The organism is Bradyrhizobium sp. Ken01, assembly GCF_055807355.1.
On record NZ_JBVVPC010000022.1, the window covers coordinates 1 to 112,705 of the forward strand.

At 64.1% G+C, this 112,705-nt stretch carries 106 protein-coding genes (1 of these 106 cut by a window edge); 76 read left to right on the plus strand and 30 right to left on the minus strand.

What is annotated here, in order from left to right; genetic code table 11:
* Positions 1-237 (plus strand): SbmA/BacA-like family transporter (locus tag AC0L3S_RS20860; protein WP_473280999.1); only part of this gene is annotated, 237 nt, incomplete at its 5' end.
* Positions 238-2,397: 2,160 nt separating this feature from the next.
* Here AC0L3S_RS20860 and AC0L3S_RS20865 read toward each other — a convergent pair.
* Positions 2,398-2,499, minus strand: coding sequence for a hypothetical protein (locus AC0L3S_RS20865; RefSeq protein ID WP_369126693.1), 102 nt, complete (start codon positions 2,497-2,499; stop codon positions 2,398-2,400).
* A gap of 291 nt (positions 2,500-2,790) precedes the next feature.
* The gene (locus AC0L3S_RS20870; protein ID WP_007596410.1) at positions 2,791-3,525 is read right to left on the minus strand and encodes an outer membrane protein; all 735 of its coding nucleotides are present in this window, start codon (positions 3,523-3,525) and stop codon (positions 2,791-2,793) included.
* Between the two features lie 1,215 nt (positions 3,526-4,740).
* Here AC0L3S_RS20870 and AC0L3S_RS20875 point away from each other — a divergent pair.
* Together AC0L3S_RS20875 and AC0L3S_RS20880 are read left to right on the plus strand one after the other, a co-directional pair.
* A complete protein-coding gene (locus AC0L3S_RS20875) occupies positions 4,741-5,145 on the plus strand; it encodes a YbgC/FadM family acyl-CoA thioesterase (RefSeq protein WP_473281002.1) in 405 nt (134 codons plus the stop codon).
* A 77-nt stretch (positions 5,146-5,222) separates the two neighbouring features.
* Positions 5,223-5,690: a nuclear transport factor 2 family protein gene (locus AC0L3S_RS20880; protein WP_473281004.1), complete on the plus strand. Its 468-nt coding sequence runs from the start codon at positions 5,223-5,225 to the stop codon at positions 5,688-5,690.
* Between the two features lie 109 nt (positions 5,691-5,799).
* Here the strand turns inward: AC0L3S_RS20880 and AC0L3S_RS20885 are convergent, their stop codons facing one another.
* Together AC0L3S_RS20885 and AC0L3S_RS20890 are read right to left on the minus strand one after the other, a co-directional pair.
* On the minus strand, positions 5,800-6,519 hold the full coding sequence (locus tag AC0L3S_RS20885; RefSeq protein ID WP_473265550.1) for a type 1 glutamine amidotransferase: 720 nt from the start codon (positions 6,517-6,519) through the stop codon (positions 5,800-5,802).
* Positions 6,520-6,536: 17 nt separating this feature from the next.
* Positions 6,537-7,469 (minus strand): LysR family transcriptional regulator, encoded by a 933-nt coding sequence (locus AC0L3S_RS20890; protein ID WP_473281006.1) that lies wholly within the window; start codon positions 7,467-7,469, stop codon positions 6,537-6,539.
* A 151-nt stretch (positions 7,470-7,620) separates the two neighbouring features.
* Here AC0L3S_RS20890 and AC0L3S_RS20895 point away from each other — a divergent pair, with 151 nt between their 5' ends.
* From AC0L3S_RS20895 to AC0L3S_RS20935, 9 genes are read left to right on the plus strand one after another with little or no spacing between them, the layout of a single operon-like run.
* Positions 7,621-8,577, plus strand: a complete 957-nt coding sequence (locus tag AC0L3S_RS20895; RefSeq protein WP_007596405.1) for an N-carbamoyl-D-amino-acid hydrolase — start codon at positions 7,621-7,623, stop codon at positions 8,575-8,577.
* A 35-nt stretch (positions 8,578-8,612) separates the two neighbouring features.
* A complete protein-coding gene (locus tag AC0L3S_RS20900) occupies positions 8,613-9,437 on the plus strand; it encodes an ABC transporter substrate-binding protein (RefSeq protein WP_473265538.1) in 825 nt (274 codons plus the stop codon).
* Positions 9,434-10,291 carry an amino acid ABC transporter permease gene (locus AC0L3S_RS20905; protein ID WP_473265535.1) on the plus strand — a complete coding sequence of 286 codons (858 nt, stop codon included), beginning with the start codon at positions 9,434-9,436 and terminating at the stop codon, positions 10,289-10,291. Before AC0L3S_RS20900 ends, AC0L3S_RS20905 begins: the two co-directional genes overlap by 4 nt.
* Positions 10,288-11,052, plus strand: coding sequence for an amino acid ABC transporter ATP-binding protein (locus tag AC0L3S_RS20910; protein ID WP_473265533.1), 765 nt, complete (start codon positions 10,288-10,290; stop codon positions 11,050-11,052). The genes AC0L3S_RS20905 and AC0L3S_RS20910 overlap by 4 nt, the downstream gene beginning before the upstream one ends.
* A gap of 14 nt (positions 11,053-11,066) precedes the next feature.
* Entirely contained in the window at positions 11,067-11,882 is an 816-nt protein-coding gene (locus tag AC0L3S_RS20915; protein ID WP_027570291.1) for an ABC transporter substrate-binding protein, read from the plus strand.
* The gene (locus AC0L3S_RS20920) at positions 11,869-12,753 is read left to right on the plus strand and encodes a polysaccharide deacetylase family protein (RefSeq protein ID WP_473281009.1); all 885 of its coding nucleotides are present in this window, start codon (positions 11,869-11,871) and stop codon (positions 12,751-12,753) included. The genes AC0L3S_RS20915 and AC0L3S_RS20920 overlap by 14 nt, the downstream gene beginning before the upstream one ends.
* 8 nt (positions 12,754-12,761) lie before the next feature.
* A complete protein-coding gene (locus tag AC0L3S_RS20925; protein ID WP_473281128.1) occupies positions 12,762-13,412 on the plus strand; it encodes an aspartate/glutamate racemase family protein in 651 nt (216 codons plus the stop codon).
* Between the two features lie 22 nt (positions 13,413-13,434).
* Complete coding sequence (locus AC0L3S_RS20930; RefSeq protein WP_473265522.1) at positions 13,435-15,018, plus strand: ABC transporter substrate-binding protein; 1,584 nt, start codon at positions 13,435-13,437, stop codon at positions 15,016-15,018.
* The gene (locus AC0L3S_RS20935) at positions 15,015-16,388 is read left to right on the plus strand and encodes an amidohydrolase family protein (protein ID WP_473281011.1); all 1,374 of its coding nucleotides are present in this window, start codon (positions 15,015-15,017) and stop codon (positions 16,386-16,388) included. Before AC0L3S_RS20930 ends, AC0L3S_RS20935 begins: the two co-directional genes overlap by 4 nt.
* On the opposite strand, the gene AC0L3S_RS20940 is transcribed toward AC0L3S_RS20935, so the two are convergent.
* On the minus strand, positions 16,378-17,292 hold the full coding sequence (locus AC0L3S_RS20940) for a LysR substrate-binding domain-containing protein (RefSeq protein ID WP_473265516.1): 915 nt from the start codon (positions 17,290-17,292) through the stop codon (positions 16,378-16,380). The genes AC0L3S_RS20935 and AC0L3S_RS20940 overlap by 11 nt on opposite strands.
* Positions 17,293-17,562: 270 nt before the next feature.
* Between AC0L3S_RS20940 and AC0L3S_RS20945 the strand changes: the two genes are divergently transcribed.
* The 9 genes from AC0L3S_RS20945 to AC0L3S_RS20985 are packed head-to-tail and all read left to right on the plus strand — an operon-like array spanning position 17,563 to position 25,687.
* Positions 17,563-18,597, plus strand: coding sequence for an ABC transporter substrate-binding protein (locus AC0L3S_RS20945; RefSeq protein WP_473281013.1), 1,035 nt, complete (start codon positions 17,563-17,565; stop codon positions 18,595-18,597).
* Between the two features lie 23 nt (positions 18,598-18,620).
* The gene (locus tag AC0L3S_RS20950) at positions 18,621-19,655 is read left to right on the plus strand and encodes an ABC transporter ATP-binding protein (protein ID WP_473281015.1); all 1,035 of its coding nucleotides are present in this window, start codon (positions 18,621-18,623) and stop codon (positions 19,653-19,655) included.
* Positions 19,652-20,527, plus strand: a complete 876-nt coding sequence (locus AC0L3S_RS20955) for an ABC transporter permease (protein ID WP_473265508.1) — start codon at positions 19,652-19,654, stop codon at positions 20,525-20,527. Before AC0L3S_RS20950 ends, AC0L3S_RS20955 begins: the two co-directional genes overlap by 4 nt.
* Positions 20,524-21,330 (plus strand): ABC transporter permease, encoded by an 807-nt coding sequence (locus AC0L3S_RS20960; RefSeq protein ID WP_473265507.1) that lies wholly within the window; start codon positions 20,524-20,526, stop codon positions 21,328-21,330. Before AC0L3S_RS20955 ends, AC0L3S_RS20960 begins: the two co-directional genes overlap by 4 nt.
* Before the next feature lie 8 nt (positions 21,331-21,338).
* A complete protein-coding gene (locus AC0L3S_RS20965) occupies positions 21,339-22,475 on the plus strand; it encodes an NAD(P)/FAD-dependent oxidoreductase (RefSeq protein WP_473281018.1) in 1,137 nt (378 codons plus the stop codon).
* 19 nt (positions 22,476-22,494) lie between these two features.
* Positions 22,495-22,791: a (2Fe-2S)-binding protein gene (locus AC0L3S_RS20970; RefSeq protein ID WP_473281020.1), complete on the plus strand. Its 297-nt coding sequence runs from the start codon at positions 22,495-22,497 to the stop codon at positions 22,789-22,791.
* On the plus strand, positions 22,788-24,206 hold the full coding sequence (locus tag AC0L3S_RS20975; RefSeq protein WP_473281022.1) for an FAD/NAD(P)-dependent oxidoreductase: 1,419 nt from the start codon (positions 22,788-22,790) through the stop codon (positions 24,204-24,206). The genes AC0L3S_RS20970 and AC0L3S_RS20975 overlap by 4 nt, the downstream gene beginning before the upstream one ends.
* Positions 24,203-25,324: an NAD(P)/FAD-dependent oxidoreductase gene (locus AC0L3S_RS20980; protein WP_473265497.1), complete on the plus strand. Its 1,122-nt coding sequence runs from the start codon at positions 24,203-24,205 to the stop codon at positions 25,322-25,324. The genes AC0L3S_RS20975 and AC0L3S_RS20980 overlap by 4 nt, the downstream gene beginning before the upstream one ends.
* Positions 25,325-25,339: 15 nt before the next feature.
* Positions 25,340-25,687 carry a RidA family protein gene (locus AC0L3S_RS20985; RefSeq protein ID WP_473281024.1) on the plus strand — a complete coding sequence of 116 codons (348 nt, stop codon included), beginning with the start codon at positions 25,340-25,342 and terminating at the stop codon, positions 25,685-25,687.
* A gap of 263 nt (positions 25,688-25,950) precedes the next feature.
* Here AC0L3S_RS20985 and AC0L3S_RS20990 read toward each other — a convergent pair whose 3' ends face one another.
* Positions 25,951-27,285: a dicarboxylate/amino acid:cation symporter gene (locus AC0L3S_RS20990; RefSeq protein WP_473281026.1), complete on the minus strand. Its 1,335-nt coding sequence runs from the start codon at positions 27,283-27,285 to the stop codon at positions 25,951-25,953.
* A gap of 125 nt (positions 27,286-27,410) precedes the next feature.
* Between AC0L3S_RS20990 and AC0L3S_RS20995 the strand changes: the two genes are divergently transcribed.
* The 11 genes from AC0L3S_RS20995 (at position 27,411) to AC0L3S_RS21045 (ending at position 40,691) form a co-directional block, all read left to right on the plus strand.
* Positions 27,411-28,730: a solute carrier family 23 protein gene (locus tag AC0L3S_RS20995; protein ID WP_473281028.1), complete on the plus strand. Its 1,320-nt coding sequence runs from the start codon at positions 27,411-27,413 to the stop codon at positions 28,728-28,730.
* A 74-nt stretch (positions 28,731-28,804) separates the two neighbouring features.
* Positions 28,805-29,641, plus strand: a complete 837-nt coding sequence (locus AC0L3S_RS21000) for an SDR family oxidoreductase (protein ID WP_473265491.1) — start codon at positions 28,805-28,807, stop codon at positions 29,639-29,641.
* Positions 29,642-29,693: 52 nt separating this feature from the next.
* A complete protein-coding gene (locus AC0L3S_RS21005) occupies positions 29,694-30,500 on the plus strand; it encodes an NAD-dependent protein deacetylase (RefSeq protein WP_473281030.1) in 807 nt (268 codons plus the stop codon).
* A gap of 140 nt (positions 30,501-30,640) precedes the next feature.
* Positions 30,641-32,725 (plus strand): hydantoinase/oxoprolinase family protein, encoded by a 2,085-nt coding sequence (locus AC0L3S_RS21010; protein ID WP_473281032.1) that lies wholly within the window; start codon positions 30,641-30,643, stop codon positions 32,723-32,725.
* 2 nt (positions 32,726-32,727) lie between these two features.
* Entirely contained in the window at positions 32,728-34,386 is a 1,659-nt protein-coding gene (locus tag AC0L3S_RS21015; protein WP_473281034.1) for a hydantoinase B/oxoprolinase family protein, read from the plus strand.
* A 39-nt stretch (positions 34,387-34,425) separates the two neighbouring features.
* On the plus strand, positions 34,426-35,424 hold the full coding sequence (locus AC0L3S_RS21020) for a TRAP transporter substrate-binding protein (protein ID WP_473281036.1): 999 nt from the start codon (positions 34,426-34,428) through the stop codon (positions 35,422-35,424).
* Between the two features lie 4 nt (positions 35,425-35,428).
* On the plus strand, positions 35,429-36,022 hold the full coding sequence (locus tag AC0L3S_RS21025; protein WP_473281039.1) for a TRAP transporter small permease subunit: 594 nt from the start codon (positions 35,429-35,431) through the stop codon (positions 36,020-36,022).
* A gap of 31 nt (positions 36,023-36,053) precedes the next feature.
* Entirely contained in the window at positions 36,054-37,358 is a 1,305-nt protein-coding gene (locus AC0L3S_RS21030) for a TRAP transporter large permease (RefSeq protein ID WP_473281041.1), read from the plus strand.
* A gap of 357 nt (positions 37,359-37,715) precedes the next feature.
* Positions 37,716-39,434, plus strand: a complete 1,719-nt coding sequence (locus AC0L3S_RS21035) for an outer membrane protein assembly factor BamB family protein (protein WP_473265476.1) — start codon at positions 37,716-37,718, stop codon at positions 39,432-39,434.
* A gap of 62 nt (positions 39,435-39,496) precedes the next feature.
* Complete coding sequence (locus AC0L3S_RS21040; protein WP_473265474.1) at positions 39,497-39,889, plus strand: c-type cytochrome; 393 nt, start codon at positions 39,497-39,499, stop codon at positions 39,887-39,889.
* Between the two features lie 34 nt (positions 39,890-39,923).
* The gene (locus AC0L3S_RS21045; RefSeq protein WP_473281043.1) at positions 39,924-40,691 is read left to right on the plus strand and encodes a substrate-binding periplasmic protein; all 768 of its coding nucleotides are present in this window, start codon (positions 39,924-39,926) and stop codon (positions 40,689-40,691) included.
* Positions 40,692-40,776: 85 nt separating this feature from the next.
* Here AC0L3S_RS21045 and AC0L3S_RS21050 read toward each other — a convergent pair whose 3' ends face one another.
* Complete coding sequence (locus tag AC0L3S_RS21050; RefSeq protein WP_473265468.1) at positions 40,777-41,421, minus strand: glutathione binding-like protein; 645 nt, start codon at positions 41,419-41,421, stop codon at positions 40,777-40,779.
* A gap of 117 nt (positions 41,422-41,538) precedes the next feature.
* On the opposite strand from AC0L3S_RS21050, the gene AC0L3S_RS21055 reads away from it, so the two are divergent.
* Positions 41,539-42,183: a TetR/AcrR family transcriptional regulator gene (locus AC0L3S_RS21055; protein ID WP_473265466.1), complete on the plus strand. Its 645-nt coding sequence runs from the start codon at positions 41,539-41,541 to the stop codon at positions 42,181-42,183.
* A 163-nt stretch (positions 42,184-42,346) separates the two neighbouring features.
* Here AC0L3S_RS21055 and AC0L3S_RS21060 read toward each other — a convergent pair whose 3' ends face one another.
* Positions 42,347-44,314: a methyl-accepting chemotaxis protein gene (locus tag AC0L3S_RS21060; protein WP_473281045.1), complete on the minus strand. Its 1,968-nt coding sequence runs from the start codon at positions 44,312-44,314 to the stop codon at positions 42,347-42,349.
* A gap of 118 nt (positions 44,315-44,432) precedes the next feature.
* On the minus strand, positions 44,433-45,398 hold the full coding sequence (locus AC0L3S_RS21065; protein ID WP_473281047.1) for a 2-hydroxyacid dehydrogenase: 966 nt from the start codon (positions 45,396-45,398) through the stop codon (positions 44,433-44,435).
* A 144-nt stretch (positions 45,399-45,542) separates the two neighbouring features.
* On the opposite strand from AC0L3S_RS21065, the gene AC0L3S_RS21070 reads away from it, so the two are divergent.
* The 4 genes from AC0L3S_RS21070 to AC0L3S_RS21085 all read left to right on the plus strand — a co-directional run bounded on the left by AC0L3S_RS21070 (position 45,543) and on the right by AC0L3S_RS21085 (position 48,307).
* Complete coding sequence (locus tag AC0L3S_RS21070; RefSeq protein WP_027570323.1) at positions 45,543-45,911, plus strand: YciI family protein; 369 nt, start codon at positions 45,543-45,545, stop codon at positions 45,909-45,911.
* Complete coding sequence (locus tag AC0L3S_RS21075; protein ID WP_473265459.1) at positions 45,908-47,224, plus strand: RNA polymerase sigma factor; 1,317 nt, start codon at positions 45,908-45,910, stop codon at positions 47,222-47,224. The genes AC0L3S_RS21070 and AC0L3S_RS21075 overlap by 4 nt, the downstream gene beginning before the upstream one ends.
* 94 nt (positions 47,225-47,318) lie before the next feature.
* Positions 47,319-47,855: a K(+)-transporting ATPase subunit F gene (gene kdpF / locus AC0L3S_RS21080; RefSeq protein WP_473265458.1), complete on the plus strand. Its 537-nt coding sequence runs from the start codon at positions 47,319-47,321 to the stop codon at positions 47,853-47,855.
* 38 nt (positions 47,856-47,893) lie between these two features.
* A complete protein-coding gene (locus tag AC0L3S_RS21085; protein ID WP_473265456.1) occupies positions 47,894-48,307 on the plus strand; it encodes a VOC family protein in 414 nt (137 codons plus the stop codon).
* Between the two features lie 106 nt (positions 48,308-48,413).
* On the opposite strand, the gene AC0L3S_RS21090 is transcribed toward AC0L3S_RS21085, so the two are convergent.
* The 4 genes from AC0L3S_RS21090 to AC0L3S_RS21105 all read right to left on the minus strand — a co-directional run bounded on the left by AC0L3S_RS21090 (position 48,414) and on the right by AC0L3S_RS21105 (position 52,295).
* On the minus strand, positions 48,414-48,767 hold the full coding sequence (locus AC0L3S_RS21090; RefSeq protein ID WP_473265453.1) for a hypothetical protein: 354 nt from the start codon (positions 48,765-48,767) through the stop codon (positions 48,414-48,416).
* Between the two features lie 432 nt (positions 48,768-49,199).
* A complete protein-coding gene (locus AC0L3S_RS21095; protein WP_473265451.1) occupies positions 49,200-49,637 on the minus strand; it encodes a hypothetical protein in 438 nt (145 codons plus the stop codon).
* Between the two features lie 82 nt (positions 49,638-49,719).
* Positions 49,720-50,508 (minus strand): SDR family NAD(P)-dependent oxidoreductase, encoded by a 789-nt coding sequence (locus AC0L3S_RS21100; protein WP_473265448.1) that lies wholly within the window; start codon positions 50,506-50,508, stop codon positions 49,720-49,722.
* A 122-nt stretch (positions 50,509-50,630) separates the two neighbouring features.
* Complete coding sequence (locus tag AC0L3S_RS21105; RefSeq protein ID WP_473265445.1) at positions 50,631-52,295, minus strand: methyl-accepting chemotaxis protein; 1,665 nt, start codon at positions 52,293-52,295, stop codon at positions 50,631-50,633.
* 317 nt (positions 52,296-52,612) lie between these two features.
* Between AC0L3S_RS21105 and AC0L3S_RS21110 the strand changes: the two genes are divergently transcribed.
* The 5 genes from AC0L3S_RS21110 (at position 52,613) to AC0L3S_RS21130 (ending at position 55,383) form a co-directional block, all read left to right on the plus strand.
* The gene (locus AC0L3S_RS21110; protein WP_473281049.1) at positions 52,613-52,975 is read left to right on the plus strand and encodes a nuclear transport factor 2 family protein; all 363 of its coding nucleotides are present in this window, start codon (positions 52,613-52,615) and stop codon (positions 52,973-52,975) included.
* Between the two features lie 161 nt (positions 52,976-53,136).
* Entirely contained in the window at positions 53,137-53,541 is a 405-nt protein-coding gene (locus AC0L3S_RS21115) for a YciI family protein (RefSeq protein ID WP_473281051.1), read from the plus strand.
* 38 nt (positions 53,542-53,579) lie between these two features.
* Positions 53,580-53,942: a hypothetical protein gene (locus AC0L3S_RS21120; RefSeq protein WP_473281053.1), complete on the plus strand. Its 363-nt coding sequence runs from the start codon at positions 53,580-53,582 to the stop codon at positions 53,940-53,942.
* 94 nt (positions 53,943-54,036) lie between these two features.
* Complete coding sequence (locus tag AC0L3S_RS21125) at positions 54,037-54,777, plus strand: TetR/AcrR family transcriptional regulator (protein ID WP_354102956.1); 741 nt, start codon at positions 54,037-54,039, stop codon at positions 54,775-54,777.
* 120 nt (positions 54,778-54,897) lie between these two features.
* Positions 54,898-55,383: a DUF2852 domain-containing protein gene (locus AC0L3S_RS21130; RefSeq protein ID WP_007596323.1), complete on the plus strand. Its 486-nt coding sequence runs from the start codon at positions 54,898-54,900 to the stop codon at positions 55,381-55,383.
* 189 nt (positions 55,384-55,572) lie between these two features.
* On the opposite strand, the gene AC0L3S_RS21135 is transcribed toward AC0L3S_RS21130, so the two are convergent.
* A complete protein-coding gene (locus AC0L3S_RS21135) occupies positions 55,573-56,736 on the minus strand; it encodes an acyl-CoA desaturase (protein WP_473281055.1) in 1,164 nt (387 codons plus the stop codon).
* 318 nt (positions 56,737-57,054) lie between these two features.
* Here AC0L3S_RS21135 and AC0L3S_RS21140 point away from each other — a divergent pair, with 318 nt between their 5' ends.
* Positions 57,055-57,822 (plus strand): serine acetyltransferase domain-containing protein, encoded by a 768-nt coding sequence (locus AC0L3S_RS21140; protein ID WP_473281057.1) that lies wholly within the window; start codon positions 57,055-57,057, stop codon positions 57,820-57,822.
* 35 nt (positions 57,823-57,857) lie between these two features.
* Here the strand turns inward: AC0L3S_RS21140 and AC0L3S_RS21145 are convergent, their stop codons facing one another.
* Positions 57,858-58,376 carry a DUF2231 domain-containing protein gene (locus tag AC0L3S_RS21145; RefSeq protein WP_473281059.1) on the minus strand — a complete coding sequence of 173 codons (519 nt, stop codon included), beginning with the start codon at positions 58,374-58,376 and terminating at the stop codon, positions 57,858-57,860.
* 423 nt (positions 58,377-58,799) lie between these two features.
* Here AC0L3S_RS21145 and tolQ point away from each other — a divergent pair, with 423 nt between their 5' ends.
* The 13 genes from tolQ to AC0L3S_RS21210 all read left to right on the plus strand — a co-directional run bounded on the left by tolQ (position 58,800) and on the right by AC0L3S_RS21210 (position 73,934).
* Positions 58,800-59,516, plus strand: a complete 717-nt coding sequence (tolQ, locus tag AC0L3S_RS21150) for a protein TolQ (protein ID WP_007596319.1) — start codon at positions 58,800-58,802, stop codon at positions 59,514-59,516.
* Between the two features lie 43 nt (positions 59,517-59,559).
* The gene (gene tolR / locus AC0L3S_RS21155) at positions 59,560-60,009 is read left to right on the plus strand and encodes a protein TolR (RefSeq protein WP_018453789.1); all 450 of its coding nucleotides are present in this window, start codon (positions 59,560-59,562) and stop codon (positions 60,007-60,009) included.
* A 3-nt stretch (positions 60,010-60,012) separates the two neighbouring features.
* Positions 60,013-60,972, plus strand: a complete 960-nt coding sequence (locus AC0L3S_RS21160) for a protein TolA (RefSeq protein ID WP_473265427.1) — start codon at positions 60,013-60,015, stop codon at positions 60,970-60,972.
* A gap of 41 nt (positions 60,973-61,013) precedes the next feature.
* Complete coding sequence (tolB, locus tag AC0L3S_RS21165) at positions 61,014-62,360, plus strand: Tol-Pal system beta propeller repeat protein TolB (RefSeq protein ID WP_473265557.1); 1,347 nt, start codon at positions 61,014-61,016, stop codon at positions 62,358-62,360.
* Positions 62,361-62,603: 243 nt separating this feature from the next.
* Complete coding sequence (locus AC0L3S_RS21170; protein WP_473281062.1) at positions 62,604-64,934, plus strand: putative bifunctional diguanylate cyclase/phosphodiesterase; 2,331 nt, start codon at positions 62,604-62,606, stop codon at positions 64,932-64,934.
* A gap of 162 nt (positions 64,935-65,096) precedes the next feature.
* Positions 65,097-65,861: an N-acyl amino acid synthase FeeM domain-containing protein gene (locus AC0L3S_RS21175; RefSeq protein ID WP_473281064.1), complete on the plus strand. Its 765-nt coding sequence runs from the start codon at positions 65,097-65,099 to the stop codon at positions 65,859-65,861.
* Positions 65,862-66,130: 269 nt separating this feature from the next.
* Positions 66,131-66,619 (plus strand): peptidoglycan-associated lipoprotein Pal, encoded by a 489-nt coding sequence (gene pal, locus AC0L3S_RS21180; RefSeq protein ID WP_007596304.1) that lies wholly within the window; start codon positions 66,131-66,133, stop codon positions 66,617-66,619.
* A 187-nt stretch (positions 66,620-66,806) separates the two neighbouring features.
* The gene (ybgF, locus tag AC0L3S_RS21185) at positions 66,807-67,859 is read left to right on the plus strand and encodes a tol-pal system protein YbgF (protein WP_473265421.1); all 1,053 of its coding nucleotides are present in this window, start codon (positions 66,807-66,809) and stop codon (positions 67,857-67,859) included.
* 76 nt (positions 67,860-67,935) lie between these two features.
* Positions 67,936-69,051, plus strand: a complete 1,116-nt coding sequence (tilS, locus tag AC0L3S_RS21190) for a tRNA lysidine(34) synthetase TilS (RefSeq protein WP_473265419.1) — start codon at positions 67,936-67,938, stop codon at positions 69,049-69,051.
* A 214-nt stretch (positions 69,052-69,265) separates the two neighbouring features.
* Positions 69,266-71,188: an ATP-dependent zinc metalloprotease FtsH gene (gene ftsH, locus AC0L3S_RS21195; protein ID WP_007596301.1), complete on the plus strand. Its 1,923-nt coding sequence runs from the start codon at positions 69,266-69,268 to the stop codon at positions 71,186-71,188.
* A gap of 291 nt (positions 71,189-71,479) precedes the next feature.
* Positions 71,480-72,691 (plus strand): ABC transporter substrate-binding protein, encoded by a 1,212-nt coding sequence (locus AC0L3S_RS21200; protein ID WP_473281066.1) that lies wholly within the window; start codon positions 71,480-71,482, stop codon positions 72,689-72,691.
* A gap of 392 nt (positions 72,692-73,083) precedes the next feature.
* Complete coding sequence (locus AC0L3S_RS21205; RefSeq protein WP_473281068.1) at positions 73,084-73,689, plus strand: dienelactone hydrolase family protein; 606 nt, start codon at positions 73,084-73,086, stop codon at positions 73,687-73,689.
* Positions 73,690-73,691: 2 nt separating this feature from the next.
* Positions 73,692-73,934 (plus strand): dienelactone hydrolase family protein, encoded by a 243-nt coding sequence (locus AC0L3S_RS21210; RefSeq protein ID WP_473281070.1) that lies wholly within the window; start codon positions 73,692-73,694, stop codon positions 73,932-73,934.
* A 144-nt stretch (positions 73,935-74,078) separates the two neighbouring features.
* On the opposite strand, the gene AC0L3S_RS21215 is transcribed toward AC0L3S_RS21210, so the two are convergent.
* Positions 74,079-75,560, minus strand: coding sequence for a hypothetical protein (locus AC0L3S_RS21215; RefSeq protein WP_473281073.1), 1,482 nt, complete (start codon positions 75,558-75,560; stop codon positions 74,079-74,081).
* 299 nt (positions 75,561-75,859) lie between these two features.
* Between AC0L3S_RS21215 and AC0L3S_RS21220 the strand changes: the two genes are divergently transcribed.
* Complete coding sequence (locus tag AC0L3S_RS21220) at positions 75,860-76,024, plus strand: Flp family type IVb pilin (RefSeq protein ID WP_106941974.1); 165 nt, start codon at positions 75,860-75,862, stop codon at positions 76,022-76,024.
* Between the two features lie 160 nt (positions 76,025-76,184).
* On the opposite strand, the gene AC0L3S_RS21225 is transcribed toward AC0L3S_RS21220, so the two are convergent.
* The gene (locus AC0L3S_RS21225; RefSeq protein ID WP_473281075.1) at positions 76,185-77,669 is read right to left on the minus strand and encodes a hypothetical protein; all 1,485 of its coding nucleotides are present in this window, start codon (positions 77,667-77,669) and stop codon (positions 76,185-76,187) included.
* 296 nt (positions 77,670-77,965) lie between these two features.
* Here AC0L3S_RS21225 and AC0L3S_RS21230 point away from each other — a divergent pair, with 296 nt between their 5' ends.
* Positions 77,966-78,646 (plus strand): TetR family transcriptional regulator, encoded by a 681-nt coding sequence (locus AC0L3S_RS21230; protein WP_007614253.1) that lies wholly within the window; start codon positions 77,966-77,968, stop codon positions 78,644-78,646.
* Positions 78,647-78,796: 150 nt separating this feature from the next.
* Here the strand turns inward: AC0L3S_RS21230 and pyk are convergent, their stop codons facing one another.
* Both pyk and AC0L3S_RS21240 read right to left on the minus strand, forming a co-directional pair.
* Positions 78,797-80,233, minus strand: coding sequence for a pyruvate kinase (gene pyk, locus AC0L3S_RS21235; RefSeq protein WP_007596289.1), 1,437 nt, complete (start codon positions 80,231-80,233; stop codon positions 78,797-78,799).
* The gene (locus AC0L3S_RS21240) at positions 80,230-80,823 is read right to left on the minus strand and encodes a DUF1036 domain-containing protein (RefSeq protein ID WP_473281077.1); all 594 of its coding nucleotides are present in this window, start codon (positions 80,821-80,823) and stop codon (positions 80,230-80,232) included. The genes pyk and AC0L3S_RS21240 overlap by 4 nt, the downstream gene beginning before the upstream one ends.
* A gap of 177 nt (positions 80,824-81,000) precedes the next feature.
* On the opposite strand from AC0L3S_RS21240, the gene AC0L3S_RS21245 reads away from it, so the two are divergent.
* Together AC0L3S_RS21245 and AC0L3S_RS21250 are read left to right on the plus strand one after the other, a co-directional pair.
* Positions 81,001-81,303 (plus strand): DUF1244 domain-containing protein, encoded by a 303-nt coding sequence (locus tag AC0L3S_RS21245; RefSeq protein ID WP_473281079.1) that lies wholly within the window; start codon positions 81,001-81,003, stop codon positions 81,301-81,303.
* A gap of 209 nt (positions 81,304-81,512) precedes the next feature.
* A complete protein-coding gene (locus AC0L3S_RS21250; RefSeq protein WP_007596286.1) occupies positions 81,513-81,785 on the plus strand; it encodes a DUF2312 domain-containing protein in 273 nt (90 codons plus the stop codon).
* Positions 81,786-81,954: 169 nt separating this feature from the next.
* Here AC0L3S_RS21250 and AC0L3S_RS21255 read toward each other — a convergent pair whose 3' ends face one another.
* From AC0L3S_RS21255 to AC0L3S_RS21265, 3 genes are all read right to left on the minus strand, one after another.
* Positions 81,955-83,577, minus strand: coding sequence for a peptidoglycan L,D-endopeptidase MepK (locus AC0L3S_RS21255; RefSeq protein ID WP_473281081.1), 1,623 nt, complete (start codon positions 83,575-83,577; stop codon positions 81,955-81,957).
* Positions 83,578-83,867: 290 nt separating this feature from the next.
* Positions 83,868-86,039: a L,D-transpeptidase family protein gene (locus AC0L3S_RS21260; RefSeq protein WP_473281084.1), complete on the minus strand. Its 2,172-nt coding sequence runs from the start codon at positions 86,037-86,039 to the stop codon at positions 83,868-83,870.
* A gap of 347 nt (positions 86,040-86,386) precedes the next feature.
* Positions 86,387-87,880 (minus strand): sigma-54-dependent transcriptional regulator, encoded by a 1,494-nt coding sequence (locus AC0L3S_RS21265; RefSeq protein WP_473281086.1) that lies wholly within the window; start codon positions 87,878-87,880, stop codon positions 86,387-86,389.
* Positions 87,881-88,007: 127 nt separating this feature from the next.
* Here AC0L3S_RS21265 and AC0L3S_RS21270 point away from each other — a divergent pair, with 127 nt between their 5' ends.
* The 11 genes from AC0L3S_RS21270 to AC0L3S_RS21320 all read left to right on the plus strand — a co-directional run bounded on the left by AC0L3S_RS21270 (position 88,008) and on the right by AC0L3S_RS21320 (position 101,367).
* The gene (locus AC0L3S_RS21270) at positions 88,008-89,960 is read left to right on the plus strand and encodes a M3 family oligoendopeptidase (RefSeq protein WP_473281090.1); all 1,953 of its coding nucleotides are present in this window, start codon (positions 88,008-88,010) and stop codon (positions 89,958-89,960) included.
* A 211-nt stretch (positions 89,961-90,171) separates the two neighbouring features.
* Entirely contained in the window at positions 90,172-93,063 is a 2,892-nt protein-coding gene (locus AC0L3S_RS21275) for a cell division protein (protein ID WP_473281092.1), read from the plus strand.
* 185 nt (positions 93,064-93,248) lie between these two features.
* Positions 93,249-93,401, plus strand: coding sequence for an aa3-type cytochrome c oxidase subunit IV (locus AC0L3S_RS21280; protein WP_007596280.1), 153 nt, complete (start codon positions 93,249-93,251; stop codon positions 93,399-93,401).
* Positions 93,402-93,538: 137 nt separating this feature from the next.
* On the plus strand, positions 93,539-94,666 hold the full coding sequence (locus AC0L3S_RS21285) for a Re/Si-specific NAD(P)(+) transhydrogenase subunit alpha (protein WP_473264879.1): 1,128 nt from the start codon (positions 93,539-93,541) through the stop codon (positions 94,664-94,666).
* An 11-nt stretch (positions 94,667-94,677) separates the two neighbouring features.
* A complete protein-coding gene (locus AC0L3S_RS21290) occupies positions 94,678-94,995 on the plus strand; it encodes a proton-translocating transhydrogenase family protein (RefSeq protein ID WP_007596278.1) in 318 nt (105 codons plus the stop codon).
* A gap of 42 nt (positions 94,996-95,037) precedes the next feature.
* Positions 95,038-96,435 (plus strand): NAD(P)(+) transhydrogenase (Re/Si-specific) subunit beta, encoded by a 1,398-nt coding sequence (locus tag AC0L3S_RS21295; protein WP_007596277.1) that lies wholly within the window; start codon positions 95,038-95,040, stop codon positions 96,433-96,435.
* Positions 96,436-96,577: 142 nt separating this feature from the next.
* Entirely contained in the window at positions 96,578-97,375 is a 798-nt protein-coding gene (locus AC0L3S_RS21300) for an alpha/beta hydrolase (RefSeq protein ID WP_473281094.1), read from the plus strand.
* Positions 97,329-98,810 carry a sodium:proton antiporter gene (locus AC0L3S_RS21305; RefSeq protein WP_473281096.1) on the plus strand — a complete coding sequence of 494 codons (1,482 nt, stop codon included), beginning with the start codon at positions 97,329-97,331 and terminating at the stop codon, positions 98,808-98,810. The genes AC0L3S_RS21300 and AC0L3S_RS21305 overlap by 47 nt, the downstream gene beginning before the upstream one ends.
* Before the next feature lie 70 nt (positions 98,811-98,880).
* Complete coding sequence (locus tag AC0L3S_RS21310; RefSeq protein WP_473281098.1) at positions 98,881-99,978, plus strand: calcium:cation antiporter; 1,098 nt, start codon at positions 98,881-98,883, stop codon at positions 99,976-99,978.
* A gap of 34 nt (positions 99,979-100,012) precedes the next feature.
* The gene (locus AC0L3S_RS21315) at positions 100,013-100,297 is read left to right on the plus strand and encodes a cupin domain-containing protein (RefSeq protein ID WP_473264875.1); all 285 of its coding nucleotides are present in this window, start codon (positions 100,013-100,015) and stop codon (positions 100,295-100,297) included.
* Positions 100,298-100,389: 92 nt separating this feature from the next.
* Complete coding sequence (locus AC0L3S_RS21320) at positions 100,390-101,367, plus strand: hypothetical protein (RefSeq protein WP_473281100.1); 978 nt, start codon at positions 100,390-100,392, stop codon at positions 101,365-101,367.
* A 28-nt stretch (positions 101,368-101,395) separates the two neighbouring features.
* Here AC0L3S_RS21320 and AC0L3S_RS21325 read toward each other — a convergent pair whose 3' ends face one another.
* Together AC0L3S_RS21325 and rpsU are read right to left on the minus strand one after the other, a co-directional pair.
* Positions 101,396-102,046, minus strand: coding sequence for a tetratricopeptide repeat protein (locus AC0L3S_RS21325; protein ID WP_473281103.1), 651 nt, complete (start codon positions 102,044-102,046; stop codon positions 101,396-101,398).
* Between the two features lie 125 nt (positions 102,047-102,171).
* Positions 102,172-102,480 (minus strand): 30S ribosomal protein S21, encoded by a 309-nt coding sequence (rpsU, locus tag AC0L3S_RS21330; protein ID WP_007596265.1) that lies wholly within the window; start codon positions 102,478-102,480, stop codon positions 102,172-102,174.
* A gap of 260 nt (positions 102,481-102,740) precedes the next feature.
* On the opposite strand from rpsU, the gene aqpZ reads away from it, so the two are divergent.
* Entirely contained in the window at positions 102,741-103,463 is a 723-nt protein-coding gene (gene aqpZ, locus AC0L3S_RS21335; protein ID WP_473281105.1) for an aquaporin Z, read from the plus strand.
* Positions 103,464-103,499: 36 nt separating this feature from the next.
* On the opposite strand, the gene AC0L3S_RS21340 is transcribed toward aqpZ, so the two are convergent.
* Both AC0L3S_RS21340 and purE read right to left on the minus strand, forming a co-directional pair.
* Complete coding sequence (locus AC0L3S_RS21340; protein ID WP_473281107.1) at positions 103,500-104,606, minus strand: 5-(carboxyamino)imidazole ribonucleotide synthase; 1,107 nt, start codon at positions 104,604-104,606, stop codon at positions 103,500-103,502.
* Positions 104,603-105,091 (minus strand): 5-(carboxyamino)imidazole ribonucleotide mutase, encoded by a 489-nt coding sequence (gene purE / locus AC0L3S_RS21345; protein ID WP_473264871.1) that lies wholly within the window; start codon positions 105,089-105,091, stop codon positions 104,603-104,605. The genes AC0L3S_RS21340 and purE overlap by 4 nt, the downstream gene beginning before the upstream one ends.
* Positions 105,092-105,232: 141 nt before the next feature.
* On the opposite strand from purE, the gene AC0L3S_RS21350 reads away from it, so the two are divergent.
* Positions 105,233-105,994 (plus strand): GGDEF domain-containing protein, encoded by a 762-nt coding sequence (locus tag AC0L3S_RS21350; RefSeq protein ID WP_473281110.1) that lies wholly within the window; start codon positions 105,233-105,235, stop codon positions 105,992-105,994.
* Here AC0L3S_RS21350 and AC0L3S_RS21355 read toward each other — a convergent pair whose 3' ends face one another.
* The 3 genes from AC0L3S_RS21355 to AC0L3S_RS21365 form a co-directional block, all read right to left on the minus strand.
* On the minus strand, positions 105,995-106,246 hold the full coding sequence (locus tag AC0L3S_RS21355) for a hypothetical protein (RefSeq protein WP_007596257.1): 252 nt from the start codon (positions 106,244-106,246) through the stop codon (positions 105,995-105,997).
* Between the two features lie 23 nt (positions 106,247-106,269).
* Positions 106,270-106,488 carry a hypothetical protein gene (locus tag AC0L3S_RS21360; RefSeq protein WP_106941998.1) on the minus strand — a complete coding sequence of 73 codons (219 nt, stop codon included), beginning with the start codon at positions 106,486-106,488 and terminating at the stop codon, positions 106,270-106,272.
* Positions 106,489-106,608: 120 nt separating this feature from the next.
* On the minus strand, positions 106,609-106,815 hold the full coding sequence (locus tag AC0L3S_RS21365) for a YdcH family protein (protein ID WP_007596255.1): 207 nt from the start codon (positions 106,813-106,815) through the stop codon (positions 106,609-106,611).
* 327 nt (positions 106,816-107,142) lie between these two features.
* On the opposite strand from AC0L3S_RS21365, the gene AC0L3S_RS21370 reads away from it, so the two are divergent.
* Positions 107,143-107,322, plus strand: a complete 180-nt coding sequence (locus tag AC0L3S_RS21370; protein ID WP_007596254.1) for a YdcH family protein — start codon at positions 107,143-107,145, stop codon at positions 107,320-107,322.
* Positions 107,323-107,488: 166 nt separating this feature from the next.
* Here the strand turns inward: AC0L3S_RS21370 and AC0L3S_RS21375 are convergent, their stop codons facing one another.
* Complete coding sequence (locus AC0L3S_RS21375; RefSeq protein ID WP_473281112.1) at positions 107,489-108,592, minus strand: NAD(P)/FAD-dependent oxidoreductase; 1,104 nt, start codon at positions 108,590-108,592, stop codon at positions 107,489-107,491.
* A 202-nt stretch (positions 108,593-108,794) separates the two neighbouring features.
* Between AC0L3S_RS21375 and AC0L3S_RS21380 the strand changes: the two genes are divergently transcribed.
* Positions 108,795-111,482: a sensor domain-containing protein gene (locus tag AC0L3S_RS21380; protein ID WP_473281114.1), complete on the plus strand. Its 2,688-nt coding sequence runs from the start codon at positions 108,795-108,797 to the stop codon at positions 111,480-111,482.
* Positions 111,483-111,623: 141 nt separating this feature from the next.
* On the plus strand, positions 111,624-112,705 hold the 5' portion of the coding sequence (locus AC0L3S_RS21385) for a glycerol-3-phosphate dehydrogenase (RefSeq protein WP_473281116.1). It continues 379 nt past the right edge of the window; only the first 1,082 of its 1,461 coding nucleotides appear in the window; the start codon lies at positions 111,624-111,626; the stop codon falls past the right edge of the window.

Consider the following 112,705-nt stretch of genomic DNA (forward strand, 5'->3'; position numbering starts at 1 on the left):
GTCATCTTTCCTTATCTGCTGCTTGCGCCCACAATCATCGCGGGCAGGATCACCCTCGGCGCGATGAACCAGATCCTCAACGCGTTCAAGCAAGTGCGAACCTCGTTTCAGTATCTCGTCAACTCCTGGAGCACGATCGTCGAACTGATCTCGATTTATCAGCGCCTGCGGAGCTTTGAGGCAAAGATCCACGGTGGGCTACTGCCGTCGATCGAGATAAGGAAGCAAGCCACATGATTCCTATAGCTGTAGGGTGTTGACGGACACCTGACCTTCCGTTCCGCGTCAATCGGTCGCAACGCTGCTGAATTGCTTAAGTTGTGAGAAGGGGCACTCGAGAGAATGGCGCTCGGCGTGGAGGAACTTAGCAGCTGCATATCGGAACCCCCGTGACGTGTTGTTGTGGATGACGGCTAGCGCGCTGTTGCAGCGCGCGGACTGAGGCAAAGGGGCGGCGGATGGCTGTAGGGGCCATTACAGCCGCCGCGGGTAAGCTACAAAGCAGCCGCGTCGCGTTCGACCTCCGGTCGACCCAGCGGGTTCATGACACCGAAGACTTGCTCCGAGAAAACAGCCATGAATCTGATTTTCTCCTGGAAATGGGTTCTCAGAGTCCACACCGCCTAGTTCTACAAATAAGTACCACCGTGTCGTAAGTTCGACAGTGTGAGTCAGACACGCCTCAACGGTGTTGTCCCGCGAGCAATCATAATTGTGTCACACATGGCACCGGACAGTGACTGACTAGCCAGAACGACCATGCGGGATGCTTCAAACTTGATCCGCTCCATGGAATACGGTGCTAAACAGGGGGGTAGGCATTATGTGGGGCGGCGAGCCCTGGTGACCGCCGGATGTGTTGGTGTCCATTCTGGTTCTGGCGGAACGGTAATCGAGCCCAGTGGCACCCAAGCACGTTCTAGCGTCACTGGATCGCGCAGCTGGGCGAAAGTTTCGGTGCGAATATCGAGCCACTCGAACCAGCGATCCTGGACGGCGACAAGCTGGGCTGGCCGGAGCACGCCGAAATTATCTCGAAGAGAAATTCTTATCACCGTAAGCTCAACTGTGAACCGTGCCAGAAGAGTTCAAGATGATGTTGCGTCGTGTTTCAACTACCAGAACCGGGATTTGACAACTCTGAGCCTGCGGACCAATCCGTTTCCGCCGAGCCGGAGCTCTGGCCGTGAACATGACCGCCAGATTGAGCAGCGTGGATTCACAAGCGTGGCTCGCCGACTATAGCAACCGCGCCGCACATCCGGCTCAAAAGGCGCGACGAGCTCCTAAGCCGGAATTGGCGCGATCGGAACAAGCAATCCACTAAGGCTGCCCAATTCACGGCTCGGCGATCCTCACCAAATGCTTTACGAACTTTTGTTGATAGCGTCAGCAAGCGTCGACTTGAAAACCAAAGGACCTATCCGCAGGATGCTTTCTTAAGCCGTCATGCATCCAGAATGAGCGGAGCACGAACTGTCACATTACCGAAACCTAGCTCTTGTACTAAGGCTCGGCCGTGTCTCCCTTATTCCTCCCGCTCCCTGGAGCGAAGAAGGTTTATTCCGCACGGCTTTCCGGGGCCACCGGCCAGGCGGGCCGGAGCCGAGGTCGGCCAGATCTCCGTTGTTTTTGGATTAGCGCCATGACACCGAAAACCAAACTATGCGCTTTGTTGCGAGGTGTTCTGGACGATGCGATCGGGATGGTGCCCGAAGCAAACCGGACGTCTTCGTTGAAGGCGTGCCTCGCCGAAAAGGTATTAGCTCTGGCCGCAAAAGGTCACTTGGATCCAACTGTCTTGACGCGTCTCGCGCTACGGAGTCTGCAGGAATCCTGTTGTGGTTGCTACGGGTGCGAACTGCAGAACCCCTTCGAGGTGTGAAGGACCGAGAATGAACTCCAAACCTATTCCCCGCGCTCTGGCGTGGCTGACCGCCCGGGTTTCGGCGGGTTGCAAGGCGACGCGAGATTAGAGGTCTGCCCGGCCATGGAGCTTGCGCCCGGCAGCGATGCCATCTGAGCGCGAGGGTTATGGCGTCCTGGCCGGAGAAACTCGGGTCAGTCCTGCTGTGGATGCCGCCTTGCTTCATCATGAGGTCGCCCGTGTCCGCGGCTTTCACTGACGTCATTGCGCCCCGCCCGCGGCACAGATGGATTTCTCCTCTGTCCGCATCGGCGCTTGGCGCGCGATATCGGCGATGTCGGAGGGCAGGCTGCTCGCCTGCTCGGTTGCCGCTAGTAGCCGAAGCGGGCGAGGCCGAGTGATCCGAAAGATCGGACGGGCCGGTGAGATGTTGGAAAGCCGAGCTGCCTATCGTCCGGGTTCGCGAAGACGCGGATGAGTCGATCTATTATGTCCTCAACGCTTGCAGGCGGACTCTTGCCGTGGCCGCCTCAGCGGAGGCAGCTGTGTTCGACGATCTCGTCTGCCTCGATTGCGACGGCGATGCGCCGCTTACCCTGGCAAGGCGGCAGCCGCAAGCCAAGCAGTATCATTCCCGCGGCATCGACGCAGGTTCCGAGCTCGTCGCCCTTGCGACTACCCCTCTCCACGATTACGGCTGACTTTCGGTGTCGAGTGTGCTCAGCGCGGAGCCGGCGGTTCCCCGCGAAGTGCTGAGCTTGCCGTCCGGAGAAGGAGGGGTCGCAGGCCAGCGAAAGGGGCCGGGATCGCGCAGGCGGCGCTTGAATCTCACGTCGGAATTGCCTGAATGGCCGGGCTCTGAGCGGGCCATGCTTCCCTTCAAATGGCCCCGGCTAGGCCGGGGCCATCGACAGAACTACGGATCAATATTTCAGGAGAATCGGACCGCCAAACTTATAGTTGACCCGTACCGTGATAAGGTCGAGATCCTCGCGGATGCGATCGGCCCCACCAATGTTCCCGCTGAATTTCACCGTGCGGGGCTGGAAGAACAGGTGGTCGTACTCGAAGCCCACCGTCCAGTTCGGTGCGATGCCGTGCTCGAATCCGACCCCCAACACACCGCCCCAAAGAACGTCACTTTTCCTAGCGGCTCCTGCCACGGTCGAGCTGATCTGATGGATGTTGCTCGTGACTGCGGCGCCGCCTTTGCCGTAAAGTACGTTATTCCCAAAGGCATAACCAATCTGCCCCGTCATGAGACCGAACGCGTCAATCTTAGTCTGGTTGGTAGTATCGGAAAACGCGATGCTTTGATTGGACCCGGTCAAATCAGCCCAGTTGCCCTGGCCCTCAACACCCAGCACGATCTGGCCCATCTGCCATCGATAGCCGATCTGGAGGCCCACGCTACCGCCTGTCGGATGATGACAGCCCTCGGGCGTGCTGCCAAGGTACTCCCAACAACTCTCGCCTGAGCTCAGACCACCGTTCACGCCGAAATAGTAAGCACTCCAATCGTAGATTGCAGCCGCGACAGGTCCTGGAGCGGTGGTGTAGAGAGGCCTGATGGGTTGCGCAGGCAGATCAGCACTGAATGCGGGGGCCACCGCAGCAAGCGCCACCGTACTGACTGTCATAAGCAACAAGTTCTTCATTTCTATTCCCATGTCTTGAGTGCCCCCGAGCCGGCTGCGTCTTAACAACGTGCACGCAAATTGCTGTAACTGCATCGCAACATTGGCGCTGGAAGAAATGCGTGAATCAAACGCCGCGTCAGGTTGCGGCGTTGCACATATCTCCAACTCCTTGACATGCCCCTTCGCTTGCGAGCGTAGATCAGCGCGGTGTCCTGCCTCTTGCGCACCCGACAGCTTGACGGCATCGCTCCACGTCGCGACGTAGTAGCGTGGTAGGTCGACGGGGCGCCCGGTAAGTGCGTGTTCCAGCCGTTCGTGATCACGGAGTCCAAGCCATCGTGATCGCCCATTCCAGAGCATCGTGATCACCGTTTCCAGCCGATCGTGATCGCTATTTCAGCGATTGCGATCGGGGGGAACCAGGAGGCGCGCACCGCTGACAGTCTGCAACCCAGCTACCTTGGTCTTTTGCCTAACTCCGACTGCTTCAGCTATGCGAACGCTACAAGCAATGGGCCGGCCCCCTCAAGCCCATCCTGTCCCCAGGTCCATGTCGCCGGCGAGAAGCTGTTCGTCGACTATTCCGGCCAGGCCATGGAGCTGGGTTGACGGAGTACGATACACGCCAGTCCTGCTCCGGCTCCGCGAACGAAACCGTCAAAGCAGGAGCGATCGGTTGGGCTTTCGGTCAGGGGCGGCGCCGACGGAGCAACGAACCCGGAAACTCTCACGCAAATAACCGCACACGTTCTTAATGTGGGTCAGTGGTGTGAGGTCCGCGATAGGATCTCCCGAAATCAGGCTCATAAGTGCCGCGGTTTCGCCCATGGCACAAGTACGGGTCTAATTAGGTTGTGGGCGCGTCCGCTCCGCGGACGGGGCTCTATGAGCCAGCTTGCCGAGCCATGCTGTCTCGGCCCTTCGGATCACGATGCCTCGCGCAAGCCATAAAGTGCTCCTCGCCGGGGGCACTCGGAAAACGGGCTCGCCTGTGGCGAGCGTTATCACGGCCCCGTTCCCGCGTACCGCTCAAACACCGGTGTTGTCGCTGCACTCGTCCCGCATGCCCCTTCGGGCCGCTATGCTCGCGGCCGGGCTGACATTTCTCTCGAGGCGAGCTAGGTGAACACTGAAGCTGATCCCGAAGGCGCTGCGGCTCGCCATGAAAGGGACGTAGAAAAATCTGCGCTTGTTCACGCTATCGCCCTCCAGCGCCCCAACGAAATCAAGAACTTGGCATTCTGTTGCGATATCGTCAAACCAGAGTTTTCGGGCATCGTCTATCACGCCAACTATTTGCGCTTCATGGAGCGCGGGCGGACCAATCATTTGCGGCTGATGGGCGCCGAGCAGCAGGCATTGTTCGAGCAGGCCGAGGCGGAAGACGCAGGCTTTGCCTTCGTGGTGCGTTCGATGCATCTCGATTTCCTCAAGCCTGCCCGGATGGATGACGTGCTCGATGTCGTGACCTGGCCGGTCGCCGTGAAGGGTGCGTCCATCGTGCTGGCGCAGGAGGTGCGGCGCGGGGAAAACGTGCTGGTGAAAGCCGAGGTGCGCGTCGCCTTCATCAGCGGCGGCCGCGCCCAGCCGATCCCGAAGTCGATCCGCGCCTTGATGAAGGCTGATTTGATTTCGTGATCGGGCGATAGCGGACGGCCTCTCGACTCCCCCGCGCGCGGCGATAGATTGCACTCCCGCCAACCGATGAGGCCATCATGTCGCGCCCGCCGCTTCCGCCCTTTACCCGTGAGACCGCAGCGCAAAAGGCCCGCATGGCCGAGGATGCCTGGAATTCGCGCGACCCGGTGCGCGTCTCGCTCGCCTATACCGAGGACAGCCGCTGGCGCAATCGCTCCGAGGTTTTTCAGGGGCGCGAAGCCATCGTCGCGTTCCTCACCCGCAAATGGGAGAAGGAGCACGACTACCGCCTGATCAAGGACCTCTGGGCGTTCGACGAAAACCGTATCGCCGTGCGCTTCCAGTACGAATGGCACGACGCTAGCGGCCAGTGGTATCGCTCCTACGGCAACGAGCAGTGGGAGTTCGACGAGCACGGCCTGATGCGGCGGCGCGAAGCGTCGATCAACGACATCGCGATTGCGGAGAAGGACCGGCGGTTTCACTGGCCGGCACCGGGGCCGAGGCCCGCGGATGTGGCGGGGTTAGGAGAGAGCCCGTTCTGAGATTTCAACCCTCATGGTGAGGAGCCGCGAAGCGGCGTCCGAACCATGCAGGCCCCCATTGCTGTAGCGGTGCCTCGATCCTTCGAGGCGCGCGCAATTGGCACGCTCCTCAGGACGAGGAGATGGACCTGCGCGCCAGAAATCGCGTAATCGCGCTACCGAGCTTGGCGTGATCCATCGGCTCCGCCAATGATTCCCTCGCCGTGGCAACGACAGCGTCCGGCGCCTTGCCGTCGCGCAGTTCGCAGCACACCTGCGCAAACTCCACGTCGAACTCCGGATGCGGCTGCACAGTCAGCGTCGCGCCGTTGGCGTAGAGCAGGCCGGCATGCGGGGTGAAATCGGAGGAGAGGATCGTCAGCGCATCGTTTGGCGGCTCGATGACCTGGTCCTGATGCGAGCAGGCGATGGCGACCGCTTCGCCGTCGACGACACCGTTGTCCGGCAGCACCTGATAGACGTGCCGGCCGATGCCCCAGCCCTTCTCCGACTTGCGCACGGTGCCGCCGAGCGCCTGCGCGATCAGCTGATGGCCGAAGCAGACGCCGACCATCGGTGTCCTGTTGGCGTAGGCCGTGCGCACGAAATCTTCCAGCGGCGCGATCCACTCGAGCCCGTCATAGACGCCGGCGGCCGCGCCGGTGATCAGCACCGCCTCCAAATTGCGCGGGTCGGGAAGCGCATCGCCGTTCGGGATGCTGACGATGTCAACCGTGGCTGTCGGATCGCCGGCGCGGACCATGCGCTCGAACATGTCGGGGAACGAACCGTAGCGCTCGCGATATTTTTGTGGGACCTGCCCGGTCTCGATGATGGTGATGCGTGCCATATGCCCTCTGGTAAAGGTCAAGCCTGGTCGCTTCCTGCCCCATGTTGCTTGTGTAGCGCTGTGCGCTCCAGCAACGCACTCTCTTTCCGGACCTCATTGAGAAACGCCTTGGCCAGGCGCGACAGCGGCTCGGCTTCCGACCATAACATATAGGCCACCGCGTGCGTCGTCGGTGCGAACGGCCGCACGACGAGGCCGGTCCCGCCGTTTTGCCGCGGCGAGAAGGGATCGACCACTGCGGCGCCGACGCCGGCGGCGGCGAGCACGCAGGCCGTGTTGCAGTAGCGCACCTCGACGGTCGGCTGGAACGGTGCGCCGGCCCGGACAAAACTGTCACGCACGGCCTCGCCCAGTCGCGTCCCACGCTCGAGCCCGATGAAGGGCAGACCGGATAGGTCCGCGGCCGAGATCACCGGCCGGTCGGCGAGCGGGTGCTGCGGCGGCAGCACGCACACCATCTCGCCGGTGTGCACCACCTCATGGGCGATGCCTGGATGATGTGTCAGCCCGAGCGCAAAGCCGAGCTCGGCGACGCGGTTGAGCACGCCTTCGATGATGCCCTCATAGCGCCGCACGTCGAAGAACACCCGCGTTTCCGGACGGCGGCGCAGGAAGCCTGACAGCGCCGAGGGGATGATGCTGTAAGCGAGCGGCGGCGTCGCGACCAGCGCGAGATGCCCGGAGCGGTTCTCGCGCAGATCGCGCACGCGGTTCTCGAGCTTGGCGTGCAGCGCGAAGATCGCCTCGCTCTCCTTGTAGAGCGCCATCGCTTCCGTGGTCGGAAACAGTCGGTTGTTGACGCGTTCGAACAGCGCAAAACCCGCCTGCGCCTCCATCGTCTTCAGCGCATTGCTGACGGCAGGCTGCGACAACGCCAGTTCGTCGGCAGCCGCAACCGTGGTGCGGTGGCGGATGACGGCGCGGAGAATCTCGAGCTGGCGCAGGTTCATATCACTGCCGATTATACTCTGGGTCAAAACATCATAGCAGAACGAATTGATTTTGCAGCCCCGCTTCCGCGTAATGGCAGCGGATTTGCACGTCGCATCAAAGGGTTCATTCGCCCATTGAGGCAGCACTGCGCACAGATTGGAGGCAATCTTGGTTCGTGTCCTTCGCGCCGCCGCCGCACAGATGGGGCCGACGCAAAAAGCCGATACGCGCGAGCATACGCTGTCGCGGATGCTTGCGCTGCTGGAGGAGGCGGCCGGCCGCGGCGCCAGCCTCGTGGTGTTTCCCGAGCTTGCCTTCACGACATTCTTTCCGCGCTGGCTGCTCGAAGGCGAGGCGCTCGACCATTATTTCGAGCGCGGCATGCCGAACCCTAACGTCGCCGCCTTGTTCGACCGCGCGCGTGCGCTGCGCGTCGGCTTCTATGTCGGCTATGCCGAGCTGACGCCGGATGGACGCCGCTACAATTGCGCCATCCTGGTCGATCGCGACGGCGAGCTGCTTGGCCGCTATCGCAAGGTGCACCTGCCGGGCTCGGTCGAGCCGCGACAAGGTGCGCGCTACCAGCAGCTCGAGAAGCGCTATTTCGAATACGGCGATCTCGGCTTTCCGGCCTTTCGCTCCGGATCGGCCTGGGCCCACGCCATCATGGGCATGATGATCTGCAACGATCGCCGCTGGCCGGAATCCTGGCGCGTGCTTGGCCTGCAGGGCGTCGAGCTCGTCTGCATCGGCTACAATTCGGCGGCTTATGATCCCAATGGCGGCAGCACGGAAGACGCCTCCTTGCGCACCTTCCACTCTACGCTGGTCACGCAGGCCAACGCCTACATGAACGCGACCTGGGCGATCTCGGTGGCGAAGGCCGGCGAGGAGGACGGCTCCGGGCTGATCGGCGGCTCCTGCATCGTCGATCCCAATGGCCGCATCGTCGCGCAGGCCGCAACGTTGACTGACGAGGTGATCGTCGCCGACATCGATCTCGACCTCTGCCGCCAGGGCAAGGACAAGATGTTTAACTTCGCCGCGCACCGGCGGCCGGAGCAATACAGGGTGATCACGGAACGCGCTGGCGTCATCGAGCCCGCGGTTCTCGACGCGGACTGACAGGACGTTCCAACAACGTTGGCAAAGGAGCTGACATGACACGCCTCTCGTATTTCCTCGGCATCGCAGCGCTGGCGGCCGTGACGTCCGCGCAAGCGGCGGAGCTTCCGGCGGAGATCAAGCAAGCGGGCGCGTTGAAGCTCACGGTGAATTCCACTTACGCGCCGATGGAATACCGCGATCCCGCGACCAATGAGCTCGTCGGGCTCGACGTCGATCTGGCGAACGAGCTCGCGAAGCGTCTCGGCGTGAAGATCGTCTGGAGCGAGACGCCGTTCGCCGAATTGATCCCGTCGCTCCAGACCAAGCGCGCCGATTTCATCATCTCCGGCATCTCCGATCGCGCCTCGCGGCGCGAGACCGCCGATTTCGTCGATTATCTCGGGACCGGCCCGCAGTTCTTCGTGATGGCGGAGAACGAAGCCAAGGCTGCGACCGATCTCTGCGGCAAGAAGGTCGGGACTACCCGCAGCACCAGCTTCCCGGTCGAAATCGAGAAGTGGAGCAAGCAGAATTGCGAGCTGGCCGGCAAGCCGGCGATCCAGTACGTGCCGGGCGAGAACTCGATCGACGTTCGCAACCAGCTCAAGCAGGGCCGCATCGATGCCGCCGTACAGGGCAGCGAGACGCTGCCTTATGCGCAGACGCAGGAAGCCGGAAAATACCGCGTGATCGGCGAACCCTTCGCCAAAGGCTATCAGGGCATCATGTTCCGCAAGGACGATGCGGCGCTTCGTGAAGTGGTGACCGAGAAGCTCACCGCGATGATCGCCGACGGTTCCTACAAGGCTGTCCTCGACAAATGGGGTCTCGGCGCCAACGCAGTCGAGAAGCCCATGCTGAACGCGGCGCCGCAATGAAGCCGGTACCGGCACTCGCGGAGGGTTTTCCCGATCTGTCGGGGATGCGGATCGCGCGCGAGCCGCACTGGTTTCGCTGGCTCAGCGCCGCGCTGATCGTTGCTGTGCTCGCACTGATCGTGCGTGCGTTTGCGGCCGGCCAGATCGAATGGTCCTATGTCAGCCGCTTCCTGACCGCAAAGGTCATTCTCGAGGGCATCGTCAACACCATGGTGATGGCGGTGCTGGCGATGGCGCTTGGCATCTTCCTCGGCGTGGTCGTCGCGATCATGCGGCTGTCGCCCAACCCGGTGCTGAAGACCGTTGCCGCCGGCTACACCTGGTTGTTCCGCGGCACGCCGTTGATCCTGCAACTGCTGCTGTGGTTCAATCTCGCGCTGGTGTTTCCGACTATCGGTATTCCCGGCCTGTGGAGCGCGCGCGCCGTCGACGTCATGACGCCCTTCCTTGCCGCGCTGCTCGGGCTCGGCATCAACCAGGGCGCCTATACGTCGGAAGTGATGCGCGCCGGCATGCTGTCGGTCGATATCGGGCAATATGAGGCGGCGCAGGCGATCGGCATGGGACGCTTGCGTGCGCTGCGCCGGATCGTTCTACCGCAGGCGATGCGGGTGGTGATCCCGCCGCTCGGCAACGAGTTCATCGGCATGGTGAAGGCGACCTCGCTCGCCAGCGTCATCCAGTATCCGGAGCTGCTGCACAACGCCGAAAACATCTACTACGCCAATTCGCGCGTGATCGAGCTCCTGATCGTCGCCGGGCTCTGGTACCTGCTCGTCGTCTCGGTGCTGACGCCGCTCCAGATGCTGCTCGAACGCCGTTTTGCGCGCGGCACATTGCGGCTCGCGCGATGACAAAACCCCTCGTCGCGATCCGCTCCGTCAGCAAGAGTTTTGGCGAGTTTCAGGCTCTCAAAAATGTCTCGCTCGACATCCGGCCCGGCGAGGTGATGTGCCTGATCGGCGCCTCCGGCTCCGGCAAGACCACGCTGCTCCGCTGCATCAACCAGCTCGCCGCGATCGACAGCGGCGGCATCTGGCTCGACGGCGAGCTCTTGGGCGTGCGCGAGCAGGGCGGCCGGCTGCATCGGCTCAGCGAGCGCGAAATCGGGCGGCAGCGGTTGAAGACCGGCATGGTGTTCCAGCGCTTCAATTTGTTTCCGCACAAGACCGCGCTCGAAAACATCACCGAAGGTCCGCTCCAGGTTCAGGGCCGAAAATCCGACGAGGTGCGTGCGGAGGCGATCGAACTGCTGCGGCGCGTCGGATTGTCGGCCAAAGCGGACTGGTATCCCGCCCAACTCTCCGGCGGCCAGCAGCAGCGCGTCGCGATTGCCCGCGCGCTTGCCATGAAGCCGATGCTGATGCTGTTCGATGAGCCGACCAGCGCGCTCGATCCCGAGCTCGTCGGCGAGGTCTTGGCAGTCATGAAGGAGCTGGCGCGGAGCGGCATGACCATGATGGTCGTGACACACGAACTCGGCTTCGCGCGCGAGGTCGCCGACCGCGTCGTCTACATGGACCAGGGCGCGATCATCGAGCAGGGCAGCGCCTCGGACGTCTTAGGCACGCCGCGCGAGGAGCGCACCAAGGCATTTCTTTCGGCAGTGATCTGAATGGGGGCGTATCGATGAAGAGACTTCTGGTTACGGCGGCACTCGTTGGCGCCATGAGCGCTCCGGTCATGGCGGTCGAGCTGCCGGCGGAGATCGCCAAGCGCGGCAGCATCAAGGTCGCGCTGGTGCCGAACTATCCGCCGATGGAGTTCCGCGATCCCGCCACCAACGCGTTGTCCGGCTTCGACATCGATCTCGGCGAGGCCATCGGCCGCAAGCTCGGCGTCAAGATCGAATGGCAGGAGACCAGCTTTGCCGAGTTCATGCCGTCGATCTCGACCGGGCGGGTGGACGCCATCCTGTCCGGCTTCACGGACTATGCCAGCCGGCACGAGATCGCGTCCTTCGTCGATTATCTGCGCAGCGGTCCGCAGTTCTTCGTGCAGCAGTCGCGTAAGGCGGAGTTCAAGGACGCGGCCGCGCTCTGTGGCAAGAAGGTCGGCGCCAGCCGCCGCACCATGTTCCCGGCGCAGATCGCGGCCTGGAGCGAGAAGAATTGCGGCACCAATCCGATCCAGTTCGTCGGCACCGACGGCTCGGCCGATGCCCGCACCCAGCTCAGGCAGGGCCGCATCGATGCCGCCGCCCAGGGCAACGAGACGCTGCCCTACATCATGGATCTCGAGCCCGGCACCTATGCGACCGTGGGCGAGCCCATCGCGCAGCAATTCACCGGCATCGCTCTGCCGGTCAAGGAAAAGGCGCTGCAGCAAGCGATGCTGGAGGCGGTCGATGCGCTGATCGCGGACGGCACCTATCGCACGCTGCTCGCTAAGTGGAAACTGACCGACAACGCACTCGAAAAGGCGACCCTCAATGCTGGACAGTAAGGCACTCCAGAGCATCCCGCTCACCCCAGCCAACACCGCGGATCCTGCGCCGGAATACCCCTGGCCGAAGCCGTACAACTCGGCGATGTTCCTGTCGTTCGACGTGGACGCGGAGAGCGCCTGGACCAGCAAGGACGCGTTGCACGCGCAGCGGCTCATCACCATGAGCTATGGCGGCTATGAGGCGCGCGTCGGCACGCCGAAACTGCTGGAGCTGCTCGACCAGCTCGATCTCAAGGCAACCTTCTTCGTCACGGGATGGTCGGTCGACGCGCATCCGGCGATGGCGGAATCCATTCTCAAGGCCGGTCACGAGATCGGCCACCACGGCTATCACCATCTCCTTCCCGATCCCGGCGACCCCTGGATCGAGGAGGAACTGGAGCGCGGGTTTGAGGCGCTCAAGCGCCGGCTTGGCGTCAGGCCGACCGGTTATCGCGCGCCCTACGGCGAATTCACCGAGGAGCTGCGGGTGGCGCTGGTGCGTCACGGCATCGTCTACACGTCCTCGTTCCGCGACGACGTTCGGCCCTATCGGCATCGTCTCGCAGACGGCAAGCCAGGCACGATCGAGCTGCCGGTGACCGCAAGCTATGACGACTGGATGCACGGCCTGTCCGCCCGCTTCAGTCCGCGCTCGATTTTCCCCAAGGAGCATGTCCTTTCGATCTGGAAAGACGAGCTCGACGAAACCAGAGACTGGGGCGCGATGGTGACGACCGTGCTGCATCCGCAATGCAGCGGCCGACCGATGCGGCTGCGCCTGCTGCGTGAGTTCCTGACTTACGCAAAGTCGTGCCCGGATGTCTGGATCACGACCGGCGAGAAGATCGCGGCCAACTTCCTGCGCCACGAGGCCGGGAAAAGTTGAGCCACGCTTTGACCCGCATCCTCGTCATCAACCCCAACTCCTCCGCATCGGTGACCGCGGCGATCGATGACGCCGTCGCGCCGTTGCGCATCGCCGGCGGACCCGCAATCGAGGTCGTCGGCCTTGCCGAGGGGCCGCCGGGCATCAGCTCGCAGCGCGACGCCGACAGCGTCGTCATGCCGCTGGTCAATCGCGTCACGCGCGACGATGCGGATGCCTTCGTGCTCGCCTGCTTCAGTGATCCCGGCCTGCATGCGGTGCGCGAGGCCGCCGGCGGGCGCCCGGTGATGGGCATCGCCGAGTGCGGCATCTTTCGCGCGCTGATGCTGGGCGAACGTTTTGGAATCATCGCGCTGTCGCCGTCGAGCATTCGCCGCCAACAGCGGATGGCGCGGGTGATGGGCGTCGATAGTCGTTCTGCCGGAAGCTGGTCGGTCGGCGCGAGCGCCGCGGAGACGGCAGGCGCGGACATCCGGGGACGGTTGATCGAAGCAGGCCGCGCGCTGGTCTCGCAATGCCGCGCCGATGTCGTGGTGATGGGCTGCGCCGGGATGGCCTCGCATCGCGCGGCGATTGCGGAGGCGATCGGCGTGCCCGTGGTCGAGCCGGCGCAGCAGGCGGTGGCCGCTGCGATCGGTGCGGTGTTGTTGAACGCGTAAGATCCTTCAGGAGCCTCGTGCAATGCCCCTCTCCCGTCGTTCGCTCCTCAAGGCCGCAGCCGCTGTGCCGGCGCTGTCATTTCCGGGCATCCTGCGCGCCGAATCCCAGACGACGCTGCGCTTCATTCCGGTGATCGACCTCGCTTTCGTCGACCCCATCTATTCCACGGCACAGGTGTCGCGAAACCACGGCTTCATGGTCTACGACACGCTCTACGGCATGAGCTCCTCCCTGCAGGTCTCGCCGCAGATGCTGTCGGGCCATGTCGTCTCCGGCGACGGGCTGCAATGGGACCTCAGCTTGCGCGATGGCCTGTTCTGGCACGACGGCGAGCGCGTGCTTGCGCGGGACTGCGTCGCGAGCATCCGCCGCTGGGCCGCGCGCGACGGCTTTGGCGGTGAGCTGATGGAGGCGACGGACGAACTGTCGGCCACTGACGACCGCACCATCCGCTTCCGCCTCAAGCGTCCGTTCCCGCTGCTGCCGCAGGCGCTGGGCAAGGCCGCGATCAACGCGTGCTTCATGATGCCGGAGCGGCTGGCGAGCCAGGATCCATTCAAGCCGCTGACCGAAGTGATCGGTAGCGGCCCGTTCCGTTATCTCGCCGACGAGCGCGTGCAGGGTGCGCGCAACGCCTATGCCAAATTCGAGCGCTATCAGCCGCGTAGCGACGGCAAGCCGGATTGGACCGCGGGTCCCAAGATCGTGCACTACGATCGGGTGATCTGGACCACCACGCCCGATGCGGGCACCGGCGTCGCCGCGCTGCAGACCGGCGAGCAGGACTGGCAGGAGACCACGCCGCACGACCTGCTGCCGATCATCAAGGCGGCCGGCGACATCGAGACGCGCATCCTCGATCCCCGGGGTTATGCCTGCATGCTGCGTCTCAATCATCTCCAGCCGCCGTTCGACAATCCCGCCGTTCGCCGCGCGCTCCTGGGCGCGATCGATCAATCCGCCTTCATGACCGCGGTGGCCGGTACCGATCCGAACTTTCAGGTCTCCCCCATCGGCTATTTCGCGCCGAATACCCCGATGGCGAGCGATGTCGGCCTCGACGTGTTCCGCGGCCCGCGTGACTACGCCAAGGTGAAGGCCGATCTCAAGGCCGCCGGCTATAATGGCGAGAAGATCGTGGTGCTCGTGCCCACCAACTCGTTGGCGCAGAAGCCGCTTGGCGAGATCGCCGTCGATTCCTTGCGCAAGGCCGGCATGAACGTCGAATATGCCGGGCTCGATTTCGCGGTGGTGTTGCAGCGCCAGATCAAGAAAGATCCAATCGGTCAGGGCGGCTGGAGCGCGGCGGTCGGCAACTGGCAGGGCATCGACTGGCTCAATCCGGCCGGCAACACCAACATCCGCGGCGAAGGCAAGGTCGCCGGCTGGTATGCGAGCGAGAAGATGGCCGGCCTGCGCAGCCAGTGGCTGGCGGCCTCCGAGCTCGCGGAGCAGCAGCGCATCTGCCGTGAGATCCAGGCGGTGGCTTTCCAGGAAATCCCCTATATTCCGATCGGCCTGTACAAGCAGCCGACCGCCTATCGCAAAGCCGTCACCGGCATTCTCGACGGCACCGCCGTCTTCTGGAACGTACGCCCCGCATGAGCACCTCAGCAATTTTCGGCAGCTATGTGCTGTCTCGCAAGGACGGCGCGCAGGATGTGTTGCGCGACCATTGGGTTCTGGTCGAAGGCAAGAAGATCGCCGCGATTACGCGCGATAAGCCGCGCGCGGACGAGGTGCATGACCGTCCCGGCCGATTCGTGCTGCCGGGCCTGCTGAACCTGCACAATCACTGCTTCTCGGAAGCGGTGGCGCGCAGTCACACCGAGGACGGCAATGGCCGCCGCAACAACCAGAGCATCGTCTACACGGTGCTGCTGCCGCTGACCAAGCGCGGCGCCGAAATACTGTCGACGGAGGAGCGCCTGGCTGTCGCGAGGCTCGGCATACTCCAGCTCCTCAAGGGCGGCGCCACCACGGTGATGGAGCCGTTCCGCAACTCGATCCCCGAGATGTTCGACGCGGCGGAAGAGATGGGTATCCGCTTCCACGGCGCGCCCTATCTGTTCTCGACGTCCGACGCCAAGGCGGGTCCGGACGGCGTGGTTCGCTATTCCGGCGATGACGGCACCGCCGACATGGCGACGTGGGATGCGCTCTATCAGCGCTGGAACAACCGGGGCGACGGCCGCATCAGTCTCGCGATGAGCCCGCATGCGACCGACACCTGCGGTCCCGATCTGCTGAAGGCCTGCGCGACGCGAGCGCGCGAGCTCGGCGTCCCCATCACGACCCACATGGCGCAGAGCCGTGCCGAGGTCGAGACCATCGGCAAGCGCTATGGTGGCCGCACGCCGGCGCAATATCTGGACTGGCTCGGCCTGCTTGCGCCCGATCTGATGGCGGCGCATTGCATGTTCAGCAGCGACGACGATCTCAAGCTGATGGCCGCGCGCGGCATGACGGTTCTCAACTGCCCGCGCGTGTTCGCGCGCGCCGGCGTCACCGCCGCGTTTAGCCGGTTCGCGGAGCACGGCGTGCGCACCGTGGTCGGTACCGACGGCTACAATATGGACCTGCTCGGCGAGCTCAACGCGGCGTCACTGATCTCCAAGATCACCTCGGCGCGCGCCGATGTCGCGAACGCGCCCGAGTTGATCGAGGCGAACACGGCGATCGCCGCCGATGTCATCAAGCGGCCCGATCTCGGCCGGATCGAGCCGGGCGCGACCGCCGACCTCACGATCGTCGATCTCACCCATCCGCATCTTCAGCCGCTGTTTGATCCGCGCCGCGCACTGATCGCGCTCGCCAATCGCGCCAATATCGATCAGGTCATGGTCGACGGCCGCATGCTGGTCGATGCCGGGCATTATCTCGGCGCTGACGAGGCGGCGATCACGGCGGCGGGGACCGCTGCGATCGGCAAGATCTGGGACCTGCCGGAAGCGCAGGCGGCGTTCAACGGCTGAGGGTTGGCTCGTCGAATTCGGCGAGCGCCTTGCGCATGGTCTCGACCAGATCCAGCGCCACCGGCGAGGGGCTGCGCTGCGCCGGAAAAACCGCGGAGAATTCGAAATCGATCCGCGGCAGGAAGCGGCGCACGACGACGCCGCGGGTGGAAAATTCCTGAGCCGTAAAGGGATCGCAGATGGCGACGCCAAGTCCCGACGACACCATGCCGCACATGATCTCCGACAGCGTGGTCTCGACCCTGAGCACGCGGCGGACATCGTGGCGATGGAAGACCTGGTCGACGAGGTGGCGGCTCGACGAGCCCGCCGACAGCGAGATGAAAGTCTCGCTCTCGAAATCGCGGGGCTCCAGCACTTCCTTTTCCGCGAGGCGGTGACCGGTGGGCAGTACAGCCACACGCGCGGGCGCCGGCAGCTTCTGGCTCGGCAAGCCCGAATGCGCGATCGGCACCTCGGCAAAGCCGACGTCGCATTGGTTGTTCAGCACCCAATCGACCACGATCGGCGAGATCACGCCGAAGAAAGCGAGGTTGAGGTTCGGCCGCTCCTTCAGGAAGTGCCCGGTGAGCCGCGGCAAATAGCCATTCGACAATGCTGGAAGTGCCGCGATCCGCAGTGAGCCCGTGCGCCGGCCGCGGATTTCCTCCGCTGCCGCGGTGATGCGTTCGAGGCCGACAAAGGAGCGCTCGACTTCGGTGTAGAGTGCCATGGCCGCAGCGGTCGGCACGAGGCCGGTGCCGCGCCGCTCGAACAGCTCCATCTTCAACAGCGCCTGGAGGTCGCGCAGCAAGCGGCTGACCGCCGGCTGCGTCACTTTCATCAGCGCCGCCGCCTCAGTCACGCTGCCGGTCAGCATCGTCGCCCGGAAGGCCTCCACCTGCCGCGAATTGATCCGCGCCATCCCGAACTCCATTCATAACATTTAGGCATGCAGAGGCTGCCATTATTCATTGGACGATGGAAGCCGGAGTTTGCGATCTTTTTCATCAGAGCTGGAGACGGCCCGCTTTTTCGGCAGATTGGAGGGGTTCGACCTCCGGATCGCGCCAAAACCCGCCGAGCAGGGACCGGAGCCCTGGTCGGGGAGGGTCTGCGCGGAAGGAAATGCGGAAGGTTCAGCCAGCGAGACTCGTCGACGCGTCACCTCATCCCGGTATGGAGATCGGACCACATGAAGACTTTTCGCCTTCTGACAGCGGTCAGCATCGCGGCCCTCATCGCCGCCCCGTCGGTCGCCACGGGCCAACAAAAGACGCTCTACGTAGCCGGCTATGGCGGCTCGTTCGAGAAGACCATTCGTGACGAGGTGATCCCGGCCTTCGAGAAGGAGAACGGCGTCAAGGTCGAGTACGTCGCCGGCAACTCCACCGACACGCTGGCAAAGCTGCAGGCGCAGAAGGGCAACCAGCAGATCGACGTCGCCATCGTCGACGACGGCCCGATGTACCAGGCGATCCAGCTCGGCTTCTGCGGCAAGCTCGAGGGCTTGCCGGCCGATCTCTACGACACCGCGCGCTTCAAGGACGATCGCGCGGTCGCGATCGGCATCGTCGCCACCGGGTTGATGTACAACACCAAGGTGTTTGCGGAGAAGGGCTGGGCGCCGCCGACCTCGTGGAACGATCTGAAGGATACGAAATACGCCAAGCAGCTCGTGATCCCGCCGCTCAACAACACCTACGGTCTCGAAGCGCTGGTGATGCTGTCGAAGATGAACGGCGGCGGCGAGACCAATGTCGATTCCGGCTTCAAGATCTTCAAGGAGCAGATCAATCCGAACGTGCTGGCCTATGAGCCGTCGCCGGGCAAGATGACCGAGCTGTTTCAGTCCGGCCAGGCCGTGATCGCGGTGTGGGGCACGGGCCGCGTGCAGAGCTTTGCCAATACCGGTTTCCCCGTCGACTTCGTCTACCCGAAGGAAGGCGCCGCGACGCTGCTGACGACCGCCTGTCCGATCACCAAGCCGAACGCCTCGCCGCTTGCGTCCAGCTTCGTCAAGATGCTGCTCGAACCCAAGATCCAGCTCGTGATGCTGAAGGATTACGGCTACGGCCCGGTGCTGAAATCGCTGGTGATCCCGCCCGAGCTCGGCAAGATGGCGCCGATCGGGGAGCGTGCCGCAAAGCTGTATAATCCGGACTGGACCGTCATCAACGAGAAGCGCGAGGAATGGACCAAGCGCTGGAATCGCGAGGTCGAGCGCTGATCGGTCATCCCGGAGACAGTGCGATGGCCTATCTCGAGCTCGAAGGGGTCGCCAAGCAATTCGGAGCGCAGACTGTCGTCGACGACTTCAGTCTCGCGGTGGGGAAGGGGGAGTTCATCTCCTTTCTCGGCCCCTCCGGCTGCGGCAAGACAACGACCCTGCAGATGATCGCGGGCTTCCTCGATCCCAGCCGCGGCGCGATCCGGCTGGAGGACAAGGATCTGACCGCGATCCATCCGGCCAAACGCGGGCTCGGGATCGTGTTCCAGAGCTACGCGCTGTTTCCGCACATGACCGCGGCCGAGAATGTCGCCTTCGGCCTCGAGATGCGCAATGTCCCGCGCGGCGAACGGACCGAGCGGGTCCGCGCCGCGCTCGCGATGGTCGGGCTTGCCGGCTACGAGGATCGTCATCCGCGCCGCATGTCCGGCGGCCAGCAGCAGCGCGTGGCGCTGGCGCGCGCGCTGGTGATCAAGCCGAGCGTATTGCTGCTCGACGAGCCGCTATCGAATCTCGACGCCAAGCTGCGTGAGGAAATGCAGATCGAGCTGCGCCAGATCCAGCGCACCATCGGCACCACCACGATCCTCGTCACCCACGACCAGAACGAGGCGATGTCGCTGTCCGACCGCATCGTGGTGATGAGCCAGGGCCGGATCGAGCAGATCGGCACGCCGCAGGAGACCTACGAGAAGCCGGCCTCGGCCTTCGTCTCGCAGTTTTTGGGCAAGACCAACGACTTTGCCGCGACGATCGATCGGACGAGTGCGCCTGCGCGATTGATCGCCGGGTCGTGGAGCGCGCCTGCGCCTGCCGGGCGCAGCGGTCCGGTCACCATCAGCATTCGCCCCGAGCGGATCGACTTTGGCGACGCTGGCCTCGGCGCAAAGATCGTCACGCGCATCTTCCAGGGTAATCACTGGCTGTTCCAGTGCGAGAGCGAGTGTGGCCCGGCGACTGTGATCCGCCAGAATGACGGCCGATCGCAGCCGGTCGAAGGCGAGGCCGTTCACCTCACCTGGCGGCCGGAAGACATGGGCGTGAGGGGCGTCGCATGAGCGCCTCTGCCGAGGAACGAAACGCACGCACCCCCTGGGCGCTGACTGCGCCCGCTTTGATGCTGTTCTTTGGCGTGCTCCTGATTCCACTCGCGATGACCGTGATGCTGTCGTTCCACGATTGGGGCCAGTACAAGGGCATCGAGCCGGTCTTCATCCTCAAGAACTGGCACGAGATCGTAACCGATCCCTACTACGCCGAGATGTTCTGGCGGACGTTTCGCATCGCGATCCTGACCACGCTGCTCACGGCCGTGCTCGGTGCGCCCGAAGCCTACATCCTCAACCGCATGGATGGACGCTGGAAGAGCATCTTCCTGCTGGTCATCCTGGGGCCGCTGTTGATTTCCGTAGTCGCGCGCACGCTCGGCTGGGCGCTGCTGTTCGGCGGCAACAACGGCCTCGTCAACAAGCTGTTGATGTCGGCCGGGCTGATCCGCGCGCCTATCCCCTTCATGTTCACCGAAACCGGCATGGTGGTCGCACTTGCGCATGTGATGATGCCATTCATGGTGCTGTCGGTGTGGGCGGCGCTGCAGCGTCTCGATCCGCAGATCGAGAATGCCGCGATGTCGCTCGGCGCCGGCCCCGTGACCATCATCCGTCGCATCATCATGCCGCAGATCATGCCGGGCGTGCTGTCGGGGGCGATCATCGTGTTTTCGCTCTCGGCCAGCGCGTTCGCGACGCCCGCGATCATCGGCGGCCGTCGGCTCAAGGTCGCGGCGACGCTGGCTTATGACGAGTTCCTCAACACGCTGAACTGGCCGCTGGGCGCGGCGGTCGCCACGCTGCTGCTGGCCGCGCTGGTCTTGATCGTCGTCGGCAGCAACGCGCTGATCGAGCGTCGCTACGCGGAGGTGTTCCGATGAGCCGGAACGGACCGCTGGCGCTGATCTTTCACACCGTCTTCGTCATCGTCATGGTGGCGCCGATCCTCGTCGTTTGCCTCGTTGCGTTCACGCCAGAAGGCTTCCTGTCGCTGCCGACAAACGGCTTTTCGTTGCGCTGGTTCAGGGCGATCGCCAACTATCCTGAATTCGTCCATGCTTTCTGGGTCAGTCTTGGCCTTGGCGCACTGTCCTCCTTCGTGGCGCTGCTGTTCGCGGTGCCTGCCGCGCTCGCGATCGCGCGCTATCGGTTCCGCGGCCGTAATGCGCTCGCGGCCCTCTTTCTCTCGCCGCTGATGATCCCGCATGTCGTGCTCGGCATCGCCTTCCTGCGCTTCTTCACCTCGGCTGGCCTCGGCGGCAGCTTCGCCGCGCTGATCATCGCGCATGTCATCATCGTGTTTCCGTTCGCGCTGCGGCTGACGCTGGCGGCCGCGACCGGTATGGACCTTTCGGTCGAGATGGCGGCGGTCTCTCTCGGTGCCGGCGGCTGGACGCTGTTCCGCCGCGTGACGCTGCCGCTGATCTTGCCCGGCGTCATCAGCGGCTGGGCGCTCGCCTTCATCCAGTCCTTCGACGATCTCACCATGACCGTCTTCCTCGCGGCACCCGGCACCGAAACACTGCCGGTGCGCATGTTCCTCTATATCCAGGACAACATCGATCCGCTGGTGACGTCGGTCTCGGCCTGCGTGATCGCGATCACCATGACCGCCCTCATTCTGCTCGACCGCTTCTACGGGCTCGACCGCGTGCTCGCCGGCAAGGGCGATACAGGGCGATAGGAGAATCCATGCGAACAGATTACGACGTCGCCGTCGTCGGCGGCGGATTGCTCGGCTCCGCCATCGCCTGGGGCCTCGGCCGGCTCGGCAAGCGCGTCGCCGTGCTCGACGAAGGCGATATCACCAAGCGTGCCTCGCGTGCCAACTTTGCGCTGGTCTGGGTGCAGAGCAAGGGCCTCGGCATGCCCGCCTATACGGTCTGGACTGTGCAGGCGTCGCAGGCGTGGGGCCGGCTCGCGTCCGAGCTGAAGCAGCAGACCGGCCTGGATGTCTCTCTTCAGCAGAATGGCGGCTTTCATCTCACGCTCGGCGAAGACGAATTCGGCCAGCGCACCGAGCTGGTCAAGCGCATGCACAATCAGACCGGCGCCGCCGACTACAAGATGGAGATGCTGCCGGCGTCCGAGGTGAAGAAGGCGCTGCCGCTGATCGGACCTGAAGTTTCCGGCGGCAGTTATTGTCCGCTCGACGGTCACGTCAATTCGCTGCGCACGTTTCGTGCGTTCCACACCGGCTTTAGGGCATTCGGCATCGATTATCTTCCGGAGCGTCCGGTCTCGGCGATCAGCCAGAGCGGCGGTGAATTTCGCCTGACGACGCCGCAGGGCGAGCTCCGTGCCGCCAAGATCGTGCTCGCCGCCGGCAATGCCAACCAGACGCTGGCGCCGATGGTCGGCCTTTACGCCCCGATGGGCCCGACCCGTGGCCAGATCGTGGTGACCGAGCGCACCATGCCGTTCCTGCCGCATCCGCTGACCACGATCCGCCAGACCGACGAAGGCACGGTGATGATCGGCGACAGCAAGGAAGACGAGCTCGACGATCGCGCGCTGAAGCACTCGATCAGCGCCGTGATGACCGATCGCGCCCAGCGCATGTTTCCGCATCTCGCGCGGCTCAACGTGGTCAGGAGCTGGGCCGGCATCCGCGTCATGCCGCAGGACGGCTTTCCGATCTATGACCAGTCGGAGACGCATCCCGGCGCCTTCGTCGCCTGCTGTCATTCCGGCGTGACGCTCGCCTCCAACCACGCTTTCGAGATCGCGCGGATGGTCGCGCAAGGCGCGCTCGAGCCGGAGCTCGTCGGTGCGTTCTCGGCCAGCCGTTTTCGCGCCGCCGGTGCTGCGAACAACAGCGGCTACTAGAGATATTGAAGGAGCCAGGATGTTCAAACGATCCGAGCAGGACAAGCGGCCGCCGGTGCAAATCTTCGTCGATGGCCTTGCCGTCGCGGCGCGGCAGGGCGACACAGTCTCCGCGGCGCTGCTGGCCTCGAGCTGCGATGCACGCCGTTCGACCGCGGTGAGCGGCGCGCAGCGTTTGCCCTATTGCATGATGGGCGTGTGCTTCGATTGCCTCGTCACCATCGATGGCGTCGGCAACCGACAGGGCTGCTTGGTGCCGGTCGCTGAGGGCATGCAGATCGAGATTCAGAAGGGCAAGCGGGAGATCGGAAAATGACTGTGGCTCCCAGGCGCGAAGAATACGACGTCGTGGTGATCGGGGCCGGGCCTGCCGGCCTTGCCGCTGCTGCGACGTCCGCCGAAACGGGCCTGTCGACGCTGCTGCTCGACGAGAATGTCGGGCCCGGCGGACAGGTGTTCCGCGCCATCTCCTCGACGCCGGTGACCGAGCGCAATCAGCTCGGCGCCGACTATTGGGCGGGCGCCGATCTCGTGCAGGCGCTGCGCGCGAGCGACGCCGAGGTGATTCACCGCGCCACGGTCTGGAGCCTCGACCGCAATCTCGACATCGCGGTCTCGATCGGCGGCGCCTCAACGTTCGTCAAGGCGAAGCGCGTGATCCTCGCGACCGGCGCGCTGGAACGGCCGTTCCCGATTCCGGGCTGGACACTACCGGGCGTGATGACCGCGGGCGCCGCGCAGACGATGTTGAAATCATCGGCCCTGGTGCCTGACGGACGCACGGTGATCGCGGGGCAGGGGCCGTTGCTCTGGCTGCTCGCCGCGCAGATCTTGCGTCTCGGCGGCCGCATCGATCGCATTCTCGACACCACCGAGCGCGGCAATTATTTCGCGGCTCTCCCCTACGCCTTTGCCTTCGTGACCTCGCCCTATTTCGCCAAGGGCCTGTCGATGATGCGTGAGGTGAAGGCGAAGGTGCAGGTCGTCTCCGGTGTCACCGAGCTTGCGGCCTCTGGCGACGGCCAACTCGCGAATGTCAGCTATGTCGCGGGTGGCAAGCGCGAGACCATCCCCGCGGAACTGCTATTGCTCCATCAAGGCGTCGTGCCCAACGTCAATCTGGCGATGGCGGCCGGAATCGAGCATCGCTGGGATGATCTGCAATTGTGCTGGTCTCCGGTGCTCGATGCCAGCGGCAATTCGTCGGTCGCCGGCATTGCGATTGCCGGCGACGGCGCCGGCATCGGCGGCGCGAACGCAGCCGTGGTGCGCGGCCGCATCGCGGCACGCGCGGCACTGGAGGCGTTGGTGCCTGCGGCTGCCGCAAAACTTGAGCCGATGGCGAGCCTCCGCGCCGATCTCGCCAAGTCCGAGCGTGGCCGCGTTTTCCTCGACACGCTGTTCCGTCCGGCGCCTCAGTTTCGCATTCCCGCGGGCGACACCATCGTCTGTCGCTGCGAGGAGGTCACCGCAAAGGATATTCTCGACGCCGTCGCGATCGGCGCGACCGGGCCGAACCAGCTCAAGGCCTATCGCCGCACCGGCATGGGTCCGTGCCAGGGCCGGCTCTGCGGCCTCACCGTCACCGAGCTGATGGCGCAGGCGCGGGACAAGAGCCCGCAGGAGATCGGCTATTACCGGCTGCGCGCGCCGGTCAAGCCGATCACGCTCGCCGAGCTTGCCGCGGTTCCGAAGAGCGAAGACGACATCAAGGCGGTGGTGCGCGGATGACGAAAAACGTGGATGCGATCGTCGTCGGCGGCGGCATCCACGGGTGCTCGACTGCGCTGCATCTGTGTCTGGCCGGCTTGAAGCCAGTGCTGATCGAGAAGGACTATGCCGGCCGCCACGCCTCCGGCGTCAACGCAGGCGGCGTGCGCCAGCTCGCGCGGCACATCCCCGAAATCCCGCTGTCGATCCGCTCGATGGGAATCTGGGAGAAGATCACCGATCTCCTCGACGACGATTGCAGCTTTGAGAGCTATGGCCAGGTCCTCGTCGCAGAGAACGAGGAGGAACTCGCGGTCTGCCGCGCACGTGTGGCCGAGCTCAACGCGCTCGGCTTCACCCACGAGGAGCTGATCGATGCGGCCGAGCTGCGACGCCTCGTGCCTGCAGTCGCCGAGACCTGTCCCGGCGGTGTGGTCTCGCGCCGCGACGGTGCGGCCAATCCCGCGCAGGCAACGACGGCGTTCCGGCGCAAGGCCGGCCAGCTCGGTGCGATCGTTCGCGAGGGCATTGCGGCCACGAACATCCGGCACACCGACGGCCTCTGGCGTGTCGATGTCGGCGCCGAGAGCTTTGCCGCGCCGGTGCTCGTCAATGCCGCCGGCGCCTGGGCCGGAACCATCGCAGCGGCGCTCGGTGAGCCCGTTCCGGTCGAGAGCGTGGCGCCGATGCTGATGATCACCTCGCGCGTGCCGCATTTCATCGACCCCGTCGTGATCCTGCGCGGACGCAAACTGTCCTTCAAGCAATTCAAGAACGGCACGGTGCTGATCGGCGGCGGCCATCTGGCAACGCCGTATCAGGATCGAAACGAGACGGTGCTGGACTGGAAGAGCCTCGCGACCAGCGCCCGCACCGTGTTCGAGCTGTTTCCGGTCATGCGCAGCGCGACGATCGTCCGCGCCTGGGCCGGCATCGAGGCCAAGACCAAGGACGATCTGCCCGTGTTTGGACCAAGCAGCCGGCACAAGGGCCTTTATCACCAGTTCGGTTTCTCGCTGCACGGTTTCCAGCTCGGCCCCGGCGCGGGCGCCGTCATGGCGGAGCTGATCGTCAACGGCGGCACCCAGACCCGCATCGGCGATCTCGGCATCGACCGTTTCCATCCTTCCACGCTCTAGCAACAAGAGGACATCATGAGCATTACCCGCAGCATCCGCACGCCCATCATGCACCGCGCCGTCGAAGCCAACGGCTTTGTCTTCATCGGCGGTACCATCGCCGACGACACCTCGGTGTCGATGGGCGAGCAGACCCGCAACATCCTCGGCAAGATCGCCGGCTATCTGAAGGAGGCGGGCACCGACAAGTCGCGCGTCGTGAGCACCTCGATCTTCGTCACGGACCTTTCCAAGAAGAAGGAGATGGACGCGGTCTGGACCGAGTTCTTCGGCGACAATCTGCCGACCCGCGCCACCGTCGGCGTCGCCGATCTCGGCGGCAGCGCGCTGATCGAGGTCCTGGTCACCGCCCTCAAGGGCTAACGGCGTCTGCCGATGGCGACTGAAGCCGGGCGTCCAGCCGCCGGAATGAGGATGCCAATCCGGGCCGTCGACGGCGCGCCGGTCGCGGCGTCGACCTTTGCAGTGATTTTCAAAAACCCGACGCCCTGCCCCCAGCGCGTCGGGTGGAAAACATGAGTATCAATCCGTGATCCCAACGCAATTGTTGTGACTCGCGACGCGCCAATTTACCACTCCGGGAAACTACCGCGTTGGAACCGGACTCCGCCAAACCCGCGCGCGGCCTAGGAGGCGGCGCTGCCGCCCGGTTCAAGCGCCTCACCCATCTCCAGCGGATGGGCCATGGTCTCGTGCAGCGCATCACGGTCGAGCTCGCCTTCGGAGATGCTGATGACGACGCAGGCGACGCCGTTACCGATCAGATTGGTCAGCGCGCGGCACTCGCTCATGAACTTGTCGATGCCGACCAGGATCGCGATCGACTGGATCGGGATGTCGGGCACGATCGAGAGCGTAGCCGCGAGCGTGATGAAGCCTGCCCCGGTCACGCCCGAGGCGCCCTTTGAGGTGATCATGGCGATGCCCAAAATGCCGAGCTCCTGCCAGATGGTCAGATGGGTATTGGTCGCCTGCGCCAGGAATAGCGTCGCCAGCGTCATGTAGATGTTGGTGCCGTCGAGGTTGAAGCTGTAACCGGTTGGAATGACGAGGCCGACCACCGAGCGCGAAGCGCCGAGATGCTCCATCTTCTGGATCATCTGCGGCAGCACCGTTTCGGACGACGAGGTGCCGAGCACGATCAGCAGCTCGTCCTTGATGTAGGCGATGAAACGCAGGATCGAGAAGCCGGCGAGCCGCGCGATTGCGCCGAGCACGACCACAACGAACAGGATGCTGGTGAGATAGAACGTGCCGATCAGGGCTGCGAGGTTGAGCAGCGAACCGAGGCCGTAAGCCCCGACGGTAAAGGCCATTGCGCCGAACGCCCCGATCGGCGCGACGCGCACGATGATGCGAATGATGCCGAAGAACATCTTTGCGGCCTTGTCGATCGCCTCCGCAATGGGCTCGCCGGTCTTGCCGAGAAAGGCAATGGCGAAGCCCGACAGGATCGAGATCAGCAGCACCTGCAATAGATCGCCCCGTGCGATGGCGCCAAGATAGCTGTCGGGGATGATCGCCATCAGATGGGCGACGATGCCTTCTTCCTTGGCCTTGGTGACGTAGGTCGCCACCGATTTCGGGTCGATCGTGGCGGGATCGATGTTGAAGCCGTGTCCGGGCTGGAGCACCTCGCCGACCAGCAGGCCAACCGCGAGCGCCACGGTCGAGACCGTCTCGAAATAGATCAGCGACTTCAGCCCGACCCGGCCGACGCGCTTGAGGTCGCCCATCGAGGAGATGCCGTGCACCACCGTGCAGAAGATCACCGGCGCGATCATCATCTTGATCAGCGCGATGAAGCCGTCACCGAGCGGCTTCAGGGCCTTGCCGAGATCGGGATAGAAATAGCCGACGAGCACCCCGAGCGCGATCGCGATCAGCACCTGGATGTAGAGGATCTTGTACCAGGGCTGGTGCCGGCGGTGGATGGCTGGCTGGATCGCAATCTGTGTCATAGAATAGGCCCCGGAACGTATTGATCTTGTTTGATTTGCATCATGTGATGGTCGCCGCAGAAGCGACAATCACATTTTTGTCTGTTCGCACGAAGATCGGTCGCTGCACCGCAACTGGGGGGAACATGCCGATTGCAAGGGGCTCCGACGAGCGAGCGCAAGGCTATTTCCCGCATTGGACTCTGAAGTCCTCCGGCGTGATCATGCCCGAGGAGCGGCTGCCGCTTGGCCAGACCGTGGTCTCCGGTCTCCAGCATTGCGTCGCAATGTCGGGCTCGACGATCATCGCGCCGCTGCTGATGGGGTTCGATCCCAATGTTGCGGTGCTGTTTTCCGGCATCGGCACGCTGATCTTCTTCGTCATCGTCGCGGGGCGCGTGCCGAGCTATCTCGGCTCGAGCTTCGCGTTCATCGCGGTCGTCATCGCCGCCACCGGCTATGCCGGGCACGTGCCGAACCCGAACCTGTCGGTTGCGCTTGGCGGGATCGTCGGAGCGGGCGTCCTCTACGGCGCGATCGCGCTGATCGTGATGTGGTCGGGGGTTGGCTGGGTCGAGAGGCTGTTGCCGCCGGTCGTCACCGGCGCGGTGGTCGCCGCGATCGGCCTCAACCTTGCACCGGTGGCGGTGAAGGCCGTGAGCGCCAATGCGTTCGACACAGGAATCGGGCTCGCGACCGTTCTGATCATCGGCGTGGTTGCCGTTGGCGCACCTGGCTTGTGGCGCCGCCTGCCGATCATTCTCGGCGCGATCGGCGGATATCTTTTGTACCTGCTGTTCGCGAACGGCCTCGGCTTCGGCAAGCCGATCGACTTCACGCAAGTTTCAGCTGCGCCGTGGATCGGCCTGCCGAACTTCACCACGCCGACCTTCCAGACCGATGCGATCTTCTTGATCGCGCCCGTTGCGATCATCCTCGTCGCCGAGAACCTCGGTCACATCAAGGCGGTCGGCGCCATGACGGGCCGGAGCCTCGATGACTATCTCGGCCGCGCCTTGCTCGCCGACAGCCTCGCGACCATCGTGGCGGCCTGCGGCGGCGGCACCGGCGTCACCACCTACGCGGAGAACATCGGCGTCATGGCGGCGACGAAGGTCTATTCGACCTTGCTGTTTGCCTTCGCGGCCCTGGTGTCGATCGTGCTCGGCTTCTCGCCGAAATTCGGCGCGCTGGTCCTGTCGATCCCGGGTCCCGTCATCGGTGGGCTCTCGATCGTGCTGTTCGGATTGATCGCCGCGATGGCCGGCCGGATCTGGGTCGAGAACAAGGTCGACTTCTCAAGTCCGGCAAACCTGATCACCGTCGCCGTGGCGCTGACCGCAGGCGCCGGCGACCTCACACTCAAATTCGGCGCCTTCACGATCGGCGGGATCGGCACCGCAACCTTTGGCGCCATCATCCTGTACCAGATCCTGACTTCGCGACTGGCTCGCCGCCAAGGGTGAATCCCAGTGCTGCGCGGGGGGATGGAACAAAACGCCGGTTCCCTCCATGTTGATGTGTCCCCCGGAGAAGAACGATGCCACATACTGACCGCTCGACCACCTTTTCCTCGCGCCTCGTCGGCCAATACGCGTTGGTGACCGGCGCCTCCCAAGGCATCGGGCGCGCCGTGGCAATCAGGCTCGCGCAGGAAGGTGCGTCCGTCGCCATCAACTATGTCGATCATCCCGAAAAGGCGGAGGAGGTGCTCGCCCTGGCGCGTACGGCATCGAGCGATCGCGGCCATGGCAAGCTCGATCACACCATCGTCAAGGCCGACGTCAGCAGCGAGCAGGACGTCGCTGCAATGTTCGAGACGATCCTGGCGCGCTGGAAGCGCCTCGACTGCTTGGTCAACAATGCGGGCTTCCAGCGGGAATCGCCGAGCGAGGCGCTCGACATCGACACCTATCGCCGCATCATCGACGTCAATCTCAACGGCGCCGTGCTCTGCGCGCAGAAGGCGCTTGCCCATTTCGTCGCGCGCGGCGGAGGCGGCAGCATCATCAATTGCTCCAGCGTCCACCAGATCATCCCGAAACCGGGCTACCTCGCTTATTCCATCAGCAAGGGCGGCATGGCCAATCTGACGCGTACGCTGGCGCTGGAATTTGCCGGCCGTGGCATTCGCGTCAATGCGGTCGGCCCCGGTGCGATCGACACGCCGATCAACGCGGCATGGACCGGGGATCCGGAAAAGCGCGGCGTGGTCACCAGCCACATTCCGCTCGGCCGCGTCGGCACGCCGGAAGAAATCGCCGCCGTGTTCGCCTTCCTCGCCTCGGATGAGGCCAGTTACATCACCGGGCAGACCGTCTATGCCTGCGGAGGCCTGACGCTGTTTCCCGAGTTTCGCGAGAACTGGGCGAGCTAGCGGGCTTCCTTGCCATCTGGCAAAACCGAGCGCAGCAGACTACATCTGCGCCATGGAAAAAGCTCCGCTCGAAGACTTCGTCCACCGGCACGAAAATCTGTTCGTGCTGACCGGCGCCGGCTGTAGCACCAATTCGGGCATTCCCGATTATCGCGATAGACATGGTAACTGGAAGCGGACCCAGCCGGTGAACTTCCAGGCTTTCATGTCGGAAGAGCATACGCGTCGGCGCTATTGGGCGCGCAGCCTGATCGGCTGGCGGCGGTTCGGCCAGGCCAGGCCGAACGATGCGCATCACGCGCTTGCCCGGCTCGAGGCTAGCGGGCGTTGCGAGATGCTGCTGACCCAGAACGTCGACCGGCTGCATCAATCCGCCGGCCACCGCCAGGTGATCGACCTGCACGGCCGGCTGGACCTCGTCCGCTGCATGGGCTGCGGAGCGAAGACGCCGCGCAACGAATTCCAGGACAGGCTCGGCCGCGCCAATGCAGCATGGCTCACGCTCGATGCCGCGGATGCGCCGGACGGCGACGCCGATATCGAGCACGCCGACTTTTCGTCGTTCAAGGTGCCGCCTTGCGAAGCCTGCGGCGGCATCCTCAAGCCTGATGTGGTGTTCTTCGGCGAGAACGTCCCGCGCGACGTGGTCGCAACCGCGCAGGATCATCTGGCGCAGGCCGACGCCATGCTCATCGTCGGCTCGTCACTGATGGTCTATTCCGGCTTCCGCTTCGTGCAGGCTGCCGCGCAACGGCAAATCCCGATCGCTGCGGTCAATCTGGGACGCACCCGCGCCGATGATCTCCTCGCGCTGAAGGTCGAGGAGCGCTGCGAAGCGGCGCTTGCATTCCTGCTCTGATCGCGCGGGCTGCGAACACGCCTTGCCTATTGCATGGGTGCCAAGCAGAATAGCTGGATGCAGCATGTTTCTGTCGTTCATGGCATGGAAATTGCTGCGCTTTTGTCCTCAGTCTTGACGATCAGCACGGAGAATTTGGAATGCTTGAGGGAGCCGAGGTGCGGCTTGCCGTCGATATCGGTGGTACGTTCACCGACATCGTGCTGGACGTGGGGCAGGATCGCAAGACGCGCAAATTGCTGACGACGCCGCAGCGTCCCGAACAGGCGGTGCTCGATGGCATGCGGCTCATTCTCGCTGATGCGCGCGCCCACATCAGCGACATCGACGTCTTCATTCACGGCACGACGCTCGCGACCAATGCCATCATCGAGCGTCGCGGCGCCAGGACGGCGCTGATCGCGACCGACGGCTTTCGCGACGTGCTCGATATCGGCACCGAGAGCCGCTACGACCAGTATGACCTCAGCATCGACAAGCCGAAGCCGCTGGCACCGCGATCCCTGCGCTTCACCGTGCCCGAGCGTATCGACGCCCACGGTGCCGTCCGCCTCTCGCTGGACGAAGCGGCGGTGCGAGCGCTCGCGCCAAGATTGCGCGCGCTGAATGTCGAGAGCGTCGCGATCGCTTTCCTGCACTCCTACGCCAATCCCGAGCACGAGCGCCGCACGGCCGCGATCATCAGCGAGGAGATGCCCGGTATTTCCGTGACCGTATCGTCCGCGGTGTGCCCGGAAATCCGCGAATATGAGCGGACATCGACGGCGGTGGCCAACGCCTATGTGCAACCGCTGATCGACGGTTATCTCGCCCGCATGTCCGATGCCCTGCAGGTCGAGCAGTACCGCGGCGCGATCTATCTCGTCACCTCCGGCGGCGGTGTCACCTCGATCGAGACGGCGCGGCGCTTTCCGGTGCGTCTCGTCGAATCCGGTCCTGCCGGCGGCGCCATCTTCGCGGCGCAGATCGCGGCGCGTCTCGGCGAGAGCAAGGTGCTGTCCTTCGACATGGGCGGCACCACGGCAAAGATCTGTCTGATCGAAAAGTACCAGCCCGAGACCTCGCGCGTGTTCGAGGTCGATCGCGCTGCACGCTTCCTGAAAGGTTCGGGTCTGCCGGTGCGGATTCCCGTGATCGAGATGGTCGAGATCGGCGCCGGCGGCGGCTCGATCGCCCATGTCGATGCGATGAAGCGCGTCACGGTCGGCCCCGAGAGTGCCTCGTCGGAGCCCGGGCCCGCCTGCTACGGCCGTGGCGGCCTGCGCCCGGCCGTGACGGATGCCGACGTTGCGCTCGGCATGATCGATCCCGACGATTTTGCGGGTGGAACGATCAAGCTCGACCCTGAGCTCTCGAAGCAGGCGCTGCTGCGCAGTGTCGGCGAGCCGCTGGGTCTGTCGGCCGAGACTGCAGCCTATGCCGTGCACGAGGTGGTCTGCGAGAACATGGCGAGTGCGGCGCGCGTGCATGCGGTCGAGCGCGGCGAGATTGTCGGTCAGCATACGCTGATCGCCTTCGGCGGCGCGGCACCGCTGCATGCAGCGCGCGTCGCCGAGAAGATCGGTGTCTCCCGCGTGATCGTCCCTTCCAATGCCGGGGTGGGCTCGGCTGTGGGCTTCCTTGCGGCTCCGATCGCCTACGAGCTGGTGCGCAGCCGTCATGTCAGGCTCGACGATTTCGACACCGAAGGTGTTTCCGACCTGCTCCAGGAAATGGTGACCGAAGCGCGCGCACTGGTCGAGACGGGTGCGGCCGGTGCGCCGGTGCGCGAGCGCCGCGCCGCCTTCATGCGCTATGTCGGCCAGGGCCATGAGATCTCGATCGAGTTGCCGAACCGCCGGCTGGCGACGGCCGATCTGGCCGGCCTGCGCCAGAAGTTCGAGGCGGATTATGCGGCGATGTTCGAGCGGTCGATCCCGGGTGCGGCGATCGAGGTGTTGAGCTGGTCGGTGCTGGCGACGACCGAGGCGCGCAATCCGGCTACGGTCGCGGCCGTTACGCGCAAGCCAGCCGGGAAGGCGACCGGCAGCCGCAAGTTCTTCGACGGCCGGGCGGGGGAGGTGATCGAAATCCCTCTCTACCGCCGCGAGGACATGGCGCCGGGCGCGACGATTGCAGGTCCCGCCGTGATCGCGGAGGACGAGACCTCGACGTTCGTCTCCAACAGTTTTGACGCGCATATCGACGGTGCCGGCAGCATCGTCATGGAACGGAAGGCGGCTTGATCATGAGCAAGGCAAGCGGCGCGAGCCTGATCGACCTTCAGATCATGTGGCACCGGCTGATCGCCGTGGTCGAGGAGCAGGCGCAGGTGCTGCTCCGCACCGCTTTCAGCCCGATCGTGCGCGAATGCGGCGACCTCTCGGCCGGCGTGTTCGACCTCAAGGGACGGATGCTGGCGCAGGCGGTGACCGGCACGCCCGGCCACGTCAATTCGATGGCGGAATCTGTCAAGCACTTCATCGCTCACTTTCCGATCGAGACGATGAAGGAGGGCGACGCCTACATCACCAACGATCCCTGGATGGGCACCGGCCATCTCAACGATTTCGTCGTCACTACGCCCTGTTTCAAGGGCGGCAGGCCGGTCGCGCTGTTTTCCTGCACCAGCCATCTCATGGACATCGGCGGCATCGGCTTCGGGCCCGACGCCACCGACGTGTTCATGGAGGGGCTCTACATCCCCATGCTGAAGCTGATCGACCAGGGCGTCGTCAACGAGACGCTGATGGCGATGATCCGCACCAACACGCGGCTGCCGATCGACACCGAGGGCGACACCTACTCGCTCGCCGGCTGCAACGACGTCGGCTGCGAGCGCCTGGTCGAGATGATGACCGAGTTCGGCATCGACTCGCTCGATGCGCTCGGCGACTACATTTGCGACCGCTCGCGCGAGGCCGTTCTGGCTGAGATCGCCAAGCTGCCGAAGGGCACCTGGCGCAACACCATGGTGGTCGACGGCTATGACGCGCCGGTGACGCTCGAGGCGACCCTGACGATCTCGGACGAAGGCATCCACGTCGACTTCGACGGCACCTCGGCCGCGTCGCGATTCGGCATCAACGTGCCTCTGTCCTACACCATCGCCTACACGGTGTTCGGTCTCGGTTGCGTCGTCGCCTCGCAGATCCCGAACAATGCCGGCTCGCTCTCGCCTCTGACGGTGTCGGCTCCCCCGGGCGCGATCCTCAATGCGCCGAAGCCGGCGCCGGTCGCCTCGCGTCACATCATCGGCCAGATGCTGCCCGACGTCGTGTTCGGCTGCCTGCGCCAGATCATTCCCGAGCGCGTGCCCGCGGAAGGGACATCGTGCCTGTGGAATCTCAACGTGCGCGGACAGACCCGCTCGGGCGCCGGCGGCAATTACGGATTCTCGATGGCGGTGACTTCCAATGGCGGCACCGGCGCGCGCTTCGCGAAGGACGGGCTGTCGGCGACCGCCTATCCCAGCGGCGTGCGCGGCACGCCGGTCGAGATCGCGGAGACACAGACGCCGCTGATCTTCTGGCGCAAGGAGCTGCGTCCGGATTCCGGCGGGGCAGGGCGCACCCGCGGCGGCCTCGGCCAGATCATCGAGGTCGGCAGCGGCGTCGACGCGCCGTTCGACATCCTGGCGGCGTTCGACCGCATCGATCATCCGCCACGCGGCCGCGAAGGCGGCAAAAACGGCGAGGCCGGCTATGTCGGCCTGAAGTCCGGCAAGAAGCTGCGCGGAAAAGGCTTTCAGCAGGTGCCGCCGGACGACAGGCTGGTGGTGCTGACACCAGGCGGCGCCGGCATCGGCGATCCCCGGGAGCGCGCGCCGACAGCCGTCAACGACGATATCGAAAGCGGCCTCGTGTCGGCCGACAACGCGGTTGCAGTTTATGGGCATACGCGATGACGCTTCAGGCGTCGTGCGCGTAGCAAACGGAGGGGCTCAATGATCACGCGACGGAATTTTACAGCGGGCGCAGCGACGCTGCTCGCGGCCGGCCACATCTCGACCCGTGCGCAAGCGGCGACGGTGAGCTGGGACATGTCGACGGTATGGCCTGACGGCAATTTCCACACCCAGAACGCGTTTGCCTTCGCGGAGGAGGTGAAGAAGCAGAGCGGCGGCTCGGTCGCGATCACCGTGAAGGCCGGTGGCCAGCTCGGCTTCAAGGGCCCCGAGCATCTGCGCGCCGTGCGCGACGGCCTGGTGCCGCTCGCCGACGTCCTCAATATTCAGCAGGTCGGCGACGAGCCCTTCATGGGCGTCGAGAGCATTCCCTTTCTCTGCGGCTCGATGGACGAATTGAAGGTGCTGCACAAATACGTGCGGCCCGAATACGAGAAGGTCGCCGCGCGCAACAACCAGAAGATCCTCTACATCGTGCCCTGGCCGACCCAATATCTGCACCTTAAGGTCAAGGTCGCCGATGTCGACGGGTTGAAGAACATCAAGATCCGCGTGCCCGACAAGAACGCCGTCGACATGCTGGCCGTGGTCGGCATGGCGGCGGTGATGATTCCCTGGGGCGAGACCATCCCGGCGCTGGCCTCGGGCGCGGTCGCCGGCGTATCCACCTCGGCGGTGTCGGGCGTCGACGGCAAATTCTGGGAATTCCTGAAATACATCTACCCGACCAACCACGTCTGGTCGTCGCAGATGCTCACCGTCAACCTCGATTCCTGGAAGGCGCTGAGCGCCGATCAGCAACAGCTCGTCGCCGGTATCGCCGCGAAGATGGAGCCTGGCTTCTGGGCGAACTCGCTGAAGGCGGACGTCGACAGCCTCAACCGGCTCAAGGAAGGCGGCATGGAGGTGGTGCCGGTCTCGGAGGCCATGATCACGGACATTCGCGCCAAGACCGCGCCGCAGCTTGACGCTTTCGTCAAGCGCGTGCCGGCGGCCGACAAGCCGGTGCGGGCCTATCTCGCCGAGATGAAGCGCTGAGCCCATGGTCAGCGTTTCGCCCGCGGATCCGCAGAGTCTCAACGCAGCGGCGCCGGCGCCGCTGCGCATCCTGCTCGACGGCATCGACCGTCTTGGCCGGCTGGACGGCTGGATCGGCGGCGGCTGCCTCTTGATGCTGACGCTGCTGATGCTGTGCGAGGTCGCAACGCGCTTCCTCTCGAACTTCCTGCCGTTCTTTCCGCCGACGATCTCGATCGCGTGGGAGTATTCCTCCTATCTGATGGCCGCGTCCTTCACCTTCGGCGCCGCCATGACCCTGCGCGTCGGCGGCCATATCCGTGTCGTGCTGCTGCTGAAGAACGTTCCGGCGCTCTTTCAGCGCGCGATCGAAATCCTGTCGGCCGCCGCGGGCTTCGCCTTCATGGCCTTCCTGACCTCGTCGATGGCGAAGTTCGCCTTCGGCGCCTATGTGCGCGGCCAGGTTTCGACCTCGAGCGACACCCCGCTGTGGTTTCCGCAGGCCGTCGTCACCTTCGGCATGCTGCTGCTGACGCTCCAGTTCCTGGCGCGCGCGATCCAGGCCGTGCTCGGCCTGCCGCTGGAGGATCACCGCATGAAGGCTTCGCCCGTCGAATGATCGCCTTGCTCGCAATCGGATTCACGACCGCATGACCATCGAAGTCGTCGCTCTCTTCGCGATCCTGTTTGCGCTTCTGGCATGCGGCGTATGGATCGGCCTGACGCTTGCGCTCACCGCGACGCTGCTGCTGGCGATGTTCCGCTCGATCCCGCTCGACAAGCTGCTGCCGCAATATGCCTGGAACATCCTGACCACGCAGGAACTGCTGGCGCTGCCGCTGTTCATCCTGATGGGCGAGCTACTGTTTCGCACCCGTCTGTCACGTTCGCTCTTCCAGGGGCTGGCGCCCTGGGCGGGGCTTCTGCCGGGTCGCCTTCTGCATGTGAACGTGATCGGCTGCACCATCTTCGCGGCGATCTCCGGCTCGTCGGCCGCGACGACGCAGGTGATCGGCCGCATGTCGCTGAACGAGCTCACACGCCGGAGCTATTCCCGGGACATCGCGATCGGCTCGCTCGCCGGCGCCGGCACGCTCGGCTTCCTGATTCCGCCGTCCAACATCATGATCATCTACGGTGTGCTCGGCGATGTCTCGATCCTGAAACTGTTCACGGCCGGGGTGCTGCCCGGACTACTGCTGGCCGCCACCTTCATGGGGTGGGTGATGCTGCACACGACCCTCAACCCGAGCATGGTGCCGGAGACGGAAGCCAAACTCTCGCAGGTGCCGTGGCGCGAACGTTTTGCGGCGCTGAAGGACCTCGCGCCGGCGCTGTTCCTGATCGCCTGCGTGCTCGGCTCCATGTATGGCGGGCTGGCGACGCCGTCGGAGGCCGCCGCGGTCGGCGTGCTCGGCGCGGCGCTGGTCGCCTGGGCGCAGGGCTCGATGTCGCAGCAGGTGATCCGCGACGTGCTGATCGGCTCGGTCGTGACCTGCTCGATGATCGCGCTGATCGTGCTCGGCGCCTCGATCCTGGGCAACGCCGCGGCCTTCCTGGGCATCCCGCAGGCCGTCGCCGCCTTCGTGAAGGGCTTGGGTCTATCGCCCTTCATGCTGATCGTGGTGCTGATTATCTTCTATCTGATCCTCGGTTGCTTCCTCGATGGCTTCTCGATGATCGTGATGACGCTGCCGATCGTGCTGCCGATCGTGAAGGGCGCAGGCTTCGACGAGATCTGGTTCGGCATCTTCCTCGTGCTCGCGGTCGAGATGGCCCAGATCACGCCGCCGGTCGGCTTCAATCTGTTCGTGATCCAGGGCCTGACTGACGACGGCCTCGGCTACATCGCGCGCGTCACGATGCCCTATCTGCTCATCATGGTCGGCTTCGTGCTGCTGCTGACGCTCTGGCCCGGCATCGTCACGATCCTCCCGCGCGTGCTGTACGGGTAAATCCTTCCTCGAGCCTTGGCGCTATCGCGTCCGCCCGCAGCAGTCTGAGACTGCGAGGCCAAACGAACCGGACAGCGCAACTGACGTTTGTGATCCGCGCCGCGCGTGAAATTCGCGCCGTGCGCGTGTTCCGTCTTTGCGCTCCTCATCATCCGGCGTACGCTGCCGGAGCGAGGATAAGCACAACTGCAACCAATCCAGAGAACGTAGCACCTTTTGGCGATGTCCGCCGAGAGCGATCGAGAGCCGTTGGCGGCTCGTCTGCAATGGAGAAGAACCGACAGATAGCGGACTGCAACATCCCTCGCGGCGGCGTCTGTGAGACGCAAGTTAAACAACATAAAGCGGGAGGAACGGATGAAGAAGCGTTGGTGTAAGTCTGGCCTACCTCTTATTGCCGGCGCGACGCTGGTGGTGTCGTCGGCCTTGGCCCAGTCCGTGGATACTGCGCGGATCGAAAACGGCGGTCAGAACGATTGGCTGACCTACCACGGTTCATACAAATCCTATCACTACAGTCCGCTGGCGCAGATCAATGCAAACAATATCGGCAATCTGAACGTTGCCTGGACCCACATTCCAGGGCGCTCGACCCGCGGCCTGCAATCGATGCCGCTCGCGGCGGATGGCGTGCTCTATTACTCGGGTTCTTACAGCCGGGTTTTTGCGCTCAACGGCGCGACAGGCGAGGTGATCTGGTCCCATTTTCCGGAGCTGGACGAGGCCCTGATCTCCCGTCAGACCCATTCCCCCTACAATCGCGGCGTAGCGCTCGGCGAGGGCAAGGTTTTCGTCGGCACCATGGATGGCAGGGTTCTTGGCCTGGACATGAAGTCGGGGAAGGTCCTCTGGGAAACCAGGCTGATCGACTCGCAGAAGCTCACGGTCGGTTTCACCGGTGCACCGCTTTACGCGAAGGGCACGGTGATCATCGGAGCGCAAGGCGGTGAATGGCCGGGCCGCGGCCCGATCTTCGGCCTGGATGCCACCACCGGGAAGAAGAAGTGGGAGTTCTTGACCGTCGCCGGCACCGACGAGGCCATGAAGACGTGGGGAAACGATTCCTGGCGCACGGGCGGTGGCGGTGGCTGGATGCCGGGCACTTACGATTCCGAGACCAACACGATCCTATGGGGCACCGCAAACCCGGCGCCGCTCTACGATTGGTCGGGCGCCGATTACAAGACGCAAGGCGCGCGTCCCGGCGACAATCTCTACACGAGTTCGGTGATCGGTCTCGACGTCGATACCGGCAGGCTGAAATTCCATCATCAGGAATTGCCGCACGATGCCTGGGACTTCGACAGCGCGGTCGGCGAGTTTGTGATGCTCGAACGTGACGGTCAGAAGTTCGTGGTTCACCCGAACAAGGGCGGTTTCGTCTTCGTCTATGACCGCAATCTCGCCGTGAAGAATGTCTGGCGGCTCGTTGAGAACATCAATTTCGTCAAGGATATCGATCCCAAGACCGGTGCCTTGATCGGCCGTCGCGACTTCAGCGCCGGGAAGGTCACCGAACCGCCGCTGTGCCCCTTCATCGGCGGCGGCGTCAGCTGGAACGCCGGCTCCTACAACCCGAAGACCGGCCTGTACTACAAGATCGGCCAGGAATGGTGCATGACGCTCGACGTCCAGAAGACGACGCCGGTCACAGCGCCTCAGGTCCAGCTCAACATCGGCGCCGATTTCAAGATGGTACCCCCTCCGGGCGGAGAGATTTATGGACATCTCGATGCGCGCGACCCCATCACCGGCGCCAAGAAGTGGGAGGTTCGCTATCCCGAGCCGCCGCTCGGAAGCGTGCTGTCGACTGCGGGCAATCTCGTATTCGTGCCGGACTCCCGCGGCATCCTTCATGCCTACGATGCCGAAACCGGGGCGGAGCTATGGAGTCACAACAACGGCACCGGCCACCAGGGCGGCATCGTCAGCTATTCCGTCAATGGCAAGCAGTACATTGCCGTGGCCGCCGGCTTTGGCGGCATGCTGGCGGACGAATACGCGCCAAACTTCGGCGGCGTCTACAAGAGCATGCCGCGTGATGACGGGGCACTCGTCGTCTTCAGCTTGAAATAGATCATCGCAGATTGCCGGGAAGCAGGCGCAAGCTTGCTTCCCGTGCATTGGAAGTTCCGGGCGTGCTTCAGGACATCGTGCTTCAGGATATGGAGCTGGATACCTTGAACTTGCATTTGAAGAAGATCGCCGCGCTCTTGTCGGCGGCGCTGGGCGCCTCGTCGCTGTATGCCGCACCGGTTCAGGCGCAGTCTGCCACTCCCGTACCCGACAACGGGACGTTCGACGTCGAGCAGTTATTCGCAGGGACTTGCGGCTTTTGTCACTCCGCTGGCGGCCGGGCCGCCGGCAAAGGACCGCAACTGATGAATTCGCCGCGCGACGACGAGTATCTGCACAGCCGCATCAAGAACGGCAAGTCTGGTGCGATGCCGGCATTCGGCGGGGCCTTCACCGACGCGCAGATCGACCAGATCGTCAAATATATCCGCGCCCTGAAGCCGCGCGAGGGCTGAATCGACCAGGCCGATGTCGACACGAGGACCCGGAATGAAGGCAGTTCTCCCGCTGGTGGTCGGCGCCGTGATCGGATTGCTGAATCCTGCGCAGGGGCGGACCCTGGACGCAATCCGCGCATCCGGTGTGCTCGGATTATGCGCCCATCCGAACTCGCTTCCGTTCGCAAGCAAGGCCGCCGATCCTCCCGGCTTTCAGATCGAATTGGGCGACGCGCTGGCACGCGAGCTCGGGGTGTCGCTGCGTCTCGACTGGATCATCACCCAGTACCAGATGCGGAGCGCCGGATGCGACATTGTTCTGGACGTCATCGCCGACCGCGAAGCGCAGGGTGAAACCCGCTTGAGAATCTCGAAACCGTATTATCGCACGGGGGTCGCGCTCGCCGTCCCCCCATCCAGCGCACTCGCCTCGTTCCAGAGCCTCAACGAGCATACCAAGGTTGGCGTGCAGGTCGGATCCGTCGCTGCCATGATCATCAGTCAACGGCACGTCCCGACCTCGACTTTCGGCTTCGAGAGCGACAGCCTCGATGCCTTGTCAAACCATGAGATCGATGCCGCTGCGGTCACACCCACTGCGGCGAGTTATTTCAATCTGACGCATCCGGACAAGGCATTTCGTATCCTGGATCGCGACGAGTCCGTAGCCGATCTCAACTGGAACGTCGCGGTCGGCATGGTCCGTCCGGATGATGCATTGCGCGACACCATTGATGGAGCGGTTGAACGGCTGCGAAACGACGGCACGATCGATCGGATATACGGCCGCTACGGGGTCGTACTGCAGACGCCGAAATAGCCACGGGTTCCGGGCGCGGTCAGTCGCGCTGTTTAACCCGTCGTCCCGGCCGTATTGGCCGGAACGACGATCGTTTCGAATGCCGCTACGCCGCGGCCTTCTTCCGCGCCTGCTCGGCCTTGTACAGCTCGAACTCTTCCGCGATCGCCTTGGCGATCGACGGCCGTTGGCGCAGGCGTTCGTAATAGGCCTTCACGTTCGGCCATTTGGCGAGCTCGATGGGCGGGGTCGCCATGGTCCAGTTGATGACCGTGACGAGATAGGCGTCGGCGACGCTGAAATGGTCGAGCAGGAAGTCGCGCCCCTTCAGGTAATTGTCGAGATAGTCCAGCCGCGACAGGTTCTTCTCCAGCGCATAGGCTTTCGTCTCCTGCGGCGCCTTGCGGTCGAGCACCGGGATGAACAGGCCCTTGTGTAGCTCGGTGCCGATGAAGCAGAGCCATTGATGCAGCCGCGTGCGATCGATCCCCGCTGCGGCGCCGAGGCCCGATTGCGGGAAGCGGTCGGCGATATATTGCAGGATCGCGGCGTTCTCGGTCAGCACCACGCCCTCATCGGTCCGCAGTGTCGGCACCAGGCCGATCGGGTTCACGGTTCGGAAGTCAGTGCCGTCGCTCAGCACGGTCTTGGTCGGCGGATCGACTTCGAGATAATTGGCTTCGGCGCCGGCTTCGTACAGCGCCACGCGGCTCGCCATTGAACAGGCGAGCGGCGAGAAATAAAGATCCATCTTGAGCCTCCTTTGGGCAATTCCTCGATGTGACTTTTGGAGTGTCGCTCAACCTGGCCAGATTGATTTTTGTACTGTCTTGCATATTATGGGAAGGGTCAAGGATTAAATTGCGAGATGGTACAAAAATCGAAGCCACCAACTGCTGCCAGTGAACCCAAGCGCCGGGGCCGTCCGCGCGCCTATGAACCCGAGGTCGCGCTTGGCAAGGCGCTCGACCTGTTCCGCACGCAGGGCTTCGCGGCGACCTCGCTCGACGATCTCAGCGAAGCCACCGGCATGAATCGCCCGAGCCTCTACGGTGCCTTCGGCGACAAGCGCGAGCTCTACATCAAGAGTTATCAGCGCTACCGCGAGGACGCGCGCGCATCGATGGTGGAGATCTTTCGCCAGGAGATGCCCGTGCGCCAGCGGCTGGAGCGTATCTTCGCCTCCGCGCTGAACATCTATCTCTCGGGCGAGACCGGCCCGCGCGGCTGCTTCACCGTGGTCACGGCGGCCTCCGAGGCGGTCGGCGATCCCGACATCCGGGCGATGGTGCTCGATGGCCTCAACGAGCTCGACAAGGCATTTGCGAGTTGCTTCCGCCGCGCCAAGGAGAAAGGCGAGTTGCCCGACAGCGCCGATCCCGCCGTGCTGGCGCAGCTCGCATCCGCAACCGTGCACTCAATTGCCATCCGCTCCCGCGCGCGTGTGTCGCGGAAGGAGCTCGAGGCGATCGTGAAGGGGGCGATCGACGTGATGGTGGGAGGAAAGAGCTAGGCGGTTGCGTGGCGCGAGCCAACGTCGTCCTGGCGAAAGCCAGGACCCATAGCCACCGAACTTGGTTTGGCGAAGATTCGGAGTTGCCGCCGTCGCGCCGCAGCTCCTCCCTGGGATAATGGGTCCTGGCTTTCGCCAGGACGACACTGAGTTTATAGCCCGCCTACGCCGCGCGAATATGCGCAAGGAAGCGATCCACCTCGTCGCGCAGCCGCTGCGATTGCTTTGATAGCTCGATCGCCGAGCCCAGCACCTCCTCCGCCGCTGTTCCCGTCGCGGCGATGCCGGCGGTGACGCCTGCGATGTTTTGCGAGACCTCGCCGGTGCGGGCGGCCGCCTGCTGGACGTTCTGCGCGATCTCCTGCGTCGCGGTGCCCTGCTGGCCGACGGCGGCGGCAATCGCGGCGGAGATCTCATCGACCTCCTGGATCGTGGCGCAGATCGACTGGATGCCGTCCACTGCGCCGGTGGTCTCGCCTTGGACCGCCGTCACCTGCGCGCCGATCTCCTCGGTCGCCTTGGCGGTCTGGGTTGCCAGCGCCTTCACCTCGAAGGCGACCACCGCAAAGCCGCGGCCGGCTTCGCCCGCGCGCGCCGCCTCGATCGTCGCGTTGAGTGCCAGCAGATTGGTTTGCTCGGCAATGCCGCTGATGAAGGAGACGACGTCGCCGATCTTTTGCGCGGCGTCGGCCAGACTCTGCACGCGCTCATTCGACCGTCGCCCGTCGCTGGCAGCTTTGCCGACCACCGCAGTCGCGTGCGCAAGGCGCCGGCTGATCTCTGTCATCGACGACGACAGCTCTTCCGCGGCGGCAGCAACCGTCTGCACATTCTCCGAGGCGAGCGCCGAGGCCGACGACACCGTGCCGGTCTGCTGCCGTGATCGCTCGACGATATCAGACATCGAGCGCGCCGTGTTCTCCATCTCGACCGCGGCCGAGGAGACCGTGGTGACGACGTCGCGGATGCTGGCTTCGAAATTGTCGGCGAGCGCGGCGAACGCGCGCCGTTTCTCCGCTTCGGATTGCGCCTTAGTGTCGGCCTGTTCGGTCTGGAGCCGGTTGAAGTTGACGGCGTTGTCGCGGAACACCGCGACCGCCTTGACCATCGCGCCGACCTCGTCATTCGCCTTGCTGACGGGAACCGCGACATCGAGGTGTCCGTCGGCCAGCTCGCGCATCACGCTCGTGATGGAGATGATCGGACGCGAGATGCTGCGGGCGATGAGATAGCCGACGATGGCGGCGAGCACGAGCCCGAGCGCGGCGATGCCGAATGCCAGCAGCCAGGCACGGTCGGCGGAGGCCACATAGTCGGCATTGTCCATCACCAGCTCGACCGCGCCGAGCGGCTTGCCGGAAAAATCCCTGATCGGTCCGAGCAGCGCGGCCACCGGCGTGGTGTCGAGCTTGGCCTGTCGGACCGTGAAGTCGCCGCCGGCGGCGCGGCCGTAATCGGCCGCATCGAAGAAGCTCTTGCCCTTCAGCGTGCCGCCGAACAGCTTGAAGCCGCCGCCGTCCGCGAGATGGAAGGCGATGTCGACATGGCGGTTGGTCTTGAAGTCGTCCAGGAAGGACTGGCCGAAGGTCAGGCCAAACTCCACTGAGCCGAGATGCTTGCCGCCTTGCGCGATAGGCACCACGCCGCGGATGCCGAGCCCGGCCAGGCCGCCCTCGAGGCCAACCACGACCTTGTGCTCCTGGTTGGCCATGATCACGGTTTTGCGGAAGCCCGAGAGGTCGTCGCCAAATTTGGCAGGCTGGTGCACGCGCAAAAACGAGGTCGCGGGCGCCACGTGGAACTGGAACTGTTCGACGCCGTACTCCGATTTGGTCGCGGCAAACACCGGCCCGAACAGGCTGACCAGGGTATTGCGATCCTGCTTGGCCATCGCGTCCTGCGTCGCCGGAATCGCGGCCACGACGGCGCTCATGGCGGCGGCGCGCTGGGATTCCTCGGCGATGCGCGACTGGAGCGCATCGTAGTGACTGCGAAGCTCGCGCTGGTCGGCCCGGTCGATGATGCCGGAAATGATCCACATCGCCCCGAGCACGGCGAACAGGGCGGTCGCCGCCGCGGTCACCGCCAGCGCAACCGTGATCCGCATCCTGAGGCCGAGGTTCGCCCGCATGTCCGACTCGTTCGTTGAGCGTTGATTAACAACGCCTATCAACTTCTCGCTAAGAGAGGGTGAACGGGATACCGGCCGGCGATCAGTGATTTTACGGGCCCGGGTGGCTCGTGAGGTCTCAATACCCCCGCGTCCGGTCCACCACGTTCTCCAGCACACCACCCGACTCGAACCGCGCGATCTGCTCGGCGACATAGGCCGAGATCGCATCGGCGTCCGTGTCGGCGGCGTTATGTGGCGTCAGCAAAACCTTCGGATGGGTCCAGAACCGGCTGTCCTTCGGCTGCGGCTCCTGCACGAAGACGTCGAGCGAGGCGGCCCCCAGCGTGCCGTCGTCGAGGCAGGCCAGGATGTCAACTTCGTTCTGAAGGCCGCCGCGGCCGGCGTTGATCAGCACGGGCGCACCGAGCGGGCTCTTGCGGTTGAGCTTGGTGAAGACGTCGCGGTTGAGAATGCCGTGTGTATCAGGCGTCAGCGGCAACAGGCTGACGAGGATATCGGTCGTGCGCAGGAACGCGTCGATCTGCCCGGCGCCATGGAAACATTCGACACCTGCGATGGTACGCGGGCTGCGGCTCCAGCCGGCGACACGGAAACCAAGCCGCCGCAGCACATCGGCCGCATCAGCGCCGAGCGTGCCCAGTCCCATGACACCGACCGTGACGGCGCTCGCCGGCCATTGATATGTCGGCTCCCAGCGCTTCTCGCGCTGCGACTGGCGCAGATAAAGCTCCTGGCGGTGGTGCATCAGCACATGCAGCACGACATATTCGGTCATGCGGTTGGTGAGGTCGGGCACGGCGACGCGCACCAGCGGCACGTCGGGCAGGCTCTTGTCCGCCATCAGCGCATCGACGCCGGCGCCGAGATTGAAGATCGCCCGCAGATTGGGGAATGAACCGAGGTCGCCCGGCACCGGCTTCCACACCGCGGCATAGTGCACCTCGGCCGGATCGAGCCCGGCATCGGGCAGCAGCACGACGCGGCGGCCGCCGCAGACCGCGTCGAACCGGGCCTTCCAGCGGTCCGGCAGCCAGTTTTGCTGCGTGCTGTTGATCAGGACGGCCAGTGTGCCCACGGTCATTCGAAGTGCCTCTTTAGGTTCCGCTTTTGAAGGCCCTCCTTGGCACGATCTGCCGGATTTTTCTTGCAGTTTTTTTCCGCAGCCATGTCGGGGCAAGGCATACTGGATCGTCTTCAAAACAAGCGCTCAGAGAAGGTACTGCCCATGCTTTATGCGATCCTTTGCTATCACGACGAGGACTTCGTCGGCTCCTGGAGCAAGGACCAGGACGAGGCCGTGATGAAGAAGCTCGCCGTCGTGCAGGAAGGTCTCGCGAAGCAGGGCAGGCTCGGCCCGGTGGCGCGGCTGCTGCCGACCACTGCGGCAGCGACGCTGCGCAAGGAGGACCCGCCGCTGGTGCTGGACGGCCCCTACGCGGAGACCAAGGAGCAGTTGCTCGGCTTCTACATCGTCGATTGCAAGAACCTCGACGAGGCGCTCGACGTTGCGCGTGACCTCGGATCGGCCAATCCCGGCGGCGCCTATGAGGTGCGCCCCGTCGGCGTGTTCAGGCCCGGAGGAAATCTGACGTGAGCGAGGCCGATACCGCCTGGATCGAGACCGCGCTGACCTCGGCGCGCCCCCAGGCGGTCGGCGCGCTGCTGCGCTATTTCCGCGATCTCGACACCGCCGAGGAGGCATTCCAGAACGCCTGCCTGCGCGCGCTGAAGACCTGGCCGCAGAACGGACCGCCGCGCGATCCCGCGGCCTGGCTGATCATGGTCGGCCGCAACGTTGCGATCGACGAGGTGCGCCGCACCCGCAAGCAGCAGCCGCTGCCGGAGGACGACCAGGCGATCTCCGATCTCGACGACGCCGAGGGCGCGCTCGCCGAGCGGCTCGACGGCTCGCACTACCGCGACGACATTTTGCGGCTGATGTTCATCTGCTGCCATCCAGGGCTGCCGGCGACGCAGCAGATCGCGCTGGCGCTCCGTATCGTCTGCGGCCTGACGGTGAAGCAGATCGCGCGCGCCTTCCTGGTGTCGGAAGCGGCGATGGAGCAGCGCATCACGCGTGCCAAGGCCAAGGTCGCGGAGGCCGGGACGCCGTTTGAAACGCCGGGCGCGGTCGAACGCTCGGAGCGGCTCGCCGGTGTTGCCGCGATGATCTATCTGATCTTCAACGAGGGCTATTCGGCGAGCGGCGACACCGCCGAAATCAGAAAGCCACTGTGCGAGGAAGCGATCCGGCTGGCGCGGTTGCTGCTGCGGCTGTTCCAGAGCGAGCCGGAGATCATGGGGCTCACGGCGCTGATCTTGTTGCAGCATGCGCGCAGTGCCTCGCGCTTTGCCGCGGATGGCTCGCTGATCCTGCTGGACGACCAGGATCGTTCGTTGTGGAACGGCACCATGATCGCGGAAGGCCTCGCGCTGATCGACAAGGCGATACGCCATCGCCGCAGCGGGCCCTACCAGATCCAGGCCGCGATTGCCGCGCTGCATGCCCGCGCGTCCACGCCCGCGGAGACCGACTGGGCGCAGATCGACCTGCTCTATGGTGCGCTGGAGGTGGTTCAGCCCTCGCCGGTGGTGACGCTCAACCGCGCGGTCGCGGTTTCCAAGGTGCGCGGACCGCAAGCCGCGCTCGACCTGATCGAGCCGCTGGCGCCAAAGCTTGCCAACTACTTCCATTTCTATGGCGTGCGCGGCGCCTTCCTGATGCAGCTCGGCCGCAACGACGAAGCCCGCATCGCCTTCGACCGCGCCATCGCCCTCGCCAACACGTCCGCAGAAGCTGCTCACATCCGCATGCATCTCGATCGCCTGATCCGGGACAGTCAGGCCAAGGGCGCAAATGGCGGCGCCAGGCAAGACGCCAAGGTCGAAGGCGCCAAGGTGACGTAGGGAGCGCCTGCTTCAGGGCCAGCAAAATTTCCGCTTCGCCTTGTCGGGCCCGGTCCCCTCCCTTCGTCCTAGGAGCGTATCCAGGGAGCCATTCATGCTGAGAGCCATTGCCGTCATCGCCGTCGTGCTCGCCGTCGGACTCGCGGGTGTCCTCGTCTTCGCATTGACGAAGCCCGACACATTCCGCGTCGAGCGCAGCCTCGCCGTGAAGGCGCCCGCCGATGCGATCTATCCGCTGGTCGCGGATTTCCATCGCTGGACAGCCTGGTCCCCCTACGAGAGCCGCGATCCCGCGATGAAGCGCTCCTTCGGCGGAACTGCGCCGGGCAAGGGTGCGACCTATGCCTGGGACGGCAACAACAATGTCGGCGCCGGCCATATGGAGGTCCTCGAGGCGAGTGCGCCGTCGAAACTCCGCATCAAGCTCGATTTCGAGCGGCCTTTCGAAGGCCACAACACCGCCGAGTTCACCTTTGTGCCGCAAGGCGATGCCACACTTGTCACGTGGGCGATGTCCGGTCCGGCCCCGTTCCTGTCCAAGATCATGCAGGTGTTCATCAACATGGACAGCATGATCGGCAAGGATTTCGAGGCGGGCCTGGCCAGCCTGAAGAAGCTCACCGAGAAGTAGCGCCATCACCCCGAACGAAAGCAAAACGGAGAGAAACGATGCTCAATGCCTATCTGTTCTATCAGGACACCTGCGAAGCGGCGTTCGATTATTACGCCAGGGTCTTGGGCGGCAAGATCGATGCGATGATGCGCGCCTCGGATGCGCCGCCGGAAGTGCCCGCCACGCCTGGCCGCGAGAAGATCATCATGCATGCGCGGATGTCGCTGCCCGACGGCAGCGTGCTGATGGCCTCCGACGCACCAGGCGAGCATTTTCACAAGCCGCAGGGCTTCTCGATCTCGCTCACGGTCGCGGACCCGGCAGAGGGCGAACGCAAGTTCAACGCGCTCGCCGACGGCGGCAGCGTTACCATGCCCTTCAGCAAGACGTTCTGGGCCAAGGGTTTTGGCATGTGCGTCGACAAGTTCGGCATTCCCTGGATGGTGAACTGCCCGGCCGAGGGAATGTGACAGGCGCGATCACCTGACGCGCCAGGCGGCGATCCCCCCTCCCCGACGATGCGGAGAGGGGCGCGCATGAGACGTTGCGCCATGTGCCGATCGACCGCGCGCCCTCTCAGCGGATCGATCCGGTCGCGTCATTGCTCGGTGGTTGGGAGGAGGGAACGCAGCGCGGACAGATCACGAGCTTCGTCCCGAGCTGCCTGTCATTCTCCGCTTCGATTTCGTCATGGATTGCCCACCACGCAGCGGAGTACGGGCGCAAGGTGCCGAGGACTCTCTCCCGCTCCCGATTCGGATCACTCGCCGCGGGAGTTTGGGTCGCCACACGACGCTTGATGACGGAGGGACGGTTCGGATCCTGACCGATGCCGTCCCATGCGATCGGACGGCGTTCCTGCGCAGGCGCAACCACGCATCCCATGAGCGTTGCGCAAAAAGTGAGCAAGACGAAGCCGTGTCGCATCATGCCGGACCCTGGGTGTGTATGCGACGCGCGAAGTCCGCATGCCGAAGCTTGCGACGCACCGCTCAAATGGAACCTAAGGAAAACGCCTGGCCGACACGGCGGAATATGGATTTTGCTGTCGCACCACATTGCGAGAGCAGTGAGGCCGCTTCGTGAAATGATGCGGACCGCAGCGCACAACAACTGGCGCAATATTAGGCTGTGAACTCCGGGGCAGAATCGTTATTTATTTCGTCATAAATTCTAAAAACTGGGGCGGGCGGACTTGGAAGGGGAGCGACCGATGGCGGCGGCGCTGCAGATCAACTTTGCACTTTGGGGTATGCTCATCTGCGCGAGCATGGAATTGACCGAGTTGATCCAGAGTTTCTATTAGACCTCAAGAAGCATGTGACCGGCGCGATTTAGCGGGCGCTTGCGTTCGCCTGATCATCACCGGCAGCGCGGATAGATCGCGGCGAGGTCGCGTCCCTTCAGCAGAAGCAACCGCGACGAGAGGCCGCCGCGGCGGCTGATCCAGTCGCGCACCGGGCCGGGATAGGCCGCAAGCACCGCATCGGATGCTTCCGGCTCGGCGTAGAAGCGTCCGCGCCGATCGACCGAGCGCGCCGCATGAAAGCCGAGCACGGCGCGCTTGGTGACGCAAATCCGCTCTCCCGGCACGATGCTCAGCACCAGCGTGCAGGCGGACAGGCAGGGACCATCGATCACCACGCGCTCGCCGCTCTCGCGCACCTTCTCGAACAAATCGAGGAACGGCCCGACCTGTCCACCGGGCGACTGGATGATGCGGATTTCGGCCAGGGCAGGCGTGGCGGCGAACAGCGCGGATGCGAGCATCAAGGCCCTGAGGAAGGTGACGCGCCGCATGAAGCCTCCGCGAATTCGAGTCCGTAGGACAGGCCGACGAGAAAAGATTGGTGACGCTTCGCAAATCCAACCTGCGCCGTGCCTACCCGTTCCTCCGCTCGCCGCGCAGCGTCGGCAGGCCGATGCCCGCCGCATCGAAGCCGCCATCGACGGCCAAAATTTGTCCGGTGATGTAGCTCGATCGTTCCGAGCACAGGAAGTAGATGGCTTCGGCGAGTTCCTCTTCCAGGCCGTAGCGGTTGAGCGGGATGGCGTCGTGATAGTCGGCGCGGATCTCCCTGGTGTGCACCTGCTTCGCCATCGCGGTGTCAACAGGCCCCGGCGCGACCGCGTTGACGCGGATGCTGAGGGACGCGAGCTCGACCGCGAGCTGCTTGGTAAGGTGCGCGAGGCCCGCCTTGCTGGTGCCGTAGGCCGAGCGTAGCGTCGAGGCGCGCACCGCCGAGATCGAGGTGATGTTGACGATGGCGCCGCCATTGCCGTCGCGCATCAGCGGCACCGCCGCCTTGGTGCAGAGGAACGGGCCGGTGAGGTTGACCTCGAGCACGCGCCGCCAATCGGTCTCCGACGTCTCCATCAGCGGCGCGAACACGGCAATGCCGGCATTGTTGACGAGCGCGTCGAGCCGGCCAAACCGCCGTTCGACCGTCGTCATCGCGGCGGCAACCGCGGCGGCGTCCGAGACGTCGCAAGTCAACGCCAGCGTGGCCTCGTCCCGGCCGATCTCGGCGACCGCGCGGCCGAGCAGCTCGCCCTCGATGTCGAGCAACGCCACCCGCCAGCCCTCGTTCAAAAACTTCTTCGCGGTCGCAAGCCCGATGCCGCGCGCGGCTCCGGTGACGAGGGCGATTTTCTGCGGGGAGGCGGTCATAGCTTATCCGTGGTTCGGGAAATTGAGGCGGTCTCCCTACCACGAAAGCCGCGAGGAGGACGCGACAAAGTATCGCGCCTTTGGCTCTTCGAGGCTCTGCTTTTGCAGCCGCGCAAGGCGGCCTAAGCCAGCTCCGCCGTGGCGCGCTGCATGTTGGCCGACATGTCGGCCGTCACGATGCTCTGTTCCTCGACCGCGGCGGCGGTGGAGGCGATGAACTCGTTGACGCCGGCGATCGCGACCTTGATTGCGGTGAGCGAGCTTGCGACGTCGCCGGAGATGGTGTTCAGCGCGTCGATTTCGGATGTGATTGTGTCGGTCGCCTGCTTGGCCTGGTTGGCGAGGCTCTTCACCTCGGAGGCGACCACGGCGAAGCCGCGGCCGGCTTCCCCCGCGCGTGCCGATTCGATCGTGGCGTTGAGCGCGAGCAGGTTGATCTGGCCGGTGATGCCCGAGATCATCTCGACGATGCCGCTCATCGCCTGCGCCGCCGCGTTCAGCCGCTGCGCCTGGCCGTCGGCGGCCTCGACGCGGGTGGTCGCGACCTTCGAAGTCTCGCGCGACTTCGCCATGGTCGCGGAGATCTCGCGAATCGATGCACTCATCTCTTCGCTGCCGGCCGCGACCGCCTCGATCAAACCGCGCGCGTTGTCGGCCTTCTTGCGGCCGATCGCCTGCGCGGTGATGTCGGTGGCATATTTCACCACCTTGTAGGGTTTGCCGTTGAGGTCGAGGATCGGGTTATAGGACGCCTGGATCCAGATTTCGCGGCCGCCCTTGGCGATCCGCTTGTATTCGGCGGCCTGGTATTCACCGCGGTTGAGCGTCTCCCAGAACTGGCGGTAGGCCGCCGAATTCTTCTCGTTCGGCTCGACGAACATGGAGTGGTGCTGTCCCTTGATCTCGGCTAGCGAATACCCCATCGCGTTCAAAAAGTTCTCGTTGGCGGCGCGGATGGTGCCGTCCATGTTGAACTCGATCACCGCCTGCGATTTCTGGATCGCGGCGAGCTGCCCGTCATTGTCGGCCGCCTTCATCTTCTGCGCGGTGACGTCGGTCGCGAACTTCACCACCTTGAACGGCCTGCCGATCTCGTCGAGGATCGGGTTGTAGGTCGCCAGAATCCAGATTTCGCGTCCGCCCTTGCCGATCCGCTTGTATTCGGCGGCCTCGAACTGGCCGCGGTTCAGCCGCGCCCAGAAGTCGGCATAGGCCGAGCTCGCGCGATCTTCCGGCGTCACGAACATGCTGTGGTGCTTGCCCTGGATCTCGTCGAGCGAGTAGCCCATCGCGCCGAGGAAATTCTCGTTGGCGGTGACGATGGTGCCGTCCATGTTGAATTCGATCACGGCTTGGGCACGGCCGATCGCGGCGATTTTGCCCGCGTCCTCCATGGTCCTCATCTTGTAAGCCGTGATGTCGGTTGCGAACTTGATGAAGCTCACCACCTTGCCGTTCTCGTCGCGCAGCGGCGCGTACGACGCATGGACCCAGACTTCCTTGCCGTTTTTGCCGAAGCGCCTGTATTGCGTGGTCTGGAACTCGCCGCGGTTCAGGCTGGCCCAGAAGTCGCGATAACGGGCGCTTTCGCGTTCAGTCGCGCTGACGAAGATGCTGTGATGCTTGCCCTTGATCTCCGAGAGCGTATAGCCGCTCATCTTGAGGAGATTTTCGTTGGCATCGAGGATGGTGCCGTCGAGGCCGAATTCGATCACGGCCTGGGACCGGTCGAGCGCCTCGACCTCCGCGACCGCGTGCCTGACTTTCTTGCTTTGGAAGTTGAACACGTAAGCTCCGCCTAATGCTGAGGGGCGAATCAGCCGGATCGTCATACCGTTTCGCTCAAGCTAAAAAGTTGCATGGGCTTCTTTAGCAACTGTAAACTCCTGCACGAGGCGGCGCCCGTTCTGTCTTTCGTACGCCTCGGCCATGTTGCTCAGGATGCAAGTATTCTCGACTCATATGCACGGCGGAGTTCATAGAACGCGCCGTATTTATACGGGCGACCGCGTGCATTATTTTTCGCGTGGTTGCTGCCGGACGTGATGTCGGCGCGGCTGCGCCTCAATCGTCTTCAAGACGATGCTGATCACGGAACCGTTCGATGACTGACCCCGAGCGCCTGATTCGAGACCTTTTCGCCGCCTATCTCGGCAACGACCCGCAACGGGTCGCCGACGCGTTGGCCGACGATTTCCGCTTCACCAGCCCGTTCGACGACGACCTCGACAAGGCGGCCTATTTCGAGCGTTGCTGGAGGGACACCGGCTGGATTGCGCGGCACGATATCGAGCGGATTTTCGTCCAAGGCGACCAGGCCTTCGTCACCTATCTCTGCTTGGCGACAGATGGCAGGAGCTTTCGCAACACCGAGTTCTTCACCTTCATCGGCGGTAAGGTTCGCCGCATCGAGGTTTATTTCGGCGCTGCCCGGCAGGACGGGCGTTTCCTGCCGCAGGCGCGCTAGCGCCAGCCAATAATCTCCAGAATAATTTTCGTCACCTGTCGGTTTCGTCAAGGTTCCTTCGTCTTGGAGGTAAGGGCGGGCGGCCCGGGCCGTCGCTCCCGTCCATCCGGAGTGGCGCCTCGCCGCGCAATCCGAACGACAAAAGCACGCAAGGAGTGCTCATGCGATTCATGATGCTGATGATCCCGCTCGGCTACGAGACCGCGGCGCCCGACGTTCAACTCGATCCCGAGCGGGTCGCAGCGATGATGCGCTACAACGAGGCGCTGAAGGACGCCGGCGTGCTGATCACGCTCGACGGCCTGCACCCGCCCTCGATGGGCGCGCGCGTCTCGTTTGCGACCGGCAAGCCCATCGTGACGGATGGTCCGTTCGCCGAGGCCAAGGAGGTCCTGGGCGGGTACTGGATGATCGAGGTTGCCTCGCGTGCCGAGGCGATCGCCTGGGCCAAGCGGTGTCCGGCCGCACCGAACGAAATCATCGAGATACGTCAGGTGCAGGAGATGAGCGACTTTCCGCCTGACGTGCAGGAGGCCGCCGCCGGTTTCGGCGAACTCAAGAAATAGCCGCAGCTTCGTCTATCCATCAGCAAAGGAGAGAACCGATGGGCACCGACACCTATCTCGCCGTTTTCCTCGGCAGCAAGACCAGCTCCAAATGGGCCGCTTGGAATGCGATGCCCGAGGCCGAGCGCAAGGCGAAGGAGCAGGAGGGCATGGCGGCCTGGAAGGGCTGGGTCGAAAAGCACCAGGGCGCGATCGAGGCTATGGGCGGCCCGCTCGGCAAGACCAAGAAGGTCGACGGCAAGGGCATGGCCGACATCGCCAACGAGATGGGCGCCTTCACCGTGGTGCGCGCGGCATCCCATGAAGTCGCGGCGAAGATGTTCGAGAACCACCCGCACTTCACGATCTTCCCCGGCGAACGCGTCGAGATCATGCCGGTGCTGCCGATCCCTGGCGGCTAGAATTCGGCGGCCGCCCCAGACCGGAAGAATACGGGTTAACCAAACCCGTCGCCGCTAGTGACCTTCCTGCCCAGCTCATGTAAAGGTCGTTCACATGAGCTGGCGCAAGGAGACGCGCCGCGCCGAGCGCGGCTATCACCACGGCAATCTGAAGGAAGCCCTCTTGCAGGCCGCCCTCGGACTGATCGCCGAGAAGGGCGCGGCCGGCTTCACCTTTGCCGATGCCGCGCGCATGGCTGGCGTCAGTGCCGCGGCACCGTACCGGCATTTTCGCGACCGTGAAGAACTGCTGTCCTCGATCGCGCAGCGTGGCTTCGAGCAGTTCGAAGCGCGCCTGACTGCGGCCTGGGACGACGGACGGCCCGACACCGTCACGGCGTTCGAGCGTGTCGGCAGGGCCTATCTCGCCTTCGCCCGCGAGGAGCCGGCGTTCTACAATGCGATGTTCGAATCGGGCGTGCCGGTGGATGCCAATCCGGCGCTACAGGCCGCTAGCGAGCGTGCTTTCAACGTCATTCGTGCCGCGGCGGAGCGGCTTGCCGCGCTGGCGCCGCCGGGCACGCCGCGGCCTCCGGCGATGATGATGGCGCTGCACATCTGGTCGATGGCGCATGGCGTGGCCTCGCTGTTCTCCCGCGGCGACGCCGCGCGTCGAAAGCTGCCGATGTCGCCGGACGAGCTGCTCGAAGCCGAGGTGCTGATCTATCTGCGCGGTCTCGGCTTCCCGACCGATCGCCGTCCCCCGGCGAAAAGCGCCGAGCCGCCGCCGGTACCACCGGAGGCATCCTCCGGTTCGGGCGTGCCGCCCGGTGGTCCCTGGGGCAAGCCGAAATAAAGTTACCCAAATAATTCCCCCGCCCTGTTGGGCGGTCGGCTTGACAAAATCGCGGGATGATCTACCTATGTAAATGTTATTTACATTCACAACGGCGCTGATGCCGTCATGGAGAGGGAAATGGCCTACACCGCTGATGTCAATCGATGGCGCGGCCCTTCGGACCAACACTACGAGCGCCCCCACATGCTCAACACGCCCTGGCATCCCGGCTGGATCGCCGTGACCATCCTCGGCTTCATCATCTGGTGGCCGATCGGACTTGCCCTTCTCTTTTTCACACTCGGGAGCAGAAGAATGTCGTGCTGGAGCAACCAGGATCGCTGGCAGAACAAGATGGAGCGGATGCAGTACAAGATGGACCGTATGCGCGGCCGCATGGAGCGCCACGGTTTCGGCTTTGGCTTCGGCCCGCCCTCGAGTGGCAACCGCGCCTTTGACGAGTACCGCACCGAGACATTGCAGCGGCTCGAGGAAGAGCAGGTCGAGTTCAAGAACTTCCTCGACCGTCTGCGTCACGCCAAGGACAAGGAAGAGTTCGACCAGTTCATGGCGCAACACAAGACGCGCCCGACCCCGCCGCCGACCGACCAGCAGCAAGGTTGATCTCAAGGTTGATCTCGGGACTGACGCCTCTCAAAGCCGTCAGGCGCATGCCCCCAAAGTCCTGATGGCCCCGAGCCGCCCGCCTGCGCAACACGCAGGCGGGCGGTTTGGTTTTGGGAATGCGCGTCAGACTGCCGCGACCGTCCGGATTTGCCTTGCTCTGGAAGTCTGGTCCAGAGAGAGACTTGGTCAGCGCGCCGTGGCGAGCTGCGCGCGAACCGACTCCAGGAAGTGTTCGTAGGCGTAGTCCACGATCTCGTTGAGTGATCGCGTTCGCGCGAACATCGCCTTGGCCTCGGTGAGAAACTCCTCGCGGGTCGGAATCTTCGGCAAATGCAGATGCGTCAGTGCATCGACGCCTTCGTGCGCGCGACTGAGGATGTCGTGCAGCGTCGGCAGTTGCAGCTGGGCCAAATCGGCTCGGCGGAGCGCCGACGAGATCGCGTGCGCCAGGGTCTGCGCATCGAACCGTCCGGCGAGCTCGCGAGCGGCCCGGTTGATGACGCGTGCGCCGAGCGGCTGCTCGTTGCGCAGCACCTGCTCGGGCGGCGACTTCATGTTCCAGACGACGCCGAACCAGGACAGCACCTTCAGGATGTAATAGGTGACGTCGATTTCCCACCAGCGAAAACCTTGCCGCACGCTGCTCTGGTAGGCGTGGTGATTATTGTGCCAGCCCTCACCGAGGGTGAACAAGGCCAGCAGCCAATTGTTGCGGGAATCATCGCCGGTCACGTACCGCTTGCGTCCATGCACATGGGCGAGGGAGTTGATGCAGAAGGTCGCGTGATAGACCAGCACGGTGCTCCAGAGGAAGCCGACGACGAGACCGGACCATCCGCCAACCAGGAAGCAGAGCGCAGCCAGCGTGACGGCCGGCAGGAGTTCCAGGCGATGCAGCCACATCAGTTCCGGATACGCGGCGAAATCTCCGACCTTCACGAGGTCGGTGCCATCGTGCTCCCTGTAAAAAATCCAGCCGAGATGACTGTAGAGGAAGCCTCGATGACGCGGCGAATGCACGTCGTCCTCGGTATCGGAATGTAGGTGATGATGTCGATGCTTGGCCGCCCACCACAAAACGCTTTTCTGCGCGGTGCTTTGCGCAAGCCAGGCCAGGATGAACTGAAACACCCGGCCGGTCGCAAAAGCCCGATGGGAGAAATAGCGGTGATAGCCCGCTCCGATTGCAAACATGCGGACGACATAGAGTGAGGCGCAGATCGCGACGGCCTGCCAGGTAACGCCGGTCCAGATGGCTGCAACGCAGCCGAGATGGACCAGCAGGAACGGCAGGGCGGAGGGATACATGATGTCGTCGTGTTGGTCGTCGGCGGGGGCGTTGGGCGACATGTATTGGCGTGACCTTGGATGACAGGGATTCGAGTTTCGCTTCGGCAGCATTGAGGGCCGCTGTGTACGAAAAACCCGGCGATGGCGGACCACCGCGGAGTCTTGAACGAGATGCTTTGCCTGGACAACCCTGGCCCAAGGCGGCCGCACGCGGCAAAGTGAGGCCATAGCTTCGACCGCGAACTCGACGGACTATATATATGATCCAGGCTGCCTGGCGTGCAAGCTCGTAGCCTCACGGGGTGCGTGGCGCGCGGGCTGCCTACGGTCTATATCCGACAGTCAAAAGGAAGCGTCAAAATACCGCAGGCAGCAACGATGGCGGAAGCGGCGATGATGACGAGCGAAACCCTCTGGCAGAAGATCCGCGACGAGGCGCAGCGCGCAGCGGCAGCCGACCCCATATTCGGCAAGGCTCTTGTCAGTCTCATCCTCGCCCATGACGATTTTTCCGCCGCACTGTCCGACCTGATCGGACGCCGGCTTGGCGACGGCGCGGCCGAACGCGAGCGCTTCACGATATTTTCCCGCGACGCCTTCAATGGCCAGCCGGATCTGATCGAGGCGGCCGGCCGCGACTTGCAAGCCATCGTTCTCGGCGACCCCGCCATCACCGGACTGTTGGCGCCGCTGCTGCATTTCAAGGGCTACGTCGCCTTGCAGGCCTGGCGCGTCTCGAACCGGCTCTGGCATCACGACCATCGCGACGCGGCGCTGCTGTTTCAGAACGAGGCGTCGAACGTCCTGCAGGTCAGCATTCATCCGGCGGCGAGCTTGGGATCATCGGTGTATCTCGACCACGCCACCGGCATCGTGATCGGTGCCGATGTGGTGATCGGCGACGATGCCACCATCCTTCAGAACGTCAGCATCAGTCGTGGCACGGAACTGCCGGCGCGCTCGCCTCGCATTGGTCGCGGCGTGTTCATCGGCTCCGGCGCGACAATTCTCGGCAACGTCAGGATCGGCGATTTTGCAAAGGTCGGCGCCGACACCGTCCTGACGAGCGACGTGCCCCGGGGCTGCACCGCCGTTGGCAATCCGGCGCGGCTAACCAATTGCCCCGAACCCGCCTCGGCGGCCTGACTCGCGCTCACGTCATCAGGCGACGTGCTCCTCGTTCAGGCGGCGCGGCGGCGGCTCTCGCCGCCATGATGCGGGGTGACCGGTTCCGAACTGGTCTGGCCCGGCGCGTCCAGCACCGCGACATGATGCCGGTAAACCATTTCCCAGCCCTTCCATCCCGTGAACAGGAGGATGCCGACCACGATCAGCGAGAGCACCACGCCCCACGGCTTGATCGCAGCCTCGGCGCTTAGCGTGTAGCGGAGGTAGAAATTGATCAGGGCCAGCACGACTGCCACGAGATTGCCGATCATGTGATACCAGGCGTCGTTGAGACCGCGGACGCGGGCGTCGCTGAAGAAGTCGGTGAATCCGGCCACGGCGGCAACGAGCGCCATGACGATGCCGGCGCCGATCAGCCACATGGCGGCTCTGGCCCAGAAGCCGTCACCGGTTCCGATGAAGGCGAGATCGGCGATGGGCGCGCCGACCAGGAAGGCGACGGGGAACGGGATGATCATGGGGTGGAGCGGATGATCGCCGACGGCGGCGGTCGTCTTGGGGTTGATGCTCATGGCAAAACCTCGCGAGAAGTGATTTTCCAGACAAATTTTCGGTCGAGGGCTGGTTCCCCCGCCGTGATGTCGGCAACTGCCGGGGCCGGCAGATTGCCAACCGCCAGCAACGCCTGGCTTTCCCGCAGCCAAATTCAGTCCCGGTAACCCCGAATTAACCATCGCCGGGCTCTGGTAATTGCGGACAATCGCGCCCAAAGCCCGAAGTATGAGCCTTGGGGTCGGGCCCATAGTTTTGACATCTTGGCAGGGAATGCAGGCGGCCGGCTTTGGACGAGCCCTGCACCCCAGAAAGACAAGGCTTTGAGCGGGCTTGCCGGCCGCGCCGGTTCTAGCGCGGCCATTGGGGAACCGGCGGCCATTTGCTGGCCGGGACATTAGGTCGGGACATTAGGTAACGATCGCCTTGAGAGGATACTGCTTATGAATCCGGCCGACGTGGCTCAGTCAGCCCTTCCGGTTGCCGCTTCCGCCGACGTGTCGCTGATCGCGCTGTTCTGGCAGGCTCACTGGATCGTGAAAGCGGTGATGCTGGGGCTTCTCGCCTGCTCGGTCTGGGTCTGGGCGATCGCCATCGACAAGATCTTCCTGTTTGCCCGCACCCGCCGCTCGATGGACCGTTTCGAGCAGGCTTTCTGGTCCGGCGAGTCGATAGAAGACCTGTACCGCACGCTCTCGGCCAAGCCGACGCATTCGATGGCCGCCTGCTTCGTCGCGGCGATGCGCGAGTGGAAGCGTTCGTTCGAGAGCCAGGCCCGCTCGGTCGCAGGCCTTCAGATGCGCATCGACAAGGTCATGAATGTCTCGATCGCCCGCGAGGTCGAGCGGCTGGAGCGCCGGCTGCTGGTGCTGGCCACCGTCGGCTCCGCAGGGCCCTTCGTCGGCCTGTTCGGCACCGTCTGGGGCATCATGTCGAGCTTCCAGTCGATCGCGGCGTCGAAAAATACCTCTCTGGCGGTGGTGGCCCCCGGCATCGCGGAGGCGCTGTTTGCGACCGCCGTCGGCCTTATCGCCGCCATTCCTGCCACTATTTTCTACAATAAGTTCACCTCCGAGGTGAACCGGCAGGCCCAGCGGCTCGAAGGCTTCGCCGATGAATTTTCAGCCATCCTGTCGCGCCAGATCGACGAGCGGGGCTGACGGACGGCATGTATAGTGTGAAGGGCAATTTGGGCACCAGACCATGGGCATGAACGTTGCGAGTTCGTCCGGAGGCGGTGGACGCCGTGGCCGGCGCAAGCCGGTCGTGGCCGAAATCAACGTCACGCCAATGGTGGACGTGATGCTGGTGCTGCTCATCATCTTCATGGTGTCGGCGCCGATGCTGACGGTCGGCGTGCCGCTCGACCTGCCGCAGACCCAGGCCAAGAGCCTCGAAAACAACGACCAGAAGCCGATCCAGATGTCGGTGGACATCAAGGGCAAGGTGTTCATCAACGACGCCGAGATCGCGATCAACGAACTGATCCCCAAACTGAAGGCGATCACGGACGCGCGCGGCGGCCTCGAGGAACGCATCTATCTGCGCGCCGACAAGAAGGCGGATTACGGGACGGTGGCCAAGGTCATGGGCCAGTTGTCCGGCGCAGGCTTTAAGAAGCTGGCGCTCGTCACGGAAGCGGATCAGGGGTAAACCGTGAAGGTGAAGGTCGACAAGACACTCGTTGCGTCGATTGCCCTCCACGTCCTCGTGCTGGGATGGGGGCTCGTCACCTTTAGCAGCAGGGCTTTCGTCGCGCCGGAAGAGTCGCTGCCGATCGACATCATCTCCACCGACCAACTCGCGCAGATGATGTCGGGGCAGAAGACCGGCGACAAGAAAGAGCCGAAGCCGAAGGTCGAGAAGATTGCGGAAGCCAAGCCCGAGGAAGACGCCGTCGGCAAGGTCACCGAGAAGAAAGAGCTGATCAAGACCAACTCGACGCCCGAGCCGCCGCCCAAGCCCGTGGAGAAGCCGGTCGAGAAAAAGCCAGAGCCGCCCAAGCCCGTCGCCGAGGCGAAGCCGAAGGAAGAGCCGAAGCCACCAGAAAAGAAGCCTGATCTGGCCAAGGAAGATCCGATCGCCGAACTGCAGAAAAAGCTGGAAACCAAGAAGCCGCCGCCCAAGCCGCCGGAGCAAAAGGTCGCGGCGGTGCAGCCGCAGCAGCTGCCGAAGCCCAAGGAGCGCAGCTTCGATCCCGCGCAGATCCAGCGCGATCTCGACAAGCGCGCGGCGACCAGGCACGAACTGGCCGGCTCGACGCTGAATGCGTCGGCTTCGCTGGGATCGACGAGTGGAACGGCCGCCAACAATATTGCGACCTGGCGGGGGGCGTTCCAGGGGGCGGTGAAGCGCTGCTTCACGCCGACCTATAACGGGCAGGATGCAGATCAATACGAAGCCGACATCGACATTCCCATGAAGATCGACGGATCGCTCGCGTCCGAGCCGATCGTCGTCGCGGTGAGGGGACCGTCGCGGTCGATCGCACAGGCGGTGGCGGAGAGTGCCAGGCGCGCCATCGTGCAGTGTCAGGTCTATTCGTTCATGCCGAAGCAGCAATACGAGAGCTGGAAACTCATTCCGATGACTTTCGGCCTGAAAGACATGTTGTGACATGCGAACAAAAGAATTTTGCGATGAATGACGTTCGATCGATGAACCGCCGCCGCTTCATGACCCTGACCGGATCGACACTCGCGATGCTGGGGGGCGGACAGGCCTTCGCCCAGCAGGCGCAGGGACGGCTCCGCATCGACCCCACCGAGTTTCGGCCAATCCCCATTGCGATCACCAATTTCGTGCCGGGCTCGCCTGCCGACGGTGACGTCGGCAACGGCGTCACCCAGGTCATCACCAACAATCTGAAGCGCTCGGGCCTGTTCGCGCCGGTCGACCAGGCCGCCTTCATCGAGCGCATCAGCAACATTGACGTCGCGCCGCAATTCGAGAACTGGAAGACCCTCAACGCGCAGGCCCTCGTCACCGGCCGCATGACGCGGCAGCCGGACGGCCGCCTCAAGGCCGAATTCCGCTTGTGGGATGTGGTCACCGGCCAACAGCTCGCCGGCCAGCAATATTTCACCTCGCCGGAATATTGGCGCCGCATCGCCCACATCATCTCCGACCAGATCTATGAGAAGCTCACCGGCGAGAAGGGCTATTTCGACAGCCGCGTGGTGTTCGTCGACGAGACCGGGCCGAAGGAGCGTCGCGTCAAGCGGCTCGCGATGATGGATCAGGACGGCGCCAATGTGCGCTATCTGACCCGCGGTTCCGACCTCGTGCTGACGCCGCGCTTCTCGCCGAACTCGCAAGAGATCACCTACATGGAGTTTGGCCAGGGCGATCCGAAGGTCTACCTGTTCAACATCGAGACCGGCCAACGCGAGATCGTCGGCAACTTTCCGGGCATGACCTTTGCCCCGAGGTTCTCGCCGGACGGCCAGCGCGTCATCATGAGCCTGCAGCAGGGCGGCAATTCCAACCTGTTCGTGATGGATCTGCGCTCGCGCTCGACTACGCGCCTCACCGACACGCCCGCGATCGACACCTCTCCGTCCTACTCCCCGGACGGCACCCGCATCTGCTTCGAGTCCGATCGCGGCGGCAGATCGCAGATCTATGTCATGGCCGCAGGCGGCGGAGCGGCGCAGCGCATCTCCTTCTCCAAGGATGACAACAACGCCACCTATTCGACGCCGGTGTGGTCGCCGCGGGGCGATTACATCGCCTTCACCAGGCAAGGCGGCGGGCAGTTCTCGATCGGCGTGATGAAGCCGGACGGCTCCGGCGAACGGCTTCTCACCTCCGGCTATCACAACGAAGGCCCGACCTTCTCGCCGAACGGCCGCGTGCTGATGTTCTTCCGCGATCCCGGCGGCAGCGGCGGGCCGTCGCTGTTCTCCGTCGACATCTCGGGCCGCAATGAGCTGAAGGTGCCGACGCCGGGCTTCGCCTCCGACCCGGCATGGTCACCGCTCTTGTCCTCGACATCGGGCTAGCCGCCCGTCCTCGGTGCGCGATGATTTGACCGCGCGCCTTTTTCGAAAACTTGGCGCGATGTTTCCCCGCGATAATTGTTCTTTAAGGTTGCACTCGGCAAACTTTTCCCATGGGTTTGTTTCTATTGATGTATTTCGACTATTGTCCACTCAAAACAACTCGACTTTAACGATGTTCCCTCAGAAAGACTTCATACCGGATCGGTAAAACTGCGCTCCAGACAGGACGCGCGTAAACACCAGATGCAGTTTGCAAGTCAGAGCGGAGAGCCGGAACAGCGGCCGCCGAAAACTTCGGCGGCGCAAATCGATTCGCTGTTCGAAGCGCCTGGTCCGCTGCTGGCAGGACTCATTTTCGTATCGATCGGCGCGGCCCTGACCGCGCTGAGGACGGGCGAGCCGCTGATCTGGGCGTGCGTCGCACTTCTTGTCCTGGCCGGGACCGCGCGGGCGATCGACCTGCGCCTCTATCAGGCACGTCATGCGGTCATGACCGTCGAGGCGGCGGCACGCTGGCAGAAGCGCTATCAGATCGGGGCAAAGATCCAGGCGGCTGCGATCGGCATCTGGTGCGCCACGGCCCTGTTGGCCACGGACGACGCCGTGGCCCACATGATCGCCTTGTCGGTCACCACCGGAATCGCGGCGGGCGGCGCGGGCAGGGCATATGGCCGGCCTGCGATCTTCCACCTCCAGGCCGTGCTGATTTTCGGCCCGGCCGTGCTTGCCTTGGCGCTGCGTGGAACGCCCTACTACATCGCAATGGCGCTGGTCAGCGCCGCGTTCCTGATGGCGATCATGCAGCTCTCGGTGAATCTGCACCGCATCTTCATGGGAGCGGTCGTGGCACGGGAGCGTGAAGCCGCGCTTGCCGGCCAGTTCGATACGGCGCTGAACAACATGCCGCACGGCCTCTGCATGTTCCGCGTCGACGGACAGCTGGCGGTCATGAACCACCGCTTCGGCGCAATGATGAATCTGCCGGAAGGTCTGGCGCAACGCGGCGTCAACGCGCGTGACATCGTCGCGGCGTGCGTCAGCGCCGGATCCATCTCGGCTGGAAGCGGCGAGCGGATCGTCACCGACATCGAGAGTTCGCAAGCCAAGGAGATCATCACCGCCGATCCCGATACGCAGCGAAACCGGTCGTTGTCCTGGACTGTCCAGCCGATGGCTGACGGTGGCGCCGTGGTGCTGCTCGAGGACATTACCGACCGTCGCAGCGCCGAAGCCAAGATTACGCATCTGGCGCGCTACGATGACCTCACCGCGCTGCCCAACCGCGTTCATTTCCGCGACGAGATCGAAAGGCTGCTGGCGATCTCGCACGGCGCCGAGCGCCTGTCCGCGCTGCTGTTCGTCGACCTCGACCAGTTCAAGCAGGTCAACGACACGCTCGGTCATCCCTGCGGCGACCAGCTCTTGTGCGCGGTCGCCAACCGTCTGCGCGAGATGCTGCGCCCCGAGGATTTCGTGGCCCGCTTCGGCGGTGACGAATTCGTCGTGTTCCAGGAGAACATCTCCTCGCCCGAGGACGCCGCTGCGCTGGCGCGCCGGATCGTCGAACGGCTGAGCGAGCGCTACCGCATCGACAATCATCTGGTCGAGATCGGCGCCAGCGTCGGCATCGCGTTGACCTCTCCGGAGGGCGTCAGCGCGGACACGCTGCTCAAGAACGCCGACATGGCGCTGTACCGGGCCAAGGCCGACGGCCGCGGCACCTTCTGCTTCTTCCGCGACGAGATGGCGGCGACCGTCGAAGCGCGCCGCATCCTCGAGCTCGACCTGCGCAAGGCGCTGGCCAACGAGGAATTCGAGCTGTTCTACCAGCCGCTGGTCAATCTCAAGTCCGGCAAGATCACGACGTGCGAGGCGCTGCTGCGCTGGAATCATCCGGTGCGCGGCACGGTCTCGCCGGTCGACATCATCCCGGTCGCCGAGGACATGGGGCTGATCGTCGATCTCGGCCGCTGGATCCTGCGCCGCGCCTGCATGGAATGCATGAAATGGCCGGAGGGCGTCAGCGTCGCCGTCAACTTCTCGCCGCAGCAATTCCACCAGCGCGACGTCTTGAGCGAAATTCGCTACGCGCTCGAGGTTTCGGGGCTCCCGGCGCATCGGCTGGAGATCGAGATCACCGAATCCTCGCTGTTGCGCAACACCCAGCTCACGCACGACATCCTGTCGCAATTGCATGCGATCGGCGTGCGCATTTCGCTGGATGATTTCGGCACCGGCTATTCGAGCCTCAGCTACCTGCACAATTTCCCGATGCAGAAGGTGAAGATCGACCGCTCCTTCCTCGAAGGCATCGATGCCGACCGGCCGCTGACGCTGCTGCGCGGCGTGGCGCGGCTGTCGGCCGATCTCGGCATGGCCGTCGTGGTCGAGGGCATCGAGACCAATGATCAGCTCGAGCTGATCAGCGCCGACGGCACCGTGACCGAAGGGCAGGGCTATCTGTTCAGCCGGCCGGTGCCGGCAGTCCGGATTCGCCAATTGCTCAATGCCTCGCATGGCCGTCGCGGGGCTGAGGACCAGATCGTCATGGTGTCCTCCCGATCGATCGCCTGATCTTTCTCTGCCTCGCTCCTTCAACGCAGTTAGCTCTCGTTTCCCCGTGTTTTTGCGGGCCGCAAAGGTTAACCCTAACGTTTCTAAGCCTTTGCAATTCCGTTAATGAACCATTAATCTCGTCACACTCGCAGAAGTTGCTTTGGAGTGTAGGGGTACTGGATGACGTCTGGAGCTGAACCGCAAACGGTGCTCCTTCCGCGGGGAGCCGCTCTGTTTGACCGCATCGATTACCGCCTGATCGAAACTCCCGAGGACCGAGACAACCTCTATCTGATGCGGTATCGGGCCTATCTGCACGCCGGACTGATCGAGCCGTCGGAGTCGCGGCGTGTGACCGATCGCTTCGACGATGCGCCCAACACCTGGAATTTCGGGGTCTATGTCGATGGAGAGCTCTGCAGCTCCGTTCGCATTCACGTCCTGACGTCCGACTGGCGGATGTCCTACACGACCGAAGTGTTTGGCGACGTTCTGCGTCCCCGCCTCGACCGCGGCGAAGTTCTCATCGATCCATGCCGGTTTGTTGCCGATCCCGAAAAGCACCAGCGTTTTCCGGAACTGCCCTATCTGACGGTGCGGCTGGCTTTTGTGGCTTGCGATCATTTCAACGCCGATACCGGGCTGGCCATGATCCGGACCGATCATCAGGCGTTCTATCGTCGCGTCTTCCTGCACGAGACCATTTCACCGGAGCCGCGCGGGTTTCCGGGCTGGCCCACCAAGAAGGCCGTGCTGATGGCGTCCGATTTCCGGAACCAGCGGGAAAAGGTCCTGACGCGCTTTCCGATCATGCGCTCCAGCGCTTTTGAGCGGCGCATGTTGTTTCAACGCAGCAGCCCGCGCCACGCGGCCCCGCGCCCGGTGTCGCTGGCCACGCAGCGGACCCCGGATGTCGCCGCCTCGGCAACGGGTTCTGCCCGCTAGGCCCAGGGTCTGGCGCCAAGGTCTGGCCCCGGGGTCTCCACGCGACGAGCCTAAAATTCCAGCAAAGCCCGCGGTTTTTGCCGTCGGCGCGGCTTGCCTTCACCATCGCGCCACATTTACAACCCATTAACCATGACGGTTGCTTTTCGCTGGTTGGGGGCATTTGACCGGCTGTGGCAAGGTTCCATCAAGGTTGACGGAACGTTCGCTTAACCAACCCCCTGTAGACCGGACAGCAGTGGACGAAACGTGAGCGTGGAGGCTCCGGAATGAAACATCCTATGCGCATCCTCCAGGGATTGAAGCTGGCCGCGGTGCTTGCCGTCGCGTTGTCGATGGGGGCCTGCGCCAACAAGAACGCTGCCACGGATGCGATGGCCAACGCGGCGACGCCGGGCAGCCAGCAAGACTTCGTCGTCAATGTCGGCGACCGCGTGTTCTTCGAAAGCGACCAGACCGATCTGACCCCGCAGGCGATCGTGACCCTGGAGAAGCAGGCGCAGTGGCTCCAGAGCTATCCGCGCTACAGCTTCACGGTCGAAGGTCATGCCGACGAACGCGGCACCCGCGAATACAACATCGCGCTCGGCGCCCGCCGCGCCCAGTCGGTGCGTTCGTTCCTCGCCTCGCGCGGCATCGATCCGAACCGCATGCGCACGATCTCGTACGGCAAGGAGCGGCCGGTGGCCGTTTGCAACGACATCTCCTGCTGGTCGCAGAACCGCCGCGCCGTCACCGTGCTGAACGCGAGCTCCTGACGACCGGTCAGGCGCCGTTCATCTTCAGAAACCGATTATGCCGGCGCCCTCTCGGGCGCCGGTTTCGTTTCAGCGATCTGTGACAGAAACCCGTTTGTTACAGTCACAGTTTTGGCGTACTCCCCTTCAATGTGTGGCGCGTCGAATGTTCGGTCGCAGGCCATTTCGCTTTCGTCGTCAGGGCAAGATGTCATCCAGATTCAAGGTCTTCACCGGCACCGTGGCGATCGCCGCGCTGCTCTCGTTGTGCTCGCCCGCCCTCGCACAATCGGACGATGCAGATCCCGAGATGCGGATCGAGCGGCTGGAGAACCAATTGCGCCAGCTCACGGGCCAGAACGAAGAGCTGCAATATCGCAACCGCCAGCTCGAAGAGCGGCTGCGAGCGCTCGAGGGCGGCGCGCAAGCTGCGCCCGGCCAGACGCCGGTCCAACCCAATGTCGCGGCCATGCCGCCCGCGCAAGCCGCGCCGGCCTATCGCCAGCCGCCGCACCAGCAAGCGGCCCAGCCGAATTACGAACAGCCGCAGATCGCCTCTCCGGCGCCGATCGTTCAGGAGCAGCCTGCGCCCGGCGCGCCCGGCATACGCCGCCGCGGCGATGCCTTCGACCCGAACCAGAGCCCGAATGCGCCGGGTGCGCCGCGCGCGCTCGGCGGCGGGCAGCAACCGATGCCTGCAGGTGCCCCGAGCGCCGCGCCCGGCGGCCGTGGCGCCGGCGAACCGCTCGATCTCGCCAACACCGGTCCGCGCTACCAGCAAGGGGTGCCGCCGGCAGCGCAGCCCGGTTATCCGCCGGCCCAATCCGGCTCTCCCGCGCCGGCAGGCGCCCCGGCGCTGACGACCCTGCCGCCCTCGGCCACGCCGCGCGACGAATTCGACCTCGGCATCGGCTACATGCAGCGCAAGGACTATGCGCTGGCCGAGCAGACCATGAAGAATTTCTCGCAGAAATATCCGAGCGACCCGCTGCTCGGCGACGCGCAATACTGGCTCGGCGAGAGCTATTTCCAGCGCCAGCAATATCGCGACTCCGCGGAAGCCTTCCTCGCCGTCACCACCAAATACGACAAATCCGCCAAGGCGCCGGATGCCCTGCTGCGGCTCGGCCAGTCGCTGGCCGCGTTGAAGGAGAAGGAGGCGGCGTGCGCCGCCTTCGGCGAAGTCGGCCGCAAATATCCGCGCGCTTCCGCCGGCGTCAAAGCCGCGGTCGACCGCGAGCAGAAGCGGGTGAAGTGCTGACCCGCGGCGATTGATCCTGACAAGATTGATGGCGCTGCGCTAAACAGTCGGTCCATCCGCGGACGATTGCAGCGTCATGTCAGAGGACAATTCACCGATCTCGGCGCGTGAGGCCAGGCGCCTCTTCGCAGGCCTGAAAGGCGCGCGGGGACTGTTGCTCGCGGTCTCCGGCGGGCCAGACTCGGTCGCGCTGATGTGGCTTGCGGCGCGCTGGCATCGCGGCCTCGCGCGCGGGCCACGTCTCACCGTCGTCACCATCGACCACGGCTTGCGGCCGGAGGCGGCGCGCGAGGCGCGCGAGGTCAAGCGTCTCGCGACCGGGCTTGGCTTGCCGCATCGGACCGTGCGCTGGCGCGGGGCAAAGCCGAAAACGGGACTGCCGGCCGCCGCGCGCGAAGCCCGCTACCGCCTGCTTGTGCAGGCCGCGCGCGTCGCCGGCGCGAGCCACGTGCTGACCGCCCACACCCGCGACGACCAGGCCGAGACCTTGTTGATGCGGCTTGTCCGCGGCAGCGGATTAGCCGGGCTGTCGGCGATGGCCCGTCTCACCGAGCGCGACGGCGTCGTCCTTGCGCGTCCACTGCTCGACGTTCCGAAGTCGCAACTGATCGCGACCTTGAAGCGGGCGAAGATCGGCTTTGCCGACGATCCCACCAACCACGACGCTGCCTTCACCCGGCCGCGGCTGCGTGCGCTGCTGCCGCAGCTCGCGGCCGAGGGCGGTGATGCCCGCAGCCTGGCTCGGCTCGCGGCAAGGCTGGCGCGCGCCAACGCGGCCGTCGAGGTGCTGACCGATGGGGCCGAGCGCTTCCTCCGTTTGCGGGATCGCGGCGATGCGCCGCAGGCCGGTGGTCGAAGCTTCGAGGCCCCCGTGTTTGCCGCCCTCCCGGAGGAGGTCCGGCTGCGGATCCTGCTGCGGGCCATCAACGCGTTCGGGCATGAGGGACCGGCGGAACTCGGCAAGGCCGAATCCCTTCTGGCCGTGCTCGATCAGGCCATTGCCGCAAGCCCCCGCGCACCCGCAAATGGCCGGCCGGCCCTGAAGCAAACGCTTGCGGGAGCCTTGATCAGCCTTGCCGGGGGACGGATCCGCATCGCGCCGGCGCCGGCCCGGCGCAAGGATGGATCAAGGGTGGATAAGGGCGGATCATGGCACCGGCCGTTTCGAGACCGCGCCGTGAGGACACCTTAACCAGGCAGGAAAAACCCGGACCCGGGCGCCATTATTTCAGCGGGAATCGGACTAAGATGGGATAAATAGTCCCATCTCGTTCCCTTGGCATCGACCGGAGCGACACCTAGATTGTACGGGTCTAACCGAGAGGATTCCTTGGGGATTTCCTCGCGCTGCCCAAATAACTGCCCAAGGCTCAGGCCGCGATCCGCGCGACCACGAAGGAAGATCGATGAACGCCAATCTGCGCAATTTCGCCCTCTGGGTCATCATTGTCCTGCTGCTGTTGGCGTTGTTCACGCTCTTCCAGAATCCGGGTCAGCGCGCCTCCTCGCAGGACATCGCCTTCTCCCAGCTCTTGAGCGAGGTTGACCGCGGCAATGTGCGCGACGTCGTGATCCAGGGGCCGGACATTCACGGCACCTTCACCAACGGTTCGAGCTTCCAGACCTATGCGCCGAGCGATCCGACGCTCGTGAAGCGCCTCTATGACAGCAAGGTGCAGATCACGGCGAAGCCGCCCGGCGACAACGTGCCGTGGTTCGTTTCGCTGCTGGTCTCCTGGCTGCCCTTCATCGCGCTGATCGGCGTGTGGATCTTCCTGTCGCGGCAGATGCAGGGCGGCGCCGGCAAGGCGATGGGCTTCGGCAAATCGCGCGCAAAAATGCTGACTGAAGCGCATGGCCGCGTCACCTTCGAGGACGTCGCGGGCGTCGACGAAGCCAAGCAGGATCTGCAGGAGATCGTCGAATTCCTCCGCGACCCCGGCAAATTCCAGCGTCTCGGCGGCCGCATTCCGCGCGGCGTGCTGCTGGTCGGCCCTCCCGGCACCGGCAAGACCCTGATCGCGCGTGCGGTCGCGGGCGAAGCCAACGTGCCGTTCTTCACCATTTCGGGTTCGGACTTCGTCGAGATGTTCGTCGGCGTTGGCGCTTCCCGCGTCCGCGACATGTTCGAGCAGGCCAAGAAGAACGCGCCCTGCATCATCTTTATCGACGAAATCGACGCCGTCGGTCGTCACCGTGGCGCCGGCCTCGGCGGCGGCAATGACGAGCGCGAGCAGACGCTGAATCAGCTGCTGGTCGAGATGGACGGCTTCGAGGCCAACGAGGGCGTGATCCTGATTGCCGCGACCAACCGTCCCGACGTGCTCGATCCCGCGCTGCTGCGTCCCGGCCGCTTCGACCGTCAGGTCGTGGTGCCCAACCCGGACGTCGTCGGCCGCGAGCAGATCCTCAAGGTCCACGTCCGCAAGGTGCCGCTGGCGCCGGATATCAACCTCAAGACCATCGCGCGCGGCACCCCGGGTTTCTCCGGCGCCGACCTGATGAATCTCGTCAACGAAGCCGCGCTCACCGCAGCCCGCCGCAACAAGCGGATGGTGACCCAGGCCGAGTTCGAGGAAGCCAAGGACAAGGTGATGATGGGCGCCGAGCGCAAGTCGCTCGTCATGACCGAGGAAGAGAAGCTGCTGACGGCCTATCACGAGGGCGGCCACGCCATCGTCGGCCTCAACGTCGTCGCGACCGACCCGATCCACAAGGCGACCATCATTCCGCGCGGTCGTGCGCTGGGTATGGTCATGCAGCTGCCGGAGCGCGACAAGCTGTCGATGTCGCTGGAGCAGATGACCTCGCGCCTCGCCATCATGATGGGTGGCCGCGTCGCCGAAGAGCTGATCTTCGGCCGCGAGAAGGTGACTTCGGGTGCGTCGTCCGACATCGAGCAGGCGACGCGGCTGGCGCGCATGATGGTGACGCGCTGGGGCCTGTCCGAGGCGCTCGGCACCGTGTCCTATGGCGAGAACCAGGACGAGGTTTTCCTGGGCATGTCGGTGTCGCGCACCCAGAACGCATCGGAAGCGACGGTTCAGAAGATCGATACCGAGATCCGGCGTTTCGTCGAAGAAGGCTACAACGAGGCGACGCGTATTCTCACCGAGAAACGCGCCGATCTCGAAGCCCTCGCCAAGGGCCTGCTCGAATTCGAGACGCTCTCCGGCGACGAGATCATCGACCTGCTCAAGGGCAAGAAGCCGAACCGCGAATCCGTGCTCGAGCCGACCACGCCGCGCGCCTCGGCCGTGCCGCCGGCCGGCAAGTCGCGCCCGCGGCCCGATCCGGATCCCGGCCTGGAGCCGCAGCCCCAGGCGTAACCGCGAACGGCAGATTGAATTGAAAAACGCGGCGGAAACGTCGCGTTTTTTTGTTGGACGGTGCTTTTCGAACGTGGGCAGCTGAGCATCTCGCGACGAACAGCTAGGTGCGCAAAGCCGCCCTTGCGCAGTGCCGACCATCTATGGGGCGCCGCCGTTGATGGCACCCAACCTTTGCTCGCTCTCCGATCCCCGCCACTCATGGCGATTGGAGTCTGCGGTGATGTCGTGGCATGCTCTCCTCAATGAAGGTGCGGCTCGACCGCGCAGGCAAAGGGGAGGGGCAAGCCGATGCGCTTTGCGAGGGCATTGGGCGCGCTTGGCGCCGTATCGTTCGTGACATTCTCGTTCCTGTCCGCTCCATCCGCCGCTGAAATGCGCGGCGTCACCGCGACCGAGATCAAGATCGGCCAGACCATGCCCTATAGCGGGCCGGTGTCGGCTTTCGGGGCGCTCGGCAAGGGCGAGGTCGGCTATTTCAAGATGCTGAACGAGAAGGGCGGCATCAACGGCCGCAAGGTCAATCTGATCTCGCTCGACGACAGCTATGCGCCGCCGAAATCGGTCGAGCAGACCCGCAGGCTGGTGGAGAGCGACGAAGTCGGGCTGATCTTCTCCTCGATCGGTACCGCCCACAACACGGCGATCGCGAAATACCTCCAGTCCAAGAACGTGCCGCAGCTCTTCATCGGCTCCGGCGCCTCGAAATTCGCCGACGTCGCGCAATATCCGCAGGCGACGATGGGCGTGCAGGCGCCGTTCCGCTATGAAGCGCGGCTCTATGCGCGTTACGCACTGGCGAAGAATCCGAACGCGAAGTTCGCCGTGATCTCGCAGAACGACGATTACGGCCGAGACTATCTCGCCGGGCTGAAGGACGTGCTCGGCGAGAAATATGATAGCGTCGTCACGGGCGCGACCTACGAGATCCAGGACCCGACAATCGATTCCCAAATCGTGAAACTCAAGGCCTCGGACGCCGATGTATTCGTGATCGCGGCGACCCCGAAATTCGCGGCGCAAGCGATCCGCAAATCCTTCGAGATCGGCTGGCGTCCCATGACGTTCCTGTCCAACGTTGCGGTGTTGGTTTCGACGGTGATGGAGCCGGCGGGACTGGAAGCCGGCACCGGCATCCTCTCCACCGCTTACGTGAAAGACCCCGACGATCCCGCCTGGAAGGACGATGCCGGCGTCAGGGGCTGGCGCGAATTCATGACCAGATATTTGCCGGAGGCCGACCAGCACGACACCAATTACGTCAACGCCTACAACAGCGCCATGGCGCTGGAGGCGGTGCTGAAAGCCTGCGGCAATGATCTGTCGACCGAGAACATCCTCAGGCAGGCGTTTGCGATCCGCGATCTCGAATTGCCGATGCTGCTGCCCGGCATCAAGGTCAACACCGGCACCACCGACCATGTCCCGGTCGACCAGATGCAGTTCATGCGCTTCAATGGCAAGAGTTGGGAGCGCTTCGGCGAACTGCAAACGGGCAATTGATGATTGATGAGGGATCGGCTTTTTGGTCGATCCAATGCGAGTCCGGAACTCGGATCATCTCTCCCGATTGGGGAAGGTTTGACTTCCTGGACGCCCAATTCAAAGCGCCGAGACGGGTACTGAAAACCCGATCAGCCCGCGAACGCTTGCTATGTCTGCTACGCCCTCGGAAGCGGGGAGCGGCAACTCGCCTTGGTGCGTCGACTATGGGCCATTCGCATCGATTTGGCCGCGCGTCGACCATTTCCAGTCCCCCCCGAAAGGCGACATTAGGACAGGCGTTCGTTCGTTTGCGCCGGCCATAAATGTCCGTGCAGTTCATAGACTTACGGTGTGGATGGGCGGACATGAGCCTGCTACGTTGACTCCGTTCGGGAAACGGAGGGAAGGAAATGGTTACACGAGCCAAAGCATGTCTCGGTGTAGCAGTGTTCGTTGCATACCTTTCCACCAACGCCGCCACCTTGGCGGGAGAATTGGTCAGGTTCGAAAGTGCTCCCGTTCACGTCGGCCAACTCCAGCAGCGCCTGGCGCGCGAACGTGGCGAAACGCCGAAAGCAGCGTCTGAAACGATTGAGGGTTACCTGTCGAAACCTGAGGGCGACGGCCCTTTTTCCGCGATTGTGTATCTCCACGGATGCGATGGACTTTCGGAAGACGCCCGAACGTACAACGCGCGGGGCTATGTGTCGCTTATGCTGGATAGCTTTGCGACCCGTGGCATCAAGAACGCCTGCACCCAGGTGACGCCGGGTCTGCTGCTTACCCGCCAAGGTGATGCTTTAGGCGCGCTATCCTATCTTTCCAATCTTCCCTTCGTCGATTCTCACCGTATCGCGGTTATTGGATATTCGCAGGGTGCAATGGTTGCGCTGCAGTTGGCTTCGAACCATCAGGCGGAAATCTTTGACGTCCCCCGGGATCGAAAGTTCAAGGCCGCCGTGGCCTACTACCCGCTTTGCGGCTCACTTCCGAGGAACTCATCGTTCCTGCATTGATCATGATCGGCGAACTCGATGACTGGACGCCCGCGACGGACTGCGAGCGTTGGATGAAGCGGCGGGCCGACAGGGGAGCACCCGTAAAATTGATCGTCTATCCCGGTGCCTATCACGCCTCTAATTCCCCGGCCTTCGCCGACGGCAGGGAATATCTCGGACATTGGCTCAAATATGATCCCACCGCGGCCGCCCAGTCAGTCCAGGAGATGCGGAGTTTCCTCGCTGCTCAATTTTCCCAATAAGTGACGGCGAGGCGAGTGCGCGGCATCGGCATTTCGTATCGTCCGCCTCGGGTCAGCGGCGAAGTGGCACGAGCGCCTGTTCAAGTCTGCTTCAGGCTTTGAAGCGGACGTCCCATTCACGGTACACGCCCGGGACCTATCTTCTCACTTCGGCGGCGTCGCAGCCGCATCGTCCCGCACGTGGATCACTGCGATATCGTCCGTATAGATCCGCTTCCAGCCCTTGAGCATGTCCAGGATCTGCGGTCCGGGCGCGTCGGCGGCCAATAGCGTTGCATCGATCTTGTATTCGTCGAGCAGGCGCGGAAGCAGCTCGGGCTTCTTGCCCTCGGTCGCCTTGAAGAAGTCCATGACGAATTTCTCTCCGTAGAGCTCGGCGCGGCCGTCGACGTAAACAGGGAAGTCGCGCGAGATCAGATAGCCGCCGAACTGATAGGCGTTGAAGACGCGCTGGACCTTGCGTTGTTCGAGCAAGTCGACTGCCGCGACCGGAGTCTGCGTTATGGTGAAGGTGAAGTGGTGATGCTGCATGTAAAGCGATGTCGAGGTCCAGCCCGCGGCGACGATCATCAGCGCGCCAAGCGCGGTGACATAGCGGGCCGGCCAGCCGTCGGCGCCGGTTAAGTCCGGCTGCGGGCGCGAGGCCAGCTGGCCGAGCGGCTTCGCCAGCACCAGCGGCACCAGGAACGCGAACGCCTCGATGCTCCTGACGTGGGTCAGCGCGCTCCAGGTCAGGAACAGGATCAGGAAGATCCTGGGCGCCGAGAGCACGAGGCCGCGATAATAGCCGAACGCGATCAGACCGAGCAGGGCGCCTTCGAACGAGGAGAAGGTGGCAAAGTTCGCCGGCATCCATTCGAAGATCAGCGAGAGCAATTCGCCCAGGCTCAAGATGTTGGTGGCGCCCAGCAGCGTTCTCCAGCCGTACGGCGTACAGCAGCTCGCGACCAGTGCACCGATGCCGAACAGCACCCAGCGCAGGAATAGCTGAAGCCGCCGCCCCTTCTCGGCGTGCTCGACGGCCTCGAGCGAGATCGGACCGATCAGCGCCAGACCGAGCACGAAGCCGCCATGCAAGTTCGCCCACAGCGCCATCAGCGGCAGCCAGTACCAGGACGGCACGCTCCTGCGGTCGGCGGCCGCAATCAACAGGCCGACCCACGCCACCATGACAGGCAGCGCCAGGATGTGCGGACGCGCCAGGACGTGATGCAGCGACAGCAGCAGGGCCAGCATCGCAAACAGCACTGCGCGCGGTGCCTCGATCTGCGCGTCGAGCAGATAGACGAAGATCGCGGCCGTGAGCGCGGCTCCCATTGCGGTGAGGATGACGGGACCTGCCCAGCCCCATTGCGCATGAGAGAAAGCGTACAACACCTGCGACAGCCACGACGTTGAAATCCACGGCGCGCCCGTCCGCGTGAAGGAATAGATGTCCGTGTACGGCATGGCGCCGTGATCGAGAATCCATTGTCCGATCTTGATCTGCCAGAACGAGTCGGAGTCCTGAAGCAGCGTGTCGCCGACATAAAGGAAGAACAGATAGGTGCCGGCTCCGACGCATAGCGGCACCAGGGCTCGCGCACGCCCCTGCACCCTGATGCTGCTGGCAAAGGAAAGGGACATGCCGCCTCGTCGTCCTCTTGTTTCTGTCGGGGGGCCGAGCGGTCGCCATTGGACCACGGCGGTCATAATTCCCGGTAAACCGGCGATGCCGGGCCGGCTTGATGTCTCGACAATTTAACGGATCGTTTTAGATTTCGGTTTACCATCGGAGAATACACGCAAACCGCTCTGTGTTTCCGCAGTCGAGTTAACTGCGGCGCAATTCTTTGCCACTACGTTCAGTTTCATGGTCGAGCGGCGCTGGGAAGCCCAAACAGACCAGATCAGTTGTAGCCTCGTGTACTCATTTGGAGCTCTTTATGAAGAACCTCGTTGCGCGTTTCGCGAAAGATGAATCCGGCGCCACCGCCATTGAATACGGCCTGATCGCCGCCGGCATCGCGCTGGCGATCATCACTGTCGTCAATAACCTGGGCACCACGTTGAACGCCAAGTTCACCTCTATCTCGACCAGCCTCAAGTAAGACTGAACGGACCAAGAGTAGAAAGAGCCTTGTCCCGGACAAGGCTCTTTTCTTTTGTGCCAAGCCTTTTGTGCCAAGTCTTGTTCTAGCCAAGTCTTGTTCTTCGCAGAAGCCGTCCGTCCATGCGAGGGCCGCGAGAGTCTAACGTCTGATCCGTGGCTCATGGTGATGATGGTAGCTTCGCCGGTGCGTTGTCGCGGACGTGGATGACGGCAAGATCATCCGAGTAGAGCCGCTTCCAGCCCGGCACATGGTCCATGATCCTTGCGGCGGGAGTCGATCCGTTCAGCAGTGTGGCGTCGATCTGGTAGGTATCGAGCAGACGCAGCAGAGTCTCCGCGTTCTTGCCTTCGATGGCGTCGAAATAGTCAAGCACGAACTGCTCTCCGTACAGCTCGGCACGGCCATCGATGAAGGTCTTGATGTTGCGGGAGATCAGATAACTCCCGATAGGAGCGGTGCTGAAGATGCGTTGCGCGTGCCGCTGCTCGAGGAGGTCGACTGCAGCCCGAGGGGTCGAATTGCGGATAAAGGCATACCGCGTCGGCGTGGCATAGGACCGCGTGATACTCCAGCTGGTCGCAACGATCGCGAGCGCCGCGATTGCGGTCACTGCAAAGGAGGATCGTGCTTCAGTCCGTGCGAGCGCTCTGGCTGCGCCCAATTGTTCGGCCAACGGCTTCGCCAGCACGAGCGGCGTCAACAGCGCAAAGACCTCGATGTTTCTGACGTGGTTGAGTGCCGCCCAGACCAGGCCGAGCAGCACAAGAAGGCGGGTCCACGGCAGCACCAATCCTTTATAGTAGCCGAGGGCGATCAATCCGAGCAGGCTGGCTCCAAACAAGTCGAACGAGCTGAAATCGGCGGGCATCCACTCCGAGATCTGCGAGAGCACCTTGCCGAGGCTGAGGATTTTCGCCGATGCGAGCGGCGTATTCCAGCCATAGGGCGTGCAGCAGCTTGCGGCAAGCGCAGCAAGCCCGAACAAGGCCCAGCGCGACGCCAGTGCAAAGCGGCCCTTGCGATCGGTGGACGCGATCGCATCGAGGCCGATGGGCCCAATCAGCGCCAGCCCCATGACGAAGCCGCCGTGAAGATTGGCCCATAGCACCATCAAGGGAAGCAACAACCACGACGGCGCGGTGCGCCGATCGGCGGCCGCCAGCAGCCCGCCGACAAAGGCCAGCATGACAGGCAGTGCCAGCATGTGCGGGCGGGCGAGAAAGTGGCCCATCGACATGAAGAGCAGCGGGGTGACGAGCAGAAAGGCGCGCACAGGCTCCAGATAGGGCTCAAGCAGGTAGACGAAAATCGCCGCGGTCGCTCCGATCGCGAGCGACGTCAGGACAACTGCCCCCGACCAGTTCGACGGCTCGTAAGCCAGCGCGAACAGGACTTGCGACAGCCAGGAGCTCGAGATCCAGGGCTCGCCGGCTCGCGTGAAGGAATAGATGTCGGTGTAGGGCAGCGCGTGGTGTTCGAGAATCCACTGCCCGATCTTGATCTGCCACAACGTATCGGTATCCCGCAGCATGATGTCGCCGATGCCCAGGAAGAACAGGTAGACGCCCGCGGCAATGCAGAACGGCAAAAGCCAGCGCGCGACACCGCGGACGGGCACGCTGCTTGTCATGGAAATCGACATCGGACTCTCGGGGCTGAAACGACAGCACGCAGCAGCGCGCAAGCATCAGCAACCTGAGCATGATCGCTTTTAAGTTGAGGTAAACCGGACCGTCATACCGCGGCCGCGCCGGGCAAGAATGCGTTTACCTGCTCTGCTTCCGTGTCGAGGTTTGCGTCGCGCACATATGCTCATTTGCGTCTTGTCATCCGGCCTGAATAGTTGTTCAGTTCTTGAGGGCGATTTGGGCGAAGATAGTGAAGGAGCATGCGGTCGAGCTTTGTGCCGGACCGGATGCTGGGGACAGGAAGCGCGCCATGGTTTATCGGCGGACGCATCAAGTGGTGAAGCGCCTTGCGGCCCGGCGCAGTGCGATACTGGCAGCGGCGCGGGAGGCGGCGGCGGAAGGCGGGATGGCGGCGGTGCAGATTGCGCCAGTCGCGGTTCGCGCCAGCGTCGCTGCGGGTACGGTCTACCGCTACTTCCCCTCCAAGGCCGATTTGATCTCCGAATTGATCGCCGAAGTCTCCCGTGACGAGCTCACGGCGATCCGGCGAGCCGCCGATGCCGCGCCGGGACCGTCCTCGGCGCTGGCGGCGGCGGTGACCACCGTGGCGGTGCATACCCTGTCACAGCGCAGGCTCGCCTGGGGTATCCTGGCCGAGCCGGTCGATGTCGATGTCAGCGCTTCACGCCTTGCCAGCCGGCGCGAGATTGCGGGCGAGATGGCCTCGCGGATCGACGCCGCCGTGCGCGCCGGCCACCTGCCGGCGCAGGACACCGCGCTCGCCGCCACGGCCCTGCTCGGCGCGCTGCACGAGGCCCTGGTCGGACCACTCGCGCCGGATAATCTCGACGACCCCGCCAGGATGCGCGATGCCGTTCAGACCGTGACGCTGCTGGCGCTTCGTGCGGTCGGCGTCATGGACGCCCGCGCCAGGGGCCTGGTCGTGCAGCAGACGTTGCTGCCGGCGGCGAAAGCGCTGGTTGGGGCCTAAAACGTCCGCCTGATCGACGGCCGACCTGATCGCGCCCAGGCCATTGCCAGAGCTCGCCTTTTCGAAAAACCTCAGCACATGCGCCGGACCCGCCGGCTACTGTGCATGGGGTTGTTTTCGACATCTTTTGTTTGCCGCGTGCTGGCGGGCCTAGATATTCGCTTCGCCCTCGGGGCCGACCGAGGCGATGCGCACCATGTTGGTGGTGCCGGGAATACCGAGCGGCACGCCGGCGACGATGATCACGCGCTGGCCAGCCCGGACGAAGCCGTCGCGGAACGCGATCTGGCCGGCGCGGCTCACCATGTCGTCCTGGTCGCGTGCATCTTCCGCCACCACGCAATGCACGCCCCAGACGACCGACAGCCGGCGTCCCGCCGCGACGTTCGGCGTGATCGCCACGATCGGCGGCTTCGGCCGCTCGCGCGCCACGCGCACGGCGGTCGATCCCGAGCTGGTCCAGCAGATCAGGGCCGGCAGGTCGAGCGTCTCGGCGATCTGCCGCGCGGCGTCCGCGATGGCATCGCCGGCGGTGGCTTCCGGGGCGGGGCGCTGTGCGGTGATGACGGAGCGATAGATCGGGTCGCGCTCGACCTCCTCGCCGATGCGGTTCATGGTCGAGACGGCCTCGACCGGGAATTTGCCGGCCGCCGATTCCGCCGACAGCATGATGGCGTCGGCGCCTTCGTAGACTGCTGTGGCGACGTCGGAGACTTCGGCGCGGGTCGGCACCGGCGACTGGATCATCGATTCCAGCATCTGGGTCGCGATCACCACCGGCTTGCCGGCGCGCCGCGCCATGCGCGTCATCTGCTTCTGCAGGCTCGGTACGCGTTCCAGCGGCAGCTCGACGCCGAGGTCGCCGCGCGCCACCATCAGGGCGTCGGAGGCGTCGATGATGTCGGCGAGGCGATCGATCGCCTGCGGCTTCTCGATCTTGGCCATCACCGCCGCACGGCCGCGGATCATCTTCTTGGCCTCGAGCACGTCGTCGGCGCGCTGCACGAAGGACAGCGCGATCCAGTCGACGCCGGTGACCAGCGCCGCCTCGAGGTCGGCGCGGTCCTTCGGCGTCATCGCCGAGACCGGCAGGTCGGTGTCGGGCAGGCTGACGCCCTTGCGGTCGGACATCCGGCCGCCGACCACGACGCGCGTCACCGCGTGATCTTTCGAGGTCTCCTCGGCGATCAGCCTCACCTTGCCGTCGTCGAGCAGCAGCGAATGGCCCGGACGAAGCGCGGCCAGGATCTCCGGATGCGGGAGTTGGACGCGGGTGGTGTCGCCCGGCGCCTTGTCGGAATCGAGCGTGAATGTCTGGCCATTCTGGAGCTGGACCGCGCCTTCGGCGAAGGCACCGAGCCGGAGCTTTGGGCCCTGGAGGTCGACCAGAATGCCGATCGGCCTGCCATAGCTGCTCTCGACGTTGCGGATCGTCGCCACCAACTCCCGCATCTTGTCGTGTGGGGTGTGGCTCATGTTGATGCGGAACAGGTCGGCGCCGGCCTCGAACAGGCGGCGGATCATCGCGAGGTCCGAAGAAGCGGGTCCGAGGGTCGCGAGGATCTTGATACGGCGAAGGCGCCTCATGGCTTACTTCCAGACGGGGGCGAGGGAGCTGGCGGGAGGCCAGGCGGGGCGGGGGGCGTACCACCGGGCGGGCCATTGGGCAAACCCGGAACCCCCGGGCCAACCGGGCCGGGGAGGCCGGGTACGCGCTGCTGCTTTGACGGCTGCTCGTTGGCATCGGTGAGCTGCACCGTCCAGGCCCGCTGCTCGCCGGTATCGACCTCGAAATAGCCGGTTCGGTCATAGCCGCGCGCGAGGCAATCCTCGGTGCCGCGGATGGTGAACTCCTTGTCGCGCGAGCACATGAAAGCCTGGCCCGACCATTCGCCGCCGCGGTCATAGTCGATGGCGTAGATGTAATAGAAGCGGGCCACCAACGTTCCCCGCAGCAAGGTCTCGCAGGAACGGGACGAGATGTTCCACCAGCCCTCGGTGGTCCAGCCCTCGGCATCCTTGTAGCCGAGCGCGATGCCGACCCGGCTCGACGTGTTGTTGCAAAGCCGGAAATCGGCGGAGGCCGGGCTGGCCCAGAGGCACAGCAGGCCAACCACCAGCACCGGGACCAACCGGGCGAGCAGGCGAAGGCGGGAGCGGGGAGATTCGGCGATCATTGTCGCGGAAGCTATATCAGATCATTGACGATTTGGCGTAGGGCCCGGGAACTGCCCGAAGCCGGCTTCGCGCCCCTTTGCGCCGCGATATGGCAAAATCTGTGACAGGCCCCACCTGATCTCGTAAGGGTGACCTATCCAGATCACAGCCAATTCGCAAAGCCGAGGGATCCAGCCATGGCAATCGACGACAAAACCAGAACGGAACTCGAGGCTGCCGCTTTCCGGCGCCTGGTCGATCATTTGAAGTCGCGGACAGACGTCCAGAACATCGACCTGATGAATCTCGCAGGCTTCTGCCGCAACTGCCTGTCCAACTGGCTCAAGGACGCCGCCGACGCCCAAGGCGTCGCCTTGAGCAAGGATGAGAGCCGGGAAGCCGTCTATGGCATGCCCTACGAGGCCTGGAAGGCGAAATACCAGGGCGCGGCCACGCCTGAGCAGCTCGATGCCATGAAGAAGGTTCATCCCGGGCACTGAACGGCCTCGCCGGCAGCCCGATATGCGGTGCCCTTGAGTCGCATCACACAACAGCTTTCTTCAACGCGCCGCAGGAAGGTGTGGGCGCGCTGTGGACGGGCGCGATGCTGCCTTGAACGCGAGTGATCCGAACCCTAAGGGTCTAACCAGCACGCGCGGTGAGGATGCCGGCGTCACCTCGTTTTGCCAGTTCCATTGGGAGTACCAAGATGGCCACCTCCGCCGCCGTCCGCGACGACGAGCCCGCGACGAAATTTGCCAAGGACCAGCTCAAGTCCATCATCGAGCGCATCGAGCGGCTGGAGGAAGAGAAGAAGGCGATCTCCGACGACATCCGCGACGTGTTCGCCGAGGCCAAGGGCAACGGCTACGACGTCAAGGCACTGCGCACCATCGTGCGCATGCGCAAGCAGGACCCGAACGAGCGCGCCGAGGCCGAGACGATTCTCGAGACCTACATGCAAGCGCTGGGGATGATCTGAGCCCCGGTGTCGTCCTGGCGAAGGCCAGGACCCATTATCCCAGGGAGCAGTTTGGCGAAAATTCGTCGCTTGGTATCCGTACCGCGTGAGCCAGATGGATCACGCGGTATGGGTCCTGGCCTTTGCCAGGACGACGACAGAGATTTTGGTAAGGGCGCGCTTATCAGCCTCAGCGCAGCGCGGCGGTCCGCATGACGAAGGACGTCGTCTCGAGCTTGGCGGTGGCGGTGCCCGAGAAACTGTCGCAGGACAGGCCCTGCATCGGATCGTCGGCAAAACCCATGGCGATCACGGACTGCGGCTTGACGAAGTAGGCGCGCATTGCGGCCGTGTCGAGCTCGCCCATCAGCGTGACCGACATCGCGCGGCTGGCGCTCGGCGACAGCATCACGATCTTGAGCCAGATGCTTTCGCCCTTGGCTGCGGAGAGCCGGGTCGCGGTTGCGACCATGCCGTCGACGCGCTTGCCGACCACCGTGTTGATCTCGGTCGCGGGCGCAACGTTGCGCGACGCGGCGGCGGGACGGGCGGAGCGCGGGATCGGCGCGGAGGCGGCGACGACATTGGCGCGGTCGACGGGGGAGGCGGACGCCGGCGCGTAGGCCAGGGCCTGATAGGCGGCGCTGGATACACTCGCGGTCGGCTGCGGATCGGTGGCGGCGGCAAGCGCCTGCCGTGCCTTCAGCGCAGCCACTTGAGCTGGCGTCGCCTGCTGCGGCGTAGCCGGGGCGTCCCAGAAGCCGCGGGCATTGATGATGTCGGCAGGGGTCTCAGGCTTTGCATCAGCAGATTTGCCGGCGGCCGGCTTGTCAGCCACGGGCGCTGGCTTCGACTTGGGCAGCGCGACCATCTGCGCATCGGCCGAGGCGAGCTGAATCGTCGCCGCGACTGACGGCTTGGCGCGCGGCGTCGGCACCGGATCGGCCGGCTTGGTCGCGGCGGCGACCGCGGTCGGCGCGACAGTCTTCGCGGCCGGAGCGGGCGCGCCCTCGTCATCCTCGTCGTTGCTCGTGGCGGCCGGAGCCGGCTTGCCCTTGAACAGGCTGGCAAAGAAATTCGACCTGCTGCCGGAATCCTCGCCGCTGCCGCGCCGCTCGATCTCGGCCTTGGCGAGCTCATAGCCCTTCAGCGGCGTGCCATCGGTCGGGACATGGACGGTGCGTCCATCCGGGAAGACCCGGGCGAGCTGGTCATGCGTCATGCGCGGCCAGTGCCGGATGCTGCCGGTGTCCAGATGTACGAACGGCGAGCCGGAGGTCGGGTAGAAGCCGACACCGCCGCGCTGGAGGCGCAGGCCGGCGAAGCGGATCTGCTCCAGCGGCACGTTCGGGATGTAGAAGTCCATCGCATGCCCCAGCATGTGCTGGCTGAAGCGCGCGACGCCGGAGGAGCGGCGGCGGAGCATGGCGTTGGTGGCGGGCGAGCGGTAGGAGGAGATGATCTGGATCGGCTGCTTGGCATCGACGTCGCGATAGACTTCCCAGAGAATGTCGAAGAGGTGACGGTCCATGACCGTCTCGTCTTGGGTGCGCCAATCGCGCAGGAAGTGGTTGAGCTGCTTCAGCGCCGGTTCGTCGTAGCGCCCGTCGCGCTTGAAGGTGACGGTGAGGTCTTCGCCGGAGTGGGTGTGGTGAAAGGAGAGCGTCTTGGTTTCGTTCAGCGCGGCGGCGTTATGAACCGAACCCGCGGCAGCAAGCAGCAATACGGCAGCGAGGCCGATCCGGGATCCGGCCTTCACTCCCGCATGGGACAACGACAGCACAGCGAATTGGCGTGCGATACCAGTCAGCACGTTAGAGCCCACCCAGTCGACGAGCGTTCAAAATGGACTCTCCCGCTAACCCCGTTAGCGCGCGAAAGAGGATGAACGCTTTGTTAAAGCGAGAAGGTTAATTCGAGGTTGACCTTCCCGCCCCCCAAACCAAGTCAGATCGCGAACCTAACCGGGTGAGTGTGGCGAAAAAACGCCCGCTGCCCGAGCTCAGGTGGAGAATGGTTAACGTTAAGCGACCCCATCCAGAGGATGAGGTCGCTGATCTTGTTGCAGAATTTCAGGAAATCAGGCCCCGGGGCGGGCCTGGCTCATCGGGTGAATACCCGCTGCTGCTGGGGACGGCGGCCGATCGGGGCCGGCGGCGGGCTCGGCGCTCCGAACAGCCGCTCAAAGAAATTCGGGCCGGACGAGCCGCCATTGTTGGCCGCCAGCACGCCGTTCGGCAGCGTCGTTGCCGGGCGTGAATAGCTCGGCTGGGAGTGCGCGACCACGTTCTCGAGATCCTTGCCGCGGCCGTTCTTCAGGATGTTGATCATGGTCGCGTCGCGGCCATAGACGTCCTTGCGGAATTGCAGCTTGCCGCCATCGTCCACGAATGCGGTCTGATAGGTAATGTTGACCGGGATCGGGGTCGGGAATTTCAAGTCGATCTCGCTCTTGCCGTACATGCTGCGGATGCGTTCCGGCGTGTACTTCTCGTTTGGCATCGCGATGTTGAGCAGAACCGACGCGTACTGATCCGGGTTCTGCACGCGCATGCAGCCGTGGCTGAAGGCGCGCTCGTCCCGGGCGAACAGGTTCTTGTCCGGCGTGTCGTGCTGATAGACCAGGAACTTGTTCGGGAAGTTGAAGCGGATGCGGCCGAGCGCGTTGGCTTCACCGGGCGGCTGCGAGATGTGCACTGAACCATCGCGGTTCTGCTCGAGCTTGAGGCCCATGCGCTGGAGCACGGTCGGGTCCTGCTGAAGCGCCGGCAGATATTCGTTGTAGACGATCGACGGCGGCACGTTCCAGGTCGGATTGACCGTGATGTACTTCATCGTCTCGGTGAGCAGCGGGGTCGCATGCGTGCCGGGCTTGCCGGTCACAACGCGGGTGGTCCAGACCTGCTGGCCGCGCTGCATCACCTTCAGCGTGTAGTCGGGAATGTTGAGGATGACATAGGCGTCGCCCAGCGAGGGCACGCCCAGGTCGCGCGGCAGCCAGCGCCAGCGCTCCATGTTCACCAGCACCACGTCGATCTGCTTGTCGCGCTTCGGGGTGTTGATCGCCTTGACCGTCTTGTCGTCGAGGATGCCGGTCGCCTTGAGCTCGGCGCTGTTCTGGAACTTGCGCACGGCTTCGGCGACCGCCGCGTCATAGCGGGTGTCGCTGGCATTCTCGGCGATGCCGAGCTTGACGCGCAGCTGCGGCACGCGCGAATCTTCAACGACGATTTCAGCCTGCTTCTTGCGGGCCGGGGTGTATTTCAGCGTCGGACCATCCGCGATCTCGATCACCGGGCCGTTACCCTGGCCGCGGAGCTCCGCGAGCTTCGCCTTCAGCTCCTTGTAGAGTTTTTGCGGCGGATTGTAGCTGTCGAGCGCCGCGGAGGCGTCGGCTGCGGTCGTGACCTTGGCGAGCACCTCGTTCGGATCGACCGGATGCTCGGGATAGAGGATGTCGCCGCTGACCTGCGACCAGTGCATGCGGCCGCTCTGGGCTTGGCGCGCATAGTCGAACATGCTGGCGGTGAGCTTGAGCTCGGCATCGGCAAGCGTGTCGGGTGTCGTGGCGGCCGCGAAGTCCGGCAGCGGGTAGTCGGCGGGATTGAGACCGTCGGACGCAGCATCCTTCAGTCGTGCGATCACGCCCTTGGCCGCCGCGGTCAGGCTGCCGCCCTGGGTCCAGACCGGCGCGAAGTCGCGTGCACCGTAAAACTTCTCGATCGCCGCGCGTTCGTTCTTGCGGTCGAAATAGCGCGCAGTCTTGGCGCCAATGATGTCCTTGAGCTTGTCAGCGACCGGCTGGTCGGCCGCGGGAATGTTGCTCGCGGCCTTCACCGGCTCCGAAGCCGCAGCGGTGGCGGGCGCGGCCGGCGTTGTCGCCGTGTCGGCCTTGGCAGGTTCGGTCCTGGCAGGTTCGGTCTTCGCCGTCTCGCTCTTCGGCGCCTCGGTCGCCGGCGTGGTGGCGACGTCGGAAGGCTTGGTCTCGACCTTGTCCGGCGCGGGAGCGGCTTCGGCCTTCACGGGTTCCTTGACCGGCTCCTTTGCCGAGTCCTGAACCGTGGCGGTGGTGTCGAGCTTGATGTCGGATGCGGTCGGGGGCGGGACGTTTGCGGGTTCGGGGCGCGGGATCGCGGCTTCGATCGCGAGCTCGGCAGCGCTGCTGCGCGCCTGATCCTGCGCAAGGGCCGAGCTGGCCGATACCGTGAGGAAGGTCGCCGCGACCGTCATCAAGACGCGGTCAAAGCCTGCACGGTGGTTCAAACAGTCACGCATTGTGTCGCACCCCTCGGGTGAACTGTCCCCCGTGGAACAGCTTCGTTATCGCCTATTGAGCTTCGGCTAAACCGCGCCGGCCTCTCGAAAGTTGCACGCCTGCACGCAACGAATCCTACGCAGACGATATACAGGCCCCGATTTCGCAGCCAGCGCTACCCGGGACAACTCACGACAAACTGACTTCAAGCAAGCCTCTTGGCAACGGATTGTGCGCTTCTGACACGCGCTTTTCCCTGTGTCTGTCACTTCCAAGTCACGGTTCAAATCGCAGTCGAATTCCGTCGTCGTACGAACGGCTTACAGTCGTATCGCTCCGCCCGGACGAACCTCCGTTCGCGTCAGGCTCAGTGCGTCTCCTCACCGCTTTTGCCGCCATGGCCGGGAACCCCTGCCTCATCGAGTTTGCGGTAGAGGGTGGACCGGCCGATTTTGAGGCGACGGGCGACCTCCGACATCTGCCCGCGGTAATGCGAGATCGCGAAGCGGATGATCTCGTTCTCGATCTCCTCCAGCGGCCGGACTTCGCCGGTCGCGGTCAGCATTGAGAGGGCGCCCGCCACGGGCAGTGGCGCGATCGGTATTTCATTACCTGATATGACGGAGGGGGCCGCGATCGGCTCCAGCATCAGCGGAGCCGTCGGAATGTCTGTTCCGGGATGCGGCTGCGAGGCGATCAGGGGGAAGTCGTCAAGGCCAAGCTGGTCGCCGTCGCTCATCACCACGGCGCGGTAGACCGCGTTTTCGAGCTGGCGGATGTTGCCGGGCCAATCGAGCTGGGCGAGGTGCGCAACGGCCTCGCCGCTGATGCCGGTGATGGGGCGGTTCTCCTCGGCGGCAAAGCGCGCCAGGAAATGCCTGAGCAGATGCGGAATGTCCTCGCGCCGCGCGCGCAGCGATGGGATCGTCAGCGGCAGCACGTGCAGGCGGTAGAACAAATCTTCCCGGAAGTGGCCCTGCTTGACCCGCTCAAGCAGCCTGCGGTTGGTCGCCGAGATGATGCGGACGTCGACCTTCACGGGTTTGCGGCCGCCGACCGCCTCGACCGCGCCTTCCTGGAGCGCGCGAAGCAGCTTGACCTGCGCGGCCAGCGGCAGCTCGCTGACCTCGTCCAGGAACAGCGTGCCGCCATGGGCTTCGACGAACTTGCCGGTGTGGCGTTCGGTGGCGCCGGTGAAGGCACCCTTCTCGTGACCGAACAGGATGGACTCGACCAGGTTGTCGGGGATCGCGCCGCAATTGACCGCGACGAACGGTTTTGCCTTGCGCTCGCCGCTGCCATGAATGGCGCGCGCGAACATCTCCTTGCCGACGCCGGACTCGCCCTCGATCAGCACCGGGATCGATGAGTTGGTGGCTTTCTGCGCCGCGTGCATCACGCCCGCCATCGCCTCGGCGCGGGTGATGATGTCGGAGAAGGTCAGCCGGCCCTCGCGGCTGTGACGGATGCGCTGCAATTCGCCCTTGAGCGCGGACGAATTGAGCGCGTTGCGAAGGGAGACCTGGAGCCGCTCCAGGCCGACCGGCTTGACCACGAAATCGGCGGCGCCCGCGCGCATCGCCGAGATCACATTGTCGATGCCGCCATGGGCCGTCTGCACGATCACGGGGATGCTGAGACCCGCTTCGCGGATTTTCGCCAGCACGCCCATGCCGTCGAGGCCGGGCATCACGAGATCGAGGATGACGCCGTCGATGGCCGCGTCAGGGGCGGTGAGGGCGGCAATCGCCGCGTCGCCGGAGTCCACCACGATCGTCTCATAGCCGCATTTCTGCACCATGTTTTCGACCAGCCGGCGGGCTACAGCGTCGTCGTCGGCGATCAAAATACTGGCAGCCATGGTGTTCCCCGCACGCTACTACTATCTGTCTCGAATCGGGGCACTCTGGCCGAAGCCGATTAACGCACTGTTAAATCCTGATGCCCCCGCCCGCCGTCGCGCTTGTTGAACACAGGTTTCCCACACAATGAATTCGCGCTCCAAGTCTGCAGTTAAGAAGTCCGCCGCTAGCAAGCCCGCTCTCCACAAGCCGAACACCAAGACATCCGCAGCCAAGGCAAAACCCTCCAAGCGTTCACCCGCCAAGCGTTCACCCGCCAAGCGTTCACCCGCCAAGCCTTCACCCGCCAAGCCTGCGAGCAAGAGCGGCAAGCTTCCGGAGTGGAACCTCGCCGACCTCTATTCCGGGATCGATGCGCCGGAAGTGGCGCGCGATCTCGAAAAGATGGATGCCGATTGCGTCGCGTTCGAGACGGACTACAAGGGCAAGCTCGCAACAGGAACAGCAAAGGAAGATGGCGGAAAATGGCTCGCCGAAGCCGTGCGACGCTATGAGGCGATCGACGACCTCGCCGGCCGGCTCGGCTCGTACGCCGGCCTCGTTCATGCCGGCGACAGCGTGGACTCTGCGATTTCAAAGTTTTACGGCGACGTTTCCGAGCGCCTGACGGCGGCATCGACGCATCTGCTGTTCTTCGCGCTCGAGCTCAATCGCGTCGATGACGATATTTTGAACCGCGCGATGCAGGCCACCGAGCTCGCGCACTACCGTCCCTGGATCGAGGATCTGCGCAAGGAGAAGCCGTACCAGCTCGACGACAAGCTCGAGCAGCTCTTCCTGGAGAAGGCGCAGACCGGCTATTCAGCCTTCAACCGACTGTTCGACCAAACCATCTCGGGCCTGCGTTTCAAGGTCGGGTCCAAGGAGCTCGCGATCGAGCCGACGCTCAATCTGTTGCAGGACCGCGACGGCGCCAAGCGCAAGGCCGCGGCAGAGGCGCTCGCAAAGACCTTCAAGGCGAATGAGCGCACCTTTGCGCTGATCACCAACACTCTGGCCAAGGACAAGGACATCTCCGACAGCTGGCGCGGCTTCAAGGACGTGGCGGATTCCCGGCATCTCAACAACCGCGTCGAGCGCGAGGTGGTGGATGCGCTGGTCGCCTCGGTGCGCGCGGCCTATCCAAAATTGTCGCATCGCTACTACGCGCTGAAGGCCCGCTGGTTCGGCAGGAAGCGTCTGGCCTATTGGGACCGCAACGCGCCGCTGCCTTTTGCGGCGACCGACGTGATCGGCTGGCCCGACGCGCGAAACATGGTGCTCACCGCCTATCGCGGCTTCTCGCCAAAGATGGCTGACATCGCCGAGCGCTTCTTTACCGACCGCTGGATCGATGCGCCGGTGCGCCCGGGCAAGGCGCCGGGTGCCTTCTCGCATCCGACCACGCCGTCCGCGCACCCCTACGTGCTGATGAACTACCAGGGCAAGCCGCGCGACGTGATGACGCTCGCCCATGAGCTCGGCCACGGCGTGCACCAGGTGCTGGCGGCCAGGAACGGCGCGTTGATGGCGCCGACGCCGCTGACGCTGGCGGAGACCGCGAGCGTGTTTGGCGAGATGCTGACCTTCCGGCGGCTGCTGGCGCAGACCAAAAGCGCAAAGCAGCGCCAGGCGCTGCTCGCCGGCAAGGTCGAGGACATGATCAACACCGTGGTGCGGCAGATCGCGTTCTATTCCTTCGAGCGCGCGGTCCACACCGAACGCAAGAACGGAGAGCTCACCGCGACGCGGCTCGGGGAGATCTGGCTCTCGGTGCAGGGCGAGAGCCTCGGGCCGGCAATCGAAATCAAAGCGGGCTACGAGAACTACTGGATGTACATCCCGCACTTCATCCATTCTCCGTTCTACGTCTACGCCTATGCGTTCGGCGATTGTCTGGTGAACTCGCTCTACGCCGTCTACGAGAACGCGGCCGAAGGCTTTGCCGAGCGCTATCTCGACATGCTCGCCGCCGGCGGCACCAAGCATTATTCCGATCTGCTGCGGCCGTTCGGGCTCGATGCCAAGGATCCAAAGTTCTGGGACGGAGGCCTGAGCGTCATCGCCGGCATGATCGACGAGCTGGAAGCGATGGGCTGAGCCGCGCCGTCTTCGGCGCTGCAGCGAGCAGGTCGGGTCGGCCGTCCGAGTGTCCCGTTGTTCCGGCGACGGGCGAGGCCGGTTGTATAGTTCCCGCCCTGCACATTGAACGTTTGTGCCTAAAGCCAGACTAATTCTTGCGGGCGGTTTCGGCCTGTAATGCAATCTGTGATTGTTGATCGTCGTGGTGTGCTTTGCCAGGGAGGCGAACATGGCCAGGATCAGTGCCCCAGACCCCAAGGTGGAGCCGCCACGGGCTGTGGAGGAACAGCAGCTGTGGGGGACGCAGCACCGCAAGATCGTCAAGCGCGAGCTCGCAGCCATCAACAACCGCCGCCGCGCCCAAGGCATAGATCCCGTCGCATACCCTGGCGACGAAAAGGCGATCGACACGGTCGGCCTTGCGTTGTCGGGCGGCGGAATCCGATCCTCCGCAATCTGCCTCGGCGTCTTGCAGGCTTTCAATCACCACGGGCTGATCAAGCACATCGACTATCTGTCGACCGTATCGGGCGGCGGTTACACCGGCTGTTCGTTCACGGCGACCATGACGCGGGCGCAGAATTTCGTGTTCGGAAGCACGCCGACACCTGGCGCCGAGAGCGCCAATGAGATCAGTGACACGCCTGCGGTGGGCCATATCCGGAACTACTCGAACTACCTCGTTCCGGCCGGCGCGCGAGATCTGATCACCGGCGTCGCAATCGTCGTGCGTGGACTCGTTGCCAATCTGAGCCTTACGCTGCCGGTCGTACTGCTCGTTGCCGTGATCACGATCCTGTCCAACGCCGCACGCTCGTCACTCTATACGACCAATTTCTTCGGGCTGAGCGTCGACGACACCAGCAATCTTGGTCCCCTCTCCAGCCTGGGATTGATGCCTGCCTTCTTTCTTGGCGGCCTTGTTGCCGCCTTGCTGCTTTTGTTGGTCGGGCGCCTTTTCAAATTCGGGCGGCGCGAGCTTTTTCGCTACCTGGCCGGTCTTGCGTTTGCGCTGGGACTCATCTGCGCGATCGCCAGCTGCCTGAACGTCGATCACTTTGGGCTTTCGCTTGCAGCGCTCCTGCTCGGCCTCGTGCTTTTCTTCGGCTGGGCGGTGCTGCGCTCGATTTCGTCGACCAAGGGAGGTGAATTCCGCGGCTATCCGTCGACTGTCGGCGCGACCTATCTCGTTCTGCTTGCCGCCATCTGCTTCTTCGAATTTCAGCCCTTCATGATCGCCCAGATGTTCGACCTCGCCGACGCCAACACGGCTCAGTCCGGCGGCATCATTGGGGGTGTTGCAATCAAATGGCTCCAATCGCTTGCGGCCATTACTGCGCCGGTTGCGGCGGCCGTCACGCTGTTCCGGCAGCAATTCGCCGACCTGCTGAAGGGCGCCGGCGCCTCGGACCTTGGCCCACGCCTGCTCGCCCATGCGGCGAAAGCAGCCGTGCTTGTCGCGGGACTGGCGCTGCCCTTACTGATCTGGGTCGGATATCTCTATCTTTGCTATTGGGGCATCGCGAACGACAAGACGCTCGACGCCGCCTACCGCCAATACCCCATGATCGAGGAGTGGGGAGCGGCTGGCGTGCAACCCGTGCCGCCCGCGGCCGGTGTCGACGTCAAGGGAAATGTCCAGTTCGACTCGGCGACGCGTAAGCTCTCGGCAGAGATCACCAATAGCGAAGCAAAGGTCGTCGCCTCCAAGCCGGTGGGGCCGATCTCGCACATCCCCCCATGGCTGTTTTCCGTTGCGTCATTGCAGTCCCCGGGCACATTCACTTGGTCGAAGTACCAGTTCGGCAACAGTGTCAGCTGGCGGATGGTGCTGCTCTACTTCTTCTCGGGCTCGGCCCTATTCAGCCTGTCGTGGATCCTCGGGCCGAATGCCAATTCGCTGCACCGGCTCTATCGTGATCGCCTCAGCAAGGCCTTCTTGTTCAATCCGCTCTACTACGCCGACGGGGAGCCGTCGCGGAACATGCCGAGCCTGGACCAGGGGAGGGATTTCCTTCCGCTCGACGAGGAGAAGCTGAGCGGTCTGCTGCATCAGTTGGACTACGGCGTCGATCCAGCGGGAGCGATGACGGTCACGACATCGAAAAAAAGCAGCCTGGCCTCGCCATATCCCATCATCAACGCCGCCCTGAACATCCAAGGATCCGACTTCGCCAATCGGCGGGGACGGAACGCTGATTTCTTCATATTCTCGCCGCTGCACGTCGGCAGCGAGGCCACCGGCTATGCGAATACACCGGCGTTCGAGAAGGTCGCGCTGGGCCTCGATCTTGCGACCGCGATGGCGATCTCCGGGGCCGCCGCTTCGTCGAACATGGGCTCGGGGTCGATCCGCTCGCTGACCCCGACCCTGGCGCTCCTCAACGTGCGCCTCGGGTACTGGTTGAAGAACCCGCGCTGGGTCTCGACAAAGGACAGGCCGCAGCACCACTCGACCCCTTTGTTTCTATGGTCTGAGATCTCGGGCCGGCTCTACGAGAATGCCGATGCGGTCTACCTGACGGACGGCGGACACATCGAGAATCTCGGTGTCTACGAGTTGTTGCGACGACGCTGCAAGGTGATCATCGCGGTTGACGCCGAAGCCGATGCGCCGATGAATTTCTCGTCTCTGATGACGCTGCAGCGTTATGCGCGCATCGATCTCGGGATCATCATCGACCTGCCGTGGACCCCGATCCGCAACACGACGCGCGAGTGGATGAAGTGCAACGCAGCCAAATCCCCGGGCGCGGCCCGGCACGCCGCGGGCGGACCGCACATGGCGGTCGGCACCATCGACTACGGCTCGGGGGAAAAGGGGTACCTCGTGTACATCAAATCGTCCCTGACCGGAGACGAGAACGACTACATCCGCGACTATGCACGCCGCAACGACACCTTCCCGCACGAAACCACCGGTGACCAGTTCTTCTCGGAGGAGCAGTTCGAGGTCTACCGCGCGCTGGGTTTCCACATGACCCACGGCTTTCTCACTGAGGATGCGGGGGCAGATGCGATCGTCGTCAACGTTCCGGGAGAACGCTGCGCAAAGCGAAACTTCTGCGATAGCAAGGTGGAGCCGATCGGCGCAGTCCGCCGGGCGCTCGGCCTGCGCTGAGAGGCCTTCGGCTCGTGGCACCGGAGATCGCCTGCAACGGGCGGACCTCCGGTCTGAGCGGGATTCCGCCAATCGGAATTCCAAATGACCCGATTTGCCGGGAAACCGCGCCTGCCTGCCGTTGCCCTGCCCGAAAGTTTGCGGTATCCCAGCCATGAAATTCGACTTTCGACTGGGGACAATTCATGGCTGACCATAGCGAAGTGGCGTACAGCACCGCCGACGGCAACGACTACGTTGCCCACGAGCAGACCTACGAGGGCTTCATCAAGCTGGTGAAGTACGGCACGGTCTCGGTCGCGCTTATCGTGATCCTGATGGCGATCTTCCTGACCTGATCCATCTCCTGCAGCACCGCCAGCGTCGTCGGTGCCCATAAAATTTGCAATCAAGCCGGATTGAAAACCGGTATCCAACGTTGCGGGAGTAACGCTAAGTTCGCGTGCGCGCTCTTTCCCGCGTCGCCGGAGGGCCTATGAAGATCGCCGTTGCCAAGGAAATCGATCCGTCGGAGCCGCGGGTCGCCGCTTCGCCGGATACGGTGAAGAAGTTCAAGGCGCTGGGCGCCGAGATCGCCGTCGAGCCGGGCGCCGGCCTCAAGTCGGGTCTGCCGGACTCCGAATTCACCGCCGTGGGCGCCACCGTCAGCGCCGACGCGCTGAAGGACGCCGACATCATCATCAAGGTGAAGCGCCCTGAAGCCTCCGAGCTCGCGCAGTACAAGCGCGGCGCGCTGGTCATCGCCATCATGGACCCCTACGGCAACGAGGCCGCGCTGAAGACGATCGCCGATGCCGGCGTCTCCGCCTTCGCGATGGAATTGATGCCGCGCATCACGCGCGCGCAGGTGATGGACGTGCTGTCCTCGCAGGCCAACCTCGCCGGCTACCGCGCCGTGATCGAGGGCGCCGAGGCCTTCGGACGCGCCTTCCCGATGATGATGACCGCAGCCGGCACGGTGCCCGCCGCCAAAGTGTTCGTGATGGGCGTCGGCGTCGCCGGCCTCCAGGCGATCGCGACCGCGCGCCGTCTCGGCGCCGTGGTCACCGCGACCGACGTCCGGCCCGCCACCAAGGAGCAGGTCGAATCGCTCGGTGCAAAATTCCTCGCCGTTGAGGACGAGGAATTCAAGAACGCGCAGACCGCCGGCGGCTACGCCAAGGAAATGTCCAAGGAATACCAGGCCAAACAGGCCGCGCTCACCGCCGAGCACATCAAGAAGCAGGACATCGTGATCACCACCGCGCTCATTCCGGGCCGGCCGGCGCCGAAGCTCGTCACGGCCGACATGGTCAAGTCGATGAAACCAGGGTCGGTGCTGGTCGATCTCGCCGTCGAACGGGGCGGCAATGTCGAAGGCGTCAAGGCGGGCGAGGTCGCCGATGTCGATGGCATCAAGATCGTCGGCTACACCAACGTCGCCGGCCGCGTCGCGGCGTCGGCCTCGAGCCTCTACGCGCGCAATTTGTTCAACTTCATCGAAACGATGGTCGACAAGACCAGCAAGGCGCTGGCCGTGAACTGGGACGACGAGCTCGTCAAAGCGACCGCGTTGACCAGGGACGGCGCCGTCATCCACCCGAACTTCCAGCCGAAAGCGTAAGGAGAGCCGTCATGGAGCATATTGCACAAGTCGTCGATCCCTTCGTCTTCCGGCTGTCGATCTTCGTTCTCGCCGTCTTCGTCGGCTATTTCGTGGTGTGGTCGGTGACCCCTGCGCTGCATACGCCGCTGATGAGCGTCACCAATGCGATCTCCTCGGTGATCGTGGTCGGCGCGCTGCTCGCGGTCGGCGTCGGCATGATCTCGAGCGGCTCGGGCTGGGCGCGCGGCTTCGGCTTCATCGCGCTCATTTTCGCCTGCGTGAATATCTTCGGCGGCTTCCTTGTCACCCAGCGCATGCTGGCGATGTACAAGAAGAAGGTGAAGTGAGCGGCGTGCACCTCGGGGTGACGAAGACAAAGGGGACCTGAGATGAACGCCAATCTGGCTGCAGTTCTGTATCTCGTGGCGGGTGTGCTGTTCATCCTGTCACTGCGCGGGCTGTCCAGCCCCGCCTCATCGCGGCAGGGCAATTTCTTCGGCATGATCGGCATGGCGATCGCGGTCGCCACCACGCTCGCCAGCCATCCGCCGGCGGACGGCCTCGCCTGGATCCTCGTGATCCTTGGCATCGCGATCGGCGGCAGCGTCGGCGCGGTGATCGCCCGCCGGGTGCCGATGACCTCGATGCCGGAACTGGTCGCCGCGTTCCATTCGCTGGTCGGCATGGCCGCGGTGCTGGTCGCCGCCGGTGCGTTCTACGCGCCGGAGGCCTTCGACATCGGCAGCCCCGGCAACATCCATCCGCAGAGCCTGGTCGAGATGTCGCTCGGCGTCGCCATCGGCGCGCTGACCTTCACCGGTTCGGTGATCGCGTTCCTGAAGCTGTCCGCGCGCATGAGCGGTGCGCCGATCATCCTGCCGTTCCGCCACATCATCAACATCGCGCTGGCGATCGCGCTCGTCGTTTTCATCGTCGGGCTGGTGATGTCGGGCAGCGCGCTCGACTTCTGGCTGATCGTCATCATCGCGCTGGCGCTCGGCGTCCTCATGATCATCCCGATCGGCGGCGCCGACATGCCGGTCGTGATTTCGATGCTGAATTCGTACTCGGGCTGGGCCGCGGCCGGCATCGGCTTCACCCTCGGCAATTCCGCGCTGATCATCACCGGCGCGCTGGTGGGATCAAGCGGCGCGATCCTCTCCTACATCATGTGCCACGCGATGAACCGCTCCTTCATCTCGGTCATCCTCGGCGGTTTCGGCGGCGAGACCGCCGCTGCCGGCGGTGGCGGCGGCGAGCAGAAGCCGGCCAAGCTCGGCTCGGCGGATGATGCCGCCTTCATCATGAAGAACGCGCAGAAGGTCATCATCGTGCCGGGCTACGGCATGGCGGTGGCGCAGGCCCAGCATGCGCTGCGCGAAATGGGCGACGTCCTGAAGAAGGAAGGTGTTGAGGTGAAATACGCCATTCACCCAGTCGCCGGCCGCATGCCCGGCCACATGAACGTGCTGCTGGCCGAAGCCAACGTGCCCTATGACGAGGTGTTCGAGCTCGAGGACATCAACTCCGAATTCGCGCAGGCCGATATCGCCTTCGTGATCGGCGCCAACGACGTCACCAATCCCGCGGCCGAAGAGGACAAGACCTCGCCGATCTACGGCATGCCCGTGCTCCAAGTCTGGAAGGCCGGCACCGTGATGTTCATCAAGCGCTCGCTCGCGTCGGGCTATGCCGGCATCGACAATCCGCTGTTCTATCGCGATAACACCATGATGCTGCTCGGCGATGCCAAGAAGGTCACCGAGAACATCGTCAAGGCGATGTAGCGCGGAGGCAAGCGGGCCATTGCCAAGCGCGCCGCCATGCGGCGGCGTGCGGCTGCTGTGCCGTTCCGGCGCGCCACGCGCGAGGTCATGAAATTGCTGCGGAGCCAGTGCAAGCCCTGAACCGGGGCCGGGCCGTGTCATCATGACCATCGTCAAGTGGATCGCCATCCTGCTCGTGACCGTCTATTGCGCCGGTCTCCTCGTGCTGTATGTCAGGCAGCGCGAGATGCTGTTTCCGATCCCGCCGGTCGGTCGCACCACGCCGGACGCCGCAGGCCTTCCTCAGGCCGAAGAGCACGTCCTGACCACCTCCGATGGCGAGAAGGTCATCGTCTGGCACGTGCCGGCGAGGCCCGGCCGCCCCGTGATCCTGTATTTTCCGGGCAATGGCGATTATCTCGCCGGTCGCGTCAGTCGTTTCAAGGCCATGATGGCGGACGGCACCGGCCTCGTCGCGCTGTCCTATCGCGGCTATGCCGGCTCGAGCGGGGCTCCGAGCGAGGCGGGCCTGCTGCGCGATGCCGCGGCCGCCTACGCCTTCACCACCGCGCGCTACGCGGCGGAACGAATCGCAGTCTGGGGCTTTTCGCTCGGGACCGGCGTGGCGGTCGCGGTCGCCTCGGAGCATCGTGTTGGAAAACTCATCCTGGAAGCGCCCTATACATCGACGGCCGACATTGCAGCATCATCGTTCTGGTTCGTTCCGGTGCGTCTGCTGATGCGCGATCCATTCCATTCCGACGAGCGCATCCCGCGCGTCACTGTGCCGCTATTGGTGATGCATGACACCAATGACCTTGCCATTTCCATCGTGTTCGGAGAGCGTCTGTTCGCGCTCGCGCATGAACCGAAACAGTTCGTTCGCTTTGCGGGCGGTGGACACGACAATCTCGATGCATTCGGTGCGATTGAAACGGCGAGGCGCTTCATTGCTTTCTAGACGACTTGTCGTTCGGCGCGCGAGCGGGTTCATCGCCGCGATCCTCGTGATGTTGTTGCCACAGCACGCATGGGCGGCGACCGCGCTCGACGGCGCGGCGATGGGCTGGCCGTATGCGCTGCCCTTTGCCGGCCTCCTGCTGTCGATCGCGCTTGGTCCGTTACTGTTTGCACGATTCTGGCACCATCATTACGGCAAGATCGCCGCGGCCTGGTCGCTGCTGGCACTCGCCTCGCTGGTCATCCTTGCCGGGAGCATGGCGACGCTGGCGGCGCTCGTTCACGCCATGCTCGCCGAATATCTCGGCTTCATCATGCTGCTGTTCTCGCTCTATGTCGTGGCTGGCGGCATTCTCGTGACGGGCGACATCAAGGCGACGCCGGCAGCGAATGCCGGCATCCTCGCGCTCGGTACGGTGATGGCGAGCGTGGTCGGCACCACGGGGGCGGCCATGATCCTGATCCGCCCTCTGATCCGCGCCAACCGGCCGCGGCGCTACAACGCCCACGTTGTCATCTTCTTCATCATCCTGGTCGCCAATGTCGGCGGCGCGCTGAGCCCGCTCGGCGATCCCCCGCTGTTCGTCGGCTTCCTGCATGGCGTCGACTTCTTCTGGACCACGCGGACCATCTGGCTGCAGACGGCGATCGTTGCCGGACTGCTGCTCGCGATCTTCGTCGTCATCGACGTCTGGCGCTTCCGTAGCGAACCCTTCCTTGGCGCTGCCGGCGCCGCGAAGCCGGTCCGCATCCGCGGCCTCGTCAACCTGGTGCTGATCGCAGCCATCGTCGCGAGCCTGCTGGCCTCGGCGATGTGGAAGTCCGGCATCGCCTTCGACATTCTTGGAACCAGGCTGGAGCTGGAAGATATTGCCCGCAACGCGGCGCTGCTGGCCATAGCGGGCCTGTCGGTGTGGTTGACGCCCGACGAGCACAGGCAGGCCAACGGCTTCACCTGGGAGCCGATCCGCGAGGTCGCAAAGCTGTTCGCCGGCATTTTTATCGCGATCATCCCGGTCATCGCCATGCTCAATGCCGGCCATCACGGCGCGTTCGCCTGGCTGCTGTCGGCCGTGACGACGCCGGACGGCACGCCGCGCGAGGTTGCCTATTTCTGGTTTACCGGTCTGATGTCGGCGTTCCTCGACAATGCGCCGACCTATCTGTTGTTCTTCGAGTTGGCCGGTGGGGACCCGCAGGTGATGATGCACGAGCTCTCGGGCACGCTCGCCTCCATCTCCATGGGCGCAGTCTACATGGGCGCGCTCACCTATATCGGTAACGCGCCGAATTTCATGGTGAGCAGCATCGCTCGCGAGAACGGCATCGAGATGCCGAGCTTCTTCGGCTATTTCGTGCGCGCCAGCGCGGTGTTGATCCCGCTGTTCGTCCTGCTGACGCTGCTGCCGTTCGCTCCGATCCTGCGCTGGCATTGAATCTGCCTGCCGATTTGCTACTGCTCGCCCAAGATGCGATGAATTTGCGCGAAGCAATTGGAGCCGATGGATGAGCGCGCATAATCCGATGCCTCGGTCGGCCTGGATCTTTCCGGCGCTTGCCGTGCTGCTGTTCGCGGCCGTCAGCGCGACGGGCTACGTGTTCACGCTGTCGTTCGGCGGGCTCGTCTTCGCCCTCGTGCTCCTCGTCATCCTGTTCGGCACGGTGTTTGCCGCGGTCCATCATGCCGAAGTGATCGCCGAGCGGGTCGGCGAACCCTATGGCACGCTGGTGCTGACGCTCGCGGTGACCATCATCGAGGTGGCGCTGATCACTACGATCATGCTGGGCGAGAAGCCGGCCCCGGAACTGGCGCGCGACACCGTGTTCGCCGTGGTCATGATCGTCTGCAATGGCCTCGTCGGGCTCTGCATCTTCATCGGCGGCCTGCGCTATCGCGAGCAGGGCTTTCAGCTCTCCGGCGCCAACGTCTATCTCAGCGTGCTGTTCGCGCTCGCGACGATCACGCTGATCATGCCGAACTACACCACGACCACGCCGGGCCCGGTTTATTCGGCGGTTCAACTCGGCTTCGTCGACGTGGTCACGCTCGCGCTGTATGGGGTGTTTCTCTATACCCAGACCGTACTGCACAAGGATTACTTCGTTCACGAACGGGCGGGCGGCGGCAGCGGCGAGGCGCATCTGTCGGGCCGGACCATGGTGCTCAGCATCGTGCTGCTGCTGATTGCGCTGCTGGCGGTCGTGCTGCTGTCCAAGAAATTCTCGCTGGTCGTCGACGCCGTCGGGGCCAAAATTGGTGCGCCGCCTGCCTTTGCCGGACTTCTGGTCGCGCTCCTGATCCTGCTGCCGGAAGGCGTCGCGGCGGTGTCGGCTGCCCGCAAGAACGACCTCCAGAAGAGCATCAATCTCGCGCTCGGCTCGTCGCTCGCCACCATCGGGCTGACCATCCCGGCCGTCGGTGTCGCCACCTATGCACTCGACAAGGAGCTCACGCTCGGCCTCAGCGAGCAGGGCAGCGTCCTTTTGCTCCTGACCTTCTTCCTGAGCATGCTGACCTTCGGTACGGGCAGGACCAATGTCCTGTTCGGGCTGGTCCATATGGTGGTATTTGCCGTCTACGTGTTCATGGTTTTCGTGCCCTGAACCGGTTTTCCGGATATGCCCCAGGAGAGTTCCGATGCTTGCCGCCAAGTCCGAAGTTCAGGTCGACAATGAGCAGGTTCGGGTGACCGAGTGGCGGCTCGCGCCAGACAGCGCCACCGGGCATCACACCCACGGCATGGACTACGTCATTGTTCCCGTGGTCGCAGGGGAAATGACCATCGTGGCACCCAATGGCGAGCGGTCCAAAGCGCAGCTTGCGGCCGGGAAATCCTATTTTCGCAAGGCCGGCGTCCAGCACGATGTGCTTAACGAAACCGCAACCGAGATCGTGTTCCTTGAGGTTGAGCTGAAGTCGTAAGTCCGGCGTACCCCTTTGCCATTGATCTGTCGCAGTTGATCCCTCACTATGCCTCAAAGTTCCCGCATCAGATCGCGCGGGGAGTGGCCGGAATGCTGAAATACGTCGCTAAAATCTCGATGGACATCTTCCCCTCGGTGCTCGCAACGATCATCGGGGCGTACATCGTTAATCATTACATCAACGCCAAGCCGGCGGCGGATGCACCCGCGGCCGTGATGGCGCCCGCCGAGGCGGGCAAGAACGGCAAGCCCGCGGATGTGGCCAACCTCCCCGCGCCCGGCGTCAAGGCCAAGGGCATTTCCGAGAAGAAGGTGACGGACAAGCCGGCGACCGAGAAGGCTGCCGATCAGCCCGCCGCGGAGTCGAAGACGTCGACGGCGGATTTGGCACCGGCCGAGGCTGCCCCCCGCGGCAAGCCGTCCGCGCGCGACAAGGCGGTCGCCAAGTCCACCCCGGCCATCAGTGCACCCGCTTCCGCCACTCCGGTGGTGGAGGCCAATTCGGCGCCGGCTGCTGCCGCGCCGGTCGCAACCCCCGACGCCAACGATCTCGTGCGCGCCGCGATCGAGCGCCTGCGCAAGTCGCCTGAGGGCAAAGCCGTTGAGGCCAAGTCGATTGAGACCAAGTCTTCGGAAGCCAGGTCTTCGGAGGCCAGGTCTTCGGAGGCCAGAGCTTCCGAGATCAAGGCGTCCGAGAAGATCCAGGAGCCTGCGGTGCGCGAAGCCGCCCGCACTCCAGAGGCACCGCGTGTCATCCCCCTGGATCAGTCAACGGTGCGTCCGTTGCCGCCGCCGATCACGGTCTCGACACCCGCAGCCGAGGCCTATGGCAATGGCGGCGCGTCGCAGGCGAGCCCGCCCTATACCTCCTCGGTCGGCAACGAGAACCCGAATCGGCTGACACCCCCGGCTGATATTCCGGTTCCGATGATCGCGCCCCCGCTCGATCTGCGCGCCGATGCCGGCGCGTCCATGCCGCGGCCGAAGACCAATGTCGCCGACGACATGTTGTCGGGCGTCAAGTCCATGTTCCATTCCGTTCTGCCGAAGGGCGTCACCCCGGATTAAGACCGCGCCTGCGGCTGCGCCAGAATCGTCAGCCGCCGACGCGGGCGAGGCCGCTGCGGGCGGCGTCGTCGCGTGGGCGAAGCGAGACCGCCTTGGTGTAGGACGCCGCCGCCTTGGTCCTGTCGCCCAGGCGTTCATAGGCTTGCCCGCGTATGGTCCAGACCTGGGCATTGTGGGGATCGGCCTCGGAAGCCTCATCCAGATCGGCCGCGGCCTCCTTGACCTTGCCGAGGGCGAGATAGCTGATGGCGCGGCCGAGCAGCGGCTCGACCTTCTGCGGATTGAGTCCGCTCGCGGCGCTGAAATCGGCGATCGCGAAATCATGCTGGTTGTTGCCCTGGTAGATCAGGGCGCGGCCATAGAGCGCCTGCGCATTGTAGGGATCGAGCCCGACCGCGCGGTTGAACTCATCAAGCGCAGCCGCTGCGTCGCCGGACTTTGCGAGAGCCTGGGCCTTTGCCGTATGGGCCTGGGCTTCGCTGACGTTGACTGCGCTGACCACGTTCTCTGCGGTCGCAGCTGCCTTGGGTGCCTCCTGCGGCTTCTCCTTCTCCGGCGTCAGCGATCCCAGGTCGAAGGAGCAGCCGCACAGCGAAATCCCCATCAAGGCCAGCGCAAACGGCTGCAGCAAGATCTGGCGCAACTGCGCCAAGCCGCGCTTGGGGAAAGGGGAGGCCATCTACGGTTCGCTCGCGCCAGTGCCGCATCGGTAGTGCCCTATCCCAGGAAGGCACCGCTCACAAAACAATAACGCGGGCCAGGGGCCCGCGTCATCGAAAACTGAAATCTCTCAAGTCCGGTAAATCAGCGCGGTCCGCGCGGACCTGCACTTGCACCGGCACCCGGGCCGCCGCGACCGCCACGATCACCGCCGGGGCCAGCGCCGAACACCGGCTTCGGCTTCATCGGCAGCAAGCCTTCGCGCTGCAGCTTCTTGCGGGCCAGCTTGCGTGCGCGACGCACGGCTTCGGCCTTTTCGCGGGCCTTCTTTTCGGAGGGCTTTTCGTAGTGACCGCGGAGCTTCATCTCGCGGAAAATACCCTCGCGCTGCATCTTCTTCTTCAGCGCCTTGAGGGCTTGGTCGACATTGTTATCGCGAACGAGAACCTGCACGCGGCATCCTCTTCAGTGGATCGGATTTGAATTCTGGTAAGTCAAAGGGGATGGCGAAACGCACAAGCCCTTAACCTTGAGGGCGCGGATGTATCAGACAAAACCTGGGATGTCCACCGGCCAAGCGGGCCTTCGGGCCAAGTTCAGCCATTAAATGAGGCAAAATACCTCGGTGCGGCCCTGATTTGGGAGATTTGACGCCCAGGGTGGGGCCGTTTCCGGAGCTTTGTTCCGGAATCTTTGAAAGCAGGGGACGACACATGGATATGAAGAAATACGCGGCCGAGGCTATCGGCACCTTTTGGCTCACATTCGCAGGTTGCGGAAGCGCTGTGATCGCAGCCGGCTTTCCGCAGGTTGGCATCGGTCTGGTCGGTGTCTCGCTCGCATTCGGGCTGAGCGTGGTCACGATGGCCTATGCGATCGGACACATCTCAGGCTGCCACCTCAATCCGGCCGTCACCGTCGGTCTCGCCGCCGGCGGACGTTTTCCGGCCGGACAGATCCTGCCTTATGTGATTGCGCAGGTCGCCGGTGCGATCGTGGCCGCGTGGCTGCTCTACGTCATCGCAAGCGGAGCTCCCGGCTTCGACGTCAGCAAGGGGTTCGCGTCGAACGGCTACGACGCCCATTCTCCCGGCCAGTACAGCATGATCGTGTGCTTCCTCACCGAGGTAGTCATGACCATGATGTTCCTGTTCATCATCATGGGCGCCACCCACGGCCGCGCGCCCGCGGGCTTTGCGCCGCTGGCGATTGGGCTCGCGCTCGTGATGATCCATCTCGTCAGCATCCCCGTCACCAACACCTCGGTGAACCCGGCGCGCAGCACAGGGCCCGCGCTGTTCGTCGGCGGCTGGGCGCTGTCGCAGCTCTGGCTGTTTTGGGTCGCGCCTCTGATCGGCGGCGCGATGGGCGGGGTGATCTATCGCTGGCTCAGCGACGAACCTGCCGGCGTCGTCGCGGGCGCAAAGACAGCGTAATCCCAAAGCGGGATCGCGGCATGCGCCGCGGTCCCGTTAATTGCCAGTCGTGGGTCGCACTTCAGTGACGTGGCCCATCTTGCGGCCGGGACGCGGCGCGCCCTTGCCGTAGATGTGCACGGTCGCGCCCGGCACGCTCAGCCACTTGTCATATTCGTTGATCTCGTCGCCGATCAGATTGGTCATGGTGACGACTTCGCCGTGGCGCACGGGCTTGCCGAGAGGCCAGCCGGCAATGGCGCGAATGTGCTGCTCGAACTGCGAGACGGACGCACCGTCGAGCGTCCAGTGTCCGGAATTGTGCACGCGCGGAGCGATCTCGTTGACCAGCACCTTGGGTCCGGTGCCGTTGGCGAGCACGAACATCTCGACGGCAAGCACGCCGACATAATCGAGCGCGCCCGCGATCTTGCCGGCGATGCTGCGCGCTTCCTCGGCGAGCACGTCCGGGATCCGCGCCGGCGCACGGGAGATCTTCAGGATGTGGTCGCGGTGCTCGTTTTCGGTGACGTCGAAACACTCGACCTGGCCTGTGGCCGAGCGGGCGGCGATCACGGAAATCTCACGCTCGTACGGCACGAAGGCTTCCAGGATGGCCGATTTGGTGGCGAGACTGGTCCACACTTTCGCGATGTCGTCGCCCTCGCGGATGATGGCCTGGCCCTTGCCGTCATAGCCGAAGCGGCGGGTCTTGAGCACCGCAGGAAGGCCGATCCTGGCGATCGCCTCCCGCAATGACGGGACCGACGTGACGTCGGCATAGGCTGCGGTGCCGATGCCGAGCCGGGTCACGAAATCCTTCTCGGCGAGCCGGTCCTGGGTGGTCTCGAGGATCTTGCGGTTGGGCAGCACCGGGCGGCGCGCATCCAGCACCATCGCGGCCGCGGACGGTACGTTCTCGAATTCGTAGGTGATGACGTCGACGTCGTTGGCGAACAGCTCAAGTGCTTCGACATCGGCATATTCGGCGCAGGTCGCATTCAGAACGACGTCGAAGGCCGGTGAGTCCGGATCGGGCGAGAACACCTGGCAGCGCAGGCCGAGCCGTGCCGCCGCCATGGCCAGCATCCGCCCCAATTGTCCGCCGCCGAGGATGCCAATGGTGTCGCCGGGCTTCAGCTTCACCTGCTTTGCGTCAGTCACGCCTTGTCCTCCGGGCGCTCGGCCACGGCCTCGGTCTGCGCCTTGCGCCAGGCGGCGAGGCGGTCGGACAAGGCCGGGTCGGACAAGGCCAGCACGGCAGCCGCCAGCAGCGCCGCATTGATGGCGCCGGCCTTGCCGATCGCGAGGGTGCCGACCGGGATGCCCGCGGGCATCTGGACGATCGAATAGAGCGAATCGATGCCCTTGAGCGTCCTGGATTCGACGGGGACGCCGAACACGGGCAGTTCCGTCAGCGCCGCCGCCATGCCGGGCAGGTGGGCTGCGCCACCCGCGCCGGCGATGATGACTTTGTAACCAGCCGACTTGGCGCCTTTGGCGAACGTAAACAGTCGGTCGGGGGTACGGTGGGCCGATACGATGCGGGTGTCGGCGGCAACGCCGAGCCCTGCGAGCGTGTCGGCGGCATGCCGCATCGTGTCCCAGTCCGACTGGCTTCCCATGATGATGGCGATCGGCGCGGTCATGACGTGAATTGTGCTCGAAAAACAGAAAGATAGGCCAGATTAAAGGTTCCGGCCGGTGGCTCGCAAGGCGGTGGCAAGGAGAAGGGAATGAACTATCCTGTCTTGGTGAATCCCCGCAAGCCTTCATTGAGCAGGACGCCCATGAAGAAACCAAAAAGGGCGAGCGCTGCGAAGGCCAAAAAGGGCCCGAAGACCAGCGCCGGCCGTTCCAAAGTTGTTCTCAAGCGTCCGGCCGTGAGTCCGGCCAACAGTCCGGGCAAGCGTCCGACCAGACCGTCGCGACGCGGAGCGTCTGCCGATGACGGCCCCACGGAGGTCATCAAGACGGCCATCAACGCGACCATCCGCGAGCTCCGGAGCAAGCTCAAGGGGGCGCTGCGGCGGGTCGCGGAGCTCGAGGCGGCCGCCGACACCGACTTCCTGCTCGATATTCCGAACCGGCGCGGCTTCGAACGCGAGCTCGCACGCGCCGTCGCCTACATGAAGCGCTACCGCGCCAGCGGCGCGCTGATCGTGCTCGACGTCGATCGGCTGAAGCCGATCAACGATTCCTTCGGCCATGCGGCCGGCGACGAGGTGCTGAAGGCGATTGCCACCACGCTGACGCGGCAGATACGCGCCTCCGACGTGGTCGGCCGGCTCGGCGGCGACGAGTTCGCGCTGCTGCTCTGGAATCTCAGCGAGACCGACGCCAAGGCGAAGGCCGCGGCCTTCGAGCAGGCTGTCGACGAATTGTCCTTTGTCTTTCGCGGCCAGCACGTGAGTGCGGGCGCTTCCGCCGGTGTCGCCCTGCTTGGGGTGCAGTCCGACGCCGCGCGCGCCCTGGAGGAGGCCGATGCTGCGATGTATGTGCGCAAGGCGCACCGGCGGCACGAGCCGCGCATCAGGCTCGTCAGCAGCTAGTTAAAGCGTGCCGAGGTCCTTCGGTACGTTGCCGAAGCTGCGGAGCAGTTTGGCGTCACCGAATTCGCCCGTCATGGGATCGCCGCTGCGGCTGAACGCGACGGCGCCGGTGTGGCCGGCGCCGTGCGACATAACCTCGGCACGCCGTAACGCGGCCGCCGCCGTCTGGCATTCCTCGGCCGCACCTGCGACCGGCGATCCGTCCTCGTCGGTCAGGAAGGGTAATGCAACGTAATAGGTGACATCGGACATGGTCGGCTCCGATAGCTGACAGCTCAGGCGGCGCTGCCCTTGCTCCGCATCTTGCTGCGCGAGGTCTCCGGAATGCAGCCGGCGGAAATGGCCGCCTGCAATTCCTCCAGCTCGGCCTCCAGATATTCATTGGCCATGATCAGCGCCTTGATGGTGCTGCGCAGATTGCCGTCGCACATCGCGATCGCCTGATCGCAGGCTTGTTCATAATGGCTGTTGTCGAGAAGGGCGGTCGCCGACATCTGCGTTTTTCCTTGGACGGTTTCCCCGGGGGCCTTGGGTGTCCAAATGTTCTTATTTTGTTCCTTTCGAGTCAAGCGGATTTACGTGCGGCGGGGCCGCCGTAAAGTTCTACCTGTGGATCAGGCGATGATGTCGGGCGTGATCTGGTCTTCGATGAACGCGATACGGTCACGCAACAACAGCTTGCGTTTCTTCAACCGCTGTAACCGCAACAGGTCGGGGGCGGGCGATTGATGCAGTGCATCGATCGCCACATCGAGATCTCGGTGTTCCTGGTGCAACCGGGCGAGCTCGGATTCGAGTTCGCGCGCATCTTCATTGGTCATGTCTGCGGTGGCCGAAAAACCGATAGGCGTGAGATTAAGGCTGTGGATGCCCTGTGGAAACTATCGTCCTTGCGCGCCGTGATCGCAAGCGATCTCGGGCTGTCGGGCGCCGATCTCCCGCGAGATATTTCTGCGGTCGCTCCGGCGTTGCGCAAGCGCATTGATATCACGGATTTTTCCCGCGTGGTTCCCTTACTCACGCTTCGTTACATATGAATTTCTAAAAATGACACTGCGACGACTGATATCCATCGACAGAACGAATCGGTGATGTACACTTCCTCGTCCGGTCGAATCCAAGGTTCACCCCTACCGAGGAGGTTTCGAATGACAATTCAGGCACATCTGGTTGAATTGGAACGGAAGCATAAAACTCTCGAAAACGAATTGCACGAAGCTCTCGTGCACCTTTCAACAGACGACCTGCAAATTGTTGAGTTGAAGCGCCGGAAGTTGATGGTCAAGGACCAGATCGAGCGTCTCAGGCACGGCGACACGCTCCACTAGTACCCCCGTAACAGCTTAGAGTTGATCGCACCCTTTCAGGCAGGGATGGGAGCCCTTGCGCTCATCCCTGCTGTAGGGCGCGCACCGTGCAAGGATTTGCGCGGCCCTAGCTTCTTGTCTGGACGCGGTTCTTTACGCGCACCGAAATCCTCTTCGCTTTAAAACACTACATATTTGCTAGGTCGGCGACGTGATCCGCGATCGCGAGCGATGACGTCAATCCGGGCGACTCGATGCCGAACAGATTGATCAGGCCTTCGACGCCGTGATCGCGCGGGCCCTGCATCAAGAAATCCTGCGTGGCTACCGCTGGCGGCACAATCTTCGGCCGGATACCCGAATAGCTCGGCATGAGCGCGCCGTCAGGCAATGTCGGCCAGTATTTGCGGATCGCCGGGTAAAAGCGCTCGGCGCGTGAGGGATCGACCTCATAATCGATGGTCTCGATCCACTCGACGTCGGGGCCGAAACGGGCCTGCCCGGCCATGTCCAGCGTCAGATGCACCCCTAGCCCGCCGGGCTCGGGCACCGGATAGATCAGGCGCGAGAACGGCGCCCTGGCATTGCAGCTGAAGTAGTTTCCCTTGGCGAGGTAGGCCGTCGGGATCCGTTCCAGCGGCATGCCCTCGATGTTGCGCGCCACCGTGGTCGCCGAGAGCCCGGCGGCGTTGACGAGGAGGCTGCATTGCAGCGTCATCGGCGCTTCGCCGCCCGCCTCGATCTCCATCACGCCGGCGGTCGCTTTGGCACGGATCAGCGGGGTGTGAAACGCGAAGGCCGCGCCCGCCTCCTCGGCTTCGCCGCGCAGCGAGAGCATGTAGGCGTGGCTGTCGATGATGCCGGTCGACGGCGACAGCAGCGCGGCGTCGCAGGCGAGCGCCGGCTCCAGCGCGCGTGCCGCATCGCCGGTGAGCAGCTGCATGTCGAGCACGCCGTTGGCCTCGGCATGCGCCTTGATCGATTGCAGCTTCTCGGTCTCTTTCGGATTGGTCGCGACGATCAGCTTGCCGCAATTCCTGTGCGGGATGGCGCGCTCGGAACAGTAACGGTAGAGCGCGTGCTTGCCGTCGACGCACATGCGCGCCATCCAGCTTCCGGCGCGGTAGTAGATGCCGGCATGGATCACCTCGCTGTTGCGCGAGGAGGTGATGGTGCCGATGGCCTCGGCTTGCTCGAGCACGATCACCTCGCGCCCGGCTTGCGCCAGCTTTCGAGCCACCGCGAGCCCGATCACGCCGGCTCCGATGACGACGCAGTCGACCTTATCCATGGTTGTGCAGGACGTCTGCTCGAAGCGACCAAGGCCTCACGCCTGGGAACGGCGGCGCGGGAGCGTTTTCCATTAAGGAAGAATTTATCATGTCAGGGCAATTGCCGTATTTGATGCCACATTTTTCCGTTGCGCGTACAGGCGTTTACCCGATCCAAACCCACGAGGCCAGACAATCCGACGTTGAAATCGCGGGTGGCTGATGGCTGAGAAGAACTGGCACGCGGGCAGCGCGCTTCCGATTGCGATGCAGGCCGCCGTGTGCCTGGCCGCAGCGGTCGCGCCTGCGCGCGCCTTTGCCCTCTCGGACAGCTTCACCCCTCCGAGCTATCTCGGCGAGCTTGATCCCAACGTGATCTGGGAAGCCCTGATCGCGGGCGTCGTGACTTGCTCGTTCCTCGTCGCGATCGCGCTGTGGATCCATTCCTCGCTGCGCCGGACCAGGCGTCTGCAGCTGCGGCGCAATGCCTTCGTCTCCTCCGCGATGAACAATCTCAACCAGGGCGTGGTGATGACGGATGCGCAGCGGCGCATCATCTTCTGCAACGACCGCTATATCGAGCTTTATGGCCTGGCGCGGTCGGATCTCTGGGCCAACATGAACGGCTACGAACTCCTCGAGCTGCGACGCAAGCGCGGTGTGCTCGGCGGCGCCTCCAACGACGAGTTCTACGAGAAGGCGGCAAGCACCAACGGCTTGATCACCGAACTGCCGGACGGGCGGGCCATCCTGGTGAAATATTTCGTGCTGCCCAATGGCGGCTCGGTGACGACGCATCTGGACGTCAGCGAGCAGCGCAGGCTGTCGCGGCAGCTCGCCTCCACCAAGCAGTTCCTGGAAACATTGCTGGACCACGTGCCGGCCTGCGTGGCCGCGAAGAACATCGAGGATGGTCGCTACATCTTCGCCAACAGCGCTTATGAGCGGTTCTGGGGTTTCTCGCGCGACCATGTCGTCGGCAAGAACGCGCGCGAGCTGTTTGCGCCAGTCTCGGCGGACAGCATCGAGGCGACCGACCGGGCGGCACTCGATTCGCAGGACGGCCAATTTCGCAACGAATTCGAGGTTGACCGCGCCGGTGAGCGGCGCATGGTTGCCTCGATCCGGATCGTGGTCCGCAACGAGAGCAACAAGCCCGAATTCCTGATGCTCGTGTTCGAGGACATCACCGATCGCCGCTCGCTGTCGAAGGAGCTGGAGAGCACGAAGAAGTTCCTGGAGCTCGTGGTCGACAACATCCCGGTGGCCCTGATCGTCGAGCAGGTCAAGGACGGCCGCTACCTGCTCGCCAACCGCAGCGCGGAGACGATTCTCAACCGCAGGCGCGAGGAAGCCACGGGCCTGACCGCGTCCGACATCTTCAATCCCAAGGAAGCCAAGCTGATCATCGCGCGCGACGAAGCCGCGATCAAGAAGCGCGGGATGATCACCGAAGAGCACCCGATCTCCACCAAGGACGGGCTGCGGCTGTTCCTCACCCGCCGCGCCACCGTGCTGAGCGACACCGGCGAGCCGCAATATCTGATCAAGACCCACGAGGACGTCACCGATCGCCGGCAGACCGAGTCGCGCATGGCGCACATGGCCTATCACGACGGCCTCACCGATTTGCCGAACCGTGCCGCTTTCCTGCAGGCGTTGACCCAGATGATCGAGGCCTGCGAGGGCACCGGCGAGGAGTTCGCGGTTCTGTGCGTCGATCTCGACGGCCTCAAGGAGGTCAACGACGTCTTCGGTCATGCGCACGGCGACAAGCTCCTGGTCGAGGTGGCCCAGCGGCTCCAGGACTCCGCGCGCGGCGGTGTTGTGGCGCGCCTGTCCGGCGACGAGTTCGGCCTGATCATTGACGGTAAGCAGCCGGACGCAGGTCTCGCGCTGGCGCAGCAGATCGGTGATGCCGTCGCCAAGGAATTCCAGATCGACGGCCGCCCGGTTCGCGCCGGCGTCACCACTGGCATGTCGATCTTCCCGCACAACGGCGCCGACGCCGCCTCGCTGCTCGCCAATGCCGGCGCGGCGCTGTTTCGCGCCAAGCAGAAATCGCGCGGCACGATCAGCCTGTTCCAGCCGGAGATGGACCAGCAGATACGCGATCGCCGCGTACTGCACCAGGACCTTTCGATGGCGATCAAGAACGGCGAGCTCTCGCTCGCCTTCCAGCCGCAGGGAGCTGCGGGCCAGAGCGTCGCCGAGAGCGAGATCATCGGCTTCGAGGCGCTGGCACGCTGGCAGCATCCGGTGCGTGGCCAGGTCTCTCCGGCCGAATTCATTCCGATCGCGGAGGAAAGCGGCCTGATCGTCGAGATGGGCGAGTGGATCTTGCGCGAGGCGTGCCGCGAGGCCGCGTCCTGGCCGACGCCGCTTCAGATCGCGGTCAACCTGTCGCCGGCGCAGTTCATGCACGGCGACGTGGTCGGGCTCGTCCATTCCATCCTGCTCGAGACGGGTCTTGCACCCGGCCGGCTCGAGCTCGAGATCACCGAGGGCGTGCTGATCGAGGACTTCGATCGCGGTCTGGCGCTGCTGCGCCGGCTCAAGGCGCTCGGCGTCCGCATCTCCATGGACGATTTCGGCAGCGGTTATTCCTCGCTGAGCTATCTCCAGGCGTTCCCGTTCGACAAGATCAAGATCGACCGCGCCTTCATCATCAATCTCGGCCGCAACCCGCAATCGGCGGCGATCGTGCGCGCGGTGATCGACCTCGGCCATGGCCTGGAAATGTCGATCGTCGCCGAGGGCGTCGAGACGCTGGAACAACTCGCCTTCCTCGCCGCGGAAGGCTGTGACGGCGTGCAGGGCTATTTGCTCGGCAAGCCCCTGCCGATCGGGAAATATGCCGGCCTCGTCGGTCGCGCCGAAGTCATGGAGCTTGCGCTCAAGACCGGCTAGAGCGTTTTCGAGCGAAGTAGATGCCGGTTCGCGTCAAGAAAACGCGCCAAACTAGAATCTAGAGCCCCCGTTCCGATTTCATCGGAACGGAAATGGCTCTAGTGATGGTGGGCGTTTCTTTCGCTCCCATTCGACGGCTTCATGGCGGATTACGATCTTGCGATCATCGGCGGCGGCCTGAACGGTGTCAGCCTCGCGCGCGATGCCGCCGGCCGCGGCCTGCGGGTCATCCTGTTGGAGCAGGGCGATCTGGGCGGCGCGGCGTCCTCGGCAACACCACGGCTGATCCACGGCGATCTCTCGGTCCTGGAACGGCGCGGCTTCCGACGGGTGCGCCGGGCATTGGCCGAGCGCCGGACCTGGATCCGGATCGCGCCGCATCTGGTTCGGCCGATGCGTTTCGTGATCCCGGCGCATTCCGAGGAGCGCCCACCATGGCTGCTGCGCGTCGGCCTGCTGCTCTACGACAGCCTCACCAGCCGGAGCGGCCTGCCTGCAACGGCGACCCTCGACATCACGCATCATCCGGTCGACAACGCGCTGAAACGACCGTTCGGCACGGCCTTCGAATATTCGGACTGCGTCGTCGACGATTCCCGATTGGTGGTGCTCACGGCACTGGATGCGACCGAGCGCGGCGCCGTGATTCGGACTGGAGCGCGCTGCGTGCGTGCCGATCGAACCGACACTTGGCGGCTCGCGGTCGTCGACCGCGGCCATCGCCGCACGATCGCGGCCCGGGCACTGGCCAACGCCACCGGCGGCTGGACGTCGATGGTCGCGGAGACCGTGCTGCGGCAGCCGCAACCCGCCATGGCGGCGATGCAGATGAGCCAGATCGTCGTCCCGCGGCTGTTCGATTCCGATAACGTCTACGTCTTCCAGAACAGCGATGGCCGGCTGATCTTCGTGAGCCCTTTCGAGCGCGACTTCACGCTGATCGGCACAGTCACGCACGATTTCACCGGCGATCCCGCGATCGTCGCGATGCCGGGGGCCGACATCGGCTATCTCTGCGAAGCGGCCGGTCGCTATTTCCGCGAGCGTGTCGCCCCGACCGACGTAGTGCGCGCGGTCTCCGGCGTCAACCTGACGCTGGCATCCGCGCGCGGACGTGATGGCACGACGCTGTTCGACGCGCGGCGGCGCAAGGCGCCGCTGATCACGATGTTCGGCGGTGACGTCACCACCTCGCGCCTGCGGGCGGAGCGTGCGGTGACGAA

Bases quoted from the DNA above. Each gene is read 5' to 3' on its own strand.
- AC0L3S_RS20910 (WP_473265533.1), top strand. From the start codon at position 10,288: ATGACAAAACCCCTCGTCGCGATCCGCTCCGTCAGCAAGAGTTTTGGC.
- AC0L3S_RS21210 (WP_473281070.1), top strand. From the start codon at position 73,692: ATGATCGGCGAACTCGATGACTGGACGCCCGCGACGGACTGCGAGCGT.
- AC0L3S_RS21355 (WP_007596257.1), bottom strand. From the start codon at position 106,246: ATGTCCGATGTCACCTATTACGTTGCATTACCCTTCCTGACCGACGAG.
- tolQ (WP_007596319.1), top strand. From the start codon at position 58,800: ATGAATCCGGCCGACGTGGCTCAGTCAGCCCTTCCGGTTGCCGCTTCC.
- AC0L3S_RS21245 (WP_473281079.1), top strand. From the start codon at position 81,001: ATGGCAATCGACGACAAAACCAGAACGGAACTCGAGGCTGCCGCTTTC.
- AC0L3S_RS21030 (WP_473281041.1), top strand. From the start codon at position 36,054: ATGACCATCGAAGTCGTCGCTCTCTTCGCGATCCTGTTTGCGCTTCTG.
- kdpF (WP_473265458.1), top strand. From the start codon at position 47,319: ATGCTGAGAGCCATTGCCGTCATCGCCGTCGTGCTCGCCGTCGGACTC.
- aqpZ (WP_473281105.1), top strand. From the start codon at position 102,741: ATGGATATGAAGAAATACGCGGCCGAGGCTATCGGCACCTTTTGGCTC.
- AC0L3S_RS21360 (WP_106941998.1), bottom strand. From the start codon at position 106,488: ATGTCGGCGACCGCCCTTCTCGACAACAGCCATTATGAACAAGCCTGC.
- AC0L3S_RS21000 (WP_473265491.1), top strand. From the start codon at position 28,805: ATGCCACATACTGACCGCTCGACCACCTTTTCCTCGCGCCTCGTCGGC.
- AC0L3S_RS21225 (WP_473281075.1), bottom strand. From the start codon at position 77,669: ATGTCGATTTCCATGACAAGCAGCGTGCCCGTCCGCGGTGTCGCGCGC.
- ftsH (WP_007596301.1), top strand. From the start codon at position 69,266: ATGAACGCCAATCTGCGCAATTTCGCCCTCTGGGTCATCATTGTCCTG.
- AC0L3S_RS21140 (WP_473281057.1), top strand. From the start codon at position 57,055: ATGGCGGAAGCGGCGATGATGACGAGCGAAACCCTCTGGCAGAAGATC.
- AC0L3S_RS21115 (WP_473281051.1), top strand. From the start codon at position 53,137: ATGCGATTCATGATGCTGATGATCCCGCTCGGCTACGAGACCGCGGCG.
- AC0L3S_RS21270 (WP_473281090.1), top strand. From the start codon at position 88,008: ATGAATTCGCGCTCCAAGTCTGCAGTTAAGAAGTCCGCCGCTAGCAAG.
- AC0L3S_RS21380 (WP_473281114.1), top strand. From the start codon at position 108,795: ATGGCTGAGAAGAACTGGCACGCGGGCAGCGCGCTTCCGATTGCGATG.
- AC0L3S_RS21085 (WP_473265456.1), top strand. From the start codon at position 47,894: ATGCTCAATGCCTATCTGTTCTATCAGGACACCTGCGAAGCGGCGTTC.
- AC0L3S_RS20885 (WP_473265550.1), bottom strand. From the start codon at position 6,519: ATGGCACGCATCACCATCATCGAGACCGGGCAGGTCCCACAAAAATAT.
- AC0L3S_RS21280 (WP_007596280.1), top strand. From the start codon at position 93,249: ATGGCTGACCATAGCGAAGTGGCGTACAGCACCGCCGACGGCAACGAC.
- AC0L3S_RS20945 (WP_473281013.1), top strand. From the start codon at position 17,563: ATGAAGACTTTTCGCCTTCTGACAGCGGTCAGCATCGCGGCCCTCATC.
- pyk (WP_007596289.1), bottom strand. From the start codon at position 80,233: ATGAGGCGCCTTCGCCGTATCAAGATCCTCGCGACCCTCGGACCCGCT.
- AC0L3S_RS20900 (WP_473265538.1), top strand. From the start codon at position 8,613: ATGACACGCCTCTCGTATTTCCTCGGCATCGCAGCGCTGGCGGCCGTG.
- AC0L3S_RS21350 (WP_473281110.1), top strand. From the start codon at position 105,233: ATGAAGAAACCAAAAAGGGCGAGCGCTGCGAAGGCCAAAAAGGGCCCG.
- AC0L3S_RS21120 (WP_473281053.1), top strand. From the start codon at position 53,580: ATGGGCACCGACACCTATCTCGCCGTTTTCCTCGGCAGCAAGACCAGC.
- AC0L3S_RS21315 (WP_473264875.1), top strand. From the start codon at position 100,013: ATGCTTGCCGCCAAGTCCGAAGTTCAGGTCGACAATGAGCAGGTTCGG.
- AC0L3S_RS21125 (WP_354102956.1), top strand. From the start codon at position 54,037: ATGAGCTGGCGCAAGGAGACGCGCCGCGCCGAGCGCGGCTATCACCAC.
- AC0L3S_RS20975 (WP_473281022.1), top strand. From the start codon at position 22,788: ATGACTGTGGCTCCCAGGCGCGAAGAATACGACGTCGTGGTGATCGGG.
- AC0L3S_RS21260 (WP_473281084.1), bottom strand. From the start codon at position 86,039: ATGCGTGACTGTTTGAACCACCGTGCAGGCTTTGACCGCGTCTTGATG.
- AC0L3S_RS21175 (WP_473281064.1), top strand. From the start codon at position 65,097: ATGACGTCTGGAGCTGAACCGCAAACGGTGCTCCTTCCGCGGGGAGCC.
- AC0L3S_RS21110 (WP_473281049.1), top strand. From the start codon at position 52,613: ATGACTGACCCCGAGCGCCTGATTCGAGACCTTTTCGCCGCCTATCTC.
- AC0L3S_RS21065 (WP_473281047.1), bottom strand. From the start codon at position 45,398: ATGACCGTGGGCACACTGGCCGTCCTGATCAACAGCACGCAGCAAAAC.
- AC0L3S_RS21015 (WP_473281034.1), top strand. From the start codon at position 32,728: ATGAGCAAGGCAAGCGGCGCGAGCCTGATCGACCTTCAGATCATGTGG.
- AC0L3S_RS21060 (WP_473281045.1), bottom strand. From the start codon at position 44,314: ATGCGGGCGAACCTCGGCCTCAGGATGCGGATCACGGTTGCGCTGGCG.
- AC0L3S_RS21050 (WP_473265468.1), bottom strand. From the start codon at position 41,421: ATGGATCTTTATTTCTCGCCGCTCGCCTGTTCAATGGCGAGCCGCGTG.
- AC0L3S_RS21070 (WP_027570323.1), top strand. From the start codon at position 45,543: ATGCTTTATGCGATCCTTTGCTATCACGACGAGGACTTCGTCGGCTCC.
- AC0L3S_RS20980 (WP_473265497.1), top strand. From the start codon at position 24,203: ATGACGAAAAACGTGGATGCGATCGTCGTCGGCGGCGGCATCCACGGG.
- ybgF (WP_473265421.1), top strand. From the start codon at position 66,807: ATGTCATCCAGATTCAAGGTCTTCACCGGCACCGTGGCGATCGCCGCG.
- tolR (WP_018453789.1), top strand. From the start codon at position 59,560: ATGGGCATGAACGTTGCGAGTTCGTCCGGAGGCGGTGGACGCCGTGGC.
- AC0L3S_RS21300 (WP_473281094.1), top strand. From the start codon at position 96,578: ATGACCATCGTCAAGTGGATCGCCATCCTGCTCGTGACCGTCTATTGC.
- AC0L3S_RS21055 (WP_473265466.1), top strand. From the start codon at position 41,539: ATGGTACAAAAATCGAAGCCACCAACTGCTGCCAGTGAACCCAAGCGC.
- AC0L3S_RS20915 (WP_027570291.1), top strand. From the start codon at position 11,067: ATGAAGAGACTTCTGGTTACGGCGGCACTCGTTGGCGCCATGAGCGCT.
- AC0L3S_RS21005 (WP_473281030.1), top strand. From the start codon at position 29,694: ATGGAAAAAGCTCCGCTCGAAGACTTCGTCCACCGGCACGAAAATCTG.
- AC0L3S_RS21200 (WP_473281066.1), top strand. From the start codon at position 71,480: ATGCGCTTTGCGAGGGCATTGGGCGCGCTTGGCGCCGTATCGTTCGTG.
- AC0L3S_RS20865 (WP_369126693.1), bottom strand. From the start codon at position 2,499: ATGATACTGCTTGGCTTGCGGCTGCCGCCTTGCCAGGGTAAGCGGCGC.
- AC0L3S_RS21230 (WP_007614253.1), top strand. From the start codon at position 77,966: ATGGTTTATCGGCGGACGCATCAAGTGGTGAAGCGCCTTGCGGCCCGG.
- AC0L3S_RS21010 (WP_473281032.1), top strand. From the start codon at position 30,641: ATGCTTGAGGGAGCCGAGGTGCGGCTTGCCGTCGATATCGGTGGTACG.
- AC0L3S_RS20935 (WP_473281011.1), top strand. From the start codon at position 15,015: ATGAGCACCTCAGCAATTTTCGGCAGCTATGTGCTGTCTCGCAAGGAC.
- AC0L3S_RS21220 (WP_106941974.1), top strand. From the start codon at position 75,860: ATGAAGAACCTCGTTGCGCGTTTCGCGAAAGATGAATCCGGCGCCACC.
- AC0L3S_RS21215 (WP_473281073.1), bottom strand. From the start codon at position 75,560: ATGTCCCTTTCCTTTGCCAGCAGCATCAGGGTGCAGGGGCGTGCGCGA.
- tilS (WP_473265419.1), top strand. From the start codon at position 67,936: ATGTCAGAGGACAATTCACCGATCTCGGCGCGTGAGGCCAGGCGCCTC.
- AC0L3S_RS21170 (WP_473281062.1), top strand. From the start codon at position 62,604: ATGCAGTTTGCAAGTCAGAGCGGAGAGCCGGAACAGCGGCCGCCGAAA.
- AC0L3S_RS21090 (WP_473265453.1), bottom strand. From the start codon at position 48,767: ATGATGCGACACGGCTTCGTCTTGCTCACTTTTTGCGCAACGCTCATG.
- AC0L3S_RS21250 (WP_007596286.1), top strand. From the start codon at position 81,513: ATGGCCACCTCCGCCGCCGTCCGCGACGACGAGCCCGCGACGAAATTT.
- AC0L3S_RS20965 (WP_473281018.1), top strand. From the start codon at position 21,339: ATGCGAACAGATTACGACGTCGCCGTCGTCGGCGGCGGATTGCTCGGC.
- AC0L3S_RS21265 (WP_473281086.1), bottom strand. From the start codon at position 87,880: ATGGCTGCCAGTATTTTGATCGCCGACGACGACGCTGTAGCCCGCCGG.
- AC0L3S_RS20950 (WP_473281015.1), top strand. From the start codon at position 18,621: ATGGCCTATCTCGAGCTCGAAGGGGTCGCCAAGCAATTCGGAGCGCAG.
- AC0L3S_RS21240 (WP_473281077.1), bottom strand. From the start codon at position 80,823: ATGATCGCCGAATCTCCCCGCTCCCGCCTTCGCCTGCTCGCCCGGTTG.
- tolB (WP_473265557.1), top strand. From the start codon at position 61,014: ATGAACCGCCGCCGCTTCATGACCCTGACCGGATCGACACTCGCGATG.
- AC0L3S_RS21365 (WP_007596255.1), bottom strand. From the start codon at position 106,815: ATGACCAATGAAGATGCGCGCGAACTCGAATCCGAGCTCGCCCGGTTG.
- AC0L3S_RS20955 (WP_473265508.1), top strand. From the start codon at position 19,652: ATGAGCGCCTCTGCCGAGGAACGAAACGCACGCACCCCCTGGGCGCTG.
- AC0L3S_RS20870 (WP_007596410.1), bottom strand. From the start codon at position 3,525: ATGAAGAACTTGTTGCTTATGACAGTCAGTACGGTGGCGCTTGCTGCG.
- AC0L3S_RS21275 (WP_473281092.1), top strand. From the start codon at position 90,172: ATGGCCAGGATCAGTGCCCCAGACCCCAAGGTGGAGCCGCCACGGGCT.
- AC0L3S_RS21145 (WP_473281059.1), bottom strand. From the start codon at position 58,376: ATGAGCATCAACCCCAAGACGACCGCCGCCGTCGGCGATCATCCGCTC.
- AC0L3S_RS20930 (WP_473265522.1), top strand. From the start codon at position 13,435: ATGCCCCTCTCCCGTCGTTCGCTCCTCAAGGCCGCAGCCGCTGTGCCG.
- AC0L3S_RS21285 (WP_473264879.1), top strand. From the start codon at position 93,539: ATGAAGATCGCCGTTGCCAAGGAAATCGATCCGTCGGAGCCGCGGGTC.
- purE (WP_473264871.1), bottom strand. From the start codon at position 105,091: ATGACCGCGCCGATCGCCATCATCATGGGAAGCCAGTCGGACTGGGAC.
- AC0L3S_RS21045 (WP_473281043.1), top strand. From the start codon at position 39,924: ATGAAGGCAGTTCTCCCGCTGGTGGTCGGCGCCGTGATCGGATTGCTG.
- AC0L3S_RS21370 (WP_007596254.1), top strand. From the start codon at position 107,143: ATGACAATTCAGGCACATCTGGTTGAATTGGAACGGAAGCATAAAACT.
- AC0L3S_RS21290 (WP_007596278.1), top strand. From the start codon at position 94,678: ATGGAGCATATTGCACAAGTCGTCGATCCCTTCGTCTTCCGGCTGTCG.
- AC0L3S_RS20940 (WP_473265516.1), bottom strand. From the start codon at position 17,292: ATGGCGCGGATCAATTCGCGGCAGGTGGAGGCCTTCCGGGCGACGATG.
- AC0L3S_RS20995 (WP_473281028.1), top strand. From the start codon at position 27,411: ATGCCGATTGCAAGGGGCTCCGACGAGCGAGCGCAAGGCTATTTCCCG.
- AC0L3S_RS20970 (WP_473281020.1), top strand. From the start codon at position 22,495: ATGTTCAAACGATCCGAGCAGGACAAGCGGCCGCCGGTGCAAATCTTC.
- AC0L3S_RS21025 (WP_473281039.1), top strand. From the start codon at position 35,429: ATGGTCAGCGTTTCGCCCGCGGATCCGCAGAGTCTCAACGCAGCGGCG.
- AC0L3S_RS20890 (WP_473281006.1), bottom strand. From the start codon at position 7,469: ATGAACCTGCGCCAGCTCGAGATTCTCCGCGCCGTCATCCGCCACCGC.
- AC0L3S_RS20880 (WP_473281004.1), top strand. From the start codon at position 5,223: ATGTCGCGCCCGCCGCTTCCGCCCTTTACCCGTGAGACCGCAGCGCAA.
- AC0L3S_RS21375 (WP_473281112.1), bottom strand. From the start codon at position 108,592: ATGGATAAGGTCGACTGCGTCGTCATCGGAGCCGGCGTGATCGGGCTC.
- AC0L3S_RS21100 (WP_473265448.1), bottom strand. From the start codon at position 50,508: ATGACCGCCTCCCCGCAGAAAATCGCCCTCGTCACCGGAGCCGCGCGC.
- AC0L3S_RS20985 (WP_473281024.1), top strand. From the start codon at position 25,340: ATGAGCATTACCCGCAGCATCCGCACGCCCATCATGCACCGCGCCGTC.
- AC0L3S_RS21295 (WP_007596277.1), top strand. From the start codon at position 95,038: ATGAACGCCAATCTGGCTGCAGTTCTGTATCTCGTGGCGGGTGTGCTG.
- AC0L3S_RS21325 (WP_473281103.1), bottom strand. From the start codon at position 102,046: ATGGCCTCCCCTTTCCCCAAGCGCGGCTTGGCGCAGTTGCGCCAGATC.
- pal (WP_007596304.1), top strand. From the start codon at position 66,131: ATGAAACATCCTATGCGCATCCTCCAGGGATTGAAGCTGGCCGCGGTG.
- AC0L3S_RS20905 (WP_473265535.1), top strand. From the start codon at position 9,434: ATGAAGCCGGTACCGGCACTCGCGGAGGGTTTTCCCGATCTGTCGGGG.
- AC0L3S_RS21320 (WP_473281100.1), top strand. From the start codon at position 100,390: ATGCTGAAATACGTCGCTAAAATCTCGATGGACATCTTCCCCTCGGTG.
- AC0L3S_RS20990 (WP_473281026.1), bottom strand. From the start codon at position 27,285: ATGACACAGATTGCGATCCAGCCAGCCATCCACCGCCGGCACCAGCCC.
- AC0L3S_RS21135 (WP_473281055.1), bottom strand. From the start codon at position 56,736: ATGTCGCCCAACGCCCCCGCCGACGACCAACACGACGACATCATGTAT.
- AC0L3S_RS21095 (WP_473265451.1), bottom strand. From the start codon at position 49,637: ATGCGGCGCGTCACCTTCCTCAGGGCCTTGATGCTCGCATCCGCGCTG.
- AC0L3S_RS20920 (WP_473281009.1), top strand. From the start codon at position 11,869: ATGCTGGACAGTAAGGCACTCCAGAGCATCCCGCTCACCCCAGCCAAC.
- AC0L3S_RS21305 (WP_473281096.1), top strand. From the start codon at position 97,329: ATGCATTCGGTGCGATTGAAACGGCGAGGCGCTTCATTGCTTTCTAGA.
- AC0L3S_RS21020 (WP_473281036.1), top strand. From the start codon at position 34,426: ATGATCACGCGACGGAATTTTACAGCGGGCGCAGCGACGCTGCTCGCG.
- AC0L3S_RS21310 (WP_473281098.1), top strand. From the start codon at position 98,881: ATGAGCGCGCATAATCCGATGCCTCGGTCGGCCTGGATCTTTCCGGCG.
- AC0L3S_RS21130 (WP_007596323.1), top strand. From the start codon at position 54,898: ATGGCCTACACCGCTGATGTCAATCGATGGCGCGGCCCTTCGGACCAA.
- AC0L3S_RS21035 (WP_473265476.1), top strand. From the start codon at position 37,716: ATGAAGAAGCGTTGGTGTAAGTCTGGCCTACCTCTTATTGCCGGCGCG.
- AC0L3S_RS21205 (WP_473281068.1), top strand. From the start codon at position 73,084: ATGGTTACACGAGCCAAAGCATGTCTCGGTGTAGCAGTGTTCGTTGCA.
- AC0L3S_RS20960 (WP_473265507.1), top strand. From the start codon at position 20,524: ATGAGCCGGAACGGACCGCTGGCGCTGATCTTTCACACCGTCTTCGTC.